Source organism: Marinovum sp. PR37 (genome assembly GCF_028807375.1).
Lineage (GTDB): Bacteria > Pseudomonadota > Alphaproteobacteria > Rhodobacterales > Rhodobacteraceae > Marinovum > Marinovum algicola.
The window spans coordinates 53,148-164,027 of sequence record NZ_JARAML010000006.1; the positions used below are offsets into that span (position 1 = coordinate 53,148).

Annotated in this window: 108 protein-coding genes and 1 tRNA gene (2 of these 109 running past the window's edge); 60 read left to right on the forward strand and 49 right to left on the reverse strand. The window is 66.4% G+C overall.

Features of this window, described 5'->3' with window-relative positions:
* The 8 genes from PVW49_RS07100 to PVW49_RS07135 form a co-directional block, all read left to right on the forward strand.
* Positions 1-277, forward strand: partial view of an RNA polymerase sigma factor gene (locus PVW49_RS07100; RefSeq protein WP_074836898.1) — the end only. 278 nt of this gene lie to the left of the window's left edge; 277 of the gene's 555 nt are visible here — the last part of the coding sequence; the start codon falls outside the window, past its left edge; its stop codon occupies positions 275-277.
* Positions 274-2,025: a sensor histidine kinase gene (locus tag PVW49_RS07105; RefSeq protein WP_074836900.1), complete on the forward strand. Its 1,752-nt coding sequence runs from the start codon at positions 274-276 to the stop codon at positions 2,023-2,025. The genes PVW49_RS07100 and PVW49_RS07105 overlap by 4 nt, the downstream gene beginning before the upstream one ends.
* A gap of 85 nt (positions 2,026-2,110) precedes the next feature.
* The gene (locus tag PVW49_RS07110; protein ID WP_074836902.1) at positions 2,111-2,296 is read left to right on the forward strand and encodes a PLDc N-terminal domain-containing protein; all 186 of its coding nucleotides are present in this window, start codon (positions 2,111-2,113) and stop codon (positions 2,294-2,296) included.
* Between the two features lie 47 nt (positions 2,297-2,343).
* Complete coding sequence (locus tag PVW49_RS07115) at positions 2,344-3,750, forward strand: dihydrolipoyl dehydrogenase (RefSeq protein WP_074836903.1); 1,407 nt, start codon at positions 2,344-2,346, stop codon at positions 3,748-3,750.
* Positions 3,751-3,806: 56 nt separating this feature from the next.
* A complete protein-coding gene (locus PVW49_RS07120; protein ID WP_274590214.1) occupies positions 3,807-6,056 on the forward strand; it encodes an acyl-CoA dehydrogenase in 2,250 nt (749 codons plus the stop codon).
* Positions 6,053-7,336, forward strand: coding sequence for an acetyl-CoA C-acetyltransferase (locus PVW49_RS07125; protein ID WP_274590215.1), 1,284 nt, complete (start codon positions 6,053-6,055; stop codon positions 7,334-7,336). Before PVW49_RS07120 ends, PVW49_RS07125 begins: the two co-directional genes overlap by 4 nt.
* Positions 7,336-9,399: a 3-hydroxyacyl-CoA dehydrogenase NAD-binding domain-containing protein gene (locus tag PVW49_RS07130; RefSeq protein ID WP_274590216.1), complete on the forward strand. Its 2,064-nt coding sequence runs from the start codon at positions 7,336-7,338 to the stop codon at positions 9,397-9,399. The genes PVW49_RS07125 and PVW49_RS07130 overlap by 1 nt, the downstream gene beginning before the upstream one ends.
* Entirely contained in the window at positions 9,399-11,207 is a 1,809-nt protein-coding gene (locus PVW49_RS07135; RefSeq protein ID WP_274590217.1) for an acetyl-CoA hydrolase/transferase C-terminal domain-containing protein, read from the forward strand. The genes PVW49_RS07130 and PVW49_RS07135 overlap by 1 nt, the downstream gene beginning before the upstream one ends.
* On the opposite strand, the gene PVW49_RS07140 is transcribed toward PVW49_RS07135, so the two are convergent.
* The gene (locus tag PVW49_RS07140; RefSeq protein ID WP_274590218.1) at positions 11,200-13,677 is read right to left on the reverse strand and encodes a vitamin K epoxide reductase family protein; all 2,478 of its coding nucleotides are present in this window, start codon (positions 13,675-13,677) and stop codon (positions 11,200-11,202) included. The two genes, PVW49_RS07135 and PVW49_RS07140, sit on opposite strands and share 8 nt — an antisense overlap.
* 397 nt (positions 13,678-14,074) lie before the next feature.
* Here PVW49_RS07140 and PVW49_RS07145 point away from each other — a divergent pair, with 397 nt between their 5' ends.
* The 3 genes from PVW49_RS07145 (at position 14,075) to PVW49_RS07155 (ending at position 16,210) form a co-directional block, all read left to right on the forward strand.
* Positions 14,075-14,974: an MBL fold metallo-hydrolase gene (locus tag PVW49_RS07145; RefSeq protein ID WP_274590219.1), complete on the forward strand. Its 900-nt coding sequence runs from the start codon at positions 14,075-14,077 to the stop codon at positions 14,972-14,974.
* Between the two features lie 16 nt (positions 14,975-14,990).
* The gene (locus PVW49_RS07150) at positions 14,991-15,350 is read left to right on the forward strand and encodes a rhodanese-like domain-containing protein (RefSeq protein ID WP_048529324.1); all 360 of its coding nucleotides are present in this window, start codon (positions 14,991-14,993) and stop codon (positions 15,348-15,350) included.
* A gap of 353 nt (positions 15,351-15,703) precedes the next feature.
* The gene (locus PVW49_RS07155; protein WP_274565854.1) at positions 15,704-16,210 is read left to right on the forward strand and encodes a sigma-70 family RNA polymerase sigma factor; all 507 of its coding nucleotides are present in this window, start codon (positions 15,704-15,706) and stop codon (positions 16,208-16,210) included.
* Positions 16,211-16,215: 5 nt separating this feature from the next.
* Here PVW49_RS07155 and PVW49_RS07160 read toward each other — a convergent pair whose 3' ends face one another.
* The 4 genes from PVW49_RS07160 to PVW49_RS07175 all read right to left on the reverse strand — a co-directional run bounded on the left by PVW49_RS07160 (position 16,216) and on the right by PVW49_RS07175 (position 18,084).
* Positions 16,216-16,380 (reverse strand): hypothetical protein, encoded by a 165-nt coding sequence (locus PVW49_RS07160; RefSeq protein ID WP_274590220.1) that lies wholly within the window; start codon positions 16,378-16,380, stop codon positions 16,216-16,218.
* Between the two features lie 84 nt (positions 16,381-16,464).
* A complete protein-coding gene (locus PVW49_RS07165) occupies positions 16,465-17,070 on the reverse strand; it encodes a superoxide dismutase family protein (protein WP_274590221.1) in 606 nt (201 codons plus the stop codon).
* Positions 17,060-17,611: a BON domain-containing protein gene (locus PVW49_RS07170; protein WP_082154374.1), complete on the reverse strand. Its 552-nt coding sequence runs from the start codon at positions 17,609-17,611 to the stop codon at positions 17,060-17,062. The genes PVW49_RS07165 and PVW49_RS07170 overlap by 11 nt, the downstream gene beginning before the upstream one ends.
* Positions 17,612-17,736: 125 nt before the next feature.
* The gene (locus PVW49_RS07175; RefSeq protein ID WP_274565852.1) at positions 17,737-18,084 is read right to left on the reverse strand and encodes a hypothetical protein; all 348 of its coding nucleotides are present in this window, start codon (positions 18,082-18,084) and stop codon (positions 17,737-17,739) included.
* A gap of 188 nt (positions 18,085-18,272) precedes the next feature.
* Between PVW49_RS07175 and PVW49_RS07180 the strand changes: the two genes are divergently transcribed.
* Positions 18,273-19,322, forward strand: coding sequence for an AI-2E family transporter (locus tag PVW49_RS07180; RefSeq protein ID WP_274590222.1), 1,050 nt, complete (start codon positions 18,273-18,275; stop codon positions 19,320-19,322).
* A gap of 3 nt (positions 19,323-19,325) precedes the next feature.
* Here PVW49_RS07180 and ligD read toward each other — a convergent pair whose 3' ends face one another.
* Complete coding sequence (ligD, locus tag PVW49_RS07185) at positions 19,326-21,770, reverse strand: DNA ligase D (protein WP_274590223.1); 2,445 nt, start codon at positions 21,768-21,770, stop codon at positions 19,326-19,328.
* On the reverse strand, positions 21,771-22,595 hold the full coding sequence (gene ku, locus PVW49_RS07190; protein WP_274590224.1) for a non-homologous end joining protein Ku: 825 nt from the start codon (positions 22,593-22,595) through the stop codon (positions 21,771-21,773). It lies immediately after the preceding gene.
* Between the two features lie 207 nt (positions 22,596-22,802).
* Between ku and PVW49_RS07195 the strand changes: the two genes are divergently transcribed.
* The 6 genes from PVW49_RS07195 to PVW49_RS07220 all read left to right on the forward strand — a co-directional run bounded on the left by PVW49_RS07195 (position 22,803) and on the right by PVW49_RS07220 (position 28,377).
* Positions 22,803-23,978, forward strand: coding sequence for a substrate-binding domain-containing protein (locus PVW49_RS07195; protein ID WP_274590225.1), 1,176 nt, complete (start codon positions 22,803-22,805; stop codon positions 23,976-23,978).
* A gap of 75 nt (positions 23,979-24,053) precedes the next feature.
* Positions 24,054-24,818 carry an ABC transporter ATP-binding protein gene (locus tag PVW49_RS07200; protein ID WP_274590226.1) on the forward strand — a complete coding sequence of 255 codons (765 nt, stop codon included), beginning with the start codon at positions 24,054-24,056 and terminating at the stop codon, positions 24,816-24,818.
* Positions 24,811-25,536 (forward strand): ABC transporter ATP-binding protein, encoded by a 726-nt coding sequence (locus tag PVW49_RS07205; protein ID WP_074836926.1) that lies wholly within the window; start codon positions 24,811-24,813, stop codon positions 25,534-25,536. Before PVW49_RS07200 ends, PVW49_RS07205 begins: the two co-directional genes overlap by 8 nt.
* Complete coding sequence (locus PVW49_RS07210) at positions 25,533-26,564, forward strand: branched-chain amino acid ABC transporter permease (protein WP_048529339.1); 1,032 nt, start codon at positions 25,533-25,535, stop codon at positions 26,562-26,564. The genes PVW49_RS07205 and PVW49_RS07210 overlap by 4 nt, the downstream gene beginning before the upstream one ends.
* Positions 26,564-27,616, forward strand: a complete 1,053-nt coding sequence (locus PVW49_RS07215; RefSeq protein WP_074836928.1) for a branched-chain amino acid ABC transporter permease — start codon at positions 26,564-26,566, stop codon at positions 27,614-27,616. The genes PVW49_RS07210 and PVW49_RS07215 overlap by 1 nt, the downstream gene beginning before the upstream one ends.
* Positions 27,613-28,377: an alpha/beta fold hydrolase gene (locus tag PVW49_RS07220; RefSeq protein ID WP_274590227.1), complete on the forward strand. Its 765-nt coding sequence runs from the start codon at positions 27,613-27,615 to the stop codon at positions 28,375-28,377. The genes PVW49_RS07215 and PVW49_RS07220 overlap by 4 nt, the downstream gene beginning before the upstream one ends.
* On the opposite strand, the gene PVW49_RS07225 is transcribed toward PVW49_RS07220, so the two are convergent.
* From PVW49_RS07225 to PVW49_RS07240, 4 genes are read right to left on the reverse strand one after another with little or no spacing between them, the layout of a single operon-like run.
* The gene (locus tag PVW49_RS07225; RefSeq protein ID WP_274590228.1) at positions 28,355-28,723 is read right to left on the reverse strand and encodes a phosphate acetyltransferase; all 369 of its coding nucleotides are present in this window, start codon (positions 28,721-28,723) and stop codon (positions 28,355-28,357) included. The genes PVW49_RS07220 and PVW49_RS07225 overlap by 23 nt on opposite strands.
* A complete protein-coding gene (locus PVW49_RS07230) occupies positions 28,720-29,082 on the reverse strand; it encodes a MaoC/PaaZ C-terminal domain-containing protein (protein WP_074836929.1) in 363 nt (120 codons plus the stop codon). Before PVW49_RS07230 ends, PVW49_RS07225 begins: the two co-directional genes overlap by 4 nt.
* Positions 29,069-30,559, reverse strand: a complete 1,491-nt coding sequence (locus PVW49_RS07235; RefSeq protein ID WP_244526498.1) for an AMP-binding protein — start codon at positions 30,557-30,559, stop codon at positions 29,069-29,071. Before PVW49_RS07235 ends, PVW49_RS07230 begins: the two co-directional genes overlap by 14 nt.
* Positions 30,556-31,131, reverse strand: coding sequence for a TetR/AcrR family transcriptional regulator (locus tag PVW49_RS07240; RefSeq protein WP_274565846.1), 576 nt, complete (start codon positions 31,129-31,131; stop codon positions 30,556-30,558). The genes PVW49_RS07235 and PVW49_RS07240 overlap by 4 nt, the downstream gene beginning before the upstream one ends.
* Positions 31,132-31,255: 124 nt before the next feature.
* Between PVW49_RS07240 and PVW49_RS07245 the strand changes: the two genes are divergently transcribed.
* Positions 31,256-31,567 carry an ArsR/SmtB family transcription factor gene (locus PVW49_RS07245; protein ID WP_048529349.1) on the forward strand — a complete coding sequence of 104 codons (312 nt, stop codon included), beginning with the start codon at positions 31,256-31,258 and terminating at the stop codon, positions 31,565-31,567.
* Positions 31,560-32,588, forward strand: coding sequence for a permease (locus PVW49_RS07250; RefSeq protein WP_274590229.1), 1,029 nt, complete (start codon positions 31,560-31,562; stop codon positions 32,586-32,588). Before PVW49_RS07245 ends, PVW49_RS07250 begins: the two co-directional genes overlap by 8 nt.
* 26 nt (positions 32,589-32,614) lie before the next feature.
* Here the strand turns inward: PVW49_RS07250 and PVW49_RS07255 are convergent, their stop codons facing one another.
* The 6 genes from PVW49_RS07255 to PVW49_RS07280 form a co-directional block, all read right to left on the reverse strand.
* A complete protein-coding gene (locus PVW49_RS07255) occupies positions 32,615-34,087 on the reverse strand; it encodes a phospholipase D-like domain-containing protein (RefSeq protein ID WP_048529353.1) in 1,473 nt (490 codons plus the stop codon).
* A 2-nt stretch (positions 34,088-34,089) separates the two neighbouring features.
* Positions 34,090-35,637: a murein biosynthesis integral membrane protein MurJ gene (murJ, locus tag PVW49_RS07260; protein WP_048529355.1), complete on the reverse strand. Its 1,548-nt coding sequence runs from the start codon at positions 35,635-35,637 to the stop codon at positions 34,090-34,092.
* 216 nt (positions 35,638-35,853) lie between these two features.
* Positions 35,854-36,969: a site-specific DNA-methyltransferase gene (locus tag PVW49_RS07265; RefSeq protein ID WP_048529357.1), complete on the reverse strand. Its 1,116-nt coding sequence runs from the start codon at positions 36,967-36,969 to the stop codon at positions 35,854-35,856.
* Positions 36,970-37,058: 89 nt separating this feature from the next.
* Complete coding sequence (locus tag PVW49_RS07270) at positions 37,059-37,691, reverse strand: ribonuclease HII (RefSeq protein WP_274590230.1); 633 nt, start codon at positions 37,689-37,691, stop codon at positions 37,059-37,061.
* A gap of 70 nt (positions 37,692-37,761) precedes the next feature.
* The gene (locus tag PVW49_RS07275; RefSeq protein WP_274590231.1) at positions 37,762-38,901 is read right to left on the reverse strand and encodes a Hint domain-containing protein; all 1,140 of its coding nucleotides are present in this window, start codon (positions 38,899-38,901) and stop codon (positions 37,762-37,764) included.
* Between the two features lie 190 nt (positions 38,902-39,091).
* Positions 39,092-39,574 carry a hypothetical protein gene (locus PVW49_RS07280; RefSeq protein ID WP_048529363.1) on the reverse strand — a complete coding sequence of 161 codons (483 nt, stop codon included), beginning with the start codon at positions 39,572-39,574 and terminating at the stop codon, positions 39,092-39,094.
* 196 nt (positions 39,575-39,770) lie between these two features.
* On the opposite strand from PVW49_RS07280, the gene PVW49_RS07285 reads away from it, so the two are divergent.
* The 6 genes from PVW49_RS07285 to PVW49_RS07310 all read left to right on the forward strand — a co-directional run bounded on the left by PVW49_RS07285 (position 39,771) and on the right by PVW49_RS07310 (position 43,492).
* The gene (locus PVW49_RS07285) at positions 39,771-40,010 is read left to right on the forward strand and encodes a hypothetical protein (RefSeq protein ID WP_048529365.1); all 240 of its coding nucleotides are present in this window, start codon (positions 39,771-39,773) and stop codon (positions 40,008-40,010) included.
* 61 nt (positions 40,011-40,071) lie between these two features.
* Positions 40,072-40,776 carry a hypothetical protein gene (locus PVW49_RS07290; RefSeq protein WP_074836941.1) on the forward strand — a complete coding sequence of 235 codons (705 nt, stop codon included), beginning with the start codon at positions 40,072-40,074 and terminating at the stop codon, positions 40,774-40,776.
* 147 nt (positions 40,777-40,923) lie between these two features.
* Positions 40,924-41,208, forward strand: coding sequence for a DUF2218 domain-containing protein (locus PVW49_RS07295; RefSeq protein WP_048529369.1), 285 nt, complete (start codon positions 40,924-40,926; stop codon positions 41,206-41,208).
* A 61-nt stretch (positions 41,209-41,269) separates the two neighbouring features.
* Positions 41,270-42,571, forward strand: coding sequence for a histidinol dehydrogenase (gene hisD / locus PVW49_RS07300; RefSeq protein ID WP_274590232.1), 1,302 nt, complete (start codon positions 41,270-41,272; stop codon positions 42,569-42,571).
* 3 nt (positions 42,572-42,574) lie between these two features.
* The gene (gene arsC / locus PVW49_RS07305; protein ID WP_442757208.1) at positions 42,575-42,922 is read left to right on the forward strand and encodes an arsenate reductase (glutaredoxin); all 348 of its coding nucleotides are present in this window, start codon (positions 42,575-42,577) and stop codon (positions 42,920-42,922) included.
* A gap of 66 nt (positions 42,923-42,988) precedes the next feature.
* On the forward strand, positions 42,989-43,492 hold the full coding sequence (locus tag PVW49_RS07310) for a DUF2937 family protein (RefSeq protein ID WP_274590233.1): 504 nt from the start codon (positions 42,989-42,991) through the stop codon (positions 43,490-43,492).
* Here the strand turns inward: PVW49_RS07310 and PVW49_RS07315 are convergent.
* The 6 genes from PVW49_RS07315 to proS all read right to left on the reverse strand — a co-directional run bounded on the left by PVW49_RS07315 (position 43,489) and on the right by proS (position 47,945).
* Positions 43,489-43,857 (reverse strand): hypothetical protein, encoded by a 369-nt coding sequence (locus PVW49_RS07315; RefSeq protein WP_048529376.1) that lies wholly within the window; start codon positions 43,855-43,857, stop codon positions 43,489-43,491. The two genes, PVW49_RS07310 and PVW49_RS07315, sit on opposite strands and share 4 nt — an antisense overlap.
* A 43-nt stretch (positions 43,858-43,900) precedes the next feature.
* Positions 43,901-44,485, reverse strand: coding sequence for a GNAT family N-acetyltransferase (locus PVW49_RS07320; protein ID WP_274590234.1), 585 nt, complete (start codon positions 44,483-44,485; stop codon positions 43,901-43,903).
* Positions 44,482-44,937 (reverse strand): arsenate-mycothiol transferase ArsC, encoded by a 456-nt coding sequence (locus PVW49_RS07325; RefSeq protein WP_082154566.1) that lies wholly within the window; start codon positions 44,935-44,937, stop codon positions 44,482-44,484. The genes PVW49_RS07320 and PVW49_RS07325 overlap by 4 nt, the downstream gene beginning before the upstream one ends.
* Before the next feature lie 4 nt (positions 44,938-44,941).
* Positions 44,942-45,421, reverse strand: coding sequence for a UPF0262 family protein (locus tag PVW49_RS07330; protein ID WP_048529377.1), 480 nt, complete (start codon positions 45,419-45,421; stop codon positions 44,942-44,944).
* Between the two features lie 134 nt (positions 45,422-45,555).
* Positions 45,556-46,503, reverse strand: a complete 948-nt coding sequence (locus PVW49_RS07335) for an AEC family transporter (protein WP_048529379.1) — start codon at positions 46,501-46,503, stop codon at positions 45,556-45,558.
* Positions 46,504-46,604: 101 nt separating this feature from the next.
* Positions 46,605-47,945 (reverse strand): proline--tRNA ligase, encoded by a 1,341-nt coding sequence (gene proS, locus PVW49_RS07340; RefSeq protein WP_274590235.1) that lies wholly within the window; start codon positions 47,943-47,945, stop codon positions 46,605-46,607.
* A gap of 211 nt (positions 47,946-48,156) precedes the next feature.
* On the opposite strand from proS, the gene PVW49_RS07345 reads away from it, so the two are divergent.
* The 3 genes from PVW49_RS07345 to PVW49_RS07355 all read left to right on the forward strand — a co-directional run bounded on the left by PVW49_RS07345 (position 48,157) and on the right by PVW49_RS07355 (position 52,166).
* The gene (locus tag PVW49_RS07345; RefSeq protein WP_048529381.1) at positions 48,157-49,215 is read left to right on the forward strand and encodes an AI-2E family transporter; all 1,059 of its coding nucleotides are present in this window, start codon (positions 48,157-48,159) and stop codon (positions 49,213-49,215) included.
* Positions 49,216-49,240: 25 nt separating this feature from the next.
* On the forward strand, positions 49,241-49,924 hold the full coding sequence (locus PVW49_RS07350) for a DnaA/Hda family protein (protein ID WP_048533645.1): 684 nt from the start codon (positions 49,241-49,243) through the stop codon (positions 49,922-49,924).
* 67 nt (positions 49,925-49,991) lie between these two features.
* The gene (locus tag PVW49_RS07355; RefSeq protein WP_048529383.1) at positions 49,992-52,166 is read left to right on the forward strand and encodes an RNA degradosome polyphosphate kinase; all 2,175 of its coding nucleotides are present in this window, start codon (positions 49,992-49,994) and stop codon (positions 52,164-52,166) included.
* Between the two features lie 27 nt (positions 52,167-52,193).
* On the opposite strand, the gene arsB is transcribed toward PVW49_RS07355, so the two are convergent.
* Both arsB and PVW49_RS07365 read right to left on the reverse strand, forming a co-directional pair.
* Positions 52,194-53,249: an ACR3 family arsenite efflux transporter gene (gene arsB, locus PVW49_RS07360; RefSeq protein WP_048529385.1), complete on the reverse strand. Its 1,056-nt coding sequence runs from the start codon at positions 53,247-53,249 to the stop codon at positions 52,194-52,196.
* A 149-nt stretch (positions 53,250-53,398) separates the two neighbouring features.
* On the reverse strand, positions 53,399-54,868 hold the full coding sequence (locus PVW49_RS07365; RefSeq protein WP_274565836.1) for an alanine/glycine:cation symporter family protein: 1,470 nt from the start codon (positions 54,866-54,868) through the stop codon (positions 53,399-53,401).
* A gap of 452 nt (positions 54,869-55,320) precedes the next feature.
* Between PVW49_RS07365 and PVW49_RS07370 the strand changes: the two genes are divergently transcribed.
* The 3 genes from PVW49_RS07370 to PVW49_RS07380 are packed head-to-tail and all read left to right on the forward strand — an operon-like array spanning position 55,321 to position 57,667.
* Complete coding sequence (locus PVW49_RS07370; protein WP_048529388.1) at positions 55,321-55,617, forward strand: DUF883 family protein; 297 nt, start codon at positions 55,321-55,323, stop codon at positions 55,615-55,617.
* Between the two features lie 17 nt (positions 55,618-55,634).
* Positions 55,635-56,075 carry a hypothetical protein gene (locus PVW49_RS07375; protein WP_274590236.1) on the forward strand — a complete coding sequence of 147 codons (441 nt, stop codon included), beginning with the start codon at positions 55,635-55,637 and terminating at the stop codon, positions 56,073-56,075.
* Positions 56,076-56,122: 47 nt separating this feature from the next.
* On the forward strand, positions 56,123-57,667 hold the full coding sequence (locus PVW49_RS07380; protein ID WP_074837032.1) for a Ppx/GppA family phosphatase: 1,545 nt from the start codon (positions 56,123-56,125) through the stop codon (positions 57,665-57,667).
* A gap of 130 nt (positions 57,668-57,797) precedes the next feature.
* On the opposite strand, the gene PVW49_RS07385 is transcribed toward PVW49_RS07380, so the two are convergent.
* From PVW49_RS07385 to PVW49_RS07400, 4 genes are all read right to left on the reverse strand, one after another.
* Positions 57,798-60,824 carry a valine--tRNA ligase gene (locus PVW49_RS07385; RefSeq protein WP_274590237.1) on the reverse strand — a complete coding sequence of 1,009 codons (3,027 nt, stop codon included), beginning with the start codon at positions 60,822-60,824 and terminating at the stop codon, positions 57,798-57,800.
* Positions 60,825-60,896: 72 nt separating this feature from the next.
* The gene (locus PVW49_RS07390; RefSeq protein ID WP_048529397.1) at positions 60,897-61,622 is read right to left on the reverse strand and encodes a gamma-glutamyl-gamma-aminobutyrate hydrolase family protein; all 726 of its coding nucleotides are present in this window, start codon (positions 61,620-61,622) and stop codon (positions 60,897-60,899) included.
* Positions 61,619-62,593 (reverse strand): amidoligase family protein, encoded by a 975-nt coding sequence (locus PVW49_RS07395; RefSeq protein WP_274590238.1) that lies wholly within the window; start codon positions 62,591-62,593, stop codon positions 61,619-61,621. The genes PVW49_RS07390 and PVW49_RS07395 overlap by 4 nt, the downstream gene beginning before the upstream one ends.
* A 55-nt stretch (positions 62,594-62,648) precedes the next feature.
* Positions 62,649-63,659, reverse strand: coding sequence for a ribose-phosphate pyrophosphokinase (locus tag PVW49_RS07400; RefSeq protein ID WP_274590239.1), 1,011 nt, complete (start codon positions 63,657-63,659; stop codon positions 62,649-62,651).
* Positions 63,660-63,762: 103 nt separating this feature from the next.
* Here PVW49_RS07400 and PVW49_RS07405 point away from each other — a divergent pair, with 103 nt between their 5' ends.
* Positions 63,763-64,359 carry a 2-hydroxychromene-2-carboxylate isomerase gene (locus PVW49_RS07405; RefSeq protein ID WP_074836964.1) on the forward strand — a complete coding sequence of 199 codons (597 nt, stop codon included), beginning with the start codon at positions 63,763-63,765 and terminating at the stop codon, positions 64,357-64,359.
* A gap of 49 nt (positions 64,360-64,408) precedes the next feature.
* Here PVW49_RS07405 and PVW49_RS07410 read toward each other — a convergent pair whose 3' ends face one another.
* Both PVW49_RS07410 and PVW49_RS07415 read right to left on the reverse strand, forming a co-directional pair.
* Positions 64,409-64,879: a hypothetical protein gene (locus tag PVW49_RS07410; RefSeq protein ID WP_074836965.1), complete on the reverse strand. Its 471-nt coding sequence runs from the start codon at positions 64,877-64,879 to the stop codon at positions 64,409-64,411.
* A gap of 206 nt (positions 64,880-65,085) precedes the next feature.
* Entirely contained in the window at positions 65,086-65,838 is a 753-nt protein-coding gene (locus PVW49_RS07415) for a DUF1013 domain-containing protein (protein ID WP_048529406.1), read from the reverse strand.
* A 131-nt stretch (positions 65,839-65,969) separates the two neighbouring features.
* Between PVW49_RS07415 and PVW49_RS07420 the strand changes: the two genes are divergently transcribed.
* Entirely contained in the window at positions 65,970-66,605 is a 636-nt protein-coding gene (locus PVW49_RS07420; protein WP_048529408.1) for a ribonuclease T2 family protein, read from the forward strand.
* A 134-nt stretch (positions 66,606-66,739) separates the two neighbouring features.
* On the opposite strand, the gene rlmN is transcribed toward PVW49_RS07420, so the two are convergent.
* On the reverse strand, positions 66,740-67,912 hold the full coding sequence (gene rlmN, locus PVW49_RS07425) for a 23S rRNA (adenine(2503)-C(2))-methyltransferase RlmN (protein WP_274590240.1): 1,173 nt from the start codon (positions 67,910-67,912) through the stop codon (positions 66,740-66,742).
* Between the two features lie 122 nt (positions 67,913-68,034).
* Positions 68,035-68,568: an invasion associated locus B family protein gene (locus PVW49_RS07430; protein WP_048529411.1), complete on the reverse strand. Its 534-nt coding sequence runs from the start codon at positions 68,566-68,568 to the stop codon at positions 68,035-68,037.
* Positions 68,569-68,746: 178 nt separating this feature from the next.
* Between PVW49_RS07430 and PVW49_RS07435 the strand changes: the two genes are divergently transcribed.
* The 3 genes from PVW49_RS07435 to PVW49_RS07445 are packed head-to-tail and all read left to right on the forward strand — an operon-like array spanning position 68,747 to position 71,276.
* A complete protein-coding gene (locus tag PVW49_RS07435) occupies positions 68,747-69,745 on the forward strand; it encodes an asparaginase (RefSeq protein WP_274590241.1) in 999 nt (332 codons plus the stop codon).
* Positions 69,745-70,365 carry an HAD family hydrolase gene (locus tag PVW49_RS07440; RefSeq protein WP_048529415.1) on the forward strand — a complete coding sequence of 207 codons (621 nt, stop codon included), beginning with the start codon at positions 69,745-69,747 and terminating at the stop codon, positions 70,363-70,365. The genes PVW49_RS07435 and PVW49_RS07440 overlap by 1 nt, the downstream gene beginning before the upstream one ends.
* Complete coding sequence (locus tag PVW49_RS07445) at positions 70,362-71,276, forward strand: ornithine cyclodeaminase family protein (protein ID WP_274590242.1); 915 nt, start codon at positions 70,362-70,364, stop codon at positions 71,274-71,276. Before PVW49_RS07440 ends, PVW49_RS07445 begins: the two co-directional genes overlap by 4 nt.
* A gap of 22 nt (positions 71,277-71,298) precedes the next feature.
* Here PVW49_RS07445 and PVW49_RS07450 read toward each other — a convergent pair whose 3' ends face one another.
* Positions 71,299-72,537: an MFS transporter gene (locus PVW49_RS07450; RefSeq protein ID WP_274590243.1), complete on the reverse strand. Its 1,239-nt coding sequence runs from the start codon at positions 72,535-72,537 to the stop codon at positions 71,299-71,301.
* Positions 72,538-72,777: 240 nt separating this feature from the next.
* On the opposite strand from PVW49_RS07450, the gene zapE reads away from it, so the two are divergent.
* Entirely contained in the window at positions 72,778-73,848 is a 1,071-nt protein-coding gene (gene zapE, locus PVW49_RS07455; RefSeq protein ID WP_048533646.1) for a cell division protein ZapE, read from the forward strand.
* 151 nt (positions 73,849-73,999) lie between these two features.
* Here the strand turns inward: zapE and PVW49_RS07460 are convergent, their stop codons facing one another.
* Complete coding sequence (locus PVW49_RS07460) at positions 74,000-75,226, reverse strand: UbiH/UbiF/VisC/COQ6 family ubiquinone biosynthesis hydroxylase (protein WP_274590244.1); 1,227 nt, start codon at positions 75,224-75,226, stop codon at positions 74,000-74,002.
* 77 nt (positions 75,227-75,303) lie between these two features.
* Between PVW49_RS07460 and PVW49_RS07465 the strand changes: the two genes are divergently transcribed.
* From PVW49_RS07465 to PVW49_RS07480, 4 genes are all read left to right on the forward strand, one after another.
* Positions 75,304-76,632, forward strand: a complete 1,329-nt coding sequence (locus PVW49_RS07465; protein ID WP_074836972.1) for an amidase — start codon at positions 75,304-75,306, stop codon at positions 76,630-76,632.
* Between the two features lie 241 nt (positions 76,633-76,873).
* Positions 76,874-78,070, forward strand: coding sequence for an aminotransferase class I/II-fold pyridoxal phosphate-dependent enzyme (locus PVW49_RS07470; protein ID WP_274565827.1), 1,197 nt, complete (start codon positions 76,874-76,876; stop codon positions 78,068-78,070).
* Positions 78,071-78,072: 2 nt separating this feature from the next.
* Positions 78,073-81,246 (forward strand): DNA translocase FtsK, encoded by a 3,174-nt coding sequence (locus tag PVW49_RS07475; RefSeq protein WP_274590245.1) that lies wholly within the window; start codon positions 78,073-78,075, stop codon positions 81,244-81,246.
* Positions 81,247-81,404: 158 nt separating this feature from the next.
* The gene (locus PVW49_RS07480) at positions 81,405-82,004 is read left to right on the forward strand and encodes a LolA family protein (protein WP_274590246.1); all 600 of its coding nucleotides are present in this window, start codon (positions 81,405-81,407) and stop codon (positions 82,002-82,004) included.
* 76 nt (positions 82,005-82,080) lie between these two features.
* Here the strand turns inward: PVW49_RS07480 and PVW49_RS07485 are convergent, their stop codons facing one another.
* Positions 82,081-82,821 (reverse strand): N-formylglutamate amidohydrolase, encoded by a 741-nt coding sequence (locus tag PVW49_RS07485; protein WP_048529432.1) that lies wholly within the window; start codon positions 82,819-82,821, stop codon positions 82,081-82,083.
* A gap of 154 nt (positions 82,822-82,975) precedes the next feature.
* Here PVW49_RS07485 and pyk point away from each other — a divergent pair, with 154 nt between their 5' ends.
* The 5 genes from pyk to pheS all read left to right on the forward strand — a co-directional run bounded on the left by pyk (position 82,976) and on the right by pheS (position 86,757).
* Complete coding sequence (gene pyk / locus PVW49_RS07490) at positions 82,976-84,421, forward strand: pyruvate kinase (RefSeq protein ID WP_048529434.1); 1,446 nt, start codon at positions 82,976-82,978, stop codon at positions 84,419-84,421.
* Positions 84,422-84,451: 30 nt separating this feature from the next.
* A complete protein-coding gene (locus tag PVW49_RS07495; protein WP_274590247.1) occupies positions 84,452-84,673 on the forward strand; it encodes a hypothetical protein in 222 nt (73 codons plus the stop codon).
* A gap of 128 nt (positions 84,674-84,801) precedes the next feature.
* The gene (gene rpmI, locus PVW49_RS07500; protein ID WP_048529438.1) at positions 84,802-85,002 is read left to right on the forward strand and encodes a 50S ribosomal protein L35; all 201 of its coding nucleotides are present in this window, start codon (positions 84,802-84,804) and stop codon (positions 85,000-85,002) included.
* A gap of 13 nt (positions 85,003-85,015) precedes the next feature.
* Positions 85,016-85,381 carry a 50S ribosomal protein L20 gene (gene rplT / locus PVW49_RS07505; RefSeq protein WP_048529439.1) on the forward strand — a complete coding sequence of 122 codons (366 nt, stop codon included), beginning with the start codon at positions 85,016-85,018 and terminating at the stop codon, positions 85,379-85,381.
* Between the two features lie 302 nt (positions 85,382-85,683).
* On the forward strand, positions 85,684-86,757 hold the full coding sequence (pheS, locus tag PVW49_RS07510; RefSeq protein WP_048529440.1) for a phenylalanine--tRNA ligase subunit alpha: 1,074 nt from the start codon (positions 85,684-85,686) through the stop codon (positions 86,755-86,757).
* Between the two features lie 53 nt (positions 86,758-86,810).
* Here pheS and PVW49_RS07515 read toward each other — a convergent pair whose 3' ends face one another.
* From PVW49_RS07515 to mbfA, 4 genes are all read right to left on the reverse strand, one after another.
* On the reverse strand, positions 86,811-87,260 hold the full coding sequence (locus PVW49_RS07515) for a YaiI/YqxD family protein (RefSeq protein WP_274565826.1): 450 nt from the start codon (positions 87,258-87,260) through the stop codon (positions 86,811-86,813).
* A gap of 3 nt (positions 87,261-87,263) precedes the next feature.
* Positions 87,264-88,091: an S-formylglutathione hydrolase gene (gene fghA / locus PVW49_RS07520; RefSeq protein WP_274590248.1), complete on the reverse strand. Its 828-nt coding sequence runs from the start codon at positions 88,089-88,091 to the stop codon at positions 87,264-87,266.
* Positions 88,092-88,164: 73 nt separating this feature from the next.
* Complete coding sequence (locus tag PVW49_RS07525) at positions 88,165-89,094, reverse strand: AEC family transporter (protein ID WP_274590249.1); 930 nt, start codon at positions 89,092-89,094, stop codon at positions 88,165-88,167.
* 157 nt (positions 89,095-89,251) lie between these two features.
* Positions 89,252-90,226 carry an iron exporter MbfA gene (gene mbfA / locus PVW49_RS07530; protein WP_048529448.1) on the reverse strand — a complete coding sequence of 325 codons (975 nt, stop codon included), beginning with the start codon at positions 90,224-90,226 and terminating at the stop codon, positions 89,252-89,254.
* Positions 90,227-90,379: 153 nt separating this feature from the next.
* Between mbfA and PVW49_RS07535 the strand changes: the two genes are divergently transcribed.
* Entirely contained in the window at positions 90,380-91,024 is a 645-nt protein-coding gene (locus PVW49_RS07535) for a TetR/AcrR family transcriptional regulator (RefSeq protein WP_048529450.1), read from the forward strand.
* A gap of 79 nt (positions 91,025-91,103) precedes the next feature.
* Here PVW49_RS07535 and PVW49_RS07540 read toward each other — a convergent pair whose 3' ends face one another.
* A complete protein-coding gene (locus PVW49_RS07540; protein WP_274590250.1) occupies positions 91,104-92,366 on the reverse strand; it encodes a glycosyltransferase in 1,263 nt (420 codons plus the stop codon).
* A 129-nt stretch (positions 92,367-92,495) separates the two neighbouring features.
* Here PVW49_RS07540 and PVW49_RS07545 point away from each other — a divergent pair, with 129 nt between their 5' ends.
* Entirely contained in the window at positions 92,496-92,783 is a 288-nt protein-coding gene (locus tag PVW49_RS07545) for a DUF1330 domain-containing protein (RefSeq protein ID WP_074836984.1), read from the forward strand.
* 80 nt (positions 92,784-92,863) lie between these two features.
* On the opposite strand, the gene ykgO is transcribed toward PVW49_RS07545, so the two are convergent.
* Positions 92,864-92,989: a type B 50S ribosomal protein L36 gene (ykgO, locus tag PVW49_RS07550; protein WP_008562923.1), complete on the reverse strand. Its 126-nt coding sequence runs from the start codon at positions 92,987-92,989 to the stop codon at positions 92,864-92,866.
* A gap of 79 nt (positions 92,990-93,068) precedes the next feature.
* A tRNA-Val gene (locus PVW49_RS07555) sits at positions 93,069-93,143 on the reverse strand.
* Positions 93,144-93,296: 153 nt separating this feature from the next.
* On the opposite strand from PVW49_RS07555, the gene PVW49_RS07560 reads away from it, so the two are divergent.
* A complete protein-coding gene (locus PVW49_RS07560; protein ID WP_074837034.1) occupies positions 93,297-94,157 on the forward strand; it encodes an N-formylglutamate amidohydrolase in 861 nt (286 codons plus the stop codon).
* Positions 94,158-94,220: 63 nt separating this feature from the next.
* Here the strand turns inward: PVW49_RS07560 and PVW49_RS07565 are convergent, their stop codons facing one another.
* Complete coding sequence (locus PVW49_RS07565; protein WP_048529456.1) at positions 94,221-95,474, reverse strand: DNA polymerase IV; 1,254 nt, start codon at positions 95,472-95,474, stop codon at positions 94,221-94,223.
* 65 nt (positions 95,475-95,539) lie between these two features.
* Here PVW49_RS07565 and PVW49_RS07570 point away from each other — a divergent pair, with 65 nt between their 5' ends.
* The gene (locus tag PVW49_RS07570; protein WP_048529457.1) at positions 95,540-95,950 is read left to right on the forward strand and encodes an NUDIX hydrolase; all 411 of its coding nucleotides are present in this window, start codon (positions 95,540-95,542) and stop codon (positions 95,948-95,950) included.
* A gap of 46 nt (positions 95,951-95,996) precedes the next feature.
* Positions 95,997-97,655 carry an FAD/NAD(P)-binding protein gene (locus tag PVW49_RS07575; RefSeq protein WP_274590251.1) on the forward strand — a complete coding sequence of 553 codons (1,659 nt, stop codon included), beginning with the start codon at positions 95,997-95,999 and terminating at the stop codon, positions 97,653-97,655.
* A gap of 487 nt (positions 97,656-98,142) precedes the next feature.
* On the opposite strand, the gene PVW49_RS07580 is transcribed toward PVW49_RS07575, so the two are convergent.
* The 5 genes from PVW49_RS07580 to hemC all read right to left on the reverse strand — a co-directional run bounded on the left by PVW49_RS07580 (position 98,143) and on the right by hemC (position 103,687).
* Complete coding sequence (locus PVW49_RS07580) at positions 98,143-99,732, reverse strand: ATP-dependent DNA ligase (RefSeq protein ID WP_274590252.1); 1,590 nt, start codon at positions 99,730-99,732, stop codon at positions 98,143-98,145.
* A complete protein-coding gene (locus PVW49_RS07585; protein WP_274590253.1) occupies positions 99,729-100,733 on the reverse strand; it encodes a ligase-associated DNA damage response exonuclease in 1,005 nt (334 codons plus the stop codon). Before PVW49_RS07585 ends, PVW49_RS07580 begins: the two co-directional genes overlap by 4 nt.
* Before the next feature lie 151 nt (positions 100,734-100,884).
* Positions 100,885-101,811 carry an electron transfer flavoprotein subunit alpha/FixB family protein gene (locus tag PVW49_RS07590; RefSeq protein WP_274590254.1) on the reverse strand — a complete coding sequence of 309 codons (927 nt, stop codon included), beginning with the start codon at positions 101,809-101,811 and terminating at the stop codon, positions 100,885-100,887.
* Entirely contained in the window at positions 101,812-102,570 is a 759-nt protein-coding gene (locus PVW49_RS07595; RefSeq protein WP_274590255.1) for an electron transfer flavoprotein subunit beta/FixA family protein, read from the reverse strand.
* 151 nt (positions 102,571-102,721) lie between these two features.
* A complete protein-coding gene (hemC, locus tag PVW49_RS07600; RefSeq protein WP_074836989.1) occupies positions 102,722-103,687 on the reverse strand; it encodes a hydroxymethylbilane synthase in 966 nt (321 codons plus the stop codon).
* Positions 103,688-103,786: 99 nt separating this feature from the next.
* Between hemC and hemE the strand changes: the two genes are divergently transcribed.
* The 8 genes from hemE to uvrC all read left to right on the forward strand — a co-directional run.
* Positions 103,787-104,824 (forward strand): uroporphyrinogen decarboxylase, encoded by a 1,038-nt coding sequence (gene hemE / locus PVW49_RS07605; protein ID WP_274565820.1) that lies wholly within the window; start codon positions 103,787-103,789, stop codon positions 104,822-104,824.
* 210 nt (positions 104,825-105,034) lie between these two features.
* The gene (locus PVW49_RS07610; protein ID WP_074836991.1) at positions 105,035-105,976 is read left to right on the forward strand and encodes an ABC transporter ATP-binding protein; all 942 of its coding nucleotides are present in this window, start codon (positions 105,035-105,037) and stop codon (positions 105,974-105,976) included.
* The gene (locus PVW49_RS07615; RefSeq protein ID WP_048529474.1) at positions 105,973-106,734 is read left to right on the forward strand and encodes an ABC transporter permease; all 762 of its coding nucleotides are present in this window, start codon (positions 105,973-105,975) and stop codon (positions 106,732-106,734) included. Before PVW49_RS07610 ends, PVW49_RS07615 begins: the two co-directional genes overlap by 4 nt.
* Before the next feature lie 152 nt (positions 106,735-106,886).
* The gene (locus PVW49_RS07620; protein WP_048529476.1) at positions 106,887-107,684 is read left to right on the forward strand and encodes a S49 family peptidase; all 798 of its coding nucleotides are present in this window, start codon (positions 106,887-106,889) and stop codon (positions 107,682-107,684) included.
* Positions 107,665-107,856 (forward strand): hypothetical protein, encoded by a 192-nt coding sequence (locus PVW49_RS07625; RefSeq protein WP_074836992.1) that lies wholly within the window; start codon positions 107,665-107,667, stop codon positions 107,854-107,856. Before PVW49_RS07620 ends, PVW49_RS07625 begins: the two co-directional genes overlap by 20 nt.
* Entirely contained in the window at positions 107,853-108,812 is a 960-nt protein-coding gene (locus tag PVW49_RS07630) for a calcium/sodium antiporter (RefSeq protein WP_274590256.1), read from the forward strand. Before PVW49_RS07625 ends, PVW49_RS07630 begins: the two co-directional genes overlap by 4 nt.
* A 13-nt stretch (positions 108,813-108,825) precedes the next feature.
* Complete coding sequence (locus PVW49_RS07635; protein ID WP_274590257.1) at positions 108,826-109,602, forward strand: SDR family oxidoreductase; 777 nt, start codon at positions 108,826-108,828, stop codon at positions 109,600-109,602.
* 312 nt (positions 109,603-109,914) lie between these two features.
* Positions 109,915-110,880, forward strand: partial view of an excinuclease ABC subunit UvrC gene (gene uvrC, locus PVW49_RS07640; protein WP_074836995.1) — the 5' portion only. It continues 909 nt past the right edge of the window; only the first 966 of its 1,875 coding nucleotides appear in the window; its start codon is at positions 109,915-109,917; its stop codon lies off the right edge, out of view.

Sequence of the window (110,880 nt, forward strand, 5' to 3'; positions counted from 1 at the left end):
GCCCGCCCATGACGGTCATCTTGCGATGGCGGATTTCCGCGCCGCCTTTGCCAAGCTCAGCGATGAACAGCGCGAGGTGCTGGTACTGGTGGGCGCCGAGGGCTTTTCCTACGAAGACGCCGCCGAAATGTGCGGCTGTGCCGTCGGTACCATCAAGAGCCGGACAAACCGCGCCCGCAAGCGGCTGGCCGAGCTGATGGAACTCGACGATGAGGAAGATTTCGAGATTACCGATGCGGCCACTCTGGCCGTCGTGACCGGGAAACCGGCTGCATGAGCGAAACCACCTCGGCGACCCGGCGCCGTTTGCACAGGCCGGGGCTGGCGCTTCAGCTCGCGTTTGTTCTGAGCCTGGCAATCCTGCCGCTCGGGTTGATCTCGGTGTATCAGACCTACAAGCTCATCGAAGAGCGCCAGAGCCTGTCCGGCTCAGCGCTTCTGGAAGAGACCCAGCAGGCCGTCGCCGTGGCGCGCAACGTGATCAGCGCCGCCGCCAGCACAGCCGAGACCCTCAGCATCACCATCCCGGCGGTGCGCGACACCCAGGAAACCTGCGATGCGGTGCTGGCGCGGGTCGTGGCGCAGAACCGCGATTTCGTCTTCGCCGGCTATGTCGACAGCGAGCTTGGCCTCGTGTGCAATTCGGACAACAGTCTCGATGTCACCGGTCTCGACGCGCTCGAGGACGAGATCCTGCGTCCCGAGCCGGGGCTTTTCGTGCGGTCGTTCGGGTTCCTGGCCGGGCGCGCGACGCTCAACGTGACCGTGCCGGTGATGGAAGCCGGCGTCTTTCGCGGTGTGGCCTGGGTGTCGGTGCCGCTGGTCGATCTCAACGCTGCGCTCAAACGCGCCGCGCCTGACGTCGAGCTGGTGCTGTTTCAGCCCGGCGGCGATGTGCTGGCGACCGAAAATTTCACCGACGACCGGCGCAGCGTGCTGCCCAGCGACCGGGCGCTCGACACCATGGCGATGCGCGGCCGGCACACTTTTCGCGGCTACAACCGCGCCGGGGCGTTGCGCGACTTCGCGGTCGCGCCGATCGTCGAGGATGAGGTCTTTGTGATGGGCAGCTGGGCGCCGCGCCACCGGGGCCTGCTGGTGACCAGCTACGCCGAGACCTTGGCGCTCTATTTTCCGATCTTCATCTGGGTGATCGCCATCGCGGTGGCCTATGTCGGCGTCCACCGTCTGGTGATCCGGCACATCCGCCGGCTGCGGTCGTGGATGCGGCTCTATGCTCAGGGTCAGACCGATTTTGCCAATGCCCGGCTCGACAACCCGCCGCTCGAAGTGGAATACGTCGCCGAGGCCTTCCGTGCGATGACCGAACGGCTGGGCGAGCAGGACCGCCGCCGACAAGAGGATCTCGAGGAAAAGACCGTGCTGCTGCGCGAGGTGCACCACCGGGTCAAGAACAACCTCCAGCTCATTGCTTCGATGATGAACATGCAGATCCGCGCCACATCCAACCCCGGCGCCAAGCACCTGCTGCGCCGGGTGCAGGACCGGGTGATGGCGCTTTCGGCGATCCACCGCTATCTCTACATGGCGCGCAAGCTGTCGATGGTGCGGGCTGACAAGCTGCTCGAGGACATCATCGAACAGCAGGTCGCGCTGGGCTCGCTCGAAGAGGCCGGCCACCGCATTGCGGTCTCGACCAAGCTCGACCCGGTTGAAATCACCCCCGATCAATCGGTGCCGCTGTCGCTGATGGTGGCCGAGGCGGCGATCAACGCGGTCAAGCATTGCGATGTCGACAAGGACACCGACGGCGCCTGGATCAACATCGCCTTGCAGGAGGCCAGCCCCGGCGTCATCGGTCTGAGCGTGGTGAATTCGCGGCTCAAGCCCGAAGGCGAGCCGTCCCGGCCCGAGGGCACCGGCCTCGGCTCGAAGCTGATCGAGACCTTCGTGATCCAGCTCAACGGCAAGCTCGACACCGTCGAAGAGGACAACCGCTTCGAGCTGCATGTCACCTTTCCGCTGGCCTGGCCCAAGGAAGGCGACGACGACGATGACGACTGAGCCGCGAAATCTCTTCCCGTGAAGGGAACCTGTCGGCGGATCGCTGCGTTCGTCCGACAAGTGAATTCACGGGAAGGGACGCATCATGACAGAGATCACCGGAATTGGCGGGTTCATCCTGCTTGTGCTGGATGTCTGGGCCATCGTTTCGGTTGTCGGTTCGACGGCCTCGACCGGCAAGAAGGTGCTCTGGGTGCTGTTGATCCTGATCCTGCCGCTTCTGGGCTTTATCATCTGGCTGATCGCCGGCCCCAGGTCGACGCGCCCGTGACCAAGGCCCCGGCCGCGCCGGCCCGGCCGCTGAGAGAGTGAGGCAGCATGACGGATCTGCAATGTGACGTGGCAATCATCGGCGCCGGCACCGCCGGGCTGGCCGCGCAGCGCAGCGCCAGAAAGTTGGGCGCCAGCACCTTGCTGATCGACCCGGAGTTCAGGGGCACGACCTGCGCCGCGACCGGCTGCATGCCGTCGAAACTGCTGATCGCGGCCGGCGACGCGGCCCATGCGGTGCGCGACGCCGGGGCCTTCGGCATCGCGGCCAATCCCGAGGTGGACGGCCGCGCCGTGATGCGCCGGCTGAACAAGGTGCGCGCGCGGTTTGTCCAAGGCGTGAAGGACAGCATTTCCGACTTGCCGGAGGCGGTCAGGATCACGGCGCGGGCGCGGTTCGACGGACCCGACCGGCTCTTGCTCGACGATGGCCGCAGCTTGGCGGCCAAATCCGTGGTGATCGCCACTGGCGCTACGCCCGCGCTCCCCGAGCCTTTCCGCGCGGTGTCGGACAACATCCTCACCAACGAGACGATCTTCGACCTCGAAGACCTGCCACGGTCGGTTGCGGTGCTCGGCGCAGGGCCGATCGGCGTCGAACTGGCGCAGGCGCTGGGCCGCCTCGGGGTCGAGGTCGCGGTATTCGACATCGGCGACACCTTGGCCGGGATGCAGGACAGCCAGGTCGGCGAGACCCTGCGCGAGTTGCTGGCCGAAGAGCTGCCGCTGCATCTGAACACCGAAGCCGAGGTCGCGCCGGCCGACGATGGTGTCCGGCTGACATGGGATGGCCAGAGCCGCACCTTCGAGAAGCTGCTTCTGGCAGTGGGGCGTCCACCCAATTTCGACGGGCTCGATCTCGGGAACGCCGGGATCGCACTCGACGATCACGGCGCGCCGGAGTTCGACCGTCAGACCCTGCGCTGCGGCACGTCGTCGATCTTCATCGCCGGCGATGCCAACAGCGACCGGCCGCTGCTGCACGAGGCCGCGCACGAGGGCCATATCGCCGGCCGAAACGCCGCAAGCTGCCCTGACGTTGCGGAATTTTCCCGCATGGTGCCCTTTGCCCTGACCTTCACCCGTCCCGAGGCGGCCGAGGTGGGCATCATTCCCGACCCCGACGATGCCAGCTTTGTCGGCGCCTCCGCGCCCTATGACGACCAGGGCAAGGCGCGGGTCGAACATCGGCTCGGCGGGCTCTGCCGGCTCTATGCCCGGCATGCGGACGGCAAGCTCACCGGCGCCAGCCTCTGCGCACCCGACGCCGGCCATCTGGCGCATATCTTCGCCTTGGCAATCGGCCGCGGGCTGACGGCGACCGACTTGCTGAACATGCCCTATTACCATCCGACACTCGAGGAAGGTTTGAAGTCGGCCCTGCGGACGCTCTGCAAGGAAACCGGGCAGGACCAGCCCAACACCCGCGAAGACGACGCCGTCCGGGGCCTCTGAGGCAGGAACCTTCGTCCACCTGAACGGTTGTCCCAGGCAAGGAGGGACAGTCGCGCATGTCAGATTTTCGCAAGACCAGGATCACCCGCCCCATCCACCGCCGGGCCAGGACGGCTCTGCCGCAGATGTCAGAGACCGAGGCGGAGGCGCTCAATGCCGGTGAGGTCTGGTGGGAAGCCGAGCTGTTCTCGGGCAATCCCGATTACGACAAGCTGCATGCGGTGGCTGAGCCCAGGCTCAGCGACGAAGAGCGCGCCTTTCTCGAGGGGCCCTGCGAAGAGCTTTGCGCGATGATCGACGACTGGGACATCAACCAGCGCGACGCCGATCTGCCGCCAGAGGTCTGGGAGTTCCTGCGCACGCAGAAATTCTTTGGCATGATCATCGAGAAGAAACACGGCGGCCTCGGCTTTTCCGCCTACGCCCATTCCGAGGTGGTCCGCTATATCGCCACCCGCTCGGTTGCCGCGGCCGTCACCGTCATGGTGCCCAATTCGCTGGGCCCCGGCGAGCTGTTGCACATGTTCGGCACCGAGGCGCAGAAGGAGCACTGGCTGCCGCGCCTCGCCGACGGTCGCGAGCTGCCCGCCTTTGGCCTGACCAGCGCCGAGGCCGGTTCCGACGCCTCCGCCATGCGCGACGAGGGCATCGTCGAGAAAGGCATGTGGCAGGGCGAAGAGGTGCTGGGCATCCGACTCAACTGGTCCAAGCGCTATATCACCCTGTCGCCGAAGTGCACCGTTCTGGGGCTGGCCTTCAAACTGCGTGATCCCGAGGGGCATCTGGGCGGCATGGAAGAGGTCGGCATCACCTGCGCGCTGGTGCCCGCCGATCTGCCCGGGGTCGAGACCGGGCGGCGCCATATTCCGTCCTCGACCATGTTCCTCAACGGGCCGACCACCGGCGAGGACGTCTTCATCCCGCTCGATCACATTATCGGCGGCCAGGAATATGCCGGCCGCGGCTGGATGATGCTGATGTCGGCGCTGGCCGCGGGACGGGGCATTTCGTTGCCCTCGATGGGCTGTGCCGCGATCGGTTTTTCCGCCCATACCACCGGTGCGTATGCCCGTGTCCGCGAGCAGTTCAACCTGCCGATTGGCAAATTCGGCGGCATCCAGGCGCGGCTGGCGCAGCTTGCCGCCGACGCCTACCTGATGGATGGCGCACGGCGACTGACCTGCGCCGGGCTGGACGAGGGCAGGGCGCTTTCGGTGATCTCGGCGATCATGAAGGCGCATGCGACTTTTCGCATGCGCGAGGCGGTGAACGATGCGATGGACGTGCATTCCGGCAAGGCGGTGATCGACGGGCCGACGAATTACCTGCTGCCGCTCTATCGCGCGGTACCGATCGGCATCACCGTCGAAGGCGCCAATATCGTCACACGCTCGCTTATCATCTTTGGCCAGGGCGCGATCCGGGCGCATCCGCATCTGCTGGATGAGATGCAGGCCTTGCAGATCGAAGACGAGGACGAGAGCCTCGAAGCCTTCGACAAGGCGTTCTGGTCGCATGTCGGCCATGCGCTGAAGACCGTCGGCCGCAGCCTGTCGCGCGCCTGGAGCGGCGGAAAGCTGGCCTCGGCCCCGCGCAAGGCCGGGGCCGCGACGCCGATCTATCGCCAGCTGTCGCGCTGGGCGGCGTCTTATGCGCTGGTGGCCGATCTCTGCTTCCTGACCCTGGGCGGCGAACTCAAGCGGCGCGAGATGATCTCGGCCCGGATGGGCGACATCCTGTCGGAAATGTACCTGCTCTCCGGGGCGCTCAAGCGCTGGCAGGACGAGGGGCAGCAGAAGGCCGATCTGCCGGTGCTGGAATATGCCGCCGCACGCAGCTTTGCCGGCATGCGTCGGGCGCTTGACGAGGTGCTGGCCAATCTGCCCGCCCGCTGGGCCGGCTGGCTGGGCCGTGCGCTCACCCTTCCCGGCGGCAGCGCACGCGGCCCCGACGACCGGCTGACGGTGCGCGTCGCCAATCTCCTGCTCGAACCCTCAGCGGCCCGTGACCGTATCACCGGGCGGCTGCATGGCGGTTGCGATCGCAATGGCGTCGGCGCGCTCAACGCTGCCTTTGCCGCCGTGATCGACGCTGCGCCGCTGATGAAGCGCCTGCGCGAAAGCGGCCACAGCCCCGACAGCGCGCTTGATGCCGGGATCATTTCCGAAGCCGACCGCACACGCATTTCAGATATGGAGGACAAGGTGTCTCAGACAATCGCCGTTGACGATTTCTCGCCCAAGGACCTCGCCAGCTATTACCCCGGGCTGGAGGCCAGCGACAGCGAAAGGATGGCCGCACAATGACCCGACCTGTCTATCTCGTCGATGGCGCCCGCACGCCCTTCCTCAAGGCCCGCGGCAAGCCCGGCCCCTTCACCCCGGTCGATCTCGCGGTGCAGGCCGGCCGGCCGCTGCTGGCGCGCCAGCCGTTTGACCGCAAGAGCTTTGATCTCGTCATCCTTGGCTGTGTCAATGTCATCGCCGACGAGATGAACCCGGCCCGCGTTGCCGCCCTCCGGCTGGGGTTGGGCGAAGCGATGGTGGCCTTTACCGTGCAGATCAATTGCGGCTCGGGCATGCAATCGATCGATACCGCCTTTCGCTACATTCGCGAGGGCAAACATGACATGATCCTCGCCGGCGGAACCGAGGCGCTGAGCCATGCGCCGCTGGTTCTGCGGCAGAGCGCGGTGGAATGGTTCGGCCAGATGTCGCAGGCCAAGGGGCCCATCGAGCAGGCCAAGGCGATGACCGGTCTGCGCCCCGAATTCTTCAAGCCCGTGGTCGGGCTGGAACGCGGGCTGACCGACCCGATCACCGATCTCAACATGGGTCAGACCGCGGAGGTGCTGGCGCATCGTTTCGGCATCACCCGCCAGACCGCCGACGCCTATGCGATGGAAAGCCACCACCGGCTGGCCCGGGCGCAGCGCGAAGGCTGGCTCGAGGACGAGGTCATGCCCGCCTTTACCCGCGACGGTGTGGCGCATGAACATGATGACGGTGTGAGGCCCGACAGCGACATGGAGGGGCTGGCCAAGCCCGGCCCGGCCTTCGAACGGCCGTATGGCAAGGTCACGGCGGGCAATTCCAGCCAGATCACCGATGGCGCCTCCTGGGTCATCGTCGCCTCGGAAGAGGCGGTCGAGAGACATGGGCTGACACCGCTGGCCCGCATCGTCGACAGCGAATGGGCGGCGCTCGACCCCTCGGTGATGGGGCTTGGGCCGGTGCTCTGTTCGACCGCGCTGGCGCGGCGGCACGACCTCGGCGCCGAAGATATCGACCTCTGGGAGCTGAACGAAGCCTTTGCGGCGCAGGTGCTGTCCTGCCTCGCGGCGTGGAAAGACCCGGAGTTCTGCCGCGAGGTGCTGGGGCTCGACGGGGCCTTCGGCGCGCCCGACCGCGACGATCTGAATATCGATGGCGGCGCGATCTCGCTGGGCCATCCCGTGGGCACCAGCGGCAACCGGATCGTGCTGCACCTTGCCAATGCCATGAAACGGCGCGGCGACACATCCGGCATCGCCACAGAATGCATCGGCGGCGGTCTGGGCGGCGCCATGTTGCTGGAGGCTGTGTGATGACCGGACCTGTGCTTTCCTTTCTCGGCGAAACCCATTGTGAGCTTGGCCCCGCTGCCGATGCCTCCGGCCACCCCTGGCGGCATGGCGAGGCCGACGGCATCCACTGGCTGGTGCTCGATTGCGAGGGCAGTTCGGTCAACACCGTCTCGGAGCAGGTGCTGACCGGGCTCGATGCCGCGCTGGATCAGATCGGCACGCCGCGGGCACTGGTGATCCGCTCGGCCAAGCCGGCGGGCTTTGCCGCCGGCGCGGATATCGACAGTTTCAACGACATGCGCGATCAGGGCGCGGCGGCGCTCCTGCAACAGGGCCATGCCGTGCTTGACCGGCTGGAGGCGCTGGACTGTCCGACCATCGCAATCGTCCACGGCGCGGCGCTGGGCGCGGGGTTCGAGATTGCGCTCGCCTGTGACCACCGGATTGCCATCGACGGCGCGAAATTCGGCTTTCCCGAGGTCAACCTGGGCCTGCATCCCGGGCTGGGCGGCAGTTTCCGCCTGACCCGGCTGATCGACCCGACCGAGGCGATGACGCTGATGCTCACCGGCAAGAGCGCGCATACCGCCAAGGCCGAGCGGCTTGGCATCGTCGACGCCGTGACCGAAGAGCGCCATGTCGCCGCCGCCGTCGCGGCCATCGCCGAGGGTGAGAACGACCGCCCCGAGCCGGGCCTGAAATCCCGCGCCTTCCGGATCGAAGCGGCGCGCAGCTATGCCGCCGGCCGGATGCGCAGCGAAACCGAGAAAAAGGCGCCACGGGCGCATTATCCAGCGCCCTATGCGCTGATTGATATCTGGGAGAAATACGGCGACGACCGTGACCGGATGCAAAAGGCCGAGATCGAGAGCTTCGCCGATCTGCTCGACAGCGAGACCTCGCGCAACCTGCGGCGGGTGTTCTTCCTGCGGCAACGGCTCAAGGCCGAGACGCGGGGCGCTGACGGCATTTCCCATGTGCATGTGATCGGCGCCGGCGCCATGGGCGCGGAAATCGCCGCCTGGGCCGCCATTCAGGGCAAGCAAGTGACCCTTGGCGACGTCAAGCTCGCGCCGCTGGGCCAGGCCGTGAAGGACGCCGCCCAGACCTGCCGCGACAAGCACCTGAGCAGCGGCGAGACGCGCGACGCGCTCGACCGGCTGATGCCGGATCCGCGCGGCTACGGTCTGGCCCGGGCCGACCTGGTGATCGAGGCCGCGCCGGAGGATGCCGATCTGAAATCCGGGATCTATCGCGAGGTCGGCAAAAAGCTGAAAGACGGGGCCATCCTTGCCAGCAACACCTCGAGCCTGCGGCTCGAGACGCTCAAGGACGGCGTCGCCGATCCGACGCGCTTTGCCGGTCTGCATTTCTTCAACCCGGTGTCCAGGATGCAACTGGTCGAGGTGGTCCGCCTTGAGACCACCGATGACGCCGTGCTGCGCCGTCTGGCGGCGTTCTGCGGTGCCATCGACCGGTTGCCGGTGCGGGTCGCCGATGCCCCCGGCTTTCTCGTCAATCGCGCGCTGACGCCTTATCTGATGGAGGCGATGGTGCTGATGGACGAAGGCATCGACAAGGAGGTGATCGACCGCGCCGCGCTCGATTTCGGCATGCCTATGGGGCCGGTGGCACTGGCCGATCAGGTCGGGTTGGACATCGGGCTGCATGTGGCGACAAGCCTGTCCGAGGCCCTCGACAAGCCGATGCCGCCGATCAGCCAGCGCCTGCGCGACAAGGTCGAGGCGGGCGAGACCGGCAAGAAGGCGGGCAAGGGCTTTTACGACTGGTCCGATGGCACGCCGCATCCGCAGGCCGAGGACGCCCCGCCCGAGGATCTGACAGACCGGCTGATCCTGCCGATGCTCGATGCCTGCGTCGCCTGCCTGCGCAAGGGGGTGGCCCGCAGCGCCGACGAGGTGGATGGAGCGATGATCTTTGCCACCGGCTTTGCGCCGTTCCGCGGCGGGCCGATGCACTATGCCCGCACCCGGGGCCACGCCGAGATCGCCGACCGTCTCGACACCCTGGCCGAGCGTCACGGGCCGCGGTTTGCCGCCGACCGGGGCTGGCGTGAGATGTGATGCAGCGATTGCACGACGCCGAGGCCGCCGCCCGCGAGATCGTCGCCAGGACCGGCGGCGAGATCCGGCTGGCGCTGCCTCTGGGGCTGGGCAAGCCGGTGCGGCTGGTCAACGCGCTGGTCAAGCTGGCCTGTGACGACCCGTCGATCCGGCTGGCCATCTTCACCGCGCTGACACTGGAGCCGCCCGATCCCGGTTCGGGGATGAAGGCGCGTTTTCTGGGGCCGGCAAAGGACCGGCTGTTTGGCGCCTATCCAACGCTGCTGTATGCCGAGCTGCTGCGCCGCGATGCGCTGCCCGACAATATCACGGTGAACGAATTCTTTCTGCTGGCCGGCCGCTGGCTCGGCGTGGCGCCGATGCAGCAGGCCTATATTTCGGCCAATTACACCCATGCCCGCGACGTGCTGATCGCGCAAGAGCCCAATGTACTGGCCCAGCTCGTATCGGAACAGGACGGTGCTTTCAGCCTGTCGGGCAATACCGATATTTCCGCCGATCTCTTTGCCATGCGCGCCGAGGGCAAGCTCGATTTCCTCGCCGTGGGCGAGGTGCACCCCGATCTGCCCTTCATGCAGGGGCCCGGCGCGGTGCTGACGCCGGAGGCCTTTCACCTCACCCTCGTGCCCGAACCTTACGAGCTGTTCTCGGCGGTCAAACGCCCGGTCGATGCGGCCGCCCATGCCATCGGCCTGCATGTGTCGCGGCTGATCGCCGATGGCGGCACCTTGCAGATCGGCATCGGCGCGATCGGCGATGCGGTGGCCCATGCGCTGCTTCTGCGCCACAGTGGCGCGGCGCCGCCAATCCAGCGCGCCGCGCCCTTCAATCTGCCTGCGCCCGGCGGCCCGTTCGAAGAGGGCCTGCACGGCGTGACCGAGATGCTGGTCGGCGGGCTGCTGGCGCTGTTCGAGGCGGGCGTCGTCCGGCGCGAGGTCGACGGCCATGCGATTGCCGCCGGCTTCTTTGTCGATACCCGCGATTTCTATCGCCGCCTGCGCGAGATGCCGCGCGAGGAACGTGCCCGCATTGCCATGACGCCGGTGAGTTTCACCAACGCGCTTTACGGCAACGAGGCCGAGAAGCGCACCGCACGGGTCAAGGCGCGTTTTGTCAACGGGGCGATGCAGGTCTCGGTGATGGGCGACGTGATGTCCGACACGGTTGAAAACGGCCAGGTGGTGAGCGGCGTCGGCGGCCAGTTCAACTTTGTCGAACAGGCCTTTGCGCTGCACGATGCGCGGTCGATCATCACCCTGCCGGCGACGCGCTGGTCCGGCGGCAAGCGTCACAGCAACATCCGTTGGTCGGTCGCTACCACCACCGTGCCGCGCCATATGCGTGATGTGGTGGTGACGGAATACGGCATCGCCGATCTGCGTGGCAGGTCGGATGCCGAAACCATTGCCGCGCTGATCGCCATCGCCGACAGCGCCTTTCAGGACGAATTGATCGACCGGGCGCAGAAGGCGGGCAAGTTGCCCAAGGGGTTCACCCTGCCGCAGAGCGCGCGCAACAATTGGCCCGAGACAGTAGAAAACTGGCTCGCCCCGTATCGCGCCGAACTGCCCGATTTTCCCTTCGGCAGCGATTTCGACGAGATCGAGCGGCTGCTCTTGCCGGCGCTGGAAGAGCTATCGCGCCACACGCCGACGCTGCGCGGCAAGGCGCGGCTGCTGCGGGACGCGCTGCGCCTGCCGCCGCACCCGCGCGAACAAGAGGCGCTGGCGCGGATGGGCTTTGACAGCCGCTATGCGGGGGGTGAGGCGCTCGCGCTCTCTGGCGCGTTGCGCCGGGTCGTTACCTGATCCAGGCGTTCATCGCGCCATAGTGCCCACCAACCGGCCCGCGCGGCACGGTCAGCCCGATCAGCAGCAGCCCGGCGGCAAAGCAGGTCAGATAGGCCAGCACCGATCCGCCGGTGACCAGCGGTGCGAAGATCAGCACCACACCGATGATCACGTTCAGAAAGCGCGCCATCCGCACTACCGAGGCCAGCGAGGTCACCGACACGGTGAGCGCCAGCGCGCCGCAAATGTGCACGGCGGCGGCGACCGGGCTGTCCCAGGTCAGGTAGAGCGGCGACAGCATCAGCCAGAGCGCCACGCCAATCGAGGCCAGCAGCGACCACGGCAGGGTGATACCGCCGCTCAGCATGTCGCGCAGGATCACGCCGGGCTTGCGCTCGAAAGCCTGCCGGTCGATCTCGCCAGTGCCTTCGTCGGTGTCGCCGGTAAAGAACACCAGCAACCAGGGCCGCCCGGCGCGGTGGCGGCGGATCAGGAATTGCACCGTGGCGACGATCTCGTCGATGGCATAAGGGATTTGCAGCAGCATCGCGGCGGCCGCGATCAGCGCCAGCGTCGAATAGGTGCCGATCACGATCGGCTGGATCACGATAAAGAAGATCGATACCGCGCCCAGCGGCACGATCATCACGCCGAACAGCACCGTCAGCCAGGGCATGGTACGCCAGCGCCTCGCCGAGCCGATCACGCCGACGAGGATCTCGAGCGCATAGGTCAGCGCGCCGAGGCCGGCGTCGGGCACCGGCCAGGCCTCGGAGACCTCCGAGGTGATGATCTGCTCGGTGCCGTTCTTGTCGGGCAGGGTTCCGTCAAAGAACGGCTCCCAGACGCCATCAATGCTTTCGAGCTGATAGGCCGTCAGGTAGCGCGAGATCAGCAGGCCGACGACCGCCAGCAGGATCACCGGCAGCCGCTGAAACCAGTCCGAGGGCGAATAATCCCAGCCCTTGGGGATCACCGGCCCGGTCTGGGCGGCGGCAGGCGAGACGCCGGGCGCGGGCGGCAGGCCAAGCGCAAAGCCCACCGCCAGCATGCCGGTGAGCGTTGCATTGACATAGGCCGCCCCGTTTTCGGCCCAGAAGATCAGCGGCGCAAACATGATCCAGCAGCCCACAGCGGCGGCGGCAAACCGCGCGTGCGGCAATTGCCACGACATCGACAGCAGCGCGCAGAGGCTCAGCGCCAGCCCGGCCAGCACGTCGCTCCAGGCCAGCCAGCTTTCGCCGTAGCCCAGCAGCGGCGGCGAGGTCAGCAGCCAAAGCCCCAGGCCGAAATTCGCCCAATGCGCCCAAAGGTTGTCGTGGTGGCGGGCACGGTATTCGCGTTCATGTGTGGCGCGCAGGTCTTCGGCCTCGGCATTGGCCTCTTCGGCCGAGCGCAGCCAGACCGGCGGCGTGATGCCATTGGCCTTGTACCAGCCCATCGGATCGTCCTTGAGCGCGGCCACGATATGGCGCAGCCCGTCGCGGATGCGGTGTTTCGGCTCCCAGTCCAGCAGCTCCTTGGCCTTGGAGATGTCGAGCGCGTAGTGATCCGACGACAGCTCGATCATGAAAGGCCGGATGAAAGGCTTCTCGCCTTCGTCGAGGGCATCGGGGATCGGCTCTTCGGCCGCCACCTCGGCCCGGGCGGCCACCCGGGCCACCGGCGCCGGGACGCGCAGGGTCTGCCAATCCTCCTCGCCGTGGATCAGCTGGCCGAGTTCCTCTTGCAGCTTGGCATAGCTCATCGCATCCGGCTCGCCCGCCAGCACAACTTCGAGGCCCTCGATCCGGTCGCGCCGATCGATCGCGCTGGCAAAGAGCTCCAGCATGTCCTCGAGGTGGATAAACGCCTGCCCGGCTTGCAGATCGCCGGAATAGACATGCGATTTCAGATCCCGTTCATAGATCCGCGCGATCTGCTGGCTGAGCGTCGGCACCGCCGTCTTGTCATCATAAAGCCCGGCCATGTGCAAAAGCAGCACCGACATCTCCGGGTTGGTCCTGGGTGCGAGTTCGCGGATCACATCTTCGGTTTCGGCCTTGGATTTCGGATAGGCCCAGCCCGGTGCCAGCGGCGTGTCCTCGTTGATGCGCTCGCCGGGGTGGCCGGGCCGGTGCACCAGCATGGTGCCGGCATAGATGAAATGCGCCACATCCAGACCTTCGAGTCCCTTGAGAAGGTTGCGCGTGCCCTCGACGTTGACCTTGTCGTACATCGGGCTCTCGCCGCCGGAAAAGTCGAAATAGGCGGCGAGGTGGATCACCGCCGCCAGCGTGCCGCCGCTGTCCTCGCGCACCTGATCGAGCGCATGGGCGACCGAAGACTCATCTGTGATGTCGAGGCCGAAGATACGCCCGTCCTCGGCATTCTCCGGCAGGTCGACGCCAAGCACGGTGTAGCTGGCGGAAAGTTTTTCGCTGAGGGCGCGGCCGATGCGGCCCGCGGCACCGGTGATCAGAACTGTCGGTTTGTCTTGCGCTGTCACGTGTCACCCCTTGTCTCACTGTTTTGGCCGGCAGTTTTGGCCGCGTGCCCAAAGCCGCCGGGGCACGCGCCTCTCGGGGTCCAACGCGAAGTCCGGCGCGCAGTTCCCGCCGACGGCCACGACACCAGGGAACCGGCGCGGCGCGCGGCGCGTTGGCCCGGTGAAAGGAGAGTGCCATGGACAGTCTGATGCTGATTTCAACGATCCTGACGGTCGCGCTCTTGACCGGCGCCGTCACGGTTCCGGCCGCCGTGCGCCAGTCCGGCCGCAAGTAAGACCGCCCGAGTGAAGATCGCCGGGAGACCACACCCGGAGAGCGCCACGGCATAGGCAGGCCGCCGTGCGTCGGTCTCCGGGTTCCCGGTGTTCCAGCAACCCCGAGATTTCAGGAGGCCACATGACCTTTCAACACAAGATCAGCGCATCGCGCGGCAAGGGAAGCCCCGAGGTGATCGGCTTTCGTGAGCCCGACACCGGCAGTTGCCAATACATCTGCGTCGATCCTGCCACCGGCGCGGCCGCCGCAATCGACATTGTGCAGGAGTTCGATCCGGCAAACGCCAGCACCCGTTTCGACAGCGCCGAATGGGTGCTTGCACGGGTCAAGGAGCGCGGCCTCGCGCTGGACTGGGTGCTCGACACCCATCCGCATGCCGATCACTTCATGGCGTCGCACTGGCTCGGAAACCGGACCGGCGGCACCACCGCGATCGGCGACAAGGTGCATGATGTCGCCGACATTTGGGCCGAGCTCTACAACCTGCGCGACGCCTTTCACCCCGAACGGGATTTCGGCCGGCTGTTCGCCGATGGCGAGCGGTTCAAGCTGGGCGAGCTCGAGGGGCGGGTGCTGCTGTCGACCGGCCATACCGCCGGCTCGGTCAGCTACGTGATCGGCGATGCGATCTTTGCGCATGACACCTTCATGCAGCCCGACGCCGGCACGGCACGCTGCGATTTTCCCGGCGGATCGGCCTCGGATCTCTATGACACGCTGATGCGCCTGCTGGATCATCCCGACGATCACCGCATCTTCATCGGCCATGATTATGGCACCGACACGCGTGATGACCCGGCCTGGGAAAGCACGGTCCGGGAGCAGCGCGACAGCAACATCCACATCGGCGGCGGGGTGTCGAAGGCCGCGTTCATCGAGACCCGCGAAGCGCGCGATGCCACGCTCGACCTGCCCGATCGCATGTTGCATGCGCTTCAGGTCAACCTGCGCGGTGGCCGACTTCCCAAGGCGGAAGACGACGGCAACGCCTATTTCAAGATTCCCGCAAACCGCCTTTGAGCCACAGGAGACCCGGATGTCAGAGATCGAGAACTGGAGCCCGCAAAGGGTGTTCGAGGCCCTCAATGCAGGCGAGATCGTGCTGATCGATGTTCGGACCCCGGCCGAATACATAATGGAACATGTCGAGGGCGCGCTGCTGATGCCGATGCCCTTCTTTCGCGCCGATGCCCTACCGACGCAGGACGGCAAGCGGATCGTGCTGCATTGCGGCTCGGGCAAGCGCAGCGGCAAGGTCGGCCAGGACGCGATGGCGTCGGGGATCACCCCGCTGGCCCATATGGAAGGCGGCTTCGGTGCCTGGAAATCGGCCGGTCTGCCGCATGTCGGAACCGATCTGGCCACGGGCGCGCCCAAGCGGATGGGCGGGGCCTGACCCCTCGCGCCGGTGCGGGCCCGGCCCGAGAATGAGGAACCTTTCGGGCCGGGCCGCGTTGGAATTGAAGAGGGTCGAAGGGCCGAAGCCTCAAGGGAGACAGTCAAGTGAACAATATCATTTATATCGTGGGTCTGGTCGTCATCGTTCTGGCTATCGTGGGTTTCGTTCTCTGAACCAGACGATGTGACGATGACGCAGGGGCGCGGGTCATCCCCGGCGCCATCAGGTGGCCAGGGGTCTGGCGCCTGAGCGTCATCCCACGTGTTGTTTGCAAGACCGCGTCAGACCTGCGCCGCCGCATCGTAGCGGCGGCAAGTGGCGGAGGGCTTGTGGTGTGTTTGAGGAAGGTCATGGGAGCCAAGGAAAACATTGTCGAGATGATCCCGGCTCTGCGGGCCTATGCCTGGGTCTTGACGCGTCGCCACGAAGACGTGGATGACCTGGTGCAGGACACGCTGGTCAAGGCGATCGACAATTTCGACAAATACCAGTCCGGCACCAATCTGCGGGCCTGGCTGATGACCATCATGCGCAACACCTTTCTCAACAACGTCAAGCGGGCGGCGCGGATGCAGACCGGCGCCGAAACCTGCATTTCGTCCTCGGTCTCTGTGCCGGCCACCCAGGAATGGACGGTGCGCGGCCACGAGATGATGGACAAGGTCGCCGAATTGCCGACCCATTACCGCGAAACGCTGATCCTGGTGGTGATGCTGGGCGAGAGTTACGAAACGGCGGCGCGGATCTGCGAGGTCGAGGTCGGCACCATCAAGAGCCGGGTCAACCGCGCGCGTCGGATGCTGATCGCGGCGCTCGAAGGCAATGAACCGGAAGGGGTCAAACCGCCCAGAGACTGACGGCGTCAGTCCGAGCTGTCGGCCTCGCGGTCGCGCAACAGCTTTTGCAGCTCGCGCGCCAGTTTGACCAGACGCTCGGGCGTGTTCTCGGTCTGCAATTCCGCCAGTTTGCGACGCAATTCGGCGTCAAGCGCGGCCTCGGGCCCGGGCAGGTCTTCGCGTCGTGTCATCTTGGGCCCTTTGGCGGTGGCGAGGGTCGCAGGTTGGGGTCTGCTAGCCTCGCCACCGCGTGCTTGTCAATTCACGGTTATCTGTCAGTCGATCACGGCACAGGCCAGCCGTGCGCCGGCATCGCCGGAGGGCTGGCTCCGATAATCGTCGGCGCCGGCATGCAGCATCAGCGCCCGCCCCGAGATATTGTCGCGGTCGCCGCCGAGGATCACATAGGTATTCAGCACCTCGGCCCGCAGCGTGCCGTCGGCCGCGACCCATTGATTGGGCATGTCGCCGGAATGCGGCGCCTCTTCGGCCAGGAAACCGTGATTGGTCTCGGACACCGAGAAATGGCCGCCGGCGGATTTGAAGCCGTCTTCGGGATCGCAATCGCCGGTTTCATGGATGTGCAAGCCATGCCAGGTCTCTGGCGGCAAATCCCGCAAGTCGAGCGAGATCAGCACGCCATAGGAGGTGCCGGTCAAGGTCGCGGTGCCGATGTCCTTGCCTTCGGCCGAAATGAAAGAGACCTCTTGATCGGCCGCGTCGGCCTCCTGGGCCGCCACCGGAATCGCCTGGCTGACGCAGAGTGCGCCAGCCAGGAGGAGCCCGCCTACGAAGGGCACAGCACGGGCGGGCTCACCTGCCGCCGCCGCCAAGGGACCGGCGGCGGTCGGATGGGAAAAATCGGTTGGATCAAGGCGCATGGTTCTGAATTCTCAGGTTGTTCTGGACATGGGTGACGCCGGAGACGCTGTCGCAGCAATCCTCGGCGAAACGCTTCGCCCGACGGGTGTCGACGGTGCCGCTCAGCGTGACTTCGCGGTCGGCCACCGAAACCTCGATCTCCGAGGCATCGACCCGGGGGTGATCGGTCAGCCGGTCGTTCACATCCTCTTCGATGCGGGCGTCAGACCGGACATAGCCCCTAGGGCCGCGACCGCGATGGTCGGCCTCGCGACGGGCCTCGGCCGCGTCATCGCCGAACCACGAGGCGATCTCGTCGCCGGCCCTGTCCATGAAGTCGCGTTCATGCCGGTCATCGGGCCGGCCGGAAAAGCGGCGCATCGATGGCATGTAGGGGGCGGCATAGAGTTCGGGGGCCATGGGGCCCATGCCGTACCACGGCGGCACCCACCAGCCCGGATCGCCCCGGCGATAGGGATCGCGATCCTCGCGGCGGGAATGGCTGCGTCGATACAGCTCCTCTCGCGCTTCTTGCTCGGTCATGTCGTCGTGTCTGGCCATAACTTCGCTCCTTTCGGCGTTTCATCCCGGCTTCGGGGCCGCAGCGCCTGGCCGCAGGCCCCGACCGGGACGGGTTTCAAGGAAACATGTGGCGCTGGTCTTTGTTCCTGACCGGGCCGAGAATGTCAGAGCGGGATCAGCACAAGCGCGACGATCAGCCCGACCAGCAGCACCAGCCCCACGATCATCGCCGGCAGCCAGTGCTGGTGGGGCGACTGCCGTCGCCGCCGGGACGGGCGGTCGGTCTGCCCCTCGGCGCGGCCCAACTCCTGCGCCTGCGCCCGGCGCAGCTGCGCGCGGGTCGGCGGGTGGCCTGCCGCCTCGTCATCCGTGCCAAGCGGGGCGGCGGCGGGGTCGGGAAAGGCCACCTTGTCTCCGGCGCCGCCATGGTCGATCTTGTTGCGCAGGCGTGCGGCGCCCGCCCCCTCCGATCGCTTCGCTCTGTCGCTCTGCTTGTCGTCGGGGGATGTCATGCTGTGCCTTTGTCGTCGGTTGGGGGTCTGTTGACCCAACGTTCCAGTGCTTTGAATGTTCCGTCAGGCGGCACGGAACCGCCATGGGGCCGGGCGGGTTTGGTACGCAATATGCCTCAATTCGCCCTTCACTTCCCGCCCCGATGCGGTGCCGCCGCACCGGAAACTCGCCAGCCGGAGAGCTGCGCATGGCACTGAAATCGCGCCGCAGCGGGCCGGCGCAGGCCTTTCTCGTGGGCATCGGCCTGCTGGCGGTGATCGTCCTGGCCCTGGCGCTCTGGCAGGTCCGGTGGATCGTGTTGCTGGGTTTCGGCGCAATCCTCGCGGCCATATTGCTCAACGCCGCCGCATGGTGCCTGCGCCGCGTGCTGCCGATGGGCCAGGTGTCGGCCGTCATCCTCAGCGTGACCTTGCTGATCCTCGTCGGGGTCGCGGCCTTCATCCTGCTCGGCGCGCAGATCGTTTCGGGGCTGCTCGAGATCCAAACGCAGATCCCCGAGGTGATCCGCACGATCGACAGCTGGATCGACCTCGGCGACGTCGAATCCTGGATCGGTGCGCGGATGGACGAGCCGATGCAGATGGGGTCGGTCTTTTCCGGCCTGACTAGCGCGACATCGATCCTGATTGCCCTGGGCACAGGGATCGCGCTGGTGTTTGTCGGTGGCGTCTATCTAGCGCTGAACCCGGAAGGATATCGCGACGGCGCCCTGGCCCTGGCCCCCGCCCATCTGCGGCCGCGCCTGCGACAGACGATGGCGGCCTTGGTGCGCGCGCTGCGAGCCTGGCTGGTCGGGCAACTGGTGGCGATGTTCGCAGTTTTCGGGATGACGACCGTCGGGCTCTGGCTGCTGGGGGTGTCGACGCCGATCGCGTTGGGCGCGATTGCCGGCCTGCTGGAATTCGTGCCCTATGTCGGCCCGCTGACCAGCGCGGTGCCCGCGGTGGCGGTGGGCATCATGGACGGTCCGACAACGGCGCTCTGGGTGATCCTGCTTTATTTCGCAGTGCAGCAGATCGAAGGCGCATTGCTGATCCCGCTGATCCAGCGCGAGGCCGTCGACCTGCCGCCGGCCATCACCGTGTTCTCGATCGTGGGGCTCGGCGTGCTGCTTGGCCCACTCGGGGTGATCCTGGCGGCGCCGCTCACCGTGGTGGGTGTGGTGCTCGCGCGCGAGCTCTGGTGCCCCTGGATGGCCGCGCGCGGGGCAGAGGAGGCGTCCGAGGCGGCGGAGTGAGCCTCAGTCCTCCTCTGCCCAGGCGTTGAGCTTGTCGATCACGCCATCGCTCAGCGATTGCAGATCGTCCTGAAGCGCCACGGCGGGGCAGGGCCGGTCCATGCGCCGCGCCATGTCGCCCAGCGAAAAGGCTTTCGCGCTTTTCAACTCTGCCAGCTCGTCCCATGTCACCGGAACGGCCACGGGCGCGCCCTGGCGCGCGCGCAGCGAATAGGGGGCGATGGCGGTCGCGCCGCGTTCGTTGCGCAGCCAGTCGATGAAGATCCGGCCCTTGCGCTTGGATTTCGACATCGTGGCGGTGTAGCGGTCGGGCGCCTTTTCGGCCATCACATGGGCAAAGGTCTTGGCAAAGAGCTTGACCGTGTCCCAGCCCCGGCTGCGTCGCAACGGCAGCCAGACATGCACGCCCTTGCCACCGGTGACGATTGCCCCCGAGGCCAGCCCGAGCCGATGCAGCCGGTCGCGCACCTCGAAGGCGGCGTCGCGCACCGCGTCCCAGCCCAGCCCCTCGTCGGGGTCGAGGTCGAAGACCAGCCGGTCGGGCCGGTCAAGCCGGTCGGTGCGCGCGCCCCAGACGTGGAATTCCACCGTGCCCATCTGGGCCGCGGCAACAAGGCTCTCGGGGCGGGTGGCGTAAAGGTAATCCTCGGCCTTGCCGTCGCTTTCCTCGATCTCGATGCGCGCCACCGCCGGTGGCATCGAGCCGCCGTGTTTCTGAAAGAAACAGGCGTCCTCCAGCCCGCCGGGGCAGCGGTAGAGCGACAGCGGCCGGTGCGACATCAGCGCCATCATCCGCTTGCCGACGCGGGCGTAATGCCGCGCGATGTCGAGCTTGCTGCATCCGGCCTCGGGAAAGACCTGCCGGTCGGGGCTGGTGATGGTCTGGTTCAGGACAATTGTCTCCACGTCACTCTCCTTTCCGGTCTCGAGCTGCACCTCGTCGGCCACCTTGTCCTCTCGCAGGCCCAGATAGCTGCCGTGACGGACAAGGCCGTCGCCGGTGAACTCGGTGAATTCGACCTCGGCTACCAGCGCCGGGGTGACCCATTTGGCGGCCCGGGCGACCTCGCTCGGCACGTCGTCAAAGGGGGGCGTCTTGCGCGGCTTCATGGCCTGTTCCAGCCGCTCGAAATCCCGTTCGGCAAAACCGGTGCCGACGCGGCCGCGATAGCGCAGCCTGCCGTCCTGGTTGGAGCCGATTAGCAGAGAGGCAAAGGGCCGGCCGGGCTTGTCCGAAGGGCTGTAGCCGCCGATCACGAATTCCTGCCGGCGCGAACATTTGATCTTGCGCCAGGCCTTGGTGCGGCTGCCACGATAGGGCGCGTCGCGGCGTTTCGAGACAATGCCCTCGGCGCCACCTTCGCAAGCCTGCCGGAACACCTCGGGGCCATGGCCGACGACGTGTTCGCTCATCCTCAGCGCGCCGTGTTTCGGCAGGCCCGAGAACAGTTCGGCCAGCGCCTCGCGGCGTTCGTCCTGCGGCCGGCCGGTCAGATCCGTGCCATCGCGCGACAGCAGGTCGAAGGCGATGAAGACCAGCGGCCCGCCTTCCGACAACGCCTGTTGCAGCGAGGAAAAGGCAGAGCCTTCGATCCGCGCCGCCATCACCTCGCCGTCGATCAGCGCCCAGTCGCAGGGCAGGGGGCCAAAGGCCTCGGCGAGCGCGCCGTAGCGGTCGGTCCAGTCCTTGCCGGAGCGGGTGAAGAACCGGGTGCCGCCCTTGCCCAACGCGGCCAGCGTGCGATAGCCGTCGAGCTTGATTTCGTGCAGCCAGTCGTCGCCCTCGGGCGCGGCCTTGTAGAGCGTGGCGAGCTGCACATCGCGAAATTTCGGTGCCTTGGCCGTGCGTTTGCGCGCGGCCGGGCGTTCGACGCCATCGGCGATGTCCTCCATGCTGCGTCCGGTGGTGACGGAGGTCGTGAAGTCGTGGGTCAGCGCGTCGGGGTCGTCTTCGGCCAGATCGTCGCGCTCCTTGATCAGCAGCCAGTTCTCGCGGTTTTCCTTGCCGCGCATCCGCACCAGAGCCCAGCCGCCCTGCATCCGTTCGCCCTCAAGGGTGAATTTCAGTTTGCCCGCTTCGAGCCCCGCATCCACGTCGCCCTCCGGCGTCCAGGTGCCGGTGTCCCAGAGCATGACGGTGCCGCCGCCATATTCGCCCTTTGGAATGGTGCCCTCGAAACCGGCGTAGTCCAGCGGGTGATCCTCGGTGCGGACCGCAAGGCGTTTTTCGCGCGGGTCGGGGCTCGGCCCCCTGGTCACCGCCCAGCTCAGCAGCACGCCCTGCCATTCCAGCCGGAAATCATAATGCAGCCGGCTGGCGTCATGTTTCTGCACCACGAAGCCGGGCTTGCCATCGGCGCGGCCGGCATCGCCGCCCCTGGGTTCGCTGGTGCGGGAGAAATCGCGTTTGCGGATGTAATCGGAGAGTTTGTCAGGGGTCTCGGCCATCTAGGATGCTTTCTTCTTGCGGCTGCGTCCTTTCTTTTCGGCAGAGTCGAGGCTTTCTTTCAGCGCCGCCATCAAGTCGACGACATTCTCGCCCGGGCTTTCCGCCTCGTCGCCGGTGCTGACCCGCGGCGTCTTCTTGTTCTTCTGCTTGGCCTCCAGCAGATCGCGCAGCGCCTCGGCGTAGCTGTCGGAATAGCTCGAGGCGTCGAACGGCGCGGTCTTGCGGTCGATCAGCGAGGTCGCGACCTCGAGCAGCTCCTTGTCGGCCTTGGCATCCTCGATCTGGCCGAACATCGGCTCGGCCTCGCGAAGCTCATCGGCATAATGCAGCGTTTCCAACAGGATGCCGTCGCCACAGGGGCGCACGGCGGCGAGGTATTCCTTGCCGCGCATGGTCAGCTGGCCCAGCCCGGCCTTGCCGCTCTGGCGCAGCGCGTCGCGGATCACGCGATAGGCCTCTTGCGCCAGTTCGTCCGAGGGGACGAGGTAATAGGGCTTGTCGAAATAGATCGGCGGGATCTCGGCCATCTCGACGAATTGCACCAGTGCGAGCGTTTTCTTGGTCTCGAGCTTGATCGCGTCGAGTTCGTCCGGCTCGATCAGGATGTATTCATCGTCATCCACCTCATAGCCCTTGACGATCTCGTCGCGGTTCACCGGGCCGATGCCCGGCACCGATTTTTCGTAGCGGATACGCTTGCCCGAGGGTTTGTGGATCTGGCGAAACGAGATCTTCGCGGCGCTACGGGTGGCGGAATAAAGCTCGACCGGGATCGAGACCAGCGACAGGCGAAGCTGGCCTTTCCAGAGCGCGCGGGGGGCCATGGTTCACGGCCACCTTGCGGGGGCGGGGCTGGAAGAATGCGCTTGGGTCATGGGCCGGCTCCTTTTTCTGTCCAACCGCGCGCCGCCGCGATTGTTCCGAAAGGCCCGGCCGGCGCCCGTCGTCATGGCGGCGGAGCCTTTTCGTTGACATGAAGCATGATTCATGTCTCATATTTGAGCATTGAAATTCCTTGGGAGGAGTTCGGAATGAAACGTTTGTTCACGGCCGGTGTCGCGGCGCTGCTCTGTGCCGGCGCCGCCTCGGCGGAAATTCGCATTGCCCATGTCTATGGCAAGACCGGCCCTTTCGAGGCCTATGCCAAACAAAGCCACGATGGCCTGATGCTGGGGCTGGAATATGCCACCGACGGCAGTATGGAGATCGACGGCGAGCCGATCGTGGTGATCGAGAAGGACACCCAGCTGAAACCCGATCTCGGCAAGGCGCTGCTGGCCGAGGCCTATGGTGACGACGACGCCCATATCGCAGTGGGGCCGGTCAGCTCGGGCGTCGCGCTGGCGATGCTGCCGGTGGCCGAGGAATATGAACGCCTGCTGATCGTCGAGCCGGCGGTGGCCGATTCGATCACCGGCGAGAACTGGAACCGCTATGTCTTTCGCACCGGGCGCAATTCGTCCCAGGATGCGATCTCCAACGCCGTCGCCCTGGGCGGCGAAGGGGTGACGATTGCCACGCTGGCGCAGGATTATGCCTTTGGCCGCGACGGCATTGCCGCCTTCCGCGAGGCGCTGGACGGCACCGGCGCCAGCATCGCGCATGAGGAATACGTGCCCACGGACACCACCGATTTCACCGCTGCGGCCGAGCGGATCTTTACCGCGATGAAGGACATCGAGGGCGAGAAGCGGCTGTTCATCATCTGGGCCGGCGGCGGCAACCCGATGAGCAAGATCCAGGCGATGGACCCGTCGCGTTTCGGCATCGAGATCGCCACCGGCGGCAATATCCTCGCCGCGCTCACCGCCTACAAGGAACTTCCCGGCATGGAGGGGGCGACCTATTATTACTACGAGATCCCCCAGAACCCGGTGAACGACTGGCTGGTCAAGGAGCATATGGCCCGGTTCGACAGCCCGCCGGATTTCTTCACCGCCGGCGGCATGGCGGCAGGCATCGCCGTGGTCGAGGCGATCCGCAAGGCCGGAGGCGTCGAGGACACCGAGGCGCTGATCGCGGCGATGGAAGGCATGGAATTTGAGACGCCCAAGGGCATGATGCGGTTCCGGCCCGAGGATCATCAGGCGCTGCAATCGATGTACCACTTCCGCACCGAGGTGCAGGAGGACAAGGATTACGGCGTGCCGGTGCTCGTGCGCGAGATCGGCATCGACGAAATGGACATTCCGGTCCGCAATCAGTGACACCTTGGGGCGGGTGGGTCGCGAACCCACCCGCCGCCCTCCGATGCAGGGTGGGTTGCAATCCACCGTTCCGCCATGACCCAACCGCTTCTCGAAACCCGCGATCTCACCGTGCGCTTTGGCGGCCATGTTGCCGTCGACGCGGTAAGTTGCGCCTTCGCCGCCGGTGAGCTGACTGCCATCGTCGGACCGAATGGCGCCGGCAAGACCACCTATTTCAACCTGATTTCCGGCCAGATCGCCGCCAGTGCCGGCCAGGTGCTGCTGCGGGGCGAGGACATCACCCGCCAGTCGGTCGCGCGGCGCTGTGCCGGGGGGCTGGGGCGGGCGTTTCAGCTCACCAACCTGTTTCCCGACCTGACCACGCTGGAAAACGTCCGGCTGGTGATCCAGGCGCGCCGCGCCAAGGGCTTCAACCTGCTGTCGATGGCTGCCTCCGATAACGACTTGCGCGACGCGGCGCTGGCGGTGCTCGAGCGGGTGCGCATGACCGCGCTGCGCGACACCAGGGTTTCGGAACTCAGCCACGGCAATCAGCGCAAGCTCGAGGTGGCGATGCTGATCGCGCTCGATCCGGCGGTCTACTTGTTCGACGAACCCACCGCCGGGATGAGCGCCGACGAGGCGCCGGTGGTGCTTGATCTGATCGCCGGGCTCAAGGCCGAGCGCGACCGCACCATCCTGCTGGTCGAACACAAGATGGACGTCATCCGCACGCTGGCCGACCGTATCATCGTGCTGCACAACGGCGCCCTGGCCGCCGATGGGCCGCCGGGCGAGGTGATGGCGATGGAGGTGGTGCAGGAGGCCTATATGGGAAAGGATCTCGCCCTTGTCTGACCCCATCCTCTCGCTCTCGGGCGTCTGTACCGACATCGCCCAGTACCACATCCTGCAAGGCGTCGATCTCGAGGTCGGGCGCGGCGGCGTCACCATGCTTCTGGGCCGCAATGGCGTCGGCAAGACCACGACGCTGCGCACCGTCATCGGCCATTGGCAGGCCCGCGCCGGCAGCATCCGCTTTGACGGCCAGGAGATCACCCGCATGCCGACGCCGGACCGTGCCCGCGCCGGCATCGGTTTCGTGCCCGAGGACATGGGCATCTTTTCCGGCCTCACGGTCGAGGAGAACATGACCCTCGCCGCCGCCTCCGGGCCGCTGGATACGGCCCGGCGCGACTGGCTGTTCTCGGTCTTTCCGCCGCTCAGAACCTTCTGGCGCTCGGCCGCCGGCACGCTCTCGGGCGGGCAGAAACAGATGCTGTCGATTGCCCGCGCCATGGCCGAGGAGCGCCGGCTCTACCTGATCGACGAACCCACCAAGGGCCTCGCCCCGGCGATCATCTCGACCATGGTCGGCGCGCTGCGCGAGCTGAAATCGCAGGGCGCCTCGATCCTGATGGTCGAACAGAACTTTGCCGTCGCCAAGGCGCTGGGCGACCAGGTGGCGGTGATGGAAGACGGCTGTATCATCTGGACCGGCGCGATGGCCGACCTGGCCGCCGACGCCGCGTTGCAGGAGCGGCTGATGGGCCTGAGCATGGAGGTGGAGGCATGAGCGTCGCGCCCGATCACAGCCCGACCTTTGCCCGCACCTCGCTTGCCGAGCGGCTGAGCAGGGCGGCGCCCTATCTGTTGGTCCCCGTGCTTGTCGTGCTGGGCTTTCTTGCCATTGGCGCGCCGTCGTCCTGGCTGACGCTGACCGTCTCGGGCCTCGCCATGGGCATGATGATCTTTGTCATGGCCTCGGGGCTGACGCTGGTCTTTGGCCTGATGGACGTGATCAACTTCGGCCATGGCGCCTTTATCTCGGTGGGGGCCTTCGTCGGCATCTCGGTTCTGCTGGCCTTGGGCAGTTGGACCGGCGCGCCGTCGCTGGCGCTCAACGTCGCGGCGGTGATGCTGGCGGTGGTGGCGGCGATGATCGTCACCGGCGCGCTGGGCTGGGCCTTCGAGCGGGTCATCGTGCGCCCCGTCTATGGCGCGCATCTCAAGCAGATCCTCGTCACCGTCGGCGGGCTGATCGTGATCGAGCAGCTGATCCATGTGGTCTGGGGGCCGGACGAGATCTTTCTTACCCGCCCCGAGACGCTGAAAGGCGCCTTTACCTTCGCCGGGGCCGCGATCGAGAAATACCGCCTGCTGGCGGTTGTTGTCGGCCTCGTGCTCTTTGTCGCCATGCGGCTGGTCTTCACGCGCACCAAGATCGGGCTGATCGTCCGCGCCGGCGTGCAGAACGGCGAGATGGTCGAGGCGCTGGGCTACCGGTTGCGGCTGGTCTTCATCGGGGTCTTCATCGCCGGATCGGCGCTGGCCGGCCTCGGCGGCGTGATGTGGGGGCTTTATCAGGAGGTGATCACCGCCGGCATGGGCGAGGAGATGATGATCCTGGTCTTCATCGTGGTGATCATCGGCGGGCTGGGCTCGATCGAGGGCGCTTTCATCGGCGCGCTGCTGGTCGGGCTGTTGCAGAATTATATCGCCTTTCTCGAACCCAAGCTGGCGCTGATTTCCAACATCGGGCTGATGACGGCGATCCTGATGTGGCGGCCGCAGGGGATGATGCCGGTGGTGGAGGCCAAGTGATGCTGACCAGACTGCTCTCCGGCGACCGGCCCCGGTCGCTTGTCCTCACCGTGATCCTGCTGGCGATCCTCGGGGCGCTGGCCTTTGCGCCCTTCCTCTTTCCCGGCGTGCGCTCGCTGGAAACGGCGGCGCGGATTTGCATCTTTATCGTGCTGGTGGCCTCATATGACCTGCTCCTGGGCTACACCGGCATCGTCAGCTTTGCCCATACGATGTTCTTTGGTCTCGGGGCCTATGGCGTTGCGCTGGCTTCGGACGCGATGGGCCGGGGCTGGGGCGCCCTGGCGGTCGGCACGGTGGCCGGCGCGCTGGCGGCGGCTGTACTGGCGGCGGTGATCGGCATGTTCTCGTTGCGGGTGCGGGCGATCTTCTTTGCCATGATCACCCTGGCCGTGGCCTCGGCGGTGGCGGTGCTGGTCAGCCAGCTCTCGGCGATCACCGGCGGCGAGGACGGGCTGAACTATTCCATCCCGCGCGAATTGACACCGGCCTTTCGGCTGGGCGAGGTCATGGGCGTCAGGATCAACGGCAAGCTGCTGAACTACTACCTGGTGTTCACCTGCTGCCTCGTGCTCTTTCTGGTTCTGCTGCGTGTGGTCAACTCTCCTTTCGGCCGGGTGTTGCAGGCGATCCGCGAGAACGAGTTCCGGGCCGAGGCGATCGGCTATCGTGTGGTCTATTACCGCATCATCGCCACCTGTCTCTCTGCTTCGGTGGCGGCGCTGGCGGGGAGCCTGTTTGCGATCTGGCTGCGCTATGTCGGGCCGGATACCACGCTGTCCTTCACCATCATGCTCGACATCCTGCTGATGGTGGTGATTGGCGGCATGGGCACGATCTATGGCGCGGTGATCGGGGCCGCGATCTTCGTGCTGGCGCAGAACTACCTGCAAACTCTGATGGGATCGGCCGCCGAGGCCACCGCCGGCCTGCCGCTGGTGCCCGACCTGCTCAACCCCGACCGCTGGCTGCTGTGGTTGGGCGTGCTGTTCATCCTCAGCGTCTATTTCTTTCCGACCGGCATTGTCGGCCGCCTGCGGACCGGCCGTTGAGCGGCAGAGGTCCGCTGATCCTGCTGCATGGCTGGACCATGTGTGGCGCGATCTTCGACGATCTCGCCGCGCGGCTGGGCGATGTGGCGCAGTGCCATGCGCCCGACCTGCCCGGCCATGGCGCGGCGGCGGACCGCCCGGCGACGCTCGACGCCTGCGCCGCGCTGGTCGCCGAGCAGGTGGCCGCAGCCCGGGCTCCGCCGGTGCTCCTGGGCTGGTCGATGGGGGCGGCAGCAGCCTGGCGCTATATCGCGCGGGAGGGCTGTGGCGCGCTCGCCGGGCTGGTCACGGTGGACATGAGCCCGCGCCTGCGCCCGGCGGCGGATTGGTGCCACGGGCTAAAGCGGCAGAGCGCCGAGGACATTATGCGGGCGACCGCACGCATCCGGCAGGACTGGCCCGCCGCGACCGGCAGCATCGCCGCCAACATGTTCGCCACGCCGGCCGGTGCACCGGGGCTGGCGCCGCAGCAGGCGCGGCGGCTGATCCTGTCGCAGGACGCGGCGGCGATGCAGGCGCTCTGGGAAGATTTGCTGACGCTCGACGAACGCGCCACGATTGCCGGGATCGATCGGCCTTATCTGGTCTGTTCCGGGGCGCAAAGCCGGGTCTACCCGGCTTCGGCCGCCACCTGGCTGGCGCAGGCCGCGCCGCAGGCCCGGCACCAGGTCTTTGCCCGTTCGGGCCATTCGCCGCATCTGGAAGAGCCGGCGGCGATGAGTGACGCCCTGCGCCGCTTTATCCGCGCGCTGCCGGCGTGACGTCCCGCGCCTTGACCAGCGCACGGCCTTCGCAGATCACCTGACCGCCGGCATCGGTGCAGCGCGCCCAGAGATCGACGAGGTGTTTCTCGGGCCGCAACCGGGTGATCTCGACCGTCGCCGTCAACTCGGTCTGCGGCGCGGCCCGGCCGGTAAAGTGCAGCTCCTGCTTGAGGTAATTCGTGCCCGCGCCCGGCAGGTCGACCCCGAGCAGGTGGGAAAACAGCGCCGCGATCAGCGGTTCGGGCACATGCGCCGTGGGCGCGGCCCCGGCCAGCGCGGCAAAATCTGCCAGATCGGCGGCGGTATAGCTGCGCCTGAGCTCGGCCCTGTCCCCGACCTTCATGCCGCGATCTCCGTTTCGCCCAGAAGCACCTCGGCGCCGTCCTCGGCCCGCACCGCGCGCAGTTCGAGCCGCCCGGCCTGCGTTTCGCGTACCGTGAGATGCAGCCGCTCGCCGACAAAGGCCGGATTGGGAAACATCATCGTCTGGCGGAGCTGCCGCGCCTCGGGACGCGCCTGACGGATCAGCCCCCAGAACCTGGCATAGATCAGCATGCCATGGCTCACCGTGCGGCCGAAGGAGGTGCGGGCGGAAAACGCCGGATCGACGTGGATCGGGTTGTCATCGCCCGAGACCCGGGCGAAGGCGTCAAAGTCGGCTTGCGTCGGGCACCAGTCGGCGGAGAGATCAATCGGCGGCATCGCGTGCCCTCAGTTCGGATTTGCGCACCTTGCCGGCGGCGGTGCGGGGAAAGTCCTCGACCAGATGCAGCCGCGTCGGCACCTTGTAGCCGGCGAGTCGCGCGCGGCACCAGGGCCGCAGCGCCTGCGGATCGAGCCGCGTGCCCGGCCGGGCGATGACAAAGCCTTCGCCGACCTCGCCCCATTTTGCATCCGGCACGCCCACCACCGCAGCCTCGAGCACGTCCGGGTGGCTGTGCAGCACCCTCTCGACCTCGGCCGGATAGACGTTTTCGCCGCCCGAGACATACATGTCCTTGATCCGGTCGACGATGAAGTAATAGCCCTCGCCATCGCGCCGCCCGATGTCGCCCGAGCGCAGCCAGCCGTCCTCGGTAAAGGTCGCGCGGGTGGCCTCGGGGTTGTCGAAGTAACCGGGGGTGATGTTCGGCCCGCGCATCTCGATTTCGCCTTCGCCGGGCTGGCCATCGGGCACGCCTGCCAGCCGCACGTCGGTCAGCATCTGGGCATGGCCGACCGAGCCGATCTTGTCAGAGGCGCGGGCGGCGTCCATCAGAAAGACCGTGGGGCCGGTCTCGGTCATGCCGAAACCGTTGAGCACCTTGCAGCCGCGCGCGGCAAAGAAGCGGATCAGCGGCTCGCCCAGCGGCGCGCCGCCGCAGCCGCAGCGCAGGGTTGTCCAGTCGATCCGCTCGACGTCCGGCAAGAGCGAAAAGGCCTGAAAGATCGCCGGCACTCCAAAGAACTGCGTCACCTGGCCGGCGCGGATCAGGGCAAGGATCGTCTCGGGTTCGAACCGGGGCAGCACGGTGGAATGACCGCCGTTGAGAAACAGCGGCAGGGTGTAGAGATTGATCCCGGCGGTGTGAAACAGCGGCAGGAAGTTGACCGAGGTGTCGGCGCCGGTCAGTGCCACCGCCTGACCGATGTTGACCGCATTGGCCCAGGCCATGCGCGGCGTCTGGATCACCGCCTTGGGCCGGCCGGTGGTGCCGGAGGTGAATAGCAGATACCAGGGCCGCTCGGCCGGGATCGGCGCGTTGCGGGGCGGGGCCGGGCTGGCCATCCAATCCGCCAGATCGTCGAAGGAAAAGACCGCAAGGCCGGTGTCTCTGGCGAGATCGGCCGCCAGACCGGCATGCGGCGCGTCGTGGATCAGGGCGCGCGGGCGCACCGGCGCCAGGGTTTCGAGCAGTTCCGGCACCGGCTGGCGCCAGTTCAGCGGGCAGAGAATGATGCCGGTTTTCTGACAGGCAAAGAGTAGCACAAAGAACTCGACCCGGTTGAGGCAGAGCAGCGCCAGCCGGTCGCCTTCGTTCATTCCATGGTGCAGAAGCGCGGCGGCGACCGCGTCGGCGGCGCGGTTGATGTCGGCAAAGCCCCAGACCCGGCCGCTGGCGGCATCGGTGAACCCCGGCGCCTCGGGCGTGATCTCGGCCCGCTTGTGCGCCATGTCGGGCAGGGCGTCCGGGCTCACGGCACCAGCCCCTCGCTGATCATCCGGAAGGTTTCCTCGACCACCCGGTCGATGTCGGGCTTGTCCTCCCAGAGCACGAAACGTTCGCCCAGCGTCTTGGAAATGCCCATCAGGGCCCAGGCGCGGATCTCGGCGTCGCCTTCGGTGATCTCGCCTGCCGCCTGCGCCCGCCGCAGCTGCGCGGCATAGGCCCTCGCGAAGCTGGTGAAGTAATTGCGATAGGCCTCGGGGTCGACAAACCGCGCCTCTTCGACAATGCGGTAGAGCGCCGGGCGGTCGGCCACGAAGCTGAGAAAGGCGTGCAGGCCAGCGCGTTCCGCAGCAAGCCGGTCGGGCGCCTCGGTGACCGCCTCGGCCACCATGGCGCGGGTCAGCCGGCCCATTTCCAGCACCAGCTCGCGGAAGATCTCTTCCTTGCTCCTGAAGTAGATGTAGAACGTGCCAAGCGCCGTTTCGGCCTCGCGCGTGATGTCGGCGATCGAGGCCATGGAAAAGCCCTTGTCACCGATCACCACCTCGGCGGCATGCAAGAGCTGGGCCCGGCGTTCAAGCCCGCGTTTGGTTTTTGGCAATCCCTGCGTCATGACGCAATATGAATACTGATTCATGTTTCAAATTCAAGCAAATTCGCGGCTTGGCTTGACCTTCGCTAAAATACCCACAAAACTAGTTATATCGAATCAAAGGGAGTGCAACATGGAGTGGCACGACGCCGCGGCAGGCTTTGCCGCAATGGGATCGGAGGCGCGTTTGCAGGTTCTGCGGGTGCTGATCCGCGCGGGCCAGGCGGGGCTGACGGTGGGCGCGCTTCAGGACCGCACCGGCATGGCACCGTCGACGCTGGCGCATCACCTGAAATTTCTGGCCGGGGCCGGCTTGATCGGGCAGGCGCGCGACGGGCGGATGGTGCTCAACCACGCCGATTTCGACCGGCTGCGCGATCTGGCGGATTTCATCCTCAAGGAATGCTGTGCCGATGTGGCGGGCGCGGCGGCCAACGATGGTTGAGCTGACCCAGAGCCCGCGGCGCGATGCCTGGCGCCATCTGAGGACGCCCTGGACGCTGGTGGCGGTGATCCCGCTGATCGTGGCGCTGCTTGATCCCGGGCAGGCGCTGCCTGTGGTGCGCTTTGCCCTGGCGGCCTTGGCCGGCACGTTGCCCTTCATCCTCGTTGCGGTGCTGATGATCGCCTGTCTGAAAGCCTCGGGCGCCGAAGCGCTGATTGCCCGCGCCTTCGACGGCCGCGAGGGGCGGGCCATCGTCATGGCCGCGCTCTTCGGCGGTCTGGCGCCCTTCTGCTCGTGCGAGGTGATCCCCTTCATCGCCGGGTTGCTGGCGCTTGGCGCGCCACTGGCGGCGGTCATGGCCTTCTGGCTGTCCTCGCCGCTGATCGATCCGCCGACGCTGCTGATCACAGCCGCGGCGCTGGGCTGGCCCTTTGCCATCGGCAAGGCGGTGGCGGCGGTGGCGCTGGGTCTCTCCGGCGGCTTCGCGGTGCGGGCGCTGACCGGGGCGGGGGTCTTTTCCGATGTTCTGCGGCGGCGCCGTAAATCAGGTGGCTGCGGTTGCGGGCCCGATCCGCTGGCCGGCCGTCCGGTCTGGCGCTTCTGGGCCAAGCGGCCCCGGCGCCGGGTGTTTCGCGACCAGGCGGCCGAGAACCTTATGTTCCTGCTCAAATGGCTGGCGTTTGCCTATATGCTCGAGGCGCTGCTGGTGACCTATGTGCCGGCCGAGGTGATTGGCGGGATCGTCGGCGGCGAAGGGGCGGGGCCGGTGGTGATCGCGGCGCTGGTGGGCATGCCGGCCTATCTCAACGCCTATGTCGCGCCGCCGCTGCTGGCGGGGCTGACCGATCAGGGAATGACCGCAGGCGCGGCGATGGCTTTCATGATCGCCGGTTCGGTCAGTTCGATCCCGGCGATGACGGCGGTCTGGTCGCTGGTGCGCCCGCGGGTGTTTTTCACCTATCTCGGGCTCGGGGTCGCGGGGGCGATCCTGTCTGGGCTGGCCTTCGGCGCCTTGATCTGACAGCGGCCCGGTTGCGCGGCCGCGCCTCAGAACATGTCGTCGGGCAGGATCGGCAGCAGACGCGAAAAGCGGCGGACCTTTTCCAGCGGATAGGGCAGCGCGAAGCCCTGGCGCCGCTCGGGCGGCAAGGCGGCGTTGCGCTCGGCCAGCTTGCGCCAGGTGGCGGCGCGGGTGATGTCGGCCTCGGTTTCGCCCAGCCAGATCCGGGCGAGCGACCGGCGCAGCTCCGTGATGATGCTTTCGGTATCGAAGCGGATCGAGGCCTCGGTGTCCCAACGCAGCGAGCGGCCATTGAGATTGGCGGAGCCGACGATGCCGGTGTGATCGTCGGCCAGCATGACCTTGGAATGCACATAGACCGGCCCGGCGCCGTGAATGGCCGGGCTGTCCTTGGGCGCCGGTCGGGGCTGTGCCGGGGCGATCACGGCGCAGCGCGTGCCATAGGCGCCCTGGAGTTGCTGAAGCGCGCGGGCCTGAAGTGCGTGGGCATGGCGGGCATCCCAGCCGGAATCGCCGTCAAAGAGCACACGTTCCGCAAAGGGCGGAAGGATCATGATCAGGTCGAGCTCCGGTCTTTCGGCGGCATCGACGAGCGCCTTGATCACCGGGCGGTGGCGCAGGAACTGGGTCTCGATGTAAAGACTGTCGCGGGCCGTATCGATCGCGCGCAGCACCGCCTCTTCGGTCTCGCGCACATCGGGGCGGGGGCCAAGCCGGCCGATGCCGGGGCAGGGCGTCGAAAGCGTGCGCAGCAGGTCGAGGCGGCCGTCGCTCTTGCGCGCGGGCACGGCGGGCAGTTTGGTGGCCTTGCGGCCGTCCGGGCTCTTGCCGCAGATCAGCGAACGGTTCCAGCAGTCGGTGAAATGCCGGTGCAGGCTGGTGCAGAAATCGCCCTCGACCTGCATCGAAACGTCATGCCAGGTCTCTTCCGGCGGGCGGTCATGGCCGGGCGTGTCGAACCGGCGTTCGTTGATGTCGAGCCCGCCGACGACCGCCTTGTTGCCGTCGGCGACGATGAATTTCTGGTGGATGGTCACAGGACGCAATTGGGCCAGCCCCTGAAGCGCCGCGCGTTCCACCGGTGTCAGACTGGCCTTGTCCTCTTCGCGCAGCTCGGCCACCCGCTGGTGCAATGTGCTGCGCATGATCATGCGCCAGAGCCAACCGGCCGCCTGGCCATGCGGCGCACAGAGCACCTGGACGTCGCCGTCGACGGCGGCGTGAATGCGGTTGGCCGAGGCCCAGGCGAGGCGGTGCAGATCCGGGGTGAAGAACGGATCGAAATCGGCCAGCAGCACCCGCAGCCTGACGCCGCGCGCCGCCGTCTCGGCCAGCAGATCGGCCCAGGTCTCGAGCCCGCGGGCGCGGGCACCCTCGCCCCGAAGCCGCGTCTCCGGATCAAAGATCCGAAACGACATGCAGAGCGTCTCCTGCGCCTCTTCCGCCAGCTGTTCCATCGCCGGAAACCCTTGGGAGGCGGTGATCAGCGGGCGTAACATGGTCAGGCTCTCCTGCGGCGCAAGGCGCCGGTGACGTCTCGGTAGGTGAAGGCGCCCAAGAGCTGTCCGAAGGCGAAGTAGCTCAGGCTGCCCAGCATGATGAGTGCCGCAAGGGCGGGGTAGCGGATGTAGTCCATCGTCAGGTAGCGCCCCAGTGCCGCATTCAAGCCCCAGAGCACCAGCCCCATGGCAAGTGACGCGAGGACAATGCGCCAGATGCGGCGGCGGAAGCGGGCATCAAAGCGCACCGTTTCGCCGAACCTGCGGCTGCCCAGCGCCAGCATCGCCACCATCGCCCAGCCGGCGACCGATGTTGCCACCGCCGGCGCGAGCCAGCCGATCACGAAGGACAGCCCGATCGCCACCACGGCGTTGATCACCATCGACCAGACGGCATAGCGGAACGGGCTCCTGGTGTCCTCGCGGGCGAAAAAGATCGGTTGCAGCAGCTTTTGCAGGATAAAGGCCGGCAGCCCCAACGCATAGATCGCCACCGCCACGGCAATCGCCGCGCTGTCGTCCGGGCCGGTGGCGCCGCGTTCGAACAGCACCGAGACCAGCGGCAGCGGAATCACCACCAGCGCCACGGCGCAGGGCAGCGAGATGATGAAGGCAAATTCGCTGGCCCGTGACAGCGCATCGCGGGCACCGGCGCCATCGCCGGATTTCAGCCGCCGGGACAGGTCGGGCAGGAGGACGATGCCGGCGGCGATGCCGACCACGCCGAGCGGAAGCTGATAGAGCCGGTCGGCGGCGTAAAGCCAGCCCACCGCATTCTCGAAGTTCGAGGCAACCTGCTGGCCGACCAGCAGGTTGACCTGCATCACCCCGCCCGCCAGCGCCGCCGGAAGCGCCACCACGGCAAGGTGTTTCATGTCGGGGGTGAGGCGCGGCCAGCGCCAGTCGAGCCGATAGCCGGCCTGACGCACCGCCCACCAGACCAGCGCCAACTGGGCAATGCCGGAAAACGGGATCGTCCAGATCAGCACCTCGGCGACCGGCCCGCCCAGCAAAGCCGCGAGGCCCATGGCCAGGATCACGAAGAGATTGAGCAAAGAGGGCGCGGCGGCGGCGGCGGCGAAATGGCCCGCGGCATTGAGCATGCCGGAAAACAGCGCCGCCAGCGAGATGAAGAGCACATAGGGAAAGACCACCCGGCCAAAGCTTACCGTGAGGTCGAAGCGCTCGGTGCCGGCAAAGCCCTCGGCGGTGGCCCAGACCAGCGCCGGCATGAAGACCAGCGACAGGCCGGTCAGGCAGAGCAGAACGAAGGCCAGCCCCGAAGCCGCCTCGGAGGCGAACCCTTCGGGGTCTTCCGCCGCCTCGACCCGCTTGGAAAACATCGGCACGAAGGCAGCGTTGAAGGCGCCCTCGGCAAAGAACCGGCGGAACATGTTGGGCAGCCGGAAGGCGGCGACAAAGGCGTCCATGACCGGGCCGGGACCGATCAGCCCGAGAATCATCACCTCGCGGATGACCCCCAGAACGCGGCTCAGCAAGGTCCATATCCCGACGGTGAAGATGCCGGAGATCAGGCGGATCGGTTTCATGATGGGCTCGGGCCTCGTGGCTGGGCTGACGGGACAGGGCGGAAAGGGGCTGGCTCCGGCTTATCCGATTGGCCAACGCGGCGGAAGGGGGCGGGTTCCTGTGGCAATGAGCGCCGGTCGGCAAGCACGAAAAAACCCCGCCGGTGACGGCGGGGCCAGGTGGATGCCGTCACGAGGACAGGCACCGGCGGTATCTTGGTCTTCTGGAGGGAAACCTCAGTTCGGGCGGTGGCCCATTTCGGCGCGAATCTGCTGCCGGAACACGTCGATCGGCACCGATTTGCCATCGCGCTTGATGTGCCAGTAGGTCCAGCCATTGCACGAGGGCGCGCCTTCCAGCGCCGCGCCGACCTGGTGGATCGAGCCACGGACATCGCCGCCCACCAGCGTGCCATCGGCACGCACCTTGGCCTTGTGACGCTTGTTCATCGAATAGAGCTCTTCGCCCGGGCGCAGCATGCCGCGCTCGACCAGCTGGCCGAAAGGCACACGCGGCGCGGCGCGTTTCGAGGCGGTGACCTCCAGCGCCTCGCGTTCGAACCGGCGGACCTTGGCCAACCGGGCCTCGGCAACCTTGCGATAGGCCTCCTCGCGCTCGATGCCGATGAAGTCGCGGCCCAGCATCTTGGCCACCGCGCCGGTGGTGCCGGTGCCAAAGAACGGGTCGAGCACCACGTCGCCCGGGTTGGTCGAGCCGACCAGAACCCGGTGCAGCAGCGACTGCGGCTTCTGCGTCGGATGGGCCTTTTCGCCGCTTTCGTCCTTGAGCCGCTCACCGCCATTGCAGATCGGCAGCACCCAGTCCGAACGCATCTGGATGCCTTCGTTCAACGATTTCAGCGCCTCGTAGTTGAAGGTGTACTTTGCGCCCTCTTCCTTGGACGCCCAGATCATCGTCTCATGGGCGTTGGTGAAGCGCTTGCCGCGGAAATTCGGCATCGGGTTGGATTTGCGCCAGACCACGTCGTTGAGAATCCAGAAACCCGCGTTCTGCATCGCCGCGCCGACGCGGAAGATGTTGTGATAGGAGCCGATCACCCAGATCGCCCCGTTGGGTTTGAGCAGGCGCCGCGCGGCGGAAAGCCATTCCTGGGTGAACCGATCATAGGCGGCGAAGGACGCGAACTGATCCCAGTGGTCGTCGACGGCGTCGACACGGGAATTGTCGGGCCGGTGCAGCTCGCCCTTGAGTTGCAGATTGTAGGGGGGATCCGCAAAGATCAGATCGACAGAATTCTCGGGCAGGCTCCGCATCACCTCGATGCAGTCGCCAGCAAGAATCGTGTTGAGTGGGAGCGTAACCGCCCCCTTTGCCTTGGTTTTTGTCTTCATTTTCTGCCTCTGTCCCCGGTGCGTTATCGCACTCGTTGGTTGCCGACAGGATGAGTCAAAGCTGATTCGCGGTCAATTTCTTTTTTGAATCAAGGGGTTGGGTTTTTCGCTTGATACAAGATATTGTGGACCGGTTTGAAGGAACGTCTATGGTGTGGGGTCACACCAAGGCTTGTCAGAGCGGCCTTGTGCGATTTCGTCGGATAACCCGCATTGGTTTCCCAACCGTATCCCGGAAAGTGTTGCGCCAAATCCCGCATGACATAATCCCGCCTGATTTTCGCCACAATTGAGGCCGCCGCGATCGACACCGAACGGCTGTCGCCCTTGACCACCGCGCGCGCCGGGAGCGTCAGCCCGCGGGGCAGGAGATTGCCGTCGATCAGCAGGAAATCCGGCGGCTCCGGCAGCGCCGCCACGGCGCGCAGCATGGCAATGTGACTGGCGCGCAAGATGTTGTGGCTGTCGATCTCGGCGACGCTGGCAGTGCCCAGCCCGATCTGCGCGCAGCCTTCCAGCTCAGTCATCAGCGCGCTGCGCCTTGTTTCGCACAACACCTTGGAATCATTGAGACCCAGCGGCACACGCACCGGGTCGAGCATGACCGCTGCGGCCATCACCGGCCCGGCCAGAGGCCCGCGGCCGACCTCGTCCACCCCGGCGATTCGCAGGAAGCCCTCGGCGCGGGCGGCGTCTTCGAAACTCATGTCAGGCTGTGTCATGGTCTTCCACTGGCGCGGAATCCGTCGGGGCGCAAGTGCCAGAAGGGCCGCGGCCCGATTCTGGCCGAACTCAGCCGCGCCGGCGGGTGGTTTCGGCCTCCCGCGGCTCGCGCAGAAGGTCGCGATCCCAGTCGGCCAGGGTGGCGCCGCGGGCCTTGCGCCCCGCTGTCCACTCCGAAACAAGGCAACGCGTGCGCCGGACCGTCAGGCAGTCGCGCGCTGGCGGGCCGTTCAGCACCGGGCCGACTGCGCCGGCAAAGGCCTGGGCGACCGCCCGCCGCTCCTGCGGGGCGAGCGTGGCCAGCACCATCGGCCCGAGCAGTACCGATTCGGAGAGGCAGCCATTGGCGGTGACGATGCCGTGCCGGGCGCAGGCGAAATGATGCCAGCGGATCCGGCGTTTGCCTCGCATCAGGCGGATGCCGGGCAGCCCGGTGAGCGCCTTGGCCGGGGCCAGCGCCTCGCGGATCGGCAGGCCGGCCAGTTGCCCGCGCCCGCCGACCAGCAGGCGGTGCTGCGGCGATACGGTGAGATCCTGCGCCGGCCGGTCGGAACCAAGCGCGCCGGCGGCGATCAGCACCGGTGTGGAATCCTCTGCCGGGTGCGCCAGCGCCCGATCCTCGCTATGGCACCAGAGGATACGCGCCGGCCCGTGATCCAGCGTGCTGACCAGGTCGCCCACCGCAAGCTCTTCGATGCGGCGGCGGCCCCGGGGCGTGTCGATCCGCGTGCCTTCGGCATAACAGACGGTCTGCGCATAGGTGGCGCTGCCGATGAGGTTGCCGCCGGTCGGGCGATAATATCCGCCGGGCTCCAGCGGCACGTCGGACTGGAATGCCCAGACGTCCTGATCGATCCCGTTCTGCGAAAACACGGTGAGCGTGAAGGGATCGCCGATCGGGGTGCCGCTGGCGTCATATTGCTGCATGGTGATCAGCGATTCCGCCGCGACACCGGTGCCGCTGGCGATCAGGGTACCACCATCGATGATCGTGTGTTTTGAGGTCTGGTCATCCTCGAGCACGGTGGTATCGCGGCTGACATCTTCGAGCGTCACGGTCTCGGGCGTGCCGCCGGCAAAGACAAAGACCGTTCCGCGAGGGATATCCGAGAGGTTGAGGATTGCACTGCCGACCGGCAGCGAGGTGCCCGCACTGGTGACGACGGTCATCAGATTGGCGTCATAGACCTCGAGTGCCTGTGTGACCATCGGTTCGCCCTGTGTCCTACCGTCCTTGCAGGTGCAGGCATGACAGGAATTGGTTGCGGAAAGGTTGCCGCCGGCGCAGCCGGTGCCGGAAACGGACCGGGGCGCCCCCTAAGGAGCGCCCCGGCGCGGTGCAGGTCGCAGGGGCTTTGTCCTGCACCTTGGCCCGATCGCGTGCGACCATGACCGGGCTTTATCGACGTCCGGCGACCCTATATCCGCGGTTGCGGAGACAGCGCGGGTGATAGCCCACGCGGGTGACCTTGTGACCGTTGCGCCAGACCCGCACCTGCATCCGGCAGGCGCGCGGCAGCCAGTCGGCCTGGCTGTAATTGCGTTGCAGGCAGCGGTTGCCGAACATGCGGACCGGGCCCTGGTGGGTTCGGATGCGCCTCAGGCAATAGCCGGGCAGCGGCGCGCGGCCCCGTTTGAAGCCGCGGTCCTTGTCGCCGCGATGCGAGTACCCGCGGTTGGTGTAGCCCCGGTCAGTGTCGCGATTGTCACGATAGACATTGGCGCTTCCGCCTCTGGAGAACTCGTTGAGCAGCAGGATCGTCCCGGCGCCGGCAATGAACCGGTTGAGGTTGTGCCTGTGGTCGGCAGCGGCGGGGGCGGCGGACAGGCTGGTCAGGGCCAGGGCGGCGGCCACCAGGCTGGGTATGACTTTACGCGACATCGGAATTTCCTTTCTACGGCACCTCTTCGTTTCATCAGGGTCCGCACCGGGGGATGACCGGCATCGGACCAGCGATGACAAAAGCTTGGGGTCGAGCCGGCTAGAGAGGCAATAACAGGGGGCTGTTATCGGATAACGCCCCGTGAAAACCCCTGTTGTTATTGAAAAACACCGCCAAAGCGCGCAGCTTGGAGAGATGAGGAAAACCCTTGCTTCTATCGCCCTTGCGGCCTCTGTCGGCCTGACGCCCGCCTGGGCCGGCGCCGCCTGTCTGGCCGAGTACAAGGCCAAGCGCGACAACCCGCTCGAGCTGATCTATGACATCACCCCGATCCGCGGCGCCTGCACGCGAGAGAACGCCGAGGCGCAATTGCAGGCCCAACTCGCCGAACAGGGGCGGACGCTGCTCAAGGTGCTCTCGGTGCGGCAGGAGTGAGGCCGGTTGACGCCGGGCGCGGCTTCATGCGTCATGTCGCGGCCAGGATCCGGAGACAGATTTGATCGATACCGACACCACCGCCGCAGAGCTGCGCCGTTCGGGAAGCCGGCTGGTGCAATGGGGCATCGGCGCCGTGGTGGCGATTCTGGCGCTGGCGGCGGTTTTCCTGTTCATGACCCTGCCGGATGCCAATGCCTTCAACGCCCGGGTCGAGCGCATCTTTGTCGAGAACGACGCGCTGACCAGCGCGGCCGAGATCAAGCTGCTGGAGATCCTCGCGCTGTCCGGCACCGCTTTTTCCGAAACTCTGACGTCGTATCGCATGGTGATCTTCGTGCTGCTGGTCTTTGCCGCCAGCCTGTTGATCGCCACCCTGGTGTTTCTGGTGATGCTGGTCACGCTCAACCGGCGCATGGCGCAGATCGAGCATTCCGGCATCCAGGTCTCATCGCTCCTGATCAGCCGCGATGAAAAGACCGTCTATCTCAACAACATGGGCTTCCGGCTGACCGATGCCGCGATCGAGACGCTGTGCGTTCTGGCCGAGGCGCGGATGGATGAAGAGGTGCTGACCGGAGCGCAGATCGAGGCGATGATTTCCGGCCGCTCGGAGGCCGATTGCGAAGAGGCCGCCGGTGCCACGCGAATCAAGCGCCTGCGTGACGGGCTGGGCAATCAGCTGGTCAGCGCGCTGCTGGTCAAGAACATCGCCCGGCGCGGCTATGTGCTGTCGGTGGGCAAGGAGGTGATCCGGGTGCTGTGAGGGGAGGGCCGGGAATAATCTGACCCCGATCCGGGGCCGCCTGAGACGAACCGCGAGGCCCCGGCGCGCGGGCCGGGGGCGGGGATGGCTTGAAACCTGCGGGTCGCCACGCTACATGATCCTTATTGAAATTGTCAGGATATGCCCATGCCCCAGACCGGCACCTTTGAGACCCCCAATGCCTCGAAATACCTCCAGCAGCTCTGCAAGCACTTTGCCCACAAGGTGCCGGCCAGCTTCGACACCACTCGCGGCGCGATCGAATTTCCCTTTGGCGAGGTGCGCCTGAGTGCCGACGACGCCGAGCTGCGCATCGAGATTCCCGGCTCTGACGAGGATACCCGCGAACGCGGCCGCAACGTGATCGACCGCCATCTCGAACGCTTTGCCTTCCGCGAGGCGTTCACCCACATGAACTGGCAGCCGGTCTGACCCCGGCTTGAGCCTTTCCCCCCGGCGGTCTATGTCTCGCGGGAGCCATCAGGAGCCCGCCATGCCCGTCTTTCTGTCGACCTCAGCGCCCGATTTCGAGGCCAAGTTCCGCGCCCTGCTGAGCGCCAAGCGTGAAGACAGCCCCGATGTCGACGATACCGTCGCCAGGATCATCGCCGACGTCCGGCGCCGGGGCGACCGGGCGGTGGTCGAGCTGACCGAGCGCTTTGACCGGCTGACGCTCGACCCCGCGGGCATGGCCTTTACCGCAGAGGAGATCGCGGCGCAGTGCGCCAAGGTGCCCGACGCCGAGCGTCAGGCGCTGGAAACCGCCGCCGAGCGGATCCGCGCCTATCACGTGCGCCAATTGCCCGACGATCAGCAATGGACCGATCCCGAGGGCGCCACGCTCGGCTGGCGCTGGACCGCCGTCTCGGCGGCGGGCCTCTATGTGCCCGGCGGGCTGGCCTCTTATCCCTCTTCGGTGCTGATGAACGCGATCCCGGCCAAGGTCGCCGGTGTCGACCGGCTGGCGATCACCGTGCCGACGCCGGATGGCGTGGTGAACCCGCTGGTTCTGCTGGCCGCGCGGATCGCCGGGGTCGACGAGGTCTATCGCATCGGCGGTGCCCAGGCGATTGCCGCGCTGGCCTATGGCACCGAGACCATTGCGCCGGTCGACAAGATCACCGGCCCCGGCAATGCCTTTGTCGCTGCCGCCAAGCGCCGGGTCTTCGGCAAGGTGGGCATCGACATGATCGCCGGCCCCTCCGAGATTCTGGTGATCGCCGACCGCGACAACGACCCCGACTGGATCGCGCTCGACCTGATGAGCCAGGCCGAGCACGACGAGAGCGCGCAATCGCTGCTGATCACCGATGACGCGGAGTTCGGCCGTGCGGTGGCCGAGGCAGTGGAAAAACGCCTCGAAACGCTGGAGCGCCGCGCCATTGCCGGCGCCAGCTGGCGCGATTTCGGCGCCGTGATCACCGTTGCCGACCTCGACGAAGCCGCCGAGCTGTCAGACCGCATCGCGCCTGAACACCTCGAGCTTTGCGTCGCCGACCCGGAGGCGCTGAGCGGGAAAATCCGCCACGCCGGCGCGATCTTTCTCGGCCAGTGGACGCCCGAGGCGATCGGCGATTACGTCGGCGGCCCGAACCACGTGCTGCCCACCGCCCGTTCGGCGCGGTTCTCCTCGGGGCTATCGGTGCTCGATTTCATGAAGCGCACCACCCTGTCAAAGATGTCGCCCGACGCCCTGCGCGCCTGTGGCCCGGCGGCCGAGGTGCTGGCGAAATCCGAGAGCCTTGAGGCGCATGGTCTCTCGGTCACCGCGCGGCTGCGCAAGCTGAACGGATAAGCCATGGCGATTGTCATCTTTCACAATCCCAATTGCTCCAAGTCCCGTGCCGCGCTCGATCTGATCCGCGCCGCCGGACAGGAGCCGACCGTGGTGCCCTACCTCAGGACCGGCTGGACCCGGCCGCAGCTTCAGGCGCTGTTCGCGGTGGCCGATCTGCGCCCGCGTGACGCCCTGCGCAGCGCTCGCGGCCCGGCCCGGGAGCTGGGGCTGCTCGATGAGGGCACCAGCGACGAGACGATCCTCGACGCCATGGTGGCCCATCCCGAGCTGGTCGAACGGCCGCTGGTGTGCAGCCCGAAAGGCGTGCGCCTCTGCCGTCCGCCCGAGCGGGTGCGCGACCTGCTATAAGCCGGGCTTGATCGGGCGCGATGGCGCGCCTTATGGTTGGACCGAGCAGAACCGACAGGACAGGCCATGTTTGCAAAAGCCCTGAGTCTCGCGGGGGGCATCGCCGGCGCGGTGGGCCTGTCGCAATTCCCCGAGTTCTCGCAGCAATATGCCCAGCGGCTGGGCGGCGCGGTGGATGAGCTGGCGCGCGTGGTGGAAGACTTCGATGCGGATGCTTCCGACGTCGGGCTGAACCGCGACGAGGCGCTGTCGCAGCTCTCGCGCGGCGGATCGCTGGCACGGGCGCGGGCCGCGACAATGGCGGCGACCATTGCGCGGCATCAGAAGCTTTCGGCGGATCTGGCTGCGCTCGAGGGCGCCGGGCCCTTCACCCGCGCCTATTTCGCCACGCGAATGACCGACAGCGGCATCGCCGAACGCGCCTGGCAGGCCTACAAACCGGCGGTGCCCACCACCTTCGAGGGCGTCACCTTTGCCGGTGTCGGCTATCTGACCGGGCTGCTGCTGGTCGGTGCGGCGCTGTCGGTGCTGCGGCGGCTGTTCCGCCGCCGGCGCCCGGTCGCGACCTAAAGCTCGATCTCGGTGTCGCCGGTCACCGGCGCGTCAAGCATCTCTTGCGGGGTCTTGCGGCGGATGATGATATCGCCGTTGGGCAGGATCTCGGGCGGGTGATAGGCACTCCAGTCCTCGACCTCGGCCATCAGATCCCGCAGCGCAGGGCCCATTTCGCGGACAAAGCTGCGCAAATTGGGTTCGATCTCGCGGGCAAAGCCCTCGAGCTCGCGCAGCGCCGGTTCCATTTCGTCCATCAGCCCGCGAAAGAACAGCTTGGCGCCTTCTTCCATCAGGTTGTAATTGTCCTCCGACTCCTCCTGCGCGGCGGCCGGCAGGGCGAGACAGGTGGCAAGCATGGTGGCGGTGACGATCTGTTTCATGATGCGGCTTTCATCGCTGCAAATGTCGTATGACATATAGGGCTCAGAGCGCGCGCATCCAGACCTGCAAGGGTTTTTCGGTGGCCTCGGGCCGATCGATATCCTGCCATTCCAGCCAGGCCTCGGCCCCCGCCACGGGCGCATAACCACGCTTGCGCCAGAAGCCGTCGAACGGGCGATACCCCGCCGGCCGCAGGGGGTGATCGTCGGGCCGGCGCACGGCGCAGAACAGCGCGTGGTCAAAGCCCTGTGCCCGGGCAAAGCGCTCGCGCCGGTCAAAAAAGGCATGGCCGATGCCGCGGCCGCGATACGCGGGCAGCAATACGCTCTCGGCGCAATAGAAGATGCGCGTCAGGGGCACCGGCAGGGCGGCGGCCACCGCCCGGAATTCCTCGGCGTGGTCCTCCAGCGGCGTGCCGGTGGCGGCGCCGATCAGTCGCGTGCCGTCAAACGCGCCGACAAGGATCGCGCGGTCCGAGTTGCGGTAACTCTCGAGATAGGCGGCCTCGTAGGCCGGATCGCCGTCATAGAGATAGGGCCAGTCGCGAAACACGGCGATGCGCAGCCGGGCCACATCGTCGAGCGCCGCATCCAACGCCGCGCCGGTCAGTACCCGCAGCTGCGTCATGCGCTGACCGAGCCCCAATCGGCCTTGAGCTGGTTGACGATCTGATCGCGGGTCTGGCGATAGGCGGCGAGCTTGGCTTCGCGTGTGTCGCCCTGGGCGGTCGGGTCCATGATCGGCCAGTAATCCACCGTCAGATGGAAAAACCGCGTCAGCTCCAGCGCTCGGTGCTGGCTGGCGGGCGAAAGCGCGACCACCAGATCGAAAGAGGACAGCGCCTCGCCCATCTGCTCCAGCTCGTCGAAGCTGCGCGAGCGGTGGCGGTCGAGTTCCACCCCGATTTCCTGGCAGACGGCGATGGCAAATCCGTCGATCTCCAGATCGTTGCGCACGCCGACCGACTGCACATAGGTCTGGAGCCCGTAGAATTTCTTCATGATGCCCTCGGCCATCGGCGAGCGGACGGCGTTGTGATCGCAGCAGAAGAGGATGGATTGCGGCAGCGGGCGCGTCACCAGGTCAGGCCCCGAAGTGCAGGACACAGATCAGCGTGAACAGCCGGCGCGCGGTGTCATTGTCGAGCTCGGCCTTGCCCTCGAGCCTTTCCTGAAGGATGCGCGCGCCTTCGTTGTGGATGCCCCGGCGGGCCATGTCGATGGTTTCGATCTGGCTGGCGGGCAGCTTCTTGACCGCATCGAAATAGCTTTTGCAGATGTGGAAGTAATCCTTGACCACCTGCCGGAACGGGCTGAGCGACAGGTGAAATTCTGCCGCCTTCTGATGATCCTCGGTGTTCAGGTCGAAGACCAGCCGCTTGTCGCGGATGCAGAGCGTCAGCCGGTAGGGCCCGGGCGGGACCGCCGCGCCCTCGCGGGCGGGCAGGGCAAAGGAGTTCTGCTCCATCAGATCGAAGAGCGCCACCTTGCGTTCCTGTTCGACCTCCGGGGTGGGGGGCGGCAGGTTGGCGTCGTCCAGGTCAATCGCGATGATACGGCTCATGAGACTTGGCCTTGGCTGGGAAGGGTATCAGAGGCGTAGCGGATCGGCGGGGGCGGGGCAATGCGGCGGGTCGACACCGGGGTCCGTGGTGTTGCAGGCGGGGTGCAGTGCGGCCCGGCGCCGTTCCTCGCGCATCAGGGCAGCGCGATGGCCAGCATCGCGCTGATGGTGAGAAATGACAGGGCGGTCATCACCAGCATCGCCAGGGAGGCATTGCGGTCGTCACCATACCGTTGTGCCAGGATCGGATAGATGGCCATCGCCGGCGTTGCGGCCAAGATCACCGCAGCCGATGCCAGCAGAGGATCGCTCACCCGCTGACCCAGTGCCGCCATGAGGAGCAGGCCCAGGGCCACCGCCGCCGGATGGCCGAGCAACTTGCCCGCCACGACGTGAAACACCGATGCCCTCGCCGTGCGCAGGCGCAGCGCGGCCACCGAACCGCCGATCACCGCCAGCGAGACCGCGGCACTGGCGGAGGCCAGGATGTCGATCGGGCGATCGATCAGCACCGGCAGGGTGATGCCCGATGCCGAGATCGCCAGCCCCAGCACCAAGGCAATGAGGATGGGGTTGCGCGCCAGCCTTGCGGCGATCTTCCGCACCAGTCTGCCGCCCGTCAGATCACCGCCCGCCGCCCGTTCGGCCATCACAAGGACAAGCGGGATCATGACAAGGTTTTCGACGATCATGTTCAGGGCAAGCGCCGTCGCCGCCACCTCCGGCAGCGCCATCAGAAGGATGGGATAGCCGATGAAGCCGCTGTTGGCACAGGACATCCCCATCGCGGCGAAGGTGCTTTGCCGCACCGTTCCACCGGTGACGCGCCGCGTCCAGAGATAGCCCAGCGCAAACACCGCCAGCGAACCGAACAACACCGCGCCGAGGTAGCCCAGGTTGGCGATCTCGCCCAAGGGGCGGGTCGAGACAGCGCGCAGGATCAGCGCGGGCAAGGCGAGGTTGATCACGAACTTGCCCAGCGCGTCCATATCGGTCGAGGTGAAAACGCCAAGCCGGACCGACAGAAACCCGATGCCGATCAGCACGAAGATCACGCCGGTAATGGCCAAGATATCAAGCATAGGGGCCTCTACCCTGCAAGCTGCGCAGCGGTCGCGTCAGTGGTCGGAAGGTCTCAGGAACCGCGAGGCGCCGGGATGCGGCGCCTCACTGTTCGTCGTGCTCAGACGGCGCCGGCGTAAATCGCCGCGATGCGCTTGACCGCCTCTTCGGGGGGCAGGTCCTCGCTTTCGCCGGTGCGGCGCGAGGTCAGTTCCACCACGCCGTTCTTGAGACCCCGCGGCCCGACGGTGATCCGCCAGGGCAGGCCGATCAGGTCCATGGTGGCGAATTTCGCACCGGCGCGTTCCTTGCGGTCGTCGTAGAGCGGGTCGAGACCCAGCGCCTTGAGCGAGGCGTAAAGCGCCTCGCAGGCGGCGTCCGCCTCTTCGTCGCCCTGTTTCAGGTTGACGATGCCGCAATGGAAGGGCGTCACGCCTTCTGGCCAGATGATGCCCTTGTCGTCGTGGCAGGCCTCGATGATCGCGCCCAGGAGGCGCGAGACGCCGATGCCGTGGCTGCCCATGTGCACCGGCACCTTGGTGCCGGCGTCATCGGTGACGGTGGCGCCCATGGCGTCGGAATACTTGGTGCCGAAATAGAAGATCTGGCCGACCTCGATGCCGCGCGCGCTGCGGCGGCGCGCTTCGGGCACCTGGTTGAAAAGCGCCTCGTCATGGGTCTCGTCGGTGCGGGCATAGCGCGAGGTGAACTCCTCGAGCACCGCCTGACAGGCGGCGTGATCGTCGAAATCGATCTCGCGGTCACCGAATTTCAGATCGGTGATCTCGCTGTCGTAAAACACCTCCGACTCGCCGGTCTCGGCCAGCACCAGGAATTCATGGGTGTCGTCGCCACCGATCGGACCGGAGTCGGCGCGCATCGGGATGGCTTGCAGGCCCATGCGTTCATAGGTGCGCAGATAGCTCACCAGGTGGCGGTTGTAGGCATGCAGCGCGTCTTCCTTGGTGAGGTCGAAGTTGTAGCCGTCTTTCATCAGGAACTCGCGGCCGCGCATCACGCCGAACCGCGGGCGGATCTCGTCACGGAACTTCCATTGGATCTGATAGAGCGTCAGCGGCAGATCCTTGTAGCTGCCGACATGGGCGCGGAAGATGTCGGTGATCAGCTCTTCGGCGGTGGGGGTAAAGAGAATGTCGCGGTCGTGCCTATCGCGGATGCGCAGCATCTCTTCGCCGTAATCGTCATAACGCCCGCTTTCACGCCAGAGCTCGGCCGACTGGATCGTCGGCATCAGCATGGCGATATGGCCGGCGCGGGCCTGTTCCTCGTGGATGATCTGCTCGATCTTGCGCAGCACCTTGAAGCCCAGCGGCAGCCAGGAATAGATCCCGGCGCTGGCCTGCTTGATCATGCCGGCCCGCAGCATCAGCCGGTGGCTGACGATCTGCGCCTCGGCGGGGTTTTCCTTGAGGACGGGAAGAAAGTAGCGGGAGAGACGCATCGCGTGACCTTTGGCAATCCGGGGTTGGCAGCGGTTTTGAGCCATGGGCGCAGCGATGGCAAGGGGCAGGGGCCCCGCACCGCCCATTCCCCCGCAATCTGCTGGCGCAAGCGGCGTTTTCCCCGTGCCGCACCGCTTCGCGCCCGCCCCGTCGCTCTTGCAACCCTCTTCGCGACGGGCGATGTATCGATAAACTAAAGGGGAAGCCCACATGGCCCTGCCGGTACGGGAACAATTCAAATATTGGGGCGTCGCGGCGGTGGTTTTTTCCGTCGTGCTCTGGTTTCTGGGCGATGTGCTCCTGCCCTTCGTGCTCGGGGGGGCGATTGCCTATCTGCTCGATCCGGTGGCCGACCGGCTGGAGCGGGCCGGGCTGAGCCGGGCGGCCTCGGTCGCGGTCATTACGGTACTGGCGTTGGTGGTCTTTGTGCTGCTCTCGCTGCTGGTGGTGCCGACGCTGGTGCGGCAGGCGGCGGATCTGGTCAATATCGCGCCCCAGCTCTTTACCAATCTCAAGGATTTCCTGGTCTCGCGCTTTCCCGATCTGGTGGATTCCGAATCCGCCGTCAGGCAGTCGCTGGTCTCGATCGGTGAGCGGGTGCAGGAATATGGCGGCAAGTTCCTGGAAACAGTACTGTCTTCCGCCGCCTCGATCATCAACGTGGTGCTGCTCTTTGTCATCGTGCCGGTTGTCTCGGTCTATCTGCTGGTCGATTGGGATCGCATGGTTGCCCGGATCGACGATCTGCTGCCGCGCGATCATGCGCCGGTGATCCGTCAGCTGGCGCGTGATATCGACAGGACGCTGGCCAGTTTCATCCGCGGTATGGGGATGGTCTGCCTGATCCTCGGCACCTATTACGCCGTGGCGCTGATGCTGGCGGGGCTGCAATTCGGGCTGATCGTGGGCTTCATAGCCGGGCTGATCACCTTCATCCCCTACGTCGGCGCCTTGGTCGGCGGGGCGCTCGCCGTGGGGCTGGCGCTGTTCCAATTTTGGGGCGATTGGTTGCAAATTGCCGCGGTTGCGCTAATTTTTGTTGTAGGCCAAGTGATTGAGGGCAATTTCCTGACGCCCAAGCTGGTAGGCGACTCGGTGGGATTACACCCGGTCTGGCTCCTCCTGGCGCTAAGCGTTTTCGGGTCGCTGTTCGGATTCGTAGGTATGCTGGTTGCGGTGCCGGTCGCGGCGGCGCTGGGCGTGATTGCCAGGTTCGCCACACGGCAGTATCTTGACAGCCGATTGTACCGGGGGGTGTCTGATGACTAGGCCTTTGGATCACGAGGCATTTTTGATGACGCGACAACTGAAGTTCGATCTGACGGCGCGGCCTGCGCTGGGACGCGAGGATTTTTACGTCTCGCCCGCCAATGCCGTGGCGCTGAGCATGATCGACGCCTGGCGCGACTGGCCCAACCGCAAGCTGGTGCTCAAGGGCGCGCATGGCAGCGGCAAGACCCATCTGGCACATGTCTGGGCCGAGATGTCGGGCGCGCGCATCATCCGCGCCGTCGACCTGCCGGACGTCAATGTCGCCGAACTGGCGCAGGCGCCGCTCTGCATCGAGGATGCCGAGAGCGCGGCCGGCAACGAGGACGCCGAGGCGCATATGTTCCACCTGCACAATCTGGTGCTGGCCGAGGGGCATGCGCTGCTTCTGACCACCACGCTCGAGCCGGCCTATTGGTCGCTCGAACTGCCCGATCTCAAGAGCCGGGTGCAGGGCACGCAGGTGATCTCGCTCAACCCGCCCGATGACGAGCTTTTGGGGGCGGTCTTGGGCAAGCTGTTCGCCGACCGCCAAATCAGCCCCAACCCCGATGTGATCCCCTATCTCGTGCGCCACGCGCCGCGGTCTTTCGACGTCGCGCGCAAGATCGTGGCGACGCTCGACGACATGGCGATGGGCACCGGCAAGCCGATGAGCCGCGAAATGGCGCGCCGCGCCGTCGCTGGGCTGAACGACAGCGAAGAATGATTGTCGGGCGCCTCAAGAGGTTGAATTAAGGCTGGAAGCGCCGCGTGATCTGCCCGATGATCCCGCCATGACACAAGCCGATTTTCTCAATTCCGATTTTCCCGAGTCCATGGCCCTGACCGAAGACGCCCTTGATGGGCCGGGCCGTTTCGTCAACCGCGAGATGAGCTGGCTGGGCTTCAACTGGCGCGTGCTGGAAGAGGCCGGCAATCCGCGCGTGCCGCTGCTGGAGCGGCTGCGCTTCCTGTCGATCTCGGCTGCCAATCTTGATGAATTCTTCACCGTTCGGGTCGCAGGCCTGCGGGAACTTGAAAAGGAGGGCCATACCGCGCCCTCGCATGACGGGCTGACCCCGGCACAGCAGCTGGTGCAGATCCGCGAGGATGCCCGCCGGCTGATGGCGTCGCAACAGGAGACCTGGGCCGCGCTGCGCCGCGAAATGGAGGGTCAGGGGATCGAGATCGTCGACCGTGTCGATCTCAAGTTCTCCGACAAGCAGCACCTTGATACCGTGTTCCTGCGGCAAGTCTTTCCGATCCTGTCGCCGCTGGCGATCGATCCGGCGCATCCCTTTCCCTTCATTCCCAACACCGGCTACAGCCTCGCGCTCGAGTTGGAGCGGGTTTCCGATGGCCGGGTGCTCAAGGCGCTGCTGCCGATCCCGCATCAGACCGATAGGTTCGTCAGCCTGCCGTCACCCGATGGCACACGCCGCTTCCTGCCGCTGGAGCAGCTTCTGCTGCTGCACACCGAGAGCCTGTTTCCCGGTTACAGGCTCAAGGCGCATTTCCTGTTCCGGGTGCTGCGCGACAGCGATCTCGAGGTCGAGGACGAGGCCGAAGACCTGGTGCGCGAATTCGAGGTGGCGCTGAAGCGCCGCCGTCGCGGCGAGGTGGTGCGGCTCACCGTGTCGCGCGGGGCGCCGCAACGGCTGCTCGATGTGGTCAAACGCGAGCTGCATGTGCATGACGACGAGATCATCGAGCTCGACGGCATGTTGGGGGTCGCCGACCTGCGCGAGCTGGTGCTCGACAGCCGGCCGGACCTGCTCTGGCCATCGTTCACGCCCCGCGTGCCGGAACGGGTGCAGGACCACGATGGCGACATGTTCGCCGCGATTCGCCGGAAGGACATGCTGCTGCATCATCCCTATGAGACCTTCGACATGGTGGTGCGCTTTCTGCAACAGGCGGCGCGCGATCCCGACGTCGTGGCGATCAAGCAGACGCTCTATCGTACCTCGAAGAATTCGCCCATCGTTGGCGCGCTCTGCGAGGCCGCCGAGGATGGCAAATCGGTCACCGCCCTGGTCGAGCTCAAGGCGCGCTTTGACGAGGCTGCCAATATCCGCCAGTCGCGGCGGCTGGAACGGTCGGGCGCGCATGTGGTCTATGGCTTTCTCGAATGGAAGACCCACGCCAAGATCTCCACCGTGGTGCGGCGCGAGGGCAAGGATCTGGTGACCTATACCCATTACGGCACCGGCAATTACCACCCGATCACCGCCCGCATCTACACCGATCTCAGCTTCTTCACCTGCGACACCGATCTTGGCCTCGATGCCACCAAGGTGTTCAATTACGTTTCGGGCTACGCAAGGCCGCTCGACCTGCGCAACATCTCGATCTCGCCGCATGACATGAAGACCGACCTGCTGGCGATGATCGAGGCCGAGGCGGCGCATGCGCGTCAGGGCAAGCCGGCGGCGATCTGGGCCAAGATGAATTCGGTGATTGAGCCCGATATCATCGACGCGCTTTATGCCGCCAGCCAGGCGGGTGTGAAGATCAGCCTTGTGATCCGGGGGATCTGCGGGCTGAAGCCCGGGGTGGCCGGTCTGAGCGAGAACATTAGGGTCAAGAGCATCGTCGGCCGGTTCCTCGAGCATTCACGCATTGTCTGTTTCGGCAATGGCGGCGGGCTGCCGTCCGAGAAAAGCCGCGTGTTCCTGTCTTCGGCCGACTGGATGGGCCGCAATCTCAACCGTCGGATCGAGACGCTGGTGGAAGCGAAGAACCCCACCGTCAAGGCGCAGATCACCGAACAGATCATGGCCGCCAACCTCGCGGACGTGGCGCAGAGCTGGGTGATGCGACCGGACGGGACGTTTCACCGCCCGGTTCTGTCGGAGGGCGAATTTGCCTTCAATTGCCACCGGTTCTTCATGGAAAACCCGTCGCTTTCCGGTCGCGGTTCCGCCGGGGCGTCGGATGTGCCGGTGCTGACCCATACCGAGGACTGAGGGCGTACGGCAGCTTTTCCGCTCCGCCTACCCCGGAAACCAGTGCCGCGTCCGGTTCGCCACGGCCACCAGCGACAGCATCACCGGCACTTCCACCAGCACGCCGACCACCGTCGCCAGCGCCGCGCCGGAACCAAGGCCAAACAGGCTGATCGCCACCGCCACCGAAAGCTCGAAGAAATTCGAGGTGGCGATCATCGCGCAGGGCGCGGCGACGTTGAACGGCAGCTTCCAGGCAATCGCCGCGCCATAAGCAATGACAAAGATGCCGTAGGTCTGGATCAGCAGCGGCACCGCGATCATCGCGATCACCAGCGGCCGGTCGAGGATGACGTGGCCCTGAAAGCCAAAGAGCAGCACCACCGTCAGAAGCAGCCCGATCACAGATCCCGGCTTGACCCGTGCCTTGAACGCCTCGACCGCCGCCTCGCCGCCGCGCCGTACCAGGGCCTGCCGGGTCAGCATGCCGGCCGCCAGCGGGATCACCACGTAAAGCCCGACCGACAGCAGCAGCGTCTCCCAGGGCACCGGGATGTCGGTGACGCCCAGCAGCACGGCGACGATCGGGGCATAGGCAAAGATCATCACCACGTCGTTCAGGCTCACCTGCACCAGCGTATAGGTCGGATCGCCCCGGGTGAGTTCCGACCAGACAAAGACCATCGCGGTACAGGGCGCCGCCCCCAGAAGGATCACCCCGGCAAGATAGGCCTGGGCATCCTCGGGCGGGATCAGCCCGGCAAAGACATAGTGAAAGAACAGCACGCCAAGCCCGGCCATGGTGAAGGGCTTGATCAGCCAGTTCACCACCAGCGTCACCACCAGCCCCTTGGGCCGGTCGCCGATCTGGCCCAGGGCGCCGAAATCGACGCCGACCATCATCGGATAGACCATCGCCCAGATCAGCACCGCGATCACCAGATTGACCCGCGCAACCTCGGCCGCCGCCAGAAGCTGGAACAGGCCGGGCACAAGGCTGCCCAGCGCCAGCCCCGCGCCAAGCGCCAGCGCGACCCAGAGAGAGAGCCATTTCTCGAAGCTGCCGATGGGGGAGGTGGCGGGCGCGGTCTCGGAGGCGGTCATGTCGGTCTCGCGGTTTTTGGAAAGACAGGGGACTTGTCCGAAGCCGGGAGCGATTTGTCAAATTTGTCATGCGGTGTCATGCGGTCACCGCATGGCAGGTATGAAAAGGCCGGCGCAGGTCCGCCCGCGCCGGCCCGGATCGCATCGGGTTATTCCGCCGGGGCGGGCCGGGAGCCGGCCGGCGCCGCCTGCGCGGCGGGGGCGTCCGGCCAGGCGCTCGGATCGGTGTCGAGATCGGGGAACTTCGCCGGGTCGAAGACCGGCTTGACGATGCCCTGTTTCAACTGGTCGCGGAAATCGGTGATAATCCGCAGCGCCACCGGAAACAGCATCATCAGCGCCATCAGGTTGACCACCGCCAGAATGCCCATCATCGGATCCGAGAAGGCAAAGACCGCCGTCGCCCCGGGCGCCACCGCGCCGAGAAAGACGATGGCCACGATCGCCGCCCGCAGCACATGCACCGCCATCGGATTGCCGGTCATGAAGGTCAGGGCGTTTTCGCCGAGGTAGTAATTGTACATGATCGACGAAAAGGCGAAGAGCAGGATCGCGAAGGTCAGGAAATACTGCGACCAGGCGCCCACATGATCGACCAGCGACTGCTGGGTCAGCGCCACGCCGTCAACGCTTTCCGCGCCGGGCTGATAGACATCGCTGAGCAGGATCACGAAGGCGGTGCAGGAGCAGATGATCATCGTGTCGATAAAGACCGACAGGCTCTGTACGATGCCCTGGCTCACCGGGTGCTTGACATAGGCCGTGGCCGCCACGTTCGGGGCCGAGCCCAGGCCGGCCTCGTTCGAGAACAGCCCGCGCCGCAAACCCTGGGCCAGCGCCGCGCCCATGCCGCCTGCCACCGCCTCGCGGAAGCCGAGCGCATTGGCGACGATGTCCCAGATCACCGCCGGCAGGCTTGTGATGTTGAGCACGATGACGATCAGCGCCATGGCGATATAGCTCAATGCCATGATCGGGATGATCACGTCGGCGGCCTTGGCGATGCGGTGAATGCCGCCATAGATGATGAAGCCGGTGAAGATGGCCAGCGCAATGCCGGTGTACATCCGCGGAATTTCCATGCTGTCGAGCGCAGCGCCAGCCACGGTGTTGCCTTGGAACGCGTTGAAGCCAAAGGCGAAAGAGGCAATCAGGCAGACCGCATAAACCACCGCCAGCCAGCGGTATTGCACGCCCAGGCCATACAGGATGGTGCGCGCCGGACCGCCACGGTAATTGCCCTCGGGCGTTGTGCGTTTGTAAAGCTGGGCGAGCGAGGATTCGATCAGCGAGGTGCACATGCCGACCAGTGCGATCATCCACATCCAGAACACCGCGCCCGGCCCCCCGAGCGAGATCGCCACGGCGACGCCGGCGATATTGCCGCCGCCGACCCGGCCGCCGACCGAAACGAAAAGCGCCTCACGTGCGCTGATCTTGGAGGGATCGGAAGATTCGTCGTCGCCGGTCAGAACGCCGAACATCCGGCGGAAGAAGCGGAACTGGATAAAACCGCTGGCGATGGTGAAAAATCCGCCAAAGACCACCAGAATGGGAACCAGAGCCCAGCCCCAGGTCAAGTCATTGATCAAATTGAATAGTGGATCGAAAAATGCCATTGCAAGGCTCCTTGTAGCACTGCGATTCCTGCAAGCTATCAGGTGCATCTCTGCGGCGTCACCCTAGAAATCATTTCCCGCTAAAAGCGAAAACCCCTGTCTGGCCCGGGCCTTGCCGCCGGCCGACAACCAAGGGCCCCTGCCTGTTCTGCAAAACCGCAGGCGCTGGGCCGGCCCGCCTTGACCGGTTCGGCCGCCGGCCTACCTCCGCAGCAAGGAGATGACTGCCCCGAGTGGCGCGGATATGCGCGGTCAGTCGTGACGAGGTCGGATCGCCGCGGAACCCGGCGTGGGTCTGGGCGGTTATCCTGGCGCCGGCGCTGCCTGCCTTTCGGGGCACGGGGCCGATGCAAAGCTCAGCCAGGGGGACGGCCAGCCGGGCCCGCCCCCGAACCACAGAAACACAGGGGCGGTGCCGATCATGGTGCCGCACTTTTGCAGCGGAGAAAGACATGGCCACCAAGGAAGAACTCGAACAGCAACTCGAAGTCGCGCGCCGCGACATCGAAACCCTCGCCACCATGGCGGGCGGCACCGTGCGCGAGCAGGTGCAATCCGGCGTCGATCGCGCCGGCACCGAGATCGAGCATCTCTCGGCCGAGGCGCGGGCGCTCTATGATCAGGCCCGCAATGAAGGCGCGCGGATGCGGCAGATGACCGAAGAGCACATCCGCTCCAACCCGCTGGCGACGGTCGGACTGGCCTTTGCAGCCGGGGTAATCCTGTCGGGGCTTCTGGGGCGGAAATGAGCCTCGGGGGCGGGTTGATGCATCTGGTGACGGAGTTCCTGGCGCTCAAGTCCCGCAGGATCATTCGGCAAGCGGCCCTGGGGCTGGCGGCCGGGTTTCTGGTGGTGGCGTTTCTCGGGATCACCCTGACCTTTGCCTGCATCGGTCTCTTTCTGGCGCTTGAGCCGAGCCTCGGTGGCCCCGGCGCGGCCTTGGTCGTGGCTGGGATCTCGCTGGTGCTGGCGCTGGTGATCCTGCTGGCGATCTTCGTGGCGATGCGCCGTCGTCGCCGCCCGCGCCGGCGGCCCGGGCCGGTGCCCGCGACCCCGGCGGCGGGCCCGCCGCCGCCGCCCGGACCACCGCCGCAGACGCCCGGATCGACACCCGGCAAGCGCAGCGTTCCGGTTGCCGCCGCGTCAGGTTTTCTGACCGGGTTTCTGACCGGCCGGGCGACAGAGAAAACCCCGCCCCGGCGTTGACCGCAGCCCGCATGCTGGGCCATATGGGGAAAACGCCGGGGAATATCATGGACGTATCACGCGAAGGTTCCGGTCAGGATCACGGGCCTTTCGGCCGCGCCCTGTTCGACGATCCCAGCGCCCGCCGCCTGGCGCGCGTCGGGGTGGTCGATATCGGGTCGAACTCGGTCCGATTGGTGGTGTTTGACGGCGCCGCGCGTTCACCGGCGTATTTCTACAACGAAAAGATCATGTGCGGGCTGGGCGCCGGCATGGCGGAATCGGGGGCGCTGAACCCCGAAGGCCGCCGTCGGGCGCTTTCGGCGCTGCGCCGGTTCCAGTACCTCGCCCGCGGCATGGATCTGCCTCCGCTGACCGCCGTCGCCACCGCCGCGGTGCGCGATGCGCAGGACGGGCCGGATTTCTGCGACCAGGTGCTGCGCGAAACCGGGCTGAAAATCCATGTCATCGACGGCGAGGAGGAAGCGCGGCTGTCGGCGCAGGGGGTGCTGCTGGGCTGGCCGGGCTCTTACGGGCTGGTCTGCGATATCGGCGGCTCGTCGATGGAACTGGCCGAGATCAACGATGGCGTTGTCGGCAAGCGGGTGACATCGCCGCTCGGGCCGCTGAAGCTGCGCGACGTCAAGGGCGGTGCCAAGGGCCGCAAGGCGCAGATCAAGTCGGTGATGGAAGACCTGCACACCCGCATGGGGCCGCAGTCGAACCGGCTGTTCCTTGTCGGCGGCTCGTGGCGCGCGATTGCCCGGATCGACATGGAGCGGCGCGGCTATCCGCTGCATGTGCAGCACGAATACCGCATGACCACCAGCGCGGTACGCGAGACGGCGAAATACATCGCCGGCTGGGATCTGGAGGAGCTGCGCAGCCTTTGCGGCCTGTCGTCGTCGCGGATGGCGCTGGTGCCCTATGCGGTCGAGGTGCTGAAACGGCTGGTGCAGACCTTCCGCCCCAAGGATATCGCGGTGTCGAGCTATGGCATCCGCGAGGGGCTGCTCTATGAGCAGATGCCGCAGCAGCTGCGCGACCGCGATCCGCTGATCGAGGCCTGTCTCTTTGCCGAGGCCAAGGATGCGCGGCTGCCGGGCTTTGGCCGCGATCTCTATGAATTCATCCTGCCGCTCTTTGCCAATGCCAAACCAGCCAAGCTGCGGCTGGTGCAGGCTGCCTGCCTGTTGCATGACGTGAGCTGGCGGGCGCATCCCGACTATCGCGCCGAGACCTGTTTCGACAATGCTACCCGCGCCAACCTGGGCGGGCTCAGCCACTGGGAACGGGTGTTCCTGGGGCTGGCGCTGCTGCACCGCTACAAGAACAAGCGTTCCGGCACCCGGTTCGAGGATCTGTTTCCCATTCTCGAGGAGAAAGAGCAGCGCGAGGCCGAGATTCTCGGCAAGGCGATGCGGTTCGGGGCGATGCTCTGGATGTCGGAAGGCGGCCACATCGGCGAGCTGGGCTGGCGGCCCAAGAAGCGGGTGCTGAGCCTGCGGCTGTCCGAGGGTGCCTGGCCGCTCTACGGCGAAGTGGCGGAGGCGCGGTTCCTGTCGCTGGCCAGCTCGCTCGACGCCACCATCGACGTGCAATTGACGGGCTGACGGGCGAAAAGGGCGGGCAAGCTAGCGGTGAGGCCCCGGATCAGGTCCGCGGCGGTGTGGTGCGGGACGCGATGCTGCCCCGAAGCCAGGGGGCGAGCGACCGCCCGCCCCCTGTTTCGCAATTCCTCGCTCAGAGTTCGCTCAACCGGGCGAGCGCATCCTTGAGCTTGGCTTCTTCCTCTTCGCGGGCGGCAAGGTTGGCGCGGGTTTCCTCGACCACCTCGTCCGGCGCGCTCTGCGCGAATTTCGGGTTGTTCAGCCGGCCGCGCAGCCCGCCGAGCTCCTTGGCGAGCTTGCCGAGGGTCTTTTCCAGCCGCGCCTTTTCAGCATCGACATCGATGATCTCGGCCAGGGGCAGGCCAAAGGTGGCGCCGCTGACCGGCAGGGTGGCGCAGCCCTTGGGGAAGCCTTCGACGGCGCTCAGACTGTCGATCCGCGCCAGGCGTTTGATCAGCGTGTCGTTGCGCGCCCAGGCGTCGCGGGCGAGGTTGTCCATCTCGGTCACCAGCATCGGCACATGCAGGCCGGCCGGCACATGCATCTGGGCCCGGACCGAGCGGGTGGTCTCGATCACCTCGATCACCCAGTTCATCTCGCGGTCGGCCTCGGGGTCGATCAGGCCGCTGCCATAGGTCGGCCAGTCGGCATGCACCAGCATCTTCTGCCGCTCGGCCAGGGTGCCCCAGAGCTCTTCGGTAATGAAGGGCATGATCGGATGCAGCAGGATCAGGCATTGGTCGATGACCCAGCCCATGACCTTCTGTGTCTCGGCCTTGGTCGCGTCGTCCCCGTCAAGCAGCAGTGGCTTGGAGAATTCGACGTACCAGTCGCAGACCTTGCCCCAGACAAAGGCATAAAGCGCCTGGGCGGCGTCGTTGAAGCGGAAGTCTTCGAGCGCCTGATCCACCACCTCGCGGACCCGGGCGGTCTCGCCGATAATCCACTTGTTGACCATGGCCGAAGCTTCAGGGACCACCCCGTCCGAGCCGGTGGCGTCGTTCATCTCGGCAAAGCGGGCGGCGTTCCAGAGCTTGGTGCCAAAGTTGCGGTAGCCGGCGATCCTTTGCATGTCGAGCTTGAGCACGCCGCCGAGCGAGGCCATGGCGGCATTGGTGAAACGCAGGGCATCGGCGCCATATTCCTCGACGATGTCCAGCGGATCGACCACGTTGCCGGTGCTCTTCGACATCTTCTTGCCCTTGGCGTCGCGCACCAGGCCGTGCAGGTAGACGGTGTCGAAGGGGATTTCATCCACCACGGCGAGCTGCATCATCATCATCCGGGCGACCCAGAAGAAGATGATGTCCTGGCCGGTGATCAGCGTCGAGGTCGGGAAGTATTTGCGCAGCGCCTCGGTGTCTTCGGGCCAGCCCAGGGTGCCGATCGGCCAGAGGCCCGACGAGAACCAGGTGTCGAGCACGTCCGGGTCGCGGAACACCGGGATCGCCTGCGGCCGGTGGCGCTGGTCGACGCCGGTCAGGTCGGGATCGGTGCGAATGGTCTCGGCCAGCAGGTCGACGGCGGCTTTCTCGTCCTCGACCAGGAGGAATTCGGCGTCGTCGCCAAAGGTCGCGTGCATCTGCGCCAGCGCCTCTTCCTCGGTGGCGGCGCAGAAAGAGCGCCATTTGTCGCCGAGGCCCGGGGTGTGCCAGACCGGGATCTGGTGCCCCCACCAGAGCTGGCGCGAGATGCACCAGGGCTCGATGTTCTCGAGCCAGTTGAAATAGGTCTTTTCGCCGCTTTCAGGCAGGATCCTGACGGTGCCATCGCGCACCGCGTCGAGCGCCGGGCCAACGATCTTGGCGGTGTCAACGAACCATTGGTCGGTCAGCATCGGCTCGATCACCACTTTCGAGCGGTCGCCGAAGGGCTGCATGATCAGTTTGTTCTCGACATAGGGCATCATGCCGCCGTCGAAACAGGTCTCGCCATCCTCGTTCGGCGGGGCCGGGACCATGACCGCGAGGCCTTCCTCGGTGATCTGTTGCACCACCCGCTTGCGCGCCTCGAACCGGTCGAGACCGCGCAGATCGTCCGGCACCAGGTTGATGGCATCGGCCTCGGATTCGCTCAGCGTGCGGTCGCCGGTGGCAACTTCGATGGCAATCTCCGACGCCTCCTCGTAGGGGTCGCCGTCGTCGCGCATCCGCCCCTGGGTGTCCATCAGGCGGTACATCGGGATGCCGCCGCGCTTGGCGACCTGATAGTCGTTGAAATCATGCGCGCCGGTGATCTTGACCGCGCCCGAGCCGAAATCGGGATCGGGGTATTCGTCGGTGATGATCGGGATCAGCCGGCGGTGCTCTTTCGGCCCGACGGGGATTTCGCAGAGCTTGCCGACGATCGGCGCATACCGCGCGTCCGAGGGGTGCACCGCGACCGCACCGTCACCCAGCATGGTTTCCGGCCGGGTGGTGGCGATCGAGATATAGTCGCGGGTCTCGCGCAGGGTGACGTTGCCGTCTTCGTCCTTCTCGACGTATTCATAGGTCTCGCCGCCGGCCAGCGGATACTTGAAGTGCCACATGTGGCCCGGGGTCTCGATGTTCTCGACTTCGAGGTCCGAGATCGCGGTCTCGAAATGCGGATCCCAGTTGACCAGCCGCTTGCCGCGATAGATCAGCCCCTTGTCGTACATGTCGACAAAGACCTTGATCACCGCGTCGTGGAAATTGCCCTCTTCGCCGGCGGGCGCATTCGGCGCGCCCGACATGGTAAAGGCCGCGCGGTCCCAGTCGCAGGAGGCGCCGAGGCGCTTCAACTGCTGGAAGATGGTGTTGCCCGAGGTCTTCTTCCACTTCCAGATCTCGGCGGTGAAATCCTCGCGGTCCCAGTCGCGGCGCGGCGGCTTGCCTTCCTCGGCGAGCTTGCGTTCCACCACCATCTGCGTGGCGATGCCGGCGTGGTCGGTGCCGGGCTGCCAGAGCGTGTCATAGCCCTGCATGCGCTTCCAGCGGATCAGGATGTCCTGCAAGGTGTTGTTGAAGGCATGGCCCATGTGCAGCACGCCGGTAACATTCGGCGGCGGGATCATGATCGCATAGGTCGAGGCGCCGTCCTTGGCGTTGGCCCCGGCGCGGAAGGCGCCGATCTTTTCCCAAGCCTCGTAGATCCGCGTTTCGGCGGAGTTCGCGTCGAATGTCTTGTCCAGTGCCATGGGGCTTCTTCCGCTGTCGTATTGGGTCCGGCTCGGTCTAGCGAATGTGCGAGCGAAGGTGAAGCCGGTAAGCTACTCGGTGACCATCTCGACCTCGCGCCGCACGTCCTCGATCTGGCCGCGATGCTCGTGACGCGCGCGGGCGGCGGTGACCAGGGCGCGAAAAATCGCCCGCTGCCTTCGGGCGTAGAACAGGTGTTCGGGGTGCCATTGCACGCCAAGCGCGAAGGGATCGGCGATGCGCTCGACCGCCTGCACCATGCCGCCGAGATCGCGGGCGGCCACTTGCAGCCCGGCGCCCAGGGTGTCCACCGCCTGCGAATGCAGGGCGTTGATCTGCATCGGTTTCAGGCCCGAGACCCCGGCCAGCCGGGTCTCGGCGCAGATTTTCACCGTCTTGCGCGGCAGGATGGTCCAGACCCGTTTGGAGGCGGTATAGACGCCATAGGCGTCCTGGTGCAGTGTGCCGCCAAGCGCCACGTTCAGCATCTGCGAGCCGCGGCAGATGCCGAGCACCGGTTTGTCATGCTCGAACGCCGCGCAGACCAGCCGTCGCTCCAGCGCGTCGCGGTCCGGGTCGAGCCGGGCCGACGTGACCAGCCGGCCGCCGTAGAGGTCGGGCGAGATATCGTCGCCGCCGCCGATGATGATGCCGTCGACCCTGTCGATATCGGCATCGCGGCCGGCGACCCAACGGGTCGCCCGGCCGCCTGCCAGCCACACGTTGAGCGCGACCAGAGGAAAGATCCGCCATCCCGAGCGGCGCGAGGTGGTCACTCCGATCAGCGGTCGGCTCATGTTATCGGCTCCTCGGCCAGACCGGCGCCGATCAGCAGGTCGCCGCAGCGCTGCGCCCAGGTGCGGCGCGACAGGGTGACCGGCCCGTGCGCCGCCTGCCAGACCCGACCCATGGCGGCCAGCAGGCGCCGGTCTTCGGCCAGCCTTTCGACCAGCAGCCAGCGCTGCCATTCGGTCAGCAGCGACCAGTCGGGTTCGTCGATGCGGCAATCGGGCAGTCGGAAATGAAAGGTGGGCCGGGCCGAGGTGGCTTCGGTCTGGACGCTGGCCAGGTGGTCGGGGGCGAGATGCTTGAACAGCGGAAGCATGTCGAGCCCGCGATTCCGGGTCGGATTGTGCTGGACATAGAGATCGACCAGCTCGGCGAGCGGCGCGTTCTCGGGGAGCGCCAGAAGCGCGCGCACGAAGGTCGTGGGGTAGGGCGCGGTGAACGGCAGGATGCGGCGGGTGTCGTCGATCGGCATGGCGGCGCGCAGCCAGTCTTCGAGCAGGGCATAGGCGGTCAGCGGGCGGCGGATGTCCTCCATGCTGTCCGAGGCGATCTGAACGTTGAAATGCACGCCAAAGCCCAGCACCAGCCCGGCGCTGCTGCCGCGCGCGCCGCCATCGCGCAGGTGCGGCAGAAGCCTGTTGAGCCGGGCCAGCCCGTCAAGATCGAGCGGTTCGGTGACGATTTCGACCGGGATGATATCGCGGCCCAGGGCCATCGCCGCGTCGCGCAGCGCGCTTTTCTCGGATTTGCGCAGCGAGGTGTCGAGATAGATATCGAGCGCGCCGACTGGGCTGTCTTCCAGTTTCCAGGACGGGCCGCTGCCCCGGGCGAGCGTGCCGCCAAAGGCCTGTTGCGCGATCTTTGCCACCCGCGCCTCGGACAGTCCGCCCAACTCGATCTCGACCCCGACACGGCGGGGGCTGCCATTGGCGGCGTCGGCGCAGGGCAGGGGGGCAAAGGCGGGTGTCGCGTCACTCATGCCAGAAAGCTTAGTGCCCCGGCGCGAAAAGGAAACGACGACCCGCGGTTCCGGCTCAGAGAATGCCTTCGTAGATCGGCTCCAGCGTCTCGTGATCGAACAGCGACGAAACCGAAGTGCCGTTCCAGATGTTCAGGATCGCCTGAGCAAACACCGGGGCCGTGGGCACGATGCGGATGTTCTTGGTCTTCTTCACCGCCTCGGTGGCCTCGATGGAATCGGTAATGACCAGCGATTTCATCACCGACTTCGAGATCCGCTCGACCGCCGGGCCGGACAGGACGCCGTGCGAGATATAGGAATGCACCTCGGTGGCACCGGCCTCGATCAGCACTTCGGCGGCCTTGCACAGCGTGCCGGCGGTGTCGCAGATGTCATCGACGATGATGCATTTCTTGCCATTGACGTCGCCGATCACGGTCATTTCGGCCACTTCGCCGGCCTTTTCGCGGCGCTTGTCGACAATCGACAGCGGCGCGTTGATCCGCTTGGCCAGTTCCCGGGCGCGGGCCACGCCGCCGACGTCGGGCGAGACCACCATGATGTCGTTGAGCTTGCCCTTGAACTGGTTCTTGATGTCCAGCGCAAAGACCGGGCTGGCATAGAGGTTGTCGACGGGAATGTCGAAGAAGCCCTGGATCTGGGCGGCGTGCAGGTCCATCGTCAGAACCCGCTCGATGCCGGCCTCGACGATCATGTTGGCCACCAGCTTGGCACTGATCGGCGTGCGGGCCTTGGACCGGCGGTCCTGGCGGGCATAGCCGAAATAGGGGATCACGGCGGTGATCCGCGCCGCCGACGACCGCTTCAGCGCGTCGGCCATGATCAGGAGTTCCATCAGGTTGTCATTCGCCGGGTTCGATGTCGGCTGGATGATAAACATGTCTTCGCCGCGCACGTTTTCGTAGACTTCGACGTAAACTTCCTGATCATTGAACCGCTCGACGCGGGCATTCACCAGATCGACATTGATGCCGCGATGCATCGACATCCGGCGGGCGATCGAGCGGGCCAGTGGCAAATTGGCGTTGCCGGACATGAGTTTAGGTTCGACGAGCTGCGGCATGTGAGTGAGATCCCGGGCAAGAAAAGTAAAGGATTCGTGACGTTGACTTCGCTTAGCACGCGGTTACGGTCCGCAAAACCCAACTGTCAGGGGACAGCGCGACATGACACAAATTGACTACTATCTGGCGACAATCTCGCCTTTCACCTATCTCGCCGGCACCGAGCTCGAGGCGATCGCCGCCCGCCATGGCGCCAGCATCACCTACCGGCCGTTCGATATCATGGCCTGTTTCGCCCGCACCGGCGGCACCCCGCCCAAGGACCGTCACCCCAATCGGCAGGTCTACCGTTTGCAGGACATGGAGCGCCGCGCCAAGCGGTTGGGCAAGCCGCTCAACCTCAAGCCGGCGCATTTTCCCACCAACATGGCGCCGTCATCTTATGCGCTGATCGCGGCGCAGAATGCCGGTGGTGGCGATCTGGGGGCGCTGGCGCACAGCTTCCCCCGCGCGGTCTGGGCCGAGGATCGCGATATCGCGCAGGATGACGTCATCCGCGACCTTCTGGAACAGGCGGGCTTTGATCCGGGGCTGGCCGACAGCGGGCTGCTGACCGGAGCCGAGACCTATGCCGCCAACCTCGAGGCGGCAATCGAGGCCGGGGTCTTCGGCTCGCCCTTCTACGTGGTGGGCGAGCAGCGGTTCTGGGGGCAGGACCGGCTCGAGGATCTCGACCTGCACCTCGCCGGCAAGCTCTAGCCGGGGCGGGCGCCTGCCGGACCAGTCCGGGCAGGCGCCGTTTTCCGGTTCAGGCCGTCTCGGGCACGTTGCTGCGGGCTCGGGCGAGCCATTGCCAGACCAGCCCGATGACCAGCGCCATGCCGACGTGACCGACAAAGGACGATTGCGTGTAGGCGCCGAACCCCATCATGAAGCTGCGCCCCATCGCCGGCGCGAGGATGCCCTGCGCCACGAACCAGAGCAGGACCCCGGCGCCGAGACCGGCGGCCGCATGGCCGACGCCAGAGAGCCGCTTGACCGCCCAGACCGTGGCAGCAAATCCGAACACTCCGATCAGCACATGCACGGCAAAGGCCGCCGCATAAGGCACCTGCACCCCGCTGGCCATCCGCGTCAGGCCGATGACCAGATTGGCCGGTTCAAGCTGCACGCCGAAGAGCGAAGGCGATATCAGCCAGGCATAAGCCTCGAAGCTGAGTTCGCCGGCAAGCCCGGCTAGGGCAAGATGTGTCGCGGTGCTGGTGATCTTCTTGGTCATGGTGTCCCTTGTCTGTCCTGATCCTGTGATCCTGCCGGGCCCGTCCGGGGCGCCGGTCAGTGACAGATGTGCGGGTGTCCGCCGCGCCACCAGAGGCCAGGGCGGCCGCTTGCGGTGACGTTATCAACCGTGATGACCGCCGGGCAAAGAAAGACCCCGGCAGATGGGCTGCCGGGGTCTTGTCTGAGCGGATTGTCTGAGCGGGCTCAGGGCTGTTCGTCTTCGTCGTCATCTCCGCCGGGCAGGTTGAAGAAGCTGTCGGCATCGCGGATGTCGCGGTTGTCCTCTTCCTCGTCGTCGTCACTGTCGGACAACGAAAAGGTTTCCAGCCCCTCGATGGCGGTCGGCATGCGCGGCTCGGGCGCCATTTCAAGGCTCTGCTCGGTCGAGAGCAGCTTGCGGCGCTCGTCGTCCGACATCGCCTCGCCTTCGGCGGCGCGTTTCTTGGCCGCCTTCTGCACGGCGGCGTCAAGCTCGGTCTGCTTGCAGAGCCCCAGCGCCACCGGATCGATCGGCTGCATGTTGGCGATGTTCCAGTGGGTGCGCTCGCGGATCGACTGGATCGTCGGCTTGGTGGTGCCCACCAGCTTGGCGATCTGGCTGTCGGCCAGCTCGGGGTGGAATTTCACCAGCCAGAGGATCGAGTTCGGCCGGTCCTGACGCTTCGAAAGCGGCGTGTAGCGCGGGCCCCGGCGCTTGTCCTCGTCGTGGGCTGCGGGATTGAACTTGAGCTTCAGCTTGGCCAGCGGGTTGGCCTCGGCCTTGTCGATGTCGGCCTGGGTCAGCTGGTTGTTGGCAATCGGGTCGAAGCCCTTGACACCGGCGGCGACATCGCCGTCGGCGATGCCCTGAACCTCGAGCTCATGCATGCCGGTGAAATCGGCGATCTGCTTGAAGGTCAGCGTGGTGTTGTCCACCAGCCAGACGGCGGTTGCCTTGGGGTGCAGCAGTTTGGCCATGCGGCGGTCTCCTTGAAAACAAAACTCTCCCGTCGCCTGGATTGGGCTGTCCCGGTCTCTGCCGGAACGGTTTCCATTGTCGGGGAACTTCGGAGGCTTATAGTGCCGCAAACCGCGAAAGGGAAGTAAAAATGCGTGTGATTGCTCTGTGCGCGGTGCTCTGCCTGCCGCTGATGGCCCGGGCCGATGGCGAGAAAGCCGGCGATTTCGACTATTGGGTGCTGGCGCTGAGCTGGTCGCCGAACTGGTGCGAGATCGAGGGCGATGCCAAGGGGTCTGAGCAATGTGATCCGCGTCACGACTTTGGCTGGACGTTGCATGGTCTCTGGCCACAGTACCAGCGCGGCTGGCCGGCCTATTGCCCGACGGCCGAGCGCCCGCCATCGCGGGCGATGACCCGCGACATGAGCGATATCATGGGCACGGCCGGGCTCGCCTGGCACCAGTGGAAGAAACACGGCAGCTGTTCAGGGCTCTCGGCGGCGGGCTATTTCGAGGCCTCGCGTGCGGCTTACGAGGCGGTGGTGCGGCCGGAGGTGTTTCGCAAACTCGACCGCCCTGTGCGGCTGCCGGCGGCGGTGGTGGAGGAGGCCTTTCTCAAGGACAACCCGGCGCTCGAAGCAGACGGGATCACCGTGACCTGCCGCGACGGGCGTATCCAGGAAGCGCGGATCTGCCTGTCGCTGGAGATGGAGCCGGTGCCCTGCGGGCGCGACGTGGTGCGCGATTGCACCTTGCAGGATGCGCTGTTTGCGCCGGTGCGGTAGCGATTGCAGGGCTGGGTGGGGCGGCGCGCCTGTCAGGCGCGCGTGGCGTGTGATCGCTGAACCCCCGCCCCGGGCCTGAACCGGGGCCTCGCCGGCCGCCAGGAGGTCCCGGGTCAGGCCCGGGACGGTTGCGCTCAGAGGCCGGTTTCCGCCGCGATCTCCTTGCGCGACTTGCGCGCTCGTTCGGTGGCGGATTTCAGCTGGCCGCAGGCCGCCATGATGTCTTCGCCCCGCGGTGTGCGGATCGGGCTGGCATAGCCGGCCTTGTGCACGATATCGGCGAATTTCTCGATCCGCTCCCAGTCCGAGCGCTCGTAGGGCGAGCCGGGCCATTCGTTGAACGGGATCAGGTTGATCTTGGCCGGAATGCCCTGGATCAGCTTGACGAGCCGGCGGGCGTCGGCATCGCTGTCGTTCACGCCTTTCAGCATGACATATTCAAAGGTGATCCGCTCGGAGTTCGACAGACGCGGATAGTCGCGCAGCGCGCCCAGCAGCTCTTCGATGTTCCAGCGCTTGTTGATCGGCACCAGCTTGTTGCGGGTCTCGTCGGTGGTGGCGTGGAAGCTGACCGCCAGCAGGCAGCCGATCTCCTCGGCCGTGCGCGCGATCTCGGGCACCACGCCGGAGGTCGAGAGCGTGATGCGACGGCGCGAGAGCTGGATGCCCTCGGCGTCCATGGCGATTTTCATCGCGTCGCGCACGTTCTCGAAATTGTAGAGCGGCTCGCCCATGCCCATCAGCACGATGTTGCTCAGCAGCCGCGTTTCGTTCTTGGGTGCGCCCTTTTCCGGCCATTCCCCCAGGTCGTCACGCGCCAGCATGACCTGGCCGATGATCTCGCCGGCGGTCAGGTTGCGCACCAGTTTCTGGGTGCCGGTGTGACAGAAGGAGCAGGTCAGCGTGCAACCCACCTGGCTGGAAATGCAGAGCGTCCCGCGATCGGCCTCGGGGATATAGACCACCTCGACCTCGTGGCCGCCGGCAATCCGCACCAGGTATTTCCGGGTGCCGTCGGCGCTGACGTTCTTTGACACCAGTTCGGGCACATCGATGCTGAAATGCTCTGCCAGCTCAGCGCGGTAGGCCTTCGACAGATTGGTCATGGCGTCGAAATCGCGCACGCCCCACTGGTAGATCCACTGCCAGATCTGGCCCACGCGCATCTTTGCCTGCTTGTCGGGCGTGCCGATCGCCAGCAGCGCGTCGCGCATGGCGTCACGGGTCAGGCCAACGAGGTTGGTCTTGCCGCCTTCGGGCAGCTTGCGGGGGATGGTCATCACATCCTGGGTGATCGGCGCGGTCATGTCAGCGGCTCATTTTCCGAAAGAAGTGCCCCACATATAGGATTCGGGCGCGGAATCAAAAGGATTCCCGCCCTTTTGCGACAAGTCGCCCACCAAAGCGCCCCGGTCAGGGCGCAGGCCGATCAGCCGGCGCAGCGGTTTTCGGCATCCTCGATCATCGCGGTGAACCCCAGAAGCGAGAAGGTGTCCTTGGTGACCGTCCCGCGCGACGAGCGTGCGGTCAGCACCGCCGCCGAGCCCCGCTTCATCGCCGTCACGATCTTGGCATCGTCGCTCGGCGACGCCGCCCAGGCCCATTCACCCTCGGTGAACATCTCGAACTCGGTGCCGTCGATATCGACGGTCACTGTCGAACCGCTGGCAAAGGGATAGCCGCCGGTAAAGGTGATCTGCGGCGTGTTCACCCCGGCCTCGGGACGGAAGAAGGCAAACAACAGGATATCGCCCCGCCGCACCGCCACCACCCGGCCGTCGCGGGTGTTCACCGTTTCCTTGGGCCGTGTCACCGCCCAGCATTCTTTGGGATCGTCCTCGGTGAAGACGCTCCAATCCGTCTGGGCCGCGACGCGATTGGTGCTTTCCTGCTGCGCTGCCACGGCTGTTGCCGCCGCCAGTGCGATCACGGCGGCCATGCTGCGGGCAAAGGGAAGAATCATATGTCCAGCCTCCAAGCTGTCCTAGCCTCAACTACAATAACAAGGCCGCGCTGCCCCGTGATTTTGCTTCGGGTTTGCCACGCGGCCGTTTTCTTCTCGACAAAAGCACATTAGCGTCAAAGGTGCGACGGGCGAAAGGCCCGTTGGCAGAAAATCGCCAATATTTGAACGGTGTTTGATGACCCCAAATCCCCATGCCGCCGCTGTCCCGCTGGTCGAAATCCGACGCGGTCCCTTCCTTGAAAGCCTGCACCACGGGCATGCCGTGATCTGTGATGCCGGCGGCGAGATCACCGAGGCCTGGGGCGACCCCGAGGCGGTGATCCTGCCGCGCTCCTCGATCAAGATGATCCAGGCGCTGCCGCTCCTGAGCAGCGGTGCCGGGGACGATCTCGACAGCCGCCGGCTGGCGCTGGTCTGTGCCAGCCACGATGGCGCCGCGATCCACACCGACCTCGCCAGGGCCTGGCTCGAGAGCCTTGGGATGGGCGAGGACGACCTGCGCTGCGGCCCGCAATGGCCCGACGACCGGCCGGCGCAGGCCGAGCTGATCAAGGCCGATGCGCGGCCTTGCCAGGTGCACAACAATTGTTCCGGCAAGCATTGCGGCTTCCTGATGCTCAACAAGCATCTCGGCGGCGGTCCCGAATACGTCCTGCCCGATCACCCGGTTCAGCGCGCCGTTCTGGCAGCCTATGAGGAGGTCACCGGCGAGACCAGCCCGGGCTATGGTATCGACGGCTGTTCGGCGCCGAATTTCGCCGCCTCGTTGCAGGGCGTCGCCCGCGCCATGGCCTGGTTTGCCAGCGCCCATCAGCGCAGTGACACCCAGAGCCGGGCCGCCGCCCGGCTGGTGTCGGCGATGCATGAGCACCCCGAGCTGGTGGCCGGCGAAACCCGCGCCTGCACCGAGCTGATGCGCGCCATGGACGGCGTGGCGATCAAGACCGGCGCCGATGGCGTCTATACCGCGATCCTGCCGCGGCAGGGCCTCGGCATTGCGCTCAAGATCGCCGATGGCGCCACCCGCGCCAGCGAGGCGATGATGGCGCAGCTGCTGATCCGGCTGGGCGTGCTCGATCCGGCGCATCCGGCCGCGCTGCGCCGGGTCAACCACGTGATCAAGAGCCGCCGCGGTATCGAGGCTGGCGTGATCCAGACCGTGGAGGGCGTCTGATGCCGGTCGAGGCCGTCGTTTTCGACATTGGCAACGTGCTGATCGAGTGGAACCCCGAGCGGTTCTTCGATGCACGGCTCGGGGCCGAGCGGCGCAGGCAGCTGTTTTCCGAGGTGCCGCTTCTGGCGATGAACGACGAGGTCGACAGGGGCGTCGATTTCGCCGCCTCGGTTTCGGCGCTGGCGGCGGATCATCCCGGCTGGGCCGAGGATATTGCCTGTTGGCATGACAACTGGATCGAGATGGCCAGCCCCGCCATCGACCGGTCTGTGCGGCTGCTGCGGGCGCTGCGGGCGCGGGGCGTGCCGGTGTTTGCCCTGTCGAACTTCGGCCGTGCGACCTTTGACATCGCCTGCGCCCATTACCCGTTCCTGACAGAATTCGATCAGCGCTACATCTCGGGCCATATCGGCGCGATCAAGCCCGAGCCGCGCATCTACGAGCTGCTCGAGAGCACCTGTGGCGTGGCACCGGCCGGGCTGCTCTTTGTCGACGACCGGGCCGACAATATCGCCATGGCGCAATCGCGCGGTTGGCAGGTGCATCACTTCGAGGGTGCGGAGGGCTGGGCTGACCGGCTGGTGGCCGAGGGACTATTGGAAAAAGAGGAGGCGGAATGAGCATTCCTATCATCGGATTCGACGAGGGCGAGGCGCGACTCGACTGGCTGCGACTGTCCGAGGCGCTGGCGGCGGGCCACGGGCTGCCCAAGGCCGAGATCGGCGACACCTTCCTGCGCCGCGGCGGCGATACGCTTCTGAGCCGCGCCGCCTGGATCGACGGGCTGGGCGCTTTGGTCAAGACGGCGACGATCCACCCCGGCAATACCGAGGCCGGCCTGCCCACCATCAACGGCGCCGTCAGCCTGTTCGACGACCGCACCGGGGTACTCAAGGCGATGGTGGATTTCCACCTGGTGACCAAATGGAAGACCGCCGGGGATTCGCTGCTCGGCGCCCTGCGGCTGGCGCGCAAGGATGCGCGCAACGTGCTGATCGTCGGCGCGGGCACGGTGGCGCGCTCGTTGTTCGAGGCCTTTGGCGCCGGGTTTCCGGATGCCCGCTTCACGGTCTGGAACCGCACCCGCGCCAAGGCCGAGGCGCTGGCGGCCGACTGCCCCGGCATGGCGGTGGCCGGGGAACTCGAGGCGGCGGTGCGGGCGGCGGACATCGTGGTCTCTGCCACCATGGCGACCGAGCCGGTGATCCGTGGCGACTGGTTGCAGCCGGGCCAGCACCTCAACCTGATCGGCGCCTACCGTGCCGACATGCGCGAGGTCGATGACGCGGCGCTGCAACGCGGGCGTGTCTTTGTCGACAGTTTCGACACCACCATCGGGCATATCGGCGAGATCGCGATTCCGCTGGAGTCAGGGGCGATTGCCCGAGAGGACCTGTTGGCCGATTTCTATCAGCCCGAAGCGATGACCCGGCAGCGCGAGGACGAGATCACCGTGTTCAAGAACGGCGGTGGCGCGCATCTCGACCTGATGACGGCGCAGCATATCCTCGATCAATGGTCCGACGGCTAGGGGCGCAGCGCGCGGCCCGCGTTCAGGCCGCGACCGGCAGCGGCCGGTTTTCCTTGACCGGCAGATGCACCACCGCCGAAAACGCCCCGACACCGACACCGATCCACCAGACCATGGTGTAATCGCCATAAAGGTCATACATCCGCCCGCCCAGCCAGACGCCGAGGAAACTGCCGAGCTGGTGGCTGAAAAAGACGATGCCGTAAAGCGTGCCCATGTAGCGCAGGCCGTAGAGATGCGCGATCAGCCCCGAGGTCAGCGGCACCGTCGCCAGCCAAAGCGCGCCCATGGAAACCGAAAACAGCAGCACCGTCGCCGGGGTGATCGGAAACATGATGAAGGCCGCCGCCACGATTGTCCGGGCGGCATAGATGCCGGCTAGCAGGTATTTCTTGGAGTAGCGCTTGCCGAGGTAGCCGGCGGCAAGGGTGCCGGCGATATTGGCCAGACCGATCAGCGAAATCGCCCAAGCCCCCAGCGCCGAGGTGGTGGTGATGCCGATATTGTACAACACGCCGCCGGGCAGGACGGGGCGGCTCATCTCGGTCACCAGCGCCGGAAAATGCGCGGTGACAAAAGCCAGCTGATACCCGCAGGAGAAAAAGCCGAGGAAGATCAGCGTATAAGACGGATCGCGAAAGGCCCGGCCCAGGATCGCGCCCATGCTTTCCTCGAGCTCGAGCTTGCTGACGGGCTGCGGTGCGCGCATCAGGGGCAGCGCCAGCAGCGCGGCGAGGATCACCACCGCGAAGACCAGAAAGACGCTCTGCCAGGACATCAGCCCCAGCAGGTATTCCGCCACCGGCGCGCCAAAGACCTGCCCGGCGCTGCCCGCCGCGGTGGCAATGGCAAGGCTCATCGAGCGATTCTCGTCTGAACTGGCCCGGCCCACCACCGCGAGGATCACGCCGAACCCGGTGCCGGCGATGCCGAAGCCCACCAGCACCTCGAGCAGCTGATGCGCTTCCGGCGTCACCGCCAGCGACGACAGCACCAGCCCGGCCGCATACATCACCCCGCCCAGCACGATCGCCACCCGGTCGCCCAGCCGCTCGCCCACCATGCCGAACAGCGGCTGGCCGATGCCCCAGGCCAGGTTCTGGATGGCGATGGCCAGCGAAAACTCGGCCCTGAGCCAGCCGAATTCTTCGGCAATCGGGATCTGAAAGACGCCAAAGCTCGCCCGGATGGCAAAGCTCAGCAACATGATGAAGCACCCGACAATCAGGACGGGCGTGAAAAGCGGCGTGCGGGCCTGCATGACGGCCTCCGTCAGAGAAACGCCGGCGACATTAGCTGATCTGAACGGCCGGTCAATTCAGCAATTGTGATGGATACAATTCAGCCCCGGAATGCACCCGGGGCGATCGCGCCCCGAGCCTGATCCGGGCCTCGCCCTCTGCGCGGTCCGGGAGGTTCCGGCGCGGGGGCCGGAACGGGGGCCGCGGGGGCCGGCATGCGCGCTCTGGGCAAGGCCGGTCCCGCGCGTTATGTGCATCTCATGATGACGATACAGGACATTTATGCCGCCCGGGTGGCCGCAGGGACGCTGGAGCCGGACGACGCCCAACAGGCCGTGCTGGCGGAATTCGAACGCATCCGCGCCGGCCTGGCCCAGCCGGTCAAGCGCGGGCTGTTTCGCAAGGCGCCGGAGCCGCCCCGGGGGCTCTATCTCTGGGGCGGGGTCGGGCGCGGCAAATCGATGCTCATGGATCTCTTTGTCGAAGCGCTTCAGGCGCAGGACATTGCCGTCCGCCGGGTGCATTTCCACGCCTTCATGCAGGAGATTCACAAGGGCATGCACGCCGCCCGGCAATCCGGTGCCAAGGATGCGCTGGCGCCGGTGGCCAAACAGGTGGCCGAGGGGCTGCGCTGCCTCGCCTTCGACGAGATGCAGATCACCGATATCACCGACGCCATGGTGGTGGGCCGGTTGTTCGAATTCCTGTTCGCCGCCGGCGTGGTGGTGGTGACCACCTCGAACCGGGTGCCGGACGATCTCTACAAGGACGGGCTGAACCGCCAGCTCTTTCTGCCGTTCATCGAGATCATCAAGCAGAACCTCGAGGTCTGGGAGTTGGTCAGCCCGCGCGACTACCGGCAGGACCGCCTGTCGGGCGCGCAGGTCTATTTCACCCCCGCCGACGACCGCGCCCGGCGTGAGATCGAGCAGGTCTGGGAGCACCTGACCGGCGGGCAGGGAGCGCCGCTGACCCTGGTGGTCAACAAGCGCCAGGTCGAGATCCCGGCATTTCACAACGGTGTGGCGCGGGCAAGCTTCTATGACCTCTGCGGCCGGCCGCTGGGGCCGGCGGATTACCTGGCGCTGGCCGAGGCGGCGCGGGTGCTGATCCTCGAGAACATCCCGCAGCTTGGCCGCAGCAATTTCAACGAGGCGAAACGCTTCGTGACGCTGGTGGACGCGCTGTACGAGGCGCGGGTCAAGCTGGTGGCCAGCGCCGCGGCGGCGCCGGAATTCCTCTACCTCGAGGGCTCGGGCGCCTTCGAGTTCGAACGCACCGCTTCGCGACTTCGGGAGATGCAGGACGCCGATTGGGGCCGCGAGGCCTGAGGCCGCGCGTCTGGCGTTTGCTGATTTTCTTGGAACGCGAGGCCCCGGCGCGGGGCCGGGGCGGGGAGAGCGCTTTTGCCACCTCCCGCGTCCCGGCCTCCGCGCCGGGACCCCGGTCCGGTTTGGCCAGACCCCTGCCGGCGCGGGGGCACTATAGCGGCTTGCCCTGCATCAGACGTGGCGCGTCGCCGGTCAGCCCGGCGGCCTCGCGGATAAAGCCGCGGCGCAGGGGAGGGACCGCGTTGACCAGCCCCAGGCCGATGTCACGGGTGGCGCGCAAAATCGGGTTGTCGTTGGAAAACAGTCGGTTGAACACATCGGTCGCACTGGCCAGCGTGGCGATGTCGAAGCGGCGCCATGCGGCGTAGCGGTCGAGCACCAGCGGACTGGCGATGTCTTCGCCGCGCCGGGCGGCCAAGGTCAGCACTTCGGCCAGGGCGGCGATGTCGCGGAAGCCGGCGTTCAGCCCCTGTCCGGCAATCGGATGCAGGCCGTGGGCGGCATCGCCGACAAGCGCGAGGCGCGGCGCGGTGAGCGCATCGGCCAGCGACAGGCGCAGCGGATAGGAAAACCGCGCGCCGGCAAGGGATATCTCACCCAGGAAATCGCCGAAGCGGGGCCGCAGGATCTCGAGATAATCCGCGTCGGAAAGCGCGTTGATGGCTGCCGCCTGTTCATGGCTCTCGCTCCAGACGATCGAGCTGCGATTGCCGGACAGCGGCAGGATGGCCAGCGGTCCGGCGGGCATGAAGAACTGATGCGCGCAGCCATCGTGCGGGCGGGCATGGCCGATGGCACAGACCAGCGCGGTCTGGCCGTAGTCGTGTTCGGTGCGGGTGATGCCGGCGCGCCGGGCGGTGCCCGAGGCGCGGCCGTCGCAGCCGATCAGCAGCCGTCCGGTGAGGGTGCGGCCCGAGTCCAGCGTGACGCCGGCGCGCCGGCTGTCGGTCTCCTGCGCGGTGACAGTCTCGCCCGGCAGATGGGTGATCGCGGGTTCATCCGCCATGGCGTCCAGCAGGCGGCGGCGCAGGTGGCGGTCTTCGACCATGAAGCCCATCGGGCCTTCCTCGATCTCGTGATGGTCGAAATGCAGCACGAAGGGCGACGGCCCTTCGCCGGCGCGGCCGTCCGAGACCTTGATGTCGTGCATCGGCTGCGCTTCCGGGGCGAGCCTGTCCCAGAGCCCCAGCGCCGCCAGCATTCGCTGCGAGGCCAGCGCCAGCGCGTAGGAGCGGCCGTCGAAATTGTCGGCGCGCCGGGCCTGGGCCGATTGCGCGTCGATCACGGTGGCGGAAAACCCGGATCGGGCCGCTGCCAGCGCCAGAAGCGGACCATTGAGCCCGCCGCCGACGATCAGGATATCGCTGTCATAGGTCATGGCGCGAATATGACCCGCGCGGCGGGATTGTCCATGCGTGTCAACGCCGCTACCGTCCGGGCAAAAGGAGGCGCGACATGCAGGACTGGCTTTGGATGACGGCGGCGGAGCTGGGACGCGGCATCGGTGCGGGCGAGATCGACCCCGAGGCGCTGACCGAGGCCTATCTGGCGGCAATCGCCGCCCATGAGCATGGCGCCAGCACCTATGCCCGTCTGACCGAAACCCGCGCCAGGGCCGAAGCCGCGGCGGCGGCCGCGCGCGCCCGCACGGGGCAGCGACTGTCGCTGCTCGACGGGGTTCCGGTGTCGTGGAAGGATCTCTTTGACACTGCCGGCGTGGCCACCGAATCCGGCAGCGCGCTGCTCGAAGGGCGGGTGCCGGTGCGGGATGCCGAGGTCTTGCGCACGGCCGGCGCCGCCGGTCTGGTCTGTCTCGGCAAGACCCATATGAGCGAATTCGCCTTTTCCGGCCTCGGGTTGAACCCGATCACCGCCACCCCGCCCTGCGTCAATGGCGAGGGCGCGGTTCCGGGCGGCTCGTCCTCGGGCGCGGCGACCTCGGTGGCCTATGGGCTCGCCGCCGGGGCGATCGGCTCCGACACTGGCGGGTCGGTGCGCATTCCGGCGGCCTGGAACGATCTGGTCGGCCTCAAGACGACCCATGGCCGGATCTCGACCGACGGCGTGGTGCCGCTGGTGCCCTCCTTCGACAGCGTCGGCCCGCTGGCGCGCACGGTCGAGGATGCGGCGCTGTTGCTGGCCGCGCTCGAAGGGCGCAAGCCGGTCGATTTGCGCGGCGCGTCGCTCGCGGGGCGGCGCTTCGCGGTGCTCGAAACGGTGGCGATGGACGGGCTGCGCGAGGCCCCGCGCGCGGCATTCCTGAGCGCCATCGACCGGCTGCGCGCTGCCGGCGCGCGGGTCGAGGCTCTCGCGGTGCCGGAAGTGGCCGAGGCGATGGCGCTCTCGGGCATCCTCTACACGCCCGAGGCCTACGGCACCTGGGGCGAGGTGATCGAGGCCGCGCCCGAGAAAATGTTCGCGCCGATCTTGGAGCGGTTCCGCGGCGGCGCCGAGGCCCGGGCCAGCGCGCTGATCGTGGCGGGGAACGTCCTGAAGCGCTGCAAGGCGGCTTATTTCGCGGCCACGGCCGGATATGACGCCGTGCTGATGCCGACGGCGGCCAACCTGCCCCCGGATCACGAGCGGCTGTTGAGCGATGCCGAGTATTATGTGACCGAGAACCTGCTGACCCTGCGCAACACCCGGATCGGCAACCTGATGGGCGGCTGCGGGATGAGCCTGCCGACCGGGGTGCCGTCCTGTGGCATGCAGATGCTTGCGCCGCCGATGACCGAGGCGAGGCTGTTGCGGCTGGCCGCGGCGGCGGAACGGGCCCTGGGGTAGGGGCGGCGGCGGGTTTGCACCCCGCCGCGCTCCGCCGGACAGCGGCCGGCCTGCAATCCGCCGCGGCCACGGCCGCCCGGCGCGCCGGAAAACCGCCGCTGCGGGGCGGAATTGGCGCAAATGCCACAAACCCTTACCGGATCGTGTCTTTTTCTGGACGGCGGCGGGGCACTGCCTTATCCTTGGGCGCAAACGGGGCGACAACGACCCCGGCACCCGAGGCAGAAAAAGCAGTAACCCCATGTTCCCCGAACGGTTCTCGAACCTTCCGGCCTATGCGTTCCCGCGTCTGCGGGCACTTCTTGATCCTCATGCACCGGCTCCGGCGCATGCGCAGGATGTGCTGCACATGACCATTGGCGAGCCGCAGCATGAATTTCCCGCCTTCGTCGGCGCGGTGCTGGCCGATAATCTGGCCGGATTCGGCAAGTACCCCCCGAACGACGGCACGCCCGAGCTGCGCGCCGCCATCGCCGATTGGGCGCGGCGGCGGTATGGCGTCACGCTTGACGCCGAGACCCAGGTGATGCCGCTTAATGGCTCGCGCGAAGGGCTCTACAACGCTGCCATGGCGCTCTGTCCCGAGCAGAAGAACGGCCAGCGGCCGGTCGTGCTGACGCCGAACCCGTTTTACCAGGTCTACATGATCGCGGCGATTTCGGTGGCGGCCGAGCCGGTCTTTGTGCCGGCGACCGCGGCGACCGGCCATCTGCCGGATTACGCCGGCCTGCCCGAAGAGGTGCTGAACCGCACCGCCATGGCCTATATCTGTTCGCCGGCCAATCCGCAGGGCGCGATTGCCAGCGCCGAGTACTGGCGCACGTTGATCGGGCTGGCGGAGCGATACGATTTCCGCATCGTCGCCGATGAATGTTATTCCGAGATCTACCGCGATGCGCCGCCCACCGGCGTGCTGGAAATCGCCGCCGAACTCGGCGCCGACCCGGAGCGGATCATCCTGATCAACTCGCTCTCCAAGCGGTCGAACCTGCCGGGGCTGCGCTCGGGCTTCATCGCCGGCGGTCCGCAGAGCATTGCGCGGGTCAAGCAGCTCCGGGCCTATTCCGGTGCGCCGCTGCCGCTGCCGCTGCAACGGGTGAGCGAATGGGTCTGGGCCGACGAGGCGCATGTGGTAGAGAACCGCGCGCTCTATCAGGCGAAATACGCCGTGGCGGACGAGGTGTTTGCCGGGGTCGCGGGTTATGCCGGGCCGGAGGCGGGCTTTTTCCTCTGGCTGCCGGTGGATGACGGCGAAGCGGCCGCAGTGAAGGCGTGGCAGGAAACGGCGGTGCGGGTCTTGCCCGGCGCCTATCTGTCGCGCGATGTTTCCGGGGCGAATCCGGGACAGGGATACATACGGGTCGCCATGGTGGCCCCAATAGACGACATGCGCCGCGGGCTCACGCGCCTGCGCGACTGTCTGTACGAGGTGAGGTGAGAATGGCTTTTCAGGCACGGGGACGCGATCCGCTACTCGACAGCAACACGCAAGCCGCGGTTGAAAAACGTGGCAAGGAGCTTTTCGGCATCGCGCTGATTCTTGTGGGTCTGGCGGCGGCCGCGATGATCTATTCCTACACCCCCGAAGACCCGTCCTGGATGTCGGCCACCGATGCGCCGGTGCAGAACTGGATGGGCCGCGCCGGGGCCTCGATTGCCGCGCCGCTGTTCATGATCGTCGGCTGGGGCAGCTGGGGGGTCGCGGTGGCCTTCCTCGCCTGGGGTGTGCGCTTTGCCCTGCACCTGGGTTCCGACCGGGCGACCGGCCGCGCCGTCTTTGTGCCGATCGCCATCGCGCTGGCGGCGGTCTATGCCGCGACGTTGGTGCCGGGGCCGGACTGGACCCATGCCTTCGGCCTTGGCGGGCTGTTCGGCGATACCGTTCTGGGCTCGGTGCTGACGGCGATGCCGGTGGGCTCGTCGCTGGTGGTCAAGCTGGCCTCGCTGATCATGGGGGTCGCGATCCTTGCCGTCGGCGCCTTTGTGCTGGGCTTTACCGTGCCGGAACTCAAGAGCATCGGCCGGTTCCTTCTGGTCGGCATGATCATGGTCTATGTCACGGTGCTCAAACTTCTGGGCCGGGGCGCCCATGGCGCGGTGAGTGCGGCCCAGACGCTTCAGGCCCGTCAGGCCGAGCGCCGCGCGCAACGCGCCGAAGAGCGGCGCGAGGCCGAGGAATGGGCCGCGCAACAGGCCGCCGCGGCCGAGGCCGTGCAGAGCTATGTGCCGCCGGTGCCCGAGGAAGTGCCCGCACAGAGCCCGCCGGAAAAGCCCGGCCTGCTGGCGCGCATGCCCTCGCTGATCCGCCGGACCGAGAGTGCGCCCGAAGAGATGCCTTCGCCGGAGCTGATCGAGAACGATGGTCCGCTGATCGAGCCCGACATGCCCGGCGAAGACCGGATCAAGGCCAAGATCACCTCGGTCATCAAGGACCGGGTGCGGCGCAACCCGGCGATCCAGGTCGAGGCGGTCGCGCCGCTGACCAAGGGCCGCGGCCGGGGTCCCGATCCGCTGATCTTCCGCAATGCGCCGCCGACGGGCGCCGAAAAGACCGAGCCGCCGCTGACCGCGCCCGCCGCCGCGATGCCGGCCGAACCGCCGCTGACGGCCGCTGCCGCGCCGGCCGCCGCAAGGCCCGCCGAACCGCCATTAACCGCACCGGCTGCACCGCGGGCGGCGCCCTCCGATCCGGCGCGCCCGGCGCAGGCGCAGCCCGTACAGACCCAGCCCGCGCAGCCACAACCTGCCCAGGCCACCCAGACCCAGACAGCCCAGACTCAGACGGCCCCGACACGCCCCCCGCAGGCACAGGCCTCCCCCTCCCCTGCCGTGCTCAGGGGCGGCATGGGCGCGCCCGAAGACTTCCCGGAGGATGAAGAACCGCGCAATATCTTCGTCGAGGACAGCTCCGGCTTTGTCACCCCGGACGAGGACGAATGGGCCGTCACCGCACCCACTCCGACGCAGGCGCCGGCCCGCGTCACCCCGGCCGAGCCCAAGAAGGTGGTGCAGCAATCAATGCGCAAGCCGACGCCGATGTCGCGCCGGGCGAGAGCCGAGGCGCAGCCCGAACTGGGCTTTGACCCGGCGGATGCGGAATACGAACTGCCGCCGCTGGCGCTTCTGGGCGATCCGGCGCTGATCGAACGGCACGTGCTCTCCGACGAGGCGCTCGAGGAAAATGCGCGGATGCTGGAATCGGTGCTCGACGACTATGGCGTCAAGGGCGAGATCGTCTCGGTCCGCCCCGGCCCGGTGGTCACCATGTACGAGCTCGAGCCGGCGCCGGGCCTCAAGGCCAGCCGGGTGATCGGCCTGGCCGACGATATCGCGCGCTCGATGTCGGCGCTTTCGGCGCGGGTCTCGACCGTGCCGGGCCGCTCGGTGATCGGCATCGAACTTCCCAACGAAAAGCGCGAGATGGTGTCGTTCCGCGAGATCCTCTCGGGCCGCGACTATGGCGACGGCAACCGCACCCTGCCGCTGGCGCTGGGCAAGGATATCGGCGGCGATCCGATTGTCGCCAACCTCGCCAAGATGCCGCACCTGCTGATCGCGGGTACGACGGGTTCGGGCAAATCGGTGGCGATCAACACGATGATCCTGTCGCTGCTCTACAAGCTGACGCCGGATGACCTTCGGCTGGTGATGATCGATCCCAAGATGCTGGAGCTTTCCGTCTATGACGGCATTCCGCACCTGCTGTCGCCGGTGGTGACCGATCCCAAGAAGGCCGTGGTGGCGCTGAAATGGGTCGTGGGCGAGATGGAAGAGCGCTATCGCAAGATGTCCAAGATGGGCGTGCGCAATATCGACGGCTACAATTCCCGGGTTTCCGATGCGCTGAACAAGGGCGAGATGTTCTCGCGCACGGTGCAGACCGGCTTTGATGACGAGACCGGCGAACCGGTGTTCGAGACCGAGGAATTCGCCCCCGAAAAGATGCCCTTCATCGTCGTCATCGTCGACGAGATGGCCGACCTGATGATGGTGGCAGGCAAGGAGATCGAGGCCTGCATCCAGCGGCTGGCGCAGATGGCACGGGCGAGCGGCATTCACCTGATCATGGCCACCCAGCGGCCTTCGGTCGATGTCATCACCGGCACCATCAAGGCCAACTTCCCGACGCGGATTTCCTTCCAGGTGACCTCCAAGATCGACAGCCGCACGATCCTGGGCGAGCAGGGCGCCGAGCAGCTTCTGGGGATGGGCGACATGCTCTACATGGCCGGCGGCGCCAAGATCACCCGCTGTCACGGGCCGTTCTGTTCCGATGAAGAGGTCGAGGAGATCGTCAATCACCTCAAGGCATTCGGTCCGCCGGCCTATGTCTCGGGGGTGGTCCAGGGGCCGGACGACGACAAGGCCGACAATATCGACGCGGTTCTGGGCCTCAACACCGGCGGCAACACCAATGGCGAGGATGCGCTCTATGATCAGGCGGTGGCGATCGTGATCAAGGACCGCAAATGCTCGACCTCCTACATCCAGCGAAAACTTGCCATCGGCTACAACAAGGCGGCCCGGCTGGTGGAACAGATGGAGGACGAGGGGGTTGTCTCTGCGGCCAATCACGTGGGCAAGCGCGAGATCCTGGTGCCGGAGCAGGCCTGATCCCGGCCGCTGTCTCACGGCATGGTGAGCGTTGATCCGTCCGTCGCGTCTGGCGCGCGCCGGGCGGGGGCTTACATGAGAGGTCAGGGGGCGTGATATCGCATATCATCGCGGTTTCGCCCATTGTGACGGCAGAAAAACCAGTGAGACCTATCCACATGCATGCACTCAAGACCCTCTTTCTCGCCCTCGGCGTGACCATGGCCGCCCTGCCGGCCGCCGCCGAGAAACTGTCGCTGGGGCAGATCTCGGCCTATCTCAACGAGTTGCAGCAGGCCAAGGGCGACTTCACCCAGATCAATGATGACGGCTCGATCTCGACCGGCACGATCTCGCTGCGGCGACCGGGCATGGCGCGGTTCGACTACAACCCGCCGGCCAAGGCGCTGGTGCTGGCCTCCGGCGGCGAGGTGGCGATCTTCGACAAGAAGGTCGGCAGCGCGCCCGAGCGCTATCCGCTGGGCGACACGCCGCTGAGCATCATTCTCGCCAAATCCGTCGATCTGTCGCGGTCGGGCATGGTGACCTCGCATACCTATGACGGCACTTCGACGGAGGTGCGCGCGCGCGACCCCAAGCGCCCCGAGATCGGCACCATCGATCTGGTGTTCACCGGCAATCCGGTCGAGCTGCGGCAATGGGTGATCCGCGATGACAGCGGCGGCGAAACCACGGTCATCTTGGGCGAACTGGACAAGAACGCCCGGCTGCCGCACACGGATTTTTCGATCATCCGGGCGATCGAAAGCCTGAACTGAGGCACCGGGCAGGGGCGGGGCAGCCTGTGGCTGCCCCTTTGGTGTCCGGGTTCCGGCGGCCGCCTGTGCGGCGTCCTTACAATCCCGTCTTGCGCAGAACCTCCGACAGGATCGGTGCGAGGCGTTCCGCCCAGGCGCGCTGCGTGGCCGCTTCGGCGATCAGGTCGTTGCGGATCTCGATCAGCACGTTGGGCAGCCCCATGGCGAGCGCATGCCGCTCGATGCTGTCGCCCGGCAGATGGCCGGAATAGGGCACGTTGCCCTCGACGCAGAGGTCGGGTTCCTGTTGCAACCGTGCGATCAGCGGCTGCGCCAGCCGGGTGTCATGGGCATGCAGGATGCCGAGATGCCAGGGCCGCGGCGCGCGGGCCTGGAGCTGCGGCGTGAAACTGTGCACGGCACAGATCGCAGTGTCGGGCCGGCGCGAGGCGAGACGGTAGTATTCGGCGTGATAAGGCCGGTGATAGGCGTCGAGGCGGCGTTCACATTCGGCGGCATCGGCATGGCGGTTGGCGGGAATGATCGTGCCGTCATACAGCTTCATCAGCAGCGTCGGATCGTCCTCGCCACGATTCGGATCGATCACCAGCCGCGAGAAATTGGCAAAAAGCGCCGGGGAATCGAGCAGTTCGCCGAGATGCCGGCTGACCCCGAGCGCGCCCGGATCAAAAGCGATGTGGCGGCGCATGTCTTCGCGCGCCAGACCCAGATCACCGCCGTTCACGGCCTCCGGCACGGTATTTGTCGCGTGATCGCAGGTAATCAGCCAGCGGCCCGGCCGATCTGCGCCTTCTGTCCAATAGGGGTGGAAGCTCATGTCATCCCTTCGTAATGTGGCCGGGGGAATATGTACCGCGCCTGTCGCTTGCCTGCGAGGCCGAAGTGGTGCATAGAGCGGGTGAAGAGCGTTAGCGATAACATCGCCAGACTTGCGCGGTGTGTCCGACAAATACGAAAGGGCCTGATGCGCCATGAAACGCGACCGCAAAGTTAAGATCGTTGCCACACTTGGACCCGCGTCCAACGATTACGACATGATCCGCAAACTGCACGAGGCCGGCGCGGATGTGTTCCGGCTCAACATGAGCCACGGATCGCACGAAGAGATTGCCGAGCGGCACAAGATCATCCGCCAGGTGGAAAAGGACCTCGACAGCCCGATTGCCATCCTGGCCGACCTTCAGGGTCCGAAGCTGCGCGTCGGCACTTTTGGCGACGGTCCGCAGGATCTTCAGGAAGGTGCGAGCTTCCGGCTCGACCTCGACAAGACGCCGGGCGACATCAACCGTGTCTGCCTGCCGCACAAGGAAATCTTTGCCGCCCTCGAGCCGGGCGCGCATCTGCTTGTCAATGACGGCAAGATCCGCCTCAAGGTGGACAACTGCGGCGCCGATTTCGCCAATTGCACCGTGATCACCGGCGGCGTGATCTCGGACCGCAAGGGCGTGAACGTGCCCGACGTGGTGCTGCCGCTGGCGGCGCTGTCGGAAAAGGACCGCAAGGACCTCGAATTCGTGGCCGAATTGGGCGTGGACTGGATGGCGCTGAGTTTCGTGCAGCGCCCCAAGGACGTCTGGGAGGCACGCGAGCTGATCAACGGCCGCGCCGCGGTGCTGTCGAAGATCGAAAAACCCGCCGCCGTCACCAACTTCGACGAAATTCTCGACGCCTCTGACGGTATCATGGTCGCCCGTGGCGACCTTGGCGTCGAACTGCCCGTCCAGAATGTGCCGCCGATCCAGAAACGCCTGGTGCGCAAATGCCGCGCCGCCGCCAAACCGGTGATCGTCGCGACCCAGATGCTGGAAAGCATGATCGAGAGCCCGATGCCGACCCGCGCCGAGGTGTCCGACGTGTCGAATGCGATCTACGAGGGCGCCGACGCGGTGATGCTGAGCGCCGAGAGCGCCGCTGGTGACTATCCGGTCGAGGCGGTCACCACGATGGACAATGTCGCCATCGAGGTCGAGAACGATCCGAACTACACCGACATCATCGAGGCCAGCCGCAGGGCCGAGCGTCATTCCGTGGCCGACGGCATCGTCGCCGCCGCACGCGAGATTGCTGAGACCACCGAGATCAAGGCGATCTGCTGCTTCACCTCCTCGGGTACCACCGCCTCGCTGGTGGCACGCGAACGGCCCCGGGTGCCGATCATCGCGATGACCAACCGGCGCAGCACCGCCCGCGTCATGGCGCTGACCTGGGGCTGCTACTGCGTGGTGACCGGCGATCTCGAACGCTTCAAGCAGGCGGTGGTCAATGCCGCCCGCGCGGCCCGCGCCAGCGGCATCGCCAGCGAAGGCGACCAGATCGTGGTGACCGCCGGCGTGCCCTTCAACGTGCCGGGAACCACCAACATCCTGCGTGTCGCGCCCTGCGATGAACGTTTGATTTACAGCACTGACCCGGAGTAACCTTTCCCGGGTTCAATCGGGAAACGTTTGATGGATTCAGACCTGGCTCTGGTCACCGGGATCGTGGTGACCGTTCTGGCGCTGCCCGCGATCATTTCAGCTGTCAGCGATGGCCGCGCCCCCCGGGCCGCGGCCATTGCCGTTCTGGTGGGCGGCGGGCTCATTGTCTTTGCGGTCACCAGCCATCCCGGCGGCTACCGGATGGACGATCTGCCCGAGGTCTTCTACCGCGTGGTCGGCCGTTTCGTCTGATCCCGTCCCCTCGGCGCATTTGCTCTTGGCATTTCGGGCAAGCCGCTCTATACGGCGCTTTCCATCGCGCGGCCGGCCTGAGTGGCATGCCGAGTCGCGCGCATAGTTCCGACTTAGAGGAGACCGAAATGCCCAAGATGAAGACAAAATCGAGCTGCAAGAAGCGGTTCAAGGTGACGGCGAAAGGCAAGATCAAAGCCGGCCAGGCGGGCAAGCGCCACGGCATGATCAAGCGCAGCACCAAATTCATCCGCGATGCCCGTGGCACGCAGGTTCTGTCGAAGGCTGATGAGCAGATCATCAAGCCGATGATGCCCTATTCGCGCTAAGGAGACCTGACACATGGCACGCGTTAAAGGTGGGACCGTTACCCACGCCCGTCACAAGAAAGTCACCAAGGCGGCGAAAGGCTATTACGGCCGTCGCAAGAACACCTTCAAGGTGGCCCGCCAGGCCGTCGACAAGGCCAACCAATACGCCACGCGCGACCGCAAGGCGCGCAAGCGCTCGTTCCGCGCGCTGTGGATTCAGCGGATCAACGCCGCCGTCCGCGCGCATGACGAGAGCCTGACCTATTCGCGCTTCATCAACGGCCTGACGCTGGCCGGGATCGAAGTGGACCGCAAGGTTCTGGCCGATCTGGCGGTGCACGAGCCCGAGGCGTTCAACGCCATCGTCGACCAGGCGAAAGGCGCCCTGCCGGCCTGAGGCCCGCAGCAGCCGTGAATTCGAAAGGCCGCTCCTCGGGGGGCGGCCTTTTGCGTTCGGCGCCGGTTTTCGCCACGCCTGCGCGTGTCGACGGTGGCGGGCTTCGCCCGCAGTTTTTTAAGAGGGGGCTTTGCCCGCAGTTTGTCAGGAGGGGGGGCTTTGCCCCCCGGGCTTCCAGCCCTCCCCCCAGGAATATTTGTGGCCAGAAGAAGGACTGGCGGCGCGCCGGCGCTGACGGCTTGCGCAGGCCCGCGGGGGCGGGTAGGTGAGGCGCAACGCCGAACTGAACCGAGGGCCCTGCGATGGATGACCTGCGCGACAAGTATATTCAGCTGATTGCCGATGCCGGCGAGGAAGCCGCGCTCGAGGCGCTGCGGGTGCAGGCCGTGGGCAAGAAGGGCGAGATCAGCCTGAAGATGCGCGAGCTGGGCAAGATGACGCCGGAAGAGCGGCAGGTCATGGGGCCGAAGCTCAATGCGCTGAAGGACGAGATCAATTCGGCGCTCTCGGCGCGCAAGGCCTCGCTGGCCGATGCGGCGCTGGAAGCGCGGCTGCGTGGCGAATGGCTCGACGTGACATTGCCGGCCAACGGCCGCCGTCAGGGCAGCATCCACCCGATCAGCCAGGTGCGTGAAGAGGTGACGGCGATCTTTGGCGAGATGGGCTTTTCGGTCGCCGAGGGGCCGCAGATCGACAGTGACTGGTACAATTTTGATGCGTTGAACATCCCCTCGCATCACCCGGCGCGGGCCGAGATGGACACCTTCTACATGCATCGCGCCGAGGGCGACGCGCGTCCGCCGCATGTGCTGCGCACCCATACCTCGCCGGTGCAGATCCGCTCGATGGAGAAACAGGGCGCGCCGATCCGCATCATCGCGCCGGGCCGGGTGTACCGCGCCGATTACGACCAGACCCATACGCCGATGTTCCACCAGGTCGAGGGCCTGGCGATCGACCGCGAGATCTCGATGGCGCAGCTGAAATGGACGCTGGAGGAATTCCTGCGGGCGTTCTTCGAGGTCGAGGGGGTGGAGTTGCGCTTCCGCGCCTCGCATTTCCCCTTCACCGAACCTTCGGCCGAGGTCGATATCCGCTGCTCCTGGGAGGGCGGTCAGCTCAAGGTGGGCGAGGGTGACGACTGGCTCGAGATCCTCGGCTCGGGCATGGTGCATCCCAAGGTGCTTGCGGCGGGGGGCATCGATCCGGACGCCTGGCAGGGCTTTGCCTTCGGCATCGGCATCGACCGGATCGCCATGCTGAAATACGGCATCCCCGATCTGCGCGCCTTCTTTGACAGCGATCTGCGCTGGCTGCGGCATTACGGGTTCGGCGCCTTGCAACAGCCGAACCTGCATGGCGGGTTGAGCGGCTAAGCGGGCATTCTCTCCGCGCCCCGGGCTTGATCCGGGGCGTGTCGTGCCCGCAATCAGCGCCGCGTGGCGGCCCGGACGGCACGCTCCAAAGCATCGAGAAACCGCGAGCGGTCGGATTTGGAGAACGCCTTGCCGCCGCCCTGGCGGAACGGGTCTGCGGCGCGCAGATCGGTCATCAGGTCGCGCATCGCCAGTTGCTGGCCGATATTGGCCGGGGTGAAGGCCTCGCCATTGTGGCGCAGCACCTGGGCCCCGGCCGCGACACATTTGGCCGCCAGGGGAATGTCGCCGGTGATCACCACATCACCGGGGCCGGCGCGCTCGGCGATCCACATGTCGGCCACATCCGGCCCGTCGGGCACGATCACCATCTCGACCAGCGGGTTCTGCGACAGCCGCAGCCCGCCGTTGGACACCAGATACATCTGCATCCGGTGCCGCGTGGCGACCTTTTCGGCCTCGGGTTTGACCGGGCAGGCATCGGCGTCGACGTAGATCGCCACGGTTCAGGCCCAGAGCGCGTCGGCGTGAAAGGCGATATGTTCTTCGATGAAGCTCGCAACGAAGAAATAGCTGTGGTCATAGCCCTTCTGCATGCGCAGGCTGTGCGCCACGCGTTTCTCGGCCATGGCCTGGGCCAGGGCTTCGGTCCGGAGCAGGTCGCCGAACTGGTCGTCGGTGCCGGTGTCGATCAGCACCGGGATGTCGATCCCGTCCTGGCGCATAAGCCGGGCGGCGTCGTGGGCCTCCCAATCCGCATCCGCGCCGAGATAGGCGGTGAACTGCTTGCGGCCCCAGTCGCTGTCGGAGGGGTTGCAGATCGGTGAAAAGGCCGAGACGCTGGAAAAGCGGCCGGGGGTCTTCATCGCCAGGGTCAGCGCGCCATGGCCGCCCATGGAATGGCCCATGATCGACTGCCGCGCCGCGTCCAGCGGGAAATTGGCAGAGAGCAGGCCGGGCAGCTCGTCCGCGATATAGCTTTGCATGCGGAAATGCGGGGCCCAGGGGGCTTCGGTGGCATCGATGTAGAAGCCGGCGCCCTGGCCCAGATCATAGGCCGCGTCATCGGCCACCGCCGTGCTGCGCGGCGAGGTGTCGGGAAAGACAATGGCGAGACCGTGTTCGGCGCACCAGGCTTGGGCGCCGGCCTTGGTCATGGCGTTTTCATGGGTGCAGGTCAGGCCCGAAAGATACCAGATCAGCGGCACCGGCCCGTCCTGCGCCTGCGGCGGCAGGTAGAGGCCGAAGGTCATGTCGCATTGGCAGGCCTCGGAGGCATGGGTGGCAACGATCTGGCGACCGTCGAAGGCGCGGTTTTCTGCGGTGATGTCCATGGGATCCCTTTGATGTGAGTGCGATGGGAGATGTGCCTGTCGGGCCGGAGAAGACGCGCTGCACGGCGCGAGGTCAAGCGCCCGAGATCCAGGCGATGACATAGGGCAGCGTCAGGATCGAGGCGGCGGTGGAAAACAGGATCGCCGCCGAGACGCGGTGCGGCGCCACACGGTAATGCTGGGCGAGGATGTAGACATTGCCGGCCACCGGTAAGGCTGCTGCCGCAACCACCACCGTGGCGATGAAGGGATCGAGCGGGAACAGGAGCAGCACCGCCAGCGCAACCGCCGCCGGATGCAGCACCAACTTGCAGAAGCTCAGGTAGCCCGCGATGGTGACCCGCTCGGCCGATTTCGAGGCCAGCGAGGCGCCGATGGCAAACAGCGCGCCGGGTGTGGCGGCGCCGCCGAGGATGACGACAAATTCGTTGACCGGGGTGGGCAGAGGGGTGCCCAGCGCCGCCCAGCTCAGCCCCAGCACCATCGAGACGATCATCGGATTCTTGAGCAGACCCATCCCGACGGTGCCGAGCACGCCCAGCGACATGCGGCCGTCGCGCGCGCCGGTGATCAGGATCACGATCAGCGAGGAGAACACGATCAGGTCGACCGCCAGCACCAGCATCACCGGGCCGATGACCTGTTCGCCGAAGAGCACCACGAACATCGGCACCCCGAGAAAGCCGGTGTTGCCGATCACCGCGCATTGCGCCTCGATCGCGGTCTGTTCGATGCCGATGCCGCGCGCCAGCCCGATGGCGGTGGCCAGCAGATAGACCGCCAGGCTGCCGACCAGATAGCCCAGCACCAGCTGGCTGTCCCAGATTTCGGCCAACGACAGGTTGGCGGAGAAGCGGAAGATCATCGCCGACAGGGCGAAGTAGAAGATGAACTTGGTGAGATAGGCGGCCGCTTCCTCGGTAAAGAACCGGGTCCGCCCGGCGCCGTAGCCCAGCGCGATGATCGCAAAAAACGGCAGGGTCTTGAGGAAGATGGCCAGCATGGGCCAAGGGGTATCATCTCGGGCGGCGGGGTCAATTTGAAAGGCGGGCCTGCCGCGTTTCGGCAGGCCCGTCAGAGCAAGGCTCGGCGTTGGTGGGGCGCGTTGCTGGTGGGGGGCGGGGCCCCGGATCGGGGTCCGGGGCGGGGTGGTGACGTGGCTAGCCCGAGCCGATGAGCACGCCGGCGGCAAAGACCAGCGCGCCGCCCAGCACCACCTGAAAGGCGGCGCGCAGCATCGGGGTTTCCATGAAACGATTCTGAATCCAGGCGATGGCCCAGAGCTCGACAAAGACCACCAGGATGGCAACCGTGGTCGCGGTCCAGAAATCCGGGATCAGGTAGGGCAGGGCATGGCCCAGCCCGCCCAGGGTGGTCATCACGCCCGAGGCGATGCCGCGTTTGACCGGCGAGCCGCGACCCGAAAGCTGGCCGTCGTCCGAGGCGGCCTCGGTGAACCCCATGGAAATGCCCGCCCCGACCGAAGCGGCGAGGCCGACGAGGAAGGTGGTCCAGGTGTCCTGGGTGGCAAAGGCGGTGGCAAAGATCGGTGCCAGCGTCGAGACCGAGCCATCCATCAGCCCGGCCAACCCGGGCTGCACCCAGGTCAGCAGAAAACGCCGCTTGGCGGTGGTGGTCTCGCCGGCCGCGCTGGCGCTGTCGAGGTGGCGTTCGCTGAGCTGTTCGGCGCTGAGCTGGTGGTCCGCCTCGGCCGCCGCCAGATCGCCCAGCAGCTTGCGGGTGGCTGCGTCGCCGGTGCGCTTGGCGGCGGCGAGGTAGAAGCGCTCGGCCTCCTGTTCCATCGCCGCGGCCTCTTCGCGGATGCGCTCCAGCCCGAGGTTCTCGACCAGCCAGACCGGGCGGCGGGCGTGATAGCCGGCCACATGCTCGCGCCGGATCAGCGGGATGACCTCGCCGAACCGGGCGCGATGCGCCGCGATCAGTTGCTGGCGGTGGGTGTCCTCTTCGGCCGCCATGCCGTCGAACACCCGGGCGGTGTCCGGGTAATCTTGGCGCAGCCGTTCGGCATACATCCGGTAGATCCGCGCATCGTCTTCCTCTGACGAGATCGCCAGCGCGAGGATGTCCTGCTCGGACAGGTCGGAGAAACGGCGTCTTTGGGTGATGAATCGCATCGGCTTGTCCAGTTTAGAATAATTCTAAACATAGGGAGCCTGCCCGGCTTGGCAAGCCCTTGCCGGGGCGGGCAGCTCTGGGTCGGCGCGGCCCGCCCGTGCTTGAAACTGAACTGTCTGGTCTATAGCTATGAGGAAACGGGGAGAGGCGAGATGAGCTCAGATGCCAGGCTGGTGGACGGCGCAGAGATGCCGCAGGTGCGCCGGGGCCGTAAATTCGATCAGGTGCTGGCCGGGGCCCGCGACGTCTTTCTCGCGCATGGGTTCGAAGGCGCCTCGGTGGACGATATCGCCCGGGCGGCCGGGGTGTCGAAGGCCACGCTCTACAGCTATTTTCCCGACAAGCGGCTGCTGTTTTCCGAGGTTGCATCCTGCGAATGCTGCCGTCAGGCCGATCACGCGCTGACGGTGATCGATGCCGAGGCACCGCCGCGCGAGGTGCTGGAGAAATGCGGCCGGCAGTTCCTCGGTTTCATCCTGTCCGAGTTCGGCCAGTCGATCTTTCGCATCTGCGTGGCCGAGGCCGACCGGTTCCCCGATCTGGGCCGGCAGTTTTACAACTCCGGCCCCGCCGTGATGCATTGCGCGGTGCGGGATTACTTGCAGGCGGCGGCGGCGCGCGGCGATCTGCGGATCGAGGATTTCGACCTGGCGGCCGATCAGTTTGCCGAATTGTGCAAGGCCGATCTCTGGACGCGGATGATCTTCAACGTCGCCACGCGGTTCGAACCGGAAGAGATCGACCGGGTGATCCGGGGGGCGGTCGATACCTTCATGGCACGTTACGGCGTGGTTTGACCCCGTCATGCGGCCGCCGTGCCCCGGCCTCGGGTGTTGCGGTCTCGCCGGAGAGCGGGCTGGCGCCCGGCGCGCCCGCTCAGACCAGCGGCGGGCGCGGATCGAGCTGCGTTAGCCCGTCGACCCAGGCCAGTTGCCGCGGCAGGCAGGTGGATTTCAGGTCGTACTCCGCCACCACCTTGGCCCGCGCTGCGGCCCGCAGATGTGCCCGCAGCGCGGGATCGTCGAGCAGGGTGCACACCTGATCGACCAGCGCCTCGCGGTCGAAGAAATCCACCAGAAGCCCGGTTTCGCCGTTGCTCAGCACCTCGCGCACCGGTTCGGTGTCGCTGGCCACGATCGGCGCGCCGGCGCTCATCGCCTCGAGCAGGGACCAGCTCAGCACGAAGGGGTAGGTCAGGTAGACATGCGCCCGGCTGACCCGCATGAACGACAGGAACGTGTCGTAAGGCACCCGGCCGAGGAAATGCACCCGCGCCCAATCGGCATCGGGGATCTGGCCGCGCACCTCGTCGATGAACACCTGTTTCCAGGTCTGGCCATCGGGCGCCTTGGCGCCATAACTCACCTGGTCGCCGCCGATCAGCACCACCTGCGCCCGCGGCCGCCGCCGCAAGAGCTCGGGCAGGGCGCGCATGAAGACGTGATAGCCGCGGTAGGGCTCGAGATTGCGGTTGATGAAGGTGATGACCTCATCCTCCGGCGTCACCTCGCTGCCGTCCGGCAGGGCCAGGCGCGCGGTGTCGTCGGCGGTGACCTGGGCGGTGTCGATGCCATCGTGCACCACGGTGATCCGCTGGCGCATCTCGGGCGGGAAAGTGTCGGCCTGAAAGGCGGTCGGGCTGATTCCGGCATCGCCGATTTCGAAATGCAGCCGGTTGTTGAGGTTCTTCATGCGCAGACGCAGCGCGTCGGCCTCCGGCGCGCTGCCGGTAAACTCCGGGTCGAAGCCGACAAAGGGGTAATCGGCGGTGTGGTAGAGCTCGCAATAGAGGCCAAGCCGGGCCTCGGGCCAGACATCCTTGAGAAACAGGCTCTCGCCCCAGCCGTAATGGGCGAGGATCACATCCGGCGTGAAGCCGCGTTCCCGGAGCGCGCGGGCGGCGCGGTAGCAGGACTGGCCGCGGATGAACTTGGTTTCGAAATCGACCAGCCAAGGATGCAGCCCCCGGGCGGGTTTGCCCTGGTACTTGTAGGGCAGGATGGTGACACCCAGCCACTTGGTCACCTTGTCCACCTTGGGGGTGAGCGCGACCACCTGATCGCCACGCGCCGCCAGCGCCGGAGCGAGATGCTTGTACTGGCCGGGGAAATTCTGGTGAATCAGGAGGTACTTGGTCACTGGGATCACTGCTCTGGATTTTTGCTGTGACTATGGGACAGAACCGGGCGGCGCTCAACTGCTGCCACGCCGGACCGGTCATGCTATGATCGCGGCAGCCATCGCAACAGGTCGAAAAGGAGCAGCAGCATGCCGAAGGGCTATCTCATTGCGCATATCCGCGTGCAGGACAAGGCGGCCTTCGAGGAGTTCAAGGCGCTCTCGGGACCGGCAATCGAGGCGCATGGCGGCAAGGTGCTGGTGCGCAACCCGGCGCCGGACCACCGCGAAGGCGCGGCCGAGGGGCTGGCCGTCGTGATCGAGTTCGAAAGCCTCGCGGCGGCGCAGGCGTTCTACGACTCAGAAGCCTATGGCGCGGCGCGCGCGGCCCGCGAAACCTGTGCCGAGACCGACCTCGTTCTGGCGGAGGGTCTGTAGCCCCCGGGGAACCGCCGACGGCGAATCGAAAAGGCCGCGCGATCTCTCGCACGGCCTTCCGAATTCGTCGCTGTCAGCGCTCAGCCCTGACGGGCCTTGAACCGCCGCTGCGTCTTGTTGATCACATAGACGCGGCCTTTGCGGCGCACAACGCGGCAATCGCGGTGGCGATTCTTGAGCGAACGGAGCGAGTTCTTGACTTTCATGTCCGTCTCTCCTTCTACGCGGCGCGTGGCGTGCGCCTTGGTTGCGGTCTGCCTTGTCCCGGGGGACAGGGCGGTGAAATGGTGGGCGATACTGGGATCGAACCAGTGACCCCTTCGATGTCAACGAAGTGCTCTACCGCTGAGCTAATCGCCCGGAAAACCCGAACCGGCCAGGAGCCCCAAATGAATGGGGCGCGGAACCCCGCGCCAGTGGCCGGTTCTATAAAAGGGAACGGTGGGGGGATCAAGGGCTTTTGCTAGGGAAAAAAAAGGGACTATGATCCAAGCACATCCGAAGGAGGGCTTCGTGCCGAAATTCGCCTTTCACCTGACCCGGCCGGAGCGTCCCGCCACACCGGTTGTTTTCGCGTCACCGCACTCCGGGCGGGATTATCCCTGGTCGTTCCTGCGGCGCACGGTGCTCGACGAACATGTGATCCGAACCTCCGAAGATGCCTATGTAGACAGGCTTTTCGAATGCGCCCCGCAGTTTGGCGCGGCCTTTCTCAGGGCCGGCGCACCACGCGCCTTCATCGATCTGAACCGCTCGGCCGACGAGCTGGACCCGGCGCTGATCGAGGGCGCGCGCAAGCCCGGGCACAATCCGCGGGTGACCTCGGGCCTGGGCGTGATTCCCCGTGTCGTGGCCGGCGGCCGGTCGATCTATCGCGGCAAGCTGTCGCTCTCCGAGGCGGAAATGCGAATCGAAAAGTACTGGCGGCCCTATCACGGCCAGTTGCAGCAGCTTCTGACCGAGGCGCATGACCGGTTCGGCGAGGCGATTCTCGTCGATTGCCATTCGATGCCGCATGAGGCGCTCGATCCCATCGCCCGGTCCGGGGCGCGGCGGCCCGAGGTTGTCATCGGCGACCGGTTCGGCGCCTCGGCCAGCGCGGCGGTGGTCGACCGGATCGAGACCGCCTTTCTCAATGCCGGGCTCTGCGTGGTGCGCAATGCGCCCTTTGCCGGAGCCTATATCACCCAGCATTACGGCCGCCCGTCGCGGCGCCAGCATGCGGTGCAGATCGAGATCGACCGGTCGATCTACATGAACGAACATGCGATCCGGCCGAATGCCAATTTCCAGGCATTTCGCAAGGTGCTGCGCGGTGTCGTGTCCGAGATCGCCACCATCGGCGGTCAGGACATGCCGATGGCGGCGGAGTAGCGGCGGCCGGGGTCCACCCGTCCCGGACCGGGTCCGGGACCTCTGGGCGGCCGGGTCTGCCGGCTAGCGCAGGGCGCGGCCCTTGAGAATCGCATCCGGCCCGAAGCGGGCGCGAATCGCATCCGTCGCCCGTTCGGCGCCGGCGCGGCGCGCGGCATTGGGATCGAGCAGGTCGGCCGAACGATCGGCCTCGGCCGCCGGCACCAGATGCGACAGGCCGCAGCCGATCAGCCGATAGGGCCCCTTGTCGCCCACCGCATCGAACAACCCGCGCGCGCAGCGATAGATCGTGTCGGCCATCTGCGTCGCGTCGCGCAGCGACTGCCGGCGCGAGAGGGTCTGGAAATTCGCCTGTTTCAGCTTCAGCGTCACCACCAGCCCGGCCTTGTCCTTGGCCTTGGCGCGGTCTGCCACCTTTTCGGCCATGCGCCAGAGGTGCCCGTCGAGCAGATCGGGGTCGGAGGTGTCCTCGCCAAAGGTGGTTTCGTTCGAGATCGACTTGACCGGCGCATGGGCCGAGACCCGCCGCCGGTCCTGCCCGCGCGCCAGGTGCCACAGCCGGGTGCCCATCGAGCCGAAACGTGCCGTCAGATCGCGTTCGTCCCAGCGCCGAAGATCGTCGAAGCTGCGGATGCCGGCACGCTCCAGCGCCTCCTGCGTCGCCTGACCGACGCCCCAGATCATCCGCACCGGCTTGCCGGCAAGGAAATCCTCGGTCTCGGCCTGGCCGATCACCGAGAAACCGTGCGGCTTGTCGAGATCGCTGGCGATCTTGGCAAGAAACTTGTTGTGCGACAGGCCGATCGAGCCGGTCACGCCCAGCTCGTCCCGCATCCGCCGCACCAGCCGGGCCAGCATCACCGCCGGCGGATGGCCATGCAGCCGCGCGGTGCCGGTGAGGTCGAGAAAGGCCTCGTCGAGCGACAGCGGCTCCACCACCGGCGTCAGCTCGTCCATCATCGCCCGGATGGCGCGCGAGACCTCGACATAGGCGCTCATCCGCGGTTTGATCACCACCGCGTCGGGGCAGAGCTTCAGCGCCTTGAACATCGGCATTGCCGAGCGCACGCCGCGGATTCGCGCTACATAGCAGGCGGTCGAGACCACGCCGCGCCGGCCGCCGCCGATGATCACCGGCTTGTGTGCCAGCGTGGGATCGTCGCGTTTTTCGACACTGGCGTAAAAGGCATCGCAATCCATATGGGCGATGCTCAGCGCCATAAGTTCCTTGTGCGCCACCACGCGCCGCGACCGGCACGCCGGACAGGCGGTGCCGCTGTCGAATTCGTGAAGGCAGTCGCGGCAAAGGGTGGGCATTTGGAGGACTCGGGCAAAAGGCACACTATATATACGGAACGCGGCCCATCAGAGCGAGAGGCAGTATGGAGAATTCGCAATTTGCAGGTACCAAGCTGGCGCTGTTCATCGGCGGCAAGCTGCTGGTGATCCGGCGCGACAACGATCCGGATATCCCCTGGCCCAACCACCTGGATCTGCCGGGCGGCGGGCGCGAATGCGGCGAATCCGCTGCCGATTGCGTGCTGCGCGAAACCCACGAAGAGGTGGGGCTGCGGCTGGACCGCAAGCAGCTTGTCTATGAAAGCGCCTATGACCGGCCGATCGGGCCGATGGTGTTCTTTGCCGCCCATCTGCCGCAAGATACCGTGGCCGACATCGTCTTTGGCAACGAAGGCCAGGGCTGGATGCTGATGTCGCCGGAGGATTACGCCAATCACCCCGAAGCGGTTCCGCATTTCCGCGAACAGATCACGAAGTACCTGGGAAGCCGGTAGCGGGGCGCGGGCAGACGATGCCTTCAACCGGAACGGAGAGGACGAGATGCCATCAGAGCGCGGCGCGCGGCGCATAGCGATCATCGGCATGGGCCCACGCGGGCTGGGCGCGCTCGAAGCGCTGGCGGCGCGCTGGCCGGGCGCGGGCGACCGGCTCTGCGTCGATGTCTTCGAGCCGCGGGCGGATCCGGGCGCGGGGCCGAATTTCGCGCCCGACGAGGCGCCGGTCTGCCTGCTCAACACCCCGTTGCGCGCTCTCGACATTCCGCCGCCGGAGGTTTCGCGCGTCGGACGGTTCGACATGCAGTTCGACGCGCCGCTCGATCCCGACAGCTTCCCCACCCGGGCAGAGATCGGCGGTTATCTCACCGCGCGGTTCGCCGATCTCCATGCGCTCGACCGAATGGCGGTGACGCTGGTGCCAGCCCGGATCGAGGCCCTGCGCCCGCTGGCGGGTGGCTGGGAGCTGCGCTCTGACCGGGGCTGGCACGGGCCCTATGCCGCGGTGCTGCTCACCCCCGGTCAGCCCTCGGTGGAGCCGGACCGGCAATGGGCGCAGTGGCAGGGCCATGCCGCCCGCGGCCAGGGCGCGGTGGCCCAGGCCTATCCGGCACGGCAGCTGATCGCTGCGGCACAGGGCTGGCGTGGCTGCACCGTGGCGATCCGCGGCATGGGGCTGTCGGCGATCGACGTGCTTCGGGGGCTGACCGTGGCGCAGGGCGGGGCATTCTTTGACGGGCAATACCTGCCGTCGGGGCGCGAGCCGGCGCGCATCCTGCCCTTTTCGCTCGATGGTCTGCCGCCCTTTCCCAAGCCCGAGACCGGCGCGCTGGATCGGCGGTATGCCCCCAGACTGGCCGAGACGCGGATTTTCGATGACGCCATGGCCGAGGCCGCCCAGTCGGCACCCTACACCGCCCGGCGGCTGATCAACGCGGCGCTGATCGCCCCGGTGACGCGTATCCTGCGCGACGCCGATGACGAAGACGGCGCCGCGCAGGTGGCCGATTGGCTCGAATGCGAATGGGATGCGCCCGGCACGCAGGAGACCGCCGGCCCGGTCGACACCCTGCGCCAGGGCATTGCCATGGCCGAGGGCAGTCGCGCGCCTTCGGTGGGCTATACCGTGGGCCAGGTTTGGCGGCACTGGCAGAACCACCTGCGCGCCGGCTTCAACCCGGCCCGTCCGCCGGCCGAAACGGCGGCGTTGATCGTGGGGTTCGACGAGGGGCTGAAACGCTATTCCTATGGCCCGCCGGTGGCTTCGGCGCGGGAATGGCTGGCGCTGGCGGATGCCGGGCTGGTGGATATGCGACTGTCGGCCGATCCGGCGATCGCGCTGATCGAGACCGGCTGGGAAATGACCGCCGGCGAGGCCGAGGCGCAGGTCGACGTGATGATCGACGCGGTGCTGCCCGACCCGGACATCGCGATCGTCTCGGCGCCGCTGATCCGGTCCCTGTGTGCCGCCGGGCGGCTGGTGCCGGTGGCCGAGGGGCTGGGCGCGCAGACCCTCGCCGATGGCACCGTGGTCGGCCGCGACGGGGCGCCGCAAGCGGGGTTCTATCTGCTGGGGCGGCTGTCGCTCGGCAGCGTGATCGCGGCGGATTCGCTGCACGATTGCCTCGGCGCGGCGGCGGATCGCTGGGCGGAGGGGGTGATGGCGCGGCTGCTGTCCGAGGCGTTGGACGAGGCCGGACCTTGATAGCGCACGCACATCGCGCCCCGGCCCCCGCGGCGGGGCCCCTTCGCTCGGGGATCGCGGGGTCCCGGGTCAGGCCCGGGACGGGGTGGTTTGGTGGCCGGTCGGCTCAGCCGCAATGCGCCAGCATTTCGTTGAGGTCAGTCGGGGGGGTGTCCTCCGCGACCGGCTTGCCCCTGCGCCGGCGCAACCTGTGCGCCAAATACATCGCGCCCCGGCCCCCGCGCCGGGGCCCCTTCGCTGGCGGTCGCGGGGTCCCGGGTCAGGCCCGGGACGGGGTGGTTTGGTGGCCGGTCGGCTCAGCCGCAATGCGCCAGCATTTCGTTGAGGTCAGTCGGGGGGTTGTCCTCCGCGACCGGCTTGTCCCTGCGCCGGCGCAACCTGCGCGCCAAATACATCGCGTCCCGGCCCCCGCGCCGGGGCCTCTTCGCGGGCGGGCCGCGGGGTCCCGGGTCAGGCCCGGGACGGGGTGGTTTGGAGGCCGGTCGGCTCAGCCGTAAAGCGCCAGCATTTCGTTGAGGTCGGCCAGGGTGTTGGCCTCCGCGACCGGCTTGTCCTTGCGCCAGCGCAGCATGCGCGGAAAGCGCAGCGCGACGCCGGATTTGTGGCGCGACGAGGCCTGTAACCCCTCGAAGGCAATCTCGAAGACATGGGTCGGCGTGACCTGCCGGACCGGGCCGAACCGCTGTAATGTGTTGCGCCGCACCCAGGCGGTGATCTCGCGGAACTCGGCATCGGTGAGGCCGGAATAGGCCTTGGCGAAGGGCACCAGATCGTCGCCGTGCCAGACCGCGAAGGTGAAATCGGTGAACAGGTTGGCGCGCCGGCCGCTGCCCGATTGCGCATAGATCATCACCGCGTCGACGGTCAGCGGATCGACCTTCCATTTCCACCAGTCGCCGCGCCTGCGGCCGGCCAGATAGGGGCTGGCGCGGCGCTTGATCATCAGGCCCTCGACATTGTGGCTGCGGCTCTCGTGCCGGACCGCGGCCAGCGCCGCCCAACTGTCAAAGGCGACTTCCCGCGACAGCCGCAGGGGCGCGTCGGGAGGCACTTCGGTCAGAACAGCTTCGAGCCGGGCCCGGCGCGCGTCGAACGGCTCCTGCCGCAGATCCGCCCCCCCGGCTTCGAGCAGATCGTAGGCCATGAAGATCACTGGTGCCTCGCGCAGCGCCTTGGCCGAGACCTTCTTCAGCCCGATGCGTTTCTGCAAGGCGTTGAACCCCAGTGGCGCACCTTCGGCAAAGGCCAGGATCTCGCCGTCCATCACCGTGCCGTCGGGCAGGAAATCGGCGAGCTGCGCCAGCTCCGGGAAGCGGTCGGTCATCAGTTCTTCGCCCCGCGACCAGATGTGATGCCTGCCGCCGCGCCGGATGAACTGGCCCCGGATGCCATCCCATTTGCGTTCGGCGTGCCACCCGGCAGGGGCGCCCAGTTCGGCCGGGTTTTCCACCGGATGGGCGAGGTAGAACGGATAGGGGCGCGAAAGATCGGCTGTCGGGTCATCGGCCTCGATCAGCGCTTCCCAGCTGGTGGTTTCCGGCGTCCAGTTGCCCATCAGCTTGTGGGTCAGCACCGCCGCGTCCTGACCGGTGGAGATGGCCAGCGCGCGGGTCATCAGCCGGGCGCTGACACCCATGCGAAAGCCGCCGGTCAGCAGCTTGTTGAACAAGAACCGCTCTTGCGTGGCAAGGCTGTCCCAGGCGGCGATGACGGCGGATTTGCGCGCCGCCTCGTCGAGCGTCGCCAGCGCCTTGACCGTGGCGATCCAGTGGCTGAGGCTTTGGTCGCGCGGTTCGCGGGGGGCGGGCAGGACGAGGCTGATGGTCTCGGCCAGATCGCCGACCACGTGATAGCTGTCTTCGAAGAGCCATTCGGGCAACCCCGCCACCTCGGCCGCCCATTGGCGCAGCCGGGTTGCGGTGACGGCGCGTTTCGGCCGGCGGCCGGTAAAGAGCGCGATGGTCCAGAGCCGATCCTGTGGCGTGGCGCGGCCCAGGTAATCGGCCAGCGCCGCGAGTTTGACATTGGTCTTGGTGCTTTCGTCGATGCGGGCGAAGAGGGCGGCGAAATCCTTCATGTCGCGTCCTCGCCATCGTCGCCGCTGTAATCGGTCGAGACGACATGGGCGTCATGGCCCTGTTCGCAGAGCCAGCGCTGAAATGCCGAAGTGTAGCCGTGGGTGACAAAGACCTTCTCGGCCCCGGTCGCCTTGATCGCGGCGTTCAACCCCGCCCAATCGGCATGGTCGGAGACCACGAAACCGCGATCGATGCCGCGCCGCCGGCGCACGCCGCGCAGCGTCATCCAGCCCGAGGCAAAGGCGGTGGCGGCCCCGGGGAAGCGCCGTGCCCAATTCTGCGTCGTGCTGCCCGGCGTGGCGATGATCAGCGCGCCGGGATGGCTCTTGGCCGAGACGTCCTCGGTGATCGGTTGCGTCCCGAGCAGGGCGATCCCCTGGGCGCGCAGTACTGCGTTGGTGTTTTCCACCGCGGTCACGGTCAGAAGCGGGCCGATCCCGGCGTCCACCGTCCGCATCAGCCGCTGCGCCTTGCCCAGCGCATAGGCGCCAAGGATCGAGGCCCGCCCCTCGGCCGCATTGGCGGCCCACCACCCGTTGATCTGTTGCGCGAGCTGTTCCTGTGGGGTCCATTTGAAGATCGGCAGGCCAAAGGTGCATTCCGAGATGAAAGCATGGCAGCGCACCGGTTCGAAGGCCTCTGAGAGCCCATCATCGACGGTCTTGTAATCGCCCGAGGCAACCCAGACCTCGCCGGCAACCGCGACGCGGATCTGCGCCGAGCCGGGCACATGGCCGGCCGGGTGAAAGGAGACGTCTGCATCGCCGATCCGCCGGGTCTCTCCATAGGCGATGGTCTCGATCCGGGCGTCATCGCCCAGCCGGTGGCGCAGCACCGGGGCTGTGCCTTCGGTCGCCAGGTAACGCCCCATCCCGGGGCGGGCGTGGTCGGAATGGCCGTGGGTGATCAGCGCGCGCGCCACCGGGCGCCAGGGGTCGATGTAGAAATCGCCCGCCGGGCAATAGATGCCCCTGTCGGTGAAGGTGAGAACGCCGGCCATGCCCCTTGTTATAGGACGGCAGGCCGGGCGGCAAAGACGGCAGTGGCCCGTGTGACGGGGGGCGGGGGCATCGCCGCGCCGAAACGAAGAAGGCCCGCCCTTTCGGGCGGGCCTTCGGAAGGTGCGGGGTGGGTTTTCAACCCACCGCGCCTCACAGTTTCTCGGTCAGTTCGGGCACCGCGGTAAAGAGATCCGCCACCAGGCCATAGTCGGCCACCTGAAAGATCGGCGCCTCCTCGTCCTTGTTGATCGCGACGATGACCTTCGAGTCCTTCATCCCTGCAAGGTGCTGGATTGCGCCAGAGATGCCGACGGCAATATAGAGGTCCGGCGCCACGACCTTGCCGGTCTGGCCAACCTGCCAGTCGTTCGGCGCAAAGCCCGAATCGACCGCCGCACGCGAGGCGCCGACCGCCGCGCCGAGCTTGTCGGCCAAGGCTTCGATGATCTTGAAGTCCTCTTCCGAACCGACACCGCGGCCGCCCGAGACAACCACGCCCGCCGAGGTCAGCTCCGGCCGGTCGCTCTCGGCCAGCTTGTCCTCGACCCACTCGGACAGGCCCGGATTCTCGGCCGCGCCGATGGTTTCGACCGGGGCGGCCGCCTGGTCGCCCGCCGCGTCGAAGGTCGAGGTGCGGATCGAGACCACCTTCTTGGCGTCCGAGGATTTTACCGTCTGCACCGCGTTGCCGGCATAGATCGGGCGCTCGAAGGTGGCACCGTCGATCACCCCCGAGACATCCGAGATCACCATGACGTCGAGCAGTGCCGCCACGCGGGGCAGCACGTTTTTCGCATCGGTCGTGGCCGGGGCAACGATATGTTCATAAGTTTCGGCCAGGCTGACGATCAGCGCGGCGGTGGATTCCGCCAGCCGGTGGCCCAGCGAGGCATCCTCGGCCACCAGAACCTTGGCAACACCCGCGATCTTCGCGGCCTCATCACCTGCGGCGGCGGCATGGCCACCGGCGCAGAGCACATGCACGTCGCACAGCTGGGCCACCGCGTTCACCGCCTTGGCGGTGGCGTCGAGGCTCAGCTCGCCATCATTGACTTCGGCAAGAAGGAGTACAGCCATTTAAACAGCCCCCGCAGCTTTGAGTTTCGCGATCAGCTCGTCGACCGAACCGACCATTTCGCCGGCCGCGCGCGCCGGCGGCTCTTCGGTCTTGAGCACTTCGAGCCGCGGGCCCACATCGACGCCGTAATCCTCGGGGGTCTTTTCCTCGAGCGGTTTCTTCTTGGCCTTCATGATGTTGGGCAGCGAGGCATAGCGCGGTTCATTGAGGCGCAGGTCCACGGTGACCACGGCCGGCATCTTGACGCTGATCGTCTGAAGGCCGCCGTCGACCTCGCGGGTGACCTTGGCGGTCTCGCCCTCGATATCGACCTCGGAGGCGAAGGTCGCCTGGCTCCAGCCCAGCAGCGCGGCGGTCATCTGGCCGGTTGCGTTCATGTCGTTGTCGATCGCCTGCTTGCCGCAAAGCACGAGGCCGGGGGCCTCTTCCTCGACGATTTTCGCCAGGATCTTGGCCACGGCCAGCGGCTCGATGTCCTTGTGCACGTCATCGGCGGCCACCACCAGGATCGCGCGGTCGGCGCCCATCGCCAGTGCGGTGCGCAGGGTTTCCTGCGCCTGCTTGACGCCAATGGACACGGCGACGATTTCCTCGGCCTTGCCGGCCTCTTTCAGGCGGATCGCCTCTTCCACGGCGATCTCGTCGAAGGGATTCATCGACATCTTGACATTGGCCAGATCGACACCGCTGCCGTCCGCTTTGACACGAACCTTCACGTTGTAGTCGATCACGCGTTTGACGGGTACGAGGACCTTCATCTGCGCAACTCTCCTATTGGTTTTCGCCCCTTGCGGGCCGAGTCAGAACTTCTTGTCCGGGGTTGTTGATAAAGGCTGGTTTCCGGCGGCAACAGGCCAAAATCGTCACGCTAGCGCTAAAGGACGCCGCGTTTACGCGAAACTCCGACGCCTATGCGCTCCGCCAATCGAAGAAACCGGGGCCCGCGCGCTCCAGCAGACGGCGGCCCATGTCGCGGCCCAGCGCCGCGCCATCGGCGATCGGCGCCTCGCCCGCATCGGTCAGCGTCTCGGAGCCGTCGGGCCGCAGGATCTCGCCGCGCAGGCGCAACGTGCCCCCCGAAAGCTCGGCCAGCCCGGCTATCGGTGTTTCGCAGGAGCCATCGAGCGCAGCGAGAAAGGCGCGTTCGGCGGCAAGCCGCTGGGCGGTCTCGCGGTGATGGATCGGCTCGAGCAGGGCGGCGGTGGCCGTGTCATCGGCGCGCCGTTCGATGCCGATGGCGCCCTGGGCCACGGCGGGCAGCATGTCTTCGGGGGCAATCGGATAGGCCGGCACCTCGGCCAGCATGCCCAGCCGGGTCAGCCCGGCCATGGCGAGAAAGGTGCAGGAGGCGACGCCCTCCTCGAGCTTGCGCAGCCGGGTCTGGACGTTGCCGCGAAACTGCACCACCTCGAGATCGGGACGGCGGTTGAGCAGCTGCGCCCGGCGCCGCAGCGACGAGGTGCCCACCACCGCGCCGCGAGGCAGATCGGCGATGCCGCCGAGGCGGGGCGAGATAAAGGCATCACGCACATCCTCACGCGGGAGATAACAGTCGAGCACAAGGCCCTCGGGCTGGTCGACCGGCATGTCCTTCATCGAATGCACCGCGATGTCGATGGCGCCGGAAAGCAGGGCCGCCTCGATCTCCTTGGTGAACAGCCCCTTGCCGCCCAGCTCCTTGAGCGGTGTATCACTGGCGATCAGCGCCCGGTCGTCGCCGGTGGTCTTGATCACCACGATGGCAAATGCCGCCTCGGGCAGGGCGAAGGCGGCGCAGATGCGGGCGCGGGTTTCATGCGCCTGGGCCAGCGCCAGCGGCGAGCCACGGGTGCCGATTTTCAGCGGCGCGTCGGGGGAGGGGAGGGCATGCGTCATGCGCCGATGTCTAGCTGCGGGCCCGGGGCGTGGCAAGCGGCTGGCTTGACATCGCTGTCCGGGCGAGAGACCAACCCCGGAACCAAAGCGGAGACCGGCATGACCCAAGCGAACAAGACCATCCTGCGCGCGCTGGCGGGCGAGACCCTGCCGGTGCCGCCGATCTGGATGATGCGTCAGGCCGGCCGCTACCTGCCGGAATACCGCGCGACACGGGCCCAGGCGGGCGATTTCCTGTCGCTGTGCTACAATCCCGAGCTGGCCGCCGAGGTGACCTTGCAGCCGATCCGGCGCTACGGGTTCGACGCCGCGATCCTCTTTGCCGATATCCTTCTGGTGCCGCAGGCGCTGGGCGCCGATCTGTGGTTTGTCACCGGCGAGGGGCCGCGGCTGTCGACGATCACAGAACAGCGGCAGTTCGACGCGCTGAAACCGGCCTCGGACATCCACGACACCCTGGCGCCGATCTATGAGACGGTGCGCCTCCTGTCGCGCGAGCTGCCTTCGGAGACCACGCTGATCGGCTTTGCCGGCGCGCCCTGGACGGTGGCGACCTATATGATCGCCGGGCGCGGCACGCCCGATCAGGGCCCGGCGCATGCGCTGAAAGACGAAAACCGCGCGCTCTTCGAGGCGCTGCTGGATCGGATCACCGAGGCCACGATTCACTATCTCTCGGCGCAAATCGAAGCAGGGGCCGAGGTGGTGAAATTGTTCGACAGCTGGGCCGGCTCGCTCAAGGGGGCGGATTTTGACCGCTATGCGCTGGCCCCGGCCAAGCGGATCATCGCGGCGCTGAAGCAAAAGCATCCGGGCATTCCGGTGATCGCCTTTCCGCGTGAGGCGGGCGAGAAATACGTCGGCTTCCATCAGGCGACCGGCGCCGATTGCGTGGCGCTCGACAATTCCGTCGATGCGGCCTGGGCGGCTGCGCATGTGCAGGTGGATGGCTGCGTTCAGGGCAACCTCGCCTCGTCGCATATGGTCACCGGCGGCCAGGCCCTGGTTGCGGAGACCCGCGCCATTGTCGAAGCCTTTCGCGGCGGGCCGCATATCTTCAATCTCGGCCACGGGATCACCCCGGATGCGGACCCGGAGAACGTGGCGTTGATGATCGAGACGGTGCGCGGAATGTAAGGCGCGCGCCCCGGACCTGATCCGGCCCCCCCTTGGCCCAAGAGGTCCCGGATCGGGGTCCGGGACGCGGAGCGCTTTGGGGGACGTGCTTCAAGTTGGCGCCGCGCCGTCTTATGTGCGTCACCGCACAAGCGGCTCTGCGCCGCGAATTGCATATTGCACCGTCACACATGACCATTAGATTGCCGCTGCGCGCGCAAGGAGGCTCCGATGACGACGATCGTGGAAATCGACGACCTGAAGAAAGTGTATGACGGCGGCTTCGAAGCGCTCAAGGGGGTGTCTCTCGATATCCGCGAGGGCGAGATCCTGGCGCTGCTGGGGCCGAACGGCGCCGGCAAGACGACGCTGATCTCGACCGTTTGCGGCATCACCAATGCCACCTCGGGCAGCGTGCGCGTCGGCGGGCATGACATCGTCACCGACTTTCGCGCCGCGCGCGCGATGATCGGCCTGGTGCCGCAGGAAATCTCGCTCGAACCTTTCGAGACGGTGATCCGGGCGGTGCGTTATTCACGCGGGCTGTTCGGTTGCAAGCGCGACGACGCCCATATCGAAAAGGTGCTGCGCGACCTGTCGCTCTGGGACAAGCGCAATGCCAAGACCATGGAGCTCTCCGGCGGCATGAAACGCCGGGTGCTGATTGCCAAGGCGCTGAGCCACCAGCCCCGGGTGCTGTTTCTCGACGAGCCCACCGCCGGGGTCGATGTCGAGCTGCGCCGCGACATGTGGAAGGTGGTGGCCGAGCTCAAGGCCTCGGGCGTGACCATCATCCTGACCACCCACTACATCGAGGAGGCCGAGGCCATCGCCGATCGGGTGGGGGTGATCGCCAAGGGCGAACTGCTGCTGATCGAGGAAAAGACGGCGCTGATGGCGCGGATGGGGCGCAAGACGCTCGACATCGAGCTGACCGATCCGGTCGAAACCATTCCGGCGAGCCTGTCGGGCTATGAGCTGGAGATCGTCCAGGACGGCGCCGCGCTGCGCTACAGCTATGACACCAACGCCGACCGCACCGGCATCACCAAGCTGCTGTCCGACCTGTCCGGGGCCGGGTTGCAGATGAGCGACCTGCAAACCCGGCAGTCCAGTCTGGAAGAGATTTTCGTCGACCTTGTGGCCGACAACGGCAAGGAGGAAGCGGCATGAACCTGCGCGCGGTCGGAGCCATCTACAAGGTTGAAATGGCGCGGTTCTTCCGCACTCTGGCGCAGAGCTTCATCTCGCCGGTCATTTCCACCTCGCTCTATTTCGTGGTCTTCGGCACCGCCATCGGCAGCCGCATCGATCAGGTAGAAGGCATCAGCTATGGCGCCTTCATCGTGCCGGGGCTGATCATGCTCACGGTGATGACCCAGGGAATCTCGAACGCCTCTTTCGGCATCTATTTCCCGAAATTCATCGGCACCTTCTACGAGTTGCTTTCGGCGCCGATCAACTTTCTCGAGATCGTGGTGGGCTTTGCCGGGGCGGCGGCGACCAAGGCGCTGTTCATCGGGTTGGTGATCCTGGCCACCTCGGCCTTCTTTGTCGATCTCACGATCCTGCACCCGATGGCGATGCTGGCTTTTCTGGTACTGACCTGCATTTCGTTTTCGCTCTTCGGTTTCATCATCGGCATCTGGGCCAGAAACTTCGAGCAATTGCAGCTTATCCCGCTGCTGGTGGTGACGCCGCTGGTCTTCCTCGGGGGGTCGTTTTATTCGATCTCGATGCTGCCGCCGTTCTGGCAGGGGGTGTCCTTCTTCAATCCGGTGGTCTATCTGATTTCGGGCTTCCGCTGGGCCTTTTTCGGCACGTCAGACGTGCCCATCGGGCTGAGCCTGCTGGCGATCGCCGGCTTCACCACGCTCTGCCTTGCCATCGTCTGGTGGATCTTTCGCACCGGCTGGCGCATCCGGACCTGACCGGGTGCCCTGGGCAGGTGGTGGCCGTGCTGCCGGGAACGGACGCCCGGGGTCTGTGTGACGCAAGGATATGCCCGGGGTTTTCGCACCCGCTGAAGAGATTGCGCAGATGAACCTTGTTTATCGGTGCCCGGCCTTCTAGATCCCTCGTCATGAAACGCTGGCTTCCCTTTGTGAAATCCGGGCCCACCGTGGCCGTCCTGCGGCTCAACGGCGCGATTGGCCTCGGGGGGCGCATGGCGCTCAGCGATACTTCGCTGGCGCCGCTGATCGAAAAGGTCTTCAAACGCGGCAAACCCGATGCGGTGGCGCTGGAGATCAATTCCCCCGGCGGCTCGCCGGTGCAATCCTCGCTCATTGCCGGCCGTATCCGGCGGCAGGCGGCGGAAAAGAACATTCCGGTGATTGCCTTCGTCGAGGATGTGGCGGCCTCGGGCGGCTATTGGCTGGCCAGCGCGGCAGATGAAATCTACGCCGACCATTCCTCGATCATCGGCTCGATCGGGGTGATTTCGGCGGGCTTCGGCGCCAATGTCTTTCTTGCCCGTCAAGGGCTCGAACGGCGGGTGCATACCGCTGGCGCGTCCAAGAGCTTTCTCGATCCCTTCCAGCCGGAAAAGGAAGAGGATGTGGTGCGGTTGCGGCGCCTGCTCGACCAGTTGCATGTGAATTTCATCAGCCAGGTCAAGGAACGCCGCGGGGCCAAGCTGGCCGACAACCGCGATCTGTTTACCGGCGAGATCTGGGTCGGCGAGACGGCGCAGGAAGTCGGGCTGATCGACGGCATCGGCCATCTCGATCAGGTGATGAAGGACCGGTTCGGCGACAAGGTGAAATTCCGCCGCTACGGCCGCGGACGCAGCCTGGCGCAGCGGCTCGGCCTGTCGCTGGCCGAGGATGCCCTGGGGCTGATCGAAGAGCGGGCGGCCTATGCCCGGTTCGGGCTCTGACGTGATCGTCAAGATTGTCACATTGTTTCTCATCGGGATGGGCGTGCTGGCCATGTTCGGAAAGCTGCGCCTGCCGAAACGCCTGACCTCGGCGAAATGCCCGGCTTGCGGACGCTACCGGATCGGCAAGGGCCCTTGCCCCTGCGGCAAGGACAAGGGTCGCCGGGGATGACGGTCTGGCTTCTTTGTGGACTGGGGCTGGTGATCCTGGTGCTGGCCGGCGACGCGCTGGTCAAGGGCGCGGTCAACCTGGCGCTGCGGGTGGGTATTCCGGCGCTGATCGTCAGCCTGACGATCGTTGCCTTCGGCACCTCGGCGCCGGAGCTGCTGATCGCCATCGAGGCGGTGTTGCAGAATGCCCCGGGCATCGCGCTGGGCAATGTCGTCGGCTCGAACACCGCCAATATCCTGCTGGTGCTGGGTCTGCCGGCGATCATTTCCGGCCTGCATACCTCGGGCTGTGACACCCGCGCGACCTATGTCCAGATGCTGATCGCCTCGGTGCTGTTCATCGGGCTGGCTTTTGTCGGCGTCTTTGTCTGGTGGTCGGCGCTGATCCTTCTCGCGGCGCTGGGGGCGATGCTCTACCTCGCCTCGCGCCAGGCGGTGCAGCATCGGCGCGATGCCAAAGCCGCGGCTGCGGTCGAGACGGTGGACGATCTCGAAGGCGCCGATCCCAGCATGTCCTGGGCCAAGATCGCCATGTTCCTGGCGCTGGGCCTCGTCGGCCTGCCGCTGGGTGCCGACCTGCTGGTCGAGAATGCCGCGGTGATCGCCCGCCGATATGGCGTCTCGGACACGGTCATCGGGCTGACGCTGGTGGCGGTGGGCACCTCGTTGCCGGAACTGGCGACCACGGTGATGGCGGCGCTGCGACGGCAGGCGGATGTGGCGCTGGGCAATGTGATCGGGTCGAACATGTTCAACCTGCTCGCCATCATCGGCGTGGCCGCCCTGATCAATCCGGTGCCGGTGGATGCGCAGTTCCTGACCTTTGATCTCTGGGTCATGCTGGGGGCGTCGCTGTTGATCTTTCCCTTCGTGTTCCTGCGCTGGGACATGGGGCGGCTTTGGGGCGTGGTGCTCACGGCGTTGTATGTCGGATATATTGTGGTGGTGATCGCCTGAGAAGGAGGCCGGGATGCGGGCACTGGTGACGGGAGCGGGCAAGAGGTTGGGCCGGGCCATGGCGCTTTGTCTGGCCGAGCGGGGCCATGATGTGGCGGTTCATTACGCCAGCTCGGCCGAGGCCGCCGACGAGGTGGTCAGCCTGATCCGCGCGATGGGGCGCAAGGCGGTGGCGCTGGAGGCCGATCTCCTGGACGAGGCGGCGACGCAGGCGCTCTTGCCGCGGGCGGCCGAGGCGCTGGGCGGGCCGGTCACGGTGCTGGTGAACAACGCCTCGATCTTCGAATACGACACGATCCAGACGGCCACCCGCAGGGGCTGGGACCGGCACATGGAAAGCAATCTGCGCGCGCCCTACGTGCTGATCCAGGCGCTCGCGGCGCAGGCACCAAAGGCGGTGGCCGACGCGGCGGGCGAGCCGGTGGCGCAGGGCCTGGCGGTCAACATGATCGATCAGCGGGTGCGCAAGCTGACGCCGGAATTCTCGACCTATACGCTGGCCAAGATGGGCCTTTGGGCGCTCACCCGGACGGCGGCACAGGGGCTGGCGCCGGACGTGCGGGTCAATGCCATCGGCCCCGGACCGACACTGCGCGGCGCCCGCCAGAGCCAGGAGCATTTCGACCGCCAGCGCGCCGGCACGGTGCTGAACCGGGGCGCCGACCCCGCGGATATCACCGCCGCGCTGGGGTATCTGCTGGAGGCGAAGGCGGTGACCGGACAGCTGATCTGCGTCGATGGCGGGCAGCACCTCGGATGGCAGACCCCTGACATTCTCGGGGTGGAATGAGCCGTTTTGAAGACGCTTTGAGACCGGCCTCGGACGAGTTGTGCACTGCCCGCAGTCGCCCTCGGCGAAAAATCGAGAATCTGCAAAGTTTTCATGGTGTTACAAATTAGAGATTAAAGTTTCCTTTGAAATCAAGGGGTTGAAAATGTGCCTAAAAAATAGGCAATTTAATCAACCCGCGTGAAGAAAACGGAAAAACCCCGGTCTCCAGTTGTAACCCCCAGAGTTCTCCACAGGATCCGTGGATTTGTTTTTGCTTGCCGCCGTAGGGAGGCCGTTGCAGCGCCAGAAGGGGAATCATAGGTTAACGCAATGACGGAATTGCCAGAGGGGCGGGCTGCCCCGGACCTGACCGGCCACGCCTGTATTCAGGCTTATCTCAAGACGTTGGACAGTTCGCCCGGCGTGTATCGGATGCTGGATGCCAAGAACGCCGTGCTTTACGTCGGCAAGGCGCGCAACCTGCGGGCGCGGGTGTCGAACTATGCCCGGCCGGCCGGGCACAGCCCGCGCATCGCCCGGATGATCCGCGATACCGCCTCGATGATGTTCCTGACGACGCGGACCGAAACCGAGGCGCTGCTGCTCGAACAGAACCTGATCAAGCAGCTCAAGCCCAAGTACAACGTGCTGCTGCGCGACGACAAATCCTTTCCCAATATCCAGGTGACCAATCACGCCTATCCGATGATTCGCAAGCATCGCGGCGCCAAGAAGGAGAAGGGGGCCTATTACGGCCCCTTTGCCAGCGCCGGCGCGGTCAATCGCACGCTGAGCCAGTTGCAGAAGGTGTTTCAGCTGCGCAATTGCGCCGACACGATGTTCGAAGGCCGGACCCGACCCTGCCTGCTGCACCAGATCAAACGCTGCTCGGCGCCCTGCGTCGGCAAGATCTCGGAAGCGGATTATGCCGAGAGCGTGCGCGATGCCGAACGCTTCCTGTCGGGCCGGTCGACCAAGATACAGGAAAAGCTGGCCGGCGAGATGCAGGCGGCCTCGGAGGCGATGGAATTCGAGCGCGCCGCCAGCCTGCGCGACCGCATCCGCGCCCTGACCCAGGTGCAGACCGCGCAGGGCATCAACCCGCGCACGGTGGACGAGGCAGACCTGATCGCGCTGCACCTGGAGAACGGCCAGGCCTGCGTGCAGGTGTTTTTCATCCGCGCCGGGCAGAACTGGGGCAACCGCGACTTCTATCCCCGGGTCGGCGAGGATGTGGAGGCGGCCGAGGTGCTCGAGGCCTTTGTCGGCCAGTTCTACGACAGCAAGGAGCCGCCG

Bases quoted from the DNA above. Each gene is read 5' to 3' on its own strand.
- PVW49_RS07225 (WP_274590228.1), bottom strand. From the start codon at position 28,723: ATGAAGGTCGGGGACAGGGCCGAGCTCAGGCGCAGCTATACCGCCGCC.
- PVW49_RS07200 (WP_274590226.1), top strand. From the start codon at position 24,054: ATGACCCAACCGCTTCTCGAAACCCGCGATCTCACCGTGCGCTTTGGC.
- PVW49_RS07430 (WP_048529411.1), bottom strand. From the start codon at position 68,568: ATGATTCTTCCCTTTGCCCGCAGCATGGCCGCCGTGATCGCACTGGCG.
- PVW49_RS07450 (WP_274590243.1), bottom strand. From the start codon at position 72,537: ATGCAGGCCCGCACGCCGCTTTTCACGCCCGTCCTGATTGTCGGGTGC.
- hemE (WP_274565820.1), top strand. From the start codon at position 103,787: ATGACCCAAGCGAACAAGACCATCCTGCGCGCGCTGGCGGGCGAGACC.
- PVW49_RS07385 (WP_274590237.1), bottom strand. From the start codon at position 60,824: ATGGCACTGGACAAGACATTCGACGCGAACTCCGCCGAAACGCGGATC.
- PVW49_RS07575 (WP_274590251.1), top strand. From the start codon at position 95,997: ATGCCATCAGAGCGCGGCGCGCGGCGCATAGCGATCATCGGCATGGGC.
- PVW49_RS07165 (WP_274590221.1), bottom strand. From the start codon at position 17,070: ATGCGCCTTGATCCAACCGATTTTTCCCATCCGACCGCCGCCGGTCCC.
- PVW49_RS07460 (WP_274590244.1), bottom strand. From the start codon at position 75,226: ATGACCTATGACAGCGATATCCTGATCGTCGGCGGCGGGCTCAATGGT.
- PVW49_RS07480 (WP_274590246.1), top strand. From the start codon at position 81,405: ATGCATGCACTCAAGACCCTCTTTCTCGCCCTCGGCGTGACCATGGCC.
- PVW49_RS07615 (WP_048529474.1), top strand. From the start codon at position 105,973: ATGAACCTGCGCGCGGTCGGAGCCATCTACAAGGTTGAAATGGCGCGG.
- PVW49_RS07400 (WP_274590239.1), bottom strand. From the start codon at position 63,659: ATGCCGCAGCTCGTCGAACCTAAACTCATGTCCGGCAACGCCAATTTG.
- PVW49_RS07570 (WP_048529457.1), top strand. From the start codon at position 95,540: ATGGAGAATTCGCAATTTGCAGGTACCAAGCTGGCGCTGTTCATCGGC.
- PVW49_RS07315 (WP_048529376.1), bottom strand. From the start codon at position 43,857: ATGAAACAGATCGTCACCGCCACCATGCTTGCCACCTGTCTCGCCCTG.
- PVW49_RS07115 (WP_074836903.1), top strand. From the start codon at position 2,344: ATGACGGATCTGCAATGTGACGTGGCAATCATCGGCGCCGGCACCGCC.
- PVW49_RS07215 (WP_074836928.1), top strand. From the start codon at position 26,564: ATGCTGACCAGACTGCTCTCCGGCGACCGGCCCCGGTCGCTTGTCCTC.
- PVW49_RS07630 (WP_274590256.1), top strand. From the start codon at position 107,853: ATGACGGTCTGGCTTCTTTGTGGACTGGGGCTGGTGATCCTGGTGCTG.
- PVW49_RS07390 (WP_048529397.1), bottom strand. From the start codon at position 61,622: ATGAGCCGACCGCTGATCGGAGTGACCACCTCGCGCCGCTCGGGATGG.
- pheS (WP_048529440.1), top strand. From the start codon at position 85,684: ATGGATGACCTGCGCGACAAGTATATTCAGCTGATTGCCGATGCCGGC.
- PVW49_RS07335 (WP_048529379.1), bottom strand. From the start codon at position 46,503: ATGCTTGATATCTTGGCCATTACCGGCGTGATCTTCGTGCTGATCGGC.
- PVW49_RS07125 (WP_274590215.1), top strand. From the start codon at position 6,053: ATGACCCGACCTGTCTATCTCGTCGATGGCGCCCGCACGCCCTTCCTC.
- hisD (WP_274590232.1), top strand. From the start codon at position 41,270: ATGCCCGTCTTTCTGTCGACCTCAGCGCCCGATTTCGAGGCCAAGTTC.
- PVW49_RS07625 (WP_074836992.1), top strand. From the start codon at position 107,665: ATGCCCGGTTCGGGCTCTGACGTGATCGTCAAGATTGTCACATTGTTT.
- PVW49_RS07620 (WP_048529476.1), top strand. From the start codon at position 106,887: ATGAAACGCTGGCTTCCCTTTGTGAAATCCGGGCCCACCGTGGCCGTC.
- PVW49_RS07145 (WP_274590219.1), top strand. From the start codon at position 14,075: ATGACCTTTCAACACAAGATCAGCGCATCGCGCGGCAAGGGAAGCCCC.
- PVW49_RS07465 (WP_074836972.1), top strand. From the start codon at position 75,304: ATGCAGGACTGGCTTTGGATGACGGCGGCGGAGCTGGGACGCGGCATC.
- PVW49_RS07110 (WP_074836902.1), top strand. From the start codon at position 2,111: ATGACAGAGATCACCGGAATTGGCGGGTTCATCCTGCTTGTGCTGGAT.
- PVW49_RS07590 (WP_274590254.1), bottom strand. From the start codon at position 101,811: ATGGCTGTACTCCTTCTTGCCGAAGTCAATGATGGCGAGCTGAGCCTC.
- ykgO (WP_008562923.1), bottom strand. From the start codon at position 92,989: ATGAAAGTCAAGAACTCGCTCCGTTCGCTCAAGAATCGCCACCGCGAT.
- PVW49_RS07405 (WP_074836964.1), top strand. From the start codon at position 63,763: ATGACACAAATTGACTACTATCTGGCGACAATCTCGCCTTTCACCTAT.
- PVW49_RS07330 (WP_048529377.1), bottom strand. From the start codon at position 45,421: ATGAGCCGTATCATCGCGATTGACCTGGACGACGCCAACCTGCCGCCC.
- mbfA (WP_048529448.1), bottom strand. From the start codon at position 90,226: ATGCGATTCATCACCCAAAGACGCCGTTTCTCCGACCTGTCCGAGCAG.
- PVW49_RS07375 (WP_274590236.1), top strand. From the start codon at position 55,635: ATGCATCTGGTGACGGAGTTCCTGGCGCTCAAGTCCCGCAGGATCATT.
- rplT (WP_048529439.1), top strand. From the start codon at position 85,016: ATGGCACGCGTTAAAGGTGGGACCGTTACCCACGCCCGTCACAAGAAA.
- ku (WP_274590224.1), bottom strand. From the start codon at position 22,595: ATGGCCCCCCGCGCGCTCTGGAAAGGCCAGCTTCGCCTGTCGCTGGTC.
- PVW49_RS07245 (WP_048529349.1), top strand. From the start codon at position 31,256: ATGGAGTGGCACGACGCCGCGGCAGGCTTTGCCGCAATGGGATCGGAG.
- PVW49_RS07135 (WP_274590217.1), top strand. From the start codon at position 9,399: ATGCAGCGATTGCACGACGCCGAGGCCGCCGCCCGCGAGATCGTCGCC.
- PVW49_RS07525 (WP_274590249.1), bottom strand. From the start codon at position 89,094: ATGCTGGCCATCTTCCTCAAGACCCTGCCGTTTTTTGCGATCATCGCG.
- PVW49_RS07255 (WP_048529353.1), bottom strand. From the start codon at position 34,087: ATGTTACGCCCGCTGATCACCGCCTCCCAAGGGTTTCCGGCGATGGAA.
- PVW49_RS07155 (WP_274565854.1), top strand. From the start codon at position 15,704: ATGGGAGCCAAGGAAAACATTGTCGAGATGATCCCGGCTCTGCGGGCC.
- zapE (WP_048533646.1), top strand. From the start codon at position 72,778: ATGATGACGATACAGGACATTTATGCCGCCCGGGTGGCCGCAGGGACG.
- PVW49_RS07595 (WP_274590255.1), bottom strand. From the start codon at position 102,570: ATGAAGGTCCTCGTACCCGTCAAACGCGTGATCGACTACAACGTGAAG.
- PVW49_RS07280 (WP_048529363.1), bottom strand. From the start codon at position 39,574: ATGTCGCGTAAAGTCATACCCAGCCTGGTGGCCGCCGCCCTGGCCCTG.
- PVW49_RS07285 (WP_048529365.1), top strand. From the start codon at position 39,771: ATGAGGAAAACCCTTGCTTCTATCGCCCTTGCGGCCTCTGTCGGCCTG.
- PVW49_RS07350 (WP_048533645.1), top strand. From the start codon at position 49,241: ATGACGCGACAACTGAAGTTCGATCTGACGGCGCGGCCTGCGCTGGGA.
- PVW49_RS07265 (WP_048529357.1), bottom strand. From the start codon at position 36,969: ATGAAGACAAAAACCAAGGCAAAGGGGGCGGTTACGCTCCCACTCAAC.
- PVW49_RS07175 (WP_274565852.1), bottom strand. From the start codon at position 18,084: ATGACATCCCCCGACGACAAGCAGAGCGACAGAGCGAAGCGATCGGAG.
- PVW49_RS07435 (WP_274590241.1), top strand. From the start codon at position 68,747: ATGACCCCAAATCCCCATGCCGCCGCTGTCCCGCTGGTCGAAATCCGA.
- rpmI (WP_048529438.1), top strand. From the start codon at position 84,802: ATGCCCAAGATGAAGACAAAATCGAGCTGCAAGAAGCGGTTCAAGGTG.
- PVW49_RS07635 (WP_274590257.1), top strand. From the start codon at position 108,826: ATGCGGGCACTGGTGACGGGAGCGGGCAAGAGGTTGGGCCGGGCCATG.
- PVW49_RS07345 (WP_048529381.1), top strand. From the start codon at position 48,157: ATGGCCCTGCCGGTACGGGAACAATTCAAATATTGGGGCGTCGCGGCG.
- PVW49_RS07150 (WP_048529324.1), top strand. From the start codon at position 14,991: ATGTCAGAGATCGAGAACTGGAGCCCGCAAAGGGTGTTCGAGGCCCTC.
- fghA (WP_274590248.1), bottom strand. From the start codon at position 88,091: ATGGACATCACCGCAGAAAACCGCGCCTTCGACGGTCGCCAGATCGTT.
- PVW49_RS07445 (WP_274590242.1), top strand. From the start codon at position 70,362: ATGAGCATTCCTATCATCGGATTCGACGAGGGCGAGGCGCGACTCGAC.
- PVW49_RS07565 (WP_048529456.1), bottom strand. From the start codon at position 95,474: ATGCCCACCCTTTGCCGCGACTGCCTTCACGAATTCGACAGCGGCACC.
- hemC (WP_074836989.1), bottom strand. From the start codon at position 103,687: ATGACGCATGCCCTCCCCTCCCCCGACGCGCCGCTGAAAATCGGCACC.
- PVW49_RS07275 (WP_274590231.1), bottom strand. From the start codon at position 38,901: ATGGTCACACAGGCACTCGAGGTCTATGACGCCAATCTGATGACCGTC.
- PVW49_RS07495 (WP_274590247.1), top strand. From the start codon at position 84,452: ATGGATTCAGACCTGGCTCTGGTCACCGGGATCGTGGTGACCGTTCTG.
- PVW49_RS07295 (WP_048529369.1), top strand. From the start codon at position 40,924: ATGCCCCAGACCGGCACCTTTGAGACCCCCAATGCCTCGAAATACCTC.
- PVW49_RS07210 (WP_048529339.1), top strand. From the start codon at position 25,533: ATGAGCGTCGCGCCCGATCACAGCCCGACCTTTGCCCGCACCTCGCTT.
- rlmN (WP_274590240.1), bottom strand. From the start codon at position 67,912: ATGACCGCGCCGATCACCCAGGATGTGATGACCATCCCCCGCAAGCTG.
- PVW49_RS07395 (WP_274590238.1), bottom strand. From the start codon at position 62,593: ATGAGTGACGCGACACCCGCCTTTGCCCCCCTGCCCTGCGCCGACGCC.
- PVW49_RS07130 (WP_274590216.1), top strand. From the start codon at position 7,336: ATGACCGGACCTGTGCTTTCCTTTCTCGGCGAAACCCATTGTGAGCTT.
- ligD (WP_274590223.1), bottom strand. From the start codon at position 21,770: ATGGCCGAGACCCCTGACAAACTCTCCGATTACATCCGCAAACGCGAT.
- PVW49_RS07545 (WP_074836984.1), top strand. From the start codon at position 92,496: ATGCCGAAGGGCTATCTCATTGCGCATATCCGCGTGCAGGACAAGGCG.
- PVW49_RS07270 (WP_274590230.1), bottom strand. From the start codon at position 37,691: ATGACACAGCCTGACATGAGTTTCGAAGACGCCGCCCGCGCCGAGGGC.
- arsB (WP_048529385.1), bottom strand. From the start codon at position 53,249: ATGACCGCCTCCGAGACCGCGCCCGCCACCTCCCCCATCGGCAGCTTC.
- PVW49_RS07230 (WP_074836929.1), bottom strand. From the start codon at position 29,082: ATGCCGCCGATTGATCTCTCCGCCGACTGGTGCCCGACGCAAGCCGAC.
- PVW49_RS07310 (WP_274590233.1), top strand. From the start codon at position 42,989: ATGTTTGCAAAAGCCCTGAGTCTCGCGGGGGGCATCGCCGGCGCGGTG.
- PVW49_RS07610 (WP_074836991.1), top strand. From the start codon at position 105,035: ATGACGACGATCGTGGAAATCGACGACCTGAAGAAAGTGTATGACGGC.
- PVW49_RS07250 (WP_274590229.1), top strand. From the start codon at position 31,560: ATGGTTGAGCTGACCCAGAGCCCGCGGCGCGATGCCTGGCGCCATCTG.
- PVW49_RS07415 (WP_048529406.1), bottom strand. From the start codon at position 65,838: ATGGCCAAACTGCTGCACCCCAAGGCAACCGCCGTCTGGCTGGTGGAC.
- PVW49_RS07380 (WP_074837032.1), top strand. From the start codon at position 56,123: ATGGACGTATCACGCGAAGGTTCCGGTCAGGATCACGGGCCTTTCGGC.
- PVW49_RS07370 (WP_048529388.1), top strand. From the start codon at position 55,321: ATGGCCACCAAGGAAGAACTCGAACAGCAACTCGAAGTCGCGCGCCGC.
- PVW49_RS07420 (WP_048529408.1), top strand. From the start codon at position 65,970: ATGCGTGTGATTGCTCTGTGCGCGGTGCTCTGCCTGCCGCTGATGGCC.
- PVW49_RS07475 (WP_274590245.1), top strand. From the start codon at position 78,073: ATGGCTTTTCAGGCACGGGGACGCGATCCGCTACTCGACAGCAACACG.
- murJ (WP_048529355.1), bottom strand. From the start codon at position 35,637: ATGAAACCGATCCGCCTGATCTCCGGCATCTTCACCGTCGGGATATGG.
- proS (WP_274590235.1), bottom strand. From the start codon at position 47,945: ATGCGTCTCTCCCGCTACTTTCTTCCCGTCCTCAAGGAAAACCCCGCC.
- PVW49_RS07120 (WP_274590214.1), top strand. From the start codon at position 3,807: ATGTCAGATTTTCGCAAGACCAGGATCACCCGCCCCATCCACCGCCGG.
- PVW49_RS07180 (WP_274590222.1), top strand. From the start codon at position 18,273: ATGGCACTGAAATCGCGCCGCAGCGGGCCGGCGCAGGCCTTTCTCGTG.
- PVW49_RS07160 (WP_274590220.1), bottom strand. From the start codon at position 16,380: ATGACACGACGCGAAGACCTGCCCGGGCCCGAGGCCGCGCTTGACGCC.
- PVW49_RS07355 (WP_048529383.1), top strand. From the start codon at position 49,992: ATGACACAAGCCGATTTTCTCAATTCCGATTTTCCCGAGTCCATGGCC.
- PVW49_RS07105 (WP_074836900.1), top strand. From the start codon at position 274: ATGAGCGAAACCACCTCGGCGACCCGGCGCCGTTTGCACAGGCCGGGG.
- PVW49_RS07470 (WP_274565827.1), top strand. From the start codon at position 76,874: ATGTTCCCCGAACGGTTCTCGAACCTTCCGGCCTATGCGTTCCCGCGT.
- PVW49_RS07195 (WP_274590225.1), top strand. From the start codon at position 22,803: ATGAAACGTTTGTTCACGGCCGGTGTCGCGGCGCTGCTCTGTGCCGGC.
- PVW49_RS07585 (WP_274590253.1), bottom strand. From the start codon at position 100,733: ATGGCCGGCGTTCTCACCTTCACCGACAGGGGCATCTATTGCCCGGCG.
- arsC (WP_442757208.1), top strand. From the start codon at position 42,575: ATGGCGATTGTCATCTTTCACAATCCCAATTGCTCCAAGTCCCGTGCC.
- PVW49_RS07170 (WP_082154374.1), bottom strand. From the start codon at position 17,611: ATGGCCAGACACGACGACATGACCGAGCAAGAAGCGCGAGAGGAGCTG.
- PVW49_RS07410 (WP_074836965.1), bottom strand. From the start codon at position 64,879: ATGACCAAGAAGATCACCAGCACCGCGACACATCTTGCCCTAGCCGGG.
- PVW49_RS07440 (WP_048529415.1), top strand. From the start codon at position 69,745: ATGCCGGTCGAGGCCGTCGTTTTCGACATTGGCAACGTGCTGATCGAG.
- pyk (WP_048529434.1), top strand. From the start codon at position 82,976: ATGAAACGCGACCGCAAAGTTAAGATCGTTGCCACACTTGGACCCGCG.
- PVW49_RS07580 (WP_274590252.1), bottom strand. From the start codon at position 99,732: ATGAAGGATTTCGCCGCCCTCTTCGCCCGCATCGACGAAAGCACCAAG.
- PVW49_RS07320 (WP_274590234.1), bottom strand. From the start codon at position 44,485: ATGACGCAGCTGCGGGTACTGACCGGCGCGGCGTTGGATGCGGCGCTC.
- PVW49_RS07365 (WP_274565836.1), bottom strand. From the start codon at position 54,868: ATGGCATTTTTCGATCCACTATTCAATTTGATCAATGACTTGACCTGG.
- PVW49_RS07535 (WP_048529450.1), top strand. From the start codon at position 90,380: ATGAGCTCAGATGCCAGGCTGGTGGACGGCGCAGAGATGCCGCAGGTG.
- PVW49_RS07485 (WP_048529432.1), bottom strand. From the start codon at position 82,821: ATGAGCTTCCACCCCTATTGGACAGAAGGCGCAGATCGGCCGGGCCGC.